Below are 115,343 nucleotides of genomic sequence, written 5' to 3'. Positions count from 1 at the left end.
ATTCATTTGAAATAGTTGCCGGATTACAGTCAGAGTTACAACCTGTTGAACACCTATAACCCGCCAATTGAAGCGAAATTATAGACATAAAAAAACCAGCCCTTGGGCTGGTTTTTATTTTTAATCATCAGAAATGATTAAGACTTATGCATCACCAAAACGACGGCGAGTAGGTGCCGCTGCTGCTGGTGCAGGCGCTGCTGCATCTTCACGACGAGGCGCTGCTGAGCGCTGACCATCGCGGTTACCACGACGTTCGCCACCACCGGCCGGAGCACGGTCACTGCCGAATGAACGGCGAGGAGGAGCACCTGCTGCGCCATCACGACGTTCGCCACAGAATGAACGGCCAGCACCACCACCACGACGCTCACCACCGGCACCGGCACCGCCAGCAGGACGCTCACGGCGTTCATGTGGCTGTGCATCACCCAACAGCTGCATGTTCAGCGGCTTGTTCAGGATACGGGTACGGGTGAAGTGAGATAACATTTCGCCCGGCATACCTTTTGGCAACTCGATAGTTGAGTGAGAAGCAAACAGCTTGATATTACCAATGTAACGGCTGCTGATGTCGCCTTCGTTAGCAATCGCGCCAACAATGTGACGAACTTCAACACCATCATCACGGCCCACTTCAATGCGGTACAGTTCCATCTCACCAACATCACGACGTTCGCGACGCGCTGGACGCTCGCCACCATCACGACTGTCAGCACGGCTATCAGGGCGACTATCACGACGGCTGTCACTACGATCACGGCCACGATCGCTACCACGGTCATCACGGGAATTGAATTCACGCTGCGGACGACGCGGAGCTTCTGGTGGCAGAATCAGAGGACGTTCGCCCTGTGCCATTTTCAGCAGTGCAGCAGCCAGTGTTTCGAGATCAAACTCTTCTTCCGGTTGCAGCTTAGCCAGCAATGCACGGTACAGGTCCAAATCACTGCTTTCCAGCTGTTGGCCAACTTTAGCAGCAAATTGAGCTAAACGACGTTCGCCCAGCAATTCAGGGTTTGGCAACTGAACTTCTGGAATAGTCAGCTTCATGGTGCGTTCAATGTTTTGCAACAGACGGCGTTCACGGTTTTCAACAAACAGCAACGCACGACCAGCGCGACCAGCACGACCAGTACGGCCGATACGGTGAACGTAAGACTCTGAATCCATAGGGATATCATAGTTTACAACCAGGCTGATACGGTCAACATCCAAACCACGTGCCGCAACGTCAGTTGCAATCAGAATATCCAAACGGCCATCTTTCAGGCGGTTCAGTGTCTGCTCACGTAAAGACTGGTTCATGTCACCGTTCAAGGCAGCACAGTTATAACCACTACTTTCCAAAGCTTCAGCCACTTCCAGGGTGCCATTTTTGGTACGCACGAAAATGATGGCCGCATCGAAATCTTCAGATTCCAGGAAACGTACCAGCGCTTCGTTTTTGCGATAACCACCACCTACACGCCAGAAACTCTGGCTGATGTCAGGGCGGGTAGTGACGCTAGACTGGATGCGAACTTCCTGTGGATCTTTCATAAAGCGACGGGTAATACGGCGAATCGCGTCAGGCATGGTTGCAGAGAACAACGCCGTCTGATGTTCAGCCGGGATCTGCGCCAGAATATTTTCGACGTCTTCGATAAAGCCCATGCGCAGCATTTCATCTGCTTCATCCAACACTAAACCGCTCAGGTTGGACAGGTTAAGAGTACCGCGTTTCAGGTGGTCTAACAGACGACCTGGGGTACCAACAACGATTTGTGGCCCCTGGCGCAAAGCGCGTAATTGAACGTCATAACGCTGGCCGCCGTACAGGGCCACAACGTTGACGCCATTAATGTGTTTAGAGAAGTCAGACAGTGCTTGCGCGACCTGAATAGCCAACTCACGGGTTGGTGCCAGCACCAGAACCTGCGGTGATTTCAGCTCAGCTTTAATATTGTGTAACAGCGGCAAACCAAACGCGGCTGTTTTACCACTGCCTGTTTGCGCCATGCCAAGAACATCACGGCCGTTTAACAGGTGTGGGATACATTCCAACTGGATAGGAGATGGTTTTTCATAACCAAGATCAGTCAGAGCGGAAAGAATAGGAGCGGACAGCCCCAGATCAGCAAAAGAGGTTTCAAGCTCAGTAGTCATGTACACGTGCCTCATTAATAATGGCAGCCAGTCTACATAACTCGTCGAGAAAATTTTCAGTCATTTTCATTGAAAAGTGTGAACCGGCTCAAATTAGATTATAAAACGAACAAAAAGGCCATCACCTGTTAGGGTGATTAACGTTGGTAAAAACCAAGGTAGTCAGGCTAATAGTTGTTCGTCAGCTATTGCTGGTCCGATTCCGATAGGTCGTCTTGTTCTTGGCCCAAAAGCGCCAATTCCAACAATGCATAGCGGTGCTCAACAAAATTATGAACGTTGTTAGCTACCGTCAGTTTGAACAGCGCCGAAGCGGTGTTCTTGTCCCCCAGACTTAGGTAATGTTTACCTAAATAGAAGTCAGTTTCACTGAGATGCTCAGCGAGCGAAGTGTTATCCATTGCATCTGACTTGAGCCTTTCCATCAGCGTTTTTTCGCTGATCGTGCCCAAGTAGAATTCGACAATATTCCATCCCCATTGCCCTCTGTCCGATTTTTCATAGCGCTGTTGTAACGCTACTGCAGCCGCCTTGGGATCGATTTCTCTTTCCACCAGATACAGCCATAACGAACGGAAGGGATCATTTGGATCGTCTTGATAAAACGCCTGCAGATCATCCTGCGCCAACGGGAGTCGACCGCCATAATAGAGGGCGATACCCCGGTTTAAACGCGCGTAATTGTAAGTTGGATCAAGCTCTAGTACAGAATCAAACGCTTCATAGGCAGCATCAAAATTGCCTGCCTGCGTTAAATAAATGCCCAGATAGTTAAAAACTTCTGGCATATCAGGACGAATAGCTAACGCTTGCGAAAAATCATTTCGCGCTAGTGCCCGTAGCCCGAGGCTATCATACAGCACTCCGCGCTCATATAAAAGCTGTGCGCGCTCATCATCCGTAAGTGCCCGACTTGCAAGGATTTGTTCCATGCGCGCCAGAATCACTTCCTGCTGCAACGTAGGTTGCAACGGGATAGCCAACACCTCGTCTTTACGCCAATCATGGTTGCTGCATCCTGCCAGCATGAGTGCTGTCGCAACGTAACACCAGCGCAAGAAAGGCTTCATTTCCTACTCCCGAAGACAAACATTGGATAAATATCCTTTCATCCATTTGTTTAACACAAGAGCATCCTGCCCTCGAGACAACACAGCCCCTCACCAAGAGGTAAGAGGCTATGGAATACTTTATTACTCTGCTGCTTCTGGTGCCGGAGCTTCTGCGTCAGGAGTAGTGGCTTCTTTGATGCTCAGGCGGATACGGCCCTGGCGATCAACTTCCATTACTTTAACTGGCACTTCTTGGCCCATTTGCAGATAGTCAGTCACTTTCTCTACACGCTTGTCAGCGATTTGAGAAATATGAACCAGACCTTCTTTACCGCCGCCGATTGCCACAAATGCACCGAAATCAACGATACGAGTAACTTTACCCGCATAGATACGGCCCACTTCGATTTCAGCAGTGATTTCTTCGATACGACGGATAGCGTGTTTCGCTTTATCGCCGTCGGTTGCTGCAATCTTAATGGTGCCATCATCTTCGATTTCAATGGTGGTGCCAGTTTCATCAGTCAGCGCACGAATCACAGAACCACCTTTACCGATCACATCCTTGATTTTCTCAGGATTGATTTTCATGGTGTAGATACGTGGAGCAAACTCAGAGATATCACCACGAGGTGTGCTGATAGCCTGTTCCATAACACCCAGAATGTGCAGACGCGCACCCTTGGCTTGGTTCAGTGCCACCTGCATGATTTCGCGGGTGATACCTTCAATTTTAATATCCATTTGCAGTGCAGTAATACCGTCACGGCTACCGGCCACTTTAAAGTCCATGTCGCCCAAGTGATCTTCGTCACCCAGAATGTCAGACAGAACAACAAAGTTTTCGCCTTCTTTAACCAGACCCATCGCGATACCCGCAACAGCGGCTTTAATTGGCACACCTGCATCCATCAGGGCCAAAGATGCACCACAAACAGAAGCCATTGAGGAAGAACCGTTAGACTCGGTGATTTCAGAAACCACACGAACAGTGTAAGGGAACTCGCTCGGGCTTGGCATTACTGCCAGTACACCACGTTTCGCCAGACGGCCATGGCCAATCTCACGACGTTTAGGTGAACCCACCATACCTGTTTCACCAACACAATATGGAGGGAAATTATAGTGTAGCAGGAATGAGTCAGTACGCTCACCCATCAGCTCATCAATATTTTGCGCATCACGGGCAGTACCCAGTGTTGCGGTAACCAGCGCCTGAGTTTCACCACGGGTGAACAACGCAGAACCATGGGTACGTGGCAATACGCCAGTACGCACATCCAGACCACGGATCATGTCTTTTTCGCGGCCATCGATACGTGGCTCGCCACGCAATACACGGCTACGAACGACGTTTTTCTCAACATCGCCCAGAATGTCCTGAATCTCGCTAGCATCTAAAGATTCATCTTGTGCCAACAGCGCTTCAGTGACGTCAGCTTTAATAGCATCAACCTGAGTATAGCGCTCTTGTTTCTCAGTGATGCGATAAGCATCACCCAGACGAGCTTCTGCCAGCTCAGCAACACGCGCGTGCAGCGCTTCGTTAACTGGCTCTGCATGCCAATCCCACTTAGGTTTACCAACTTCAGCAACCAGAGCGTTGATATTCTCAATCACAACTTGTTGTTGTTCGTGGCCGAAGATAACCGCGCCTAACATTTGATCTTCAGACAGAATCTGTGCTTCTGATTCCACCATCAATACTGCGTCAGCAGTACCGGCAACAACCAGATCCAAACGGCTTTCTTTCAGCTCGTCGGTCGTTGGGTTCAGCACATACTGATCGTTGATGTAACCAACGCGAGCAGCACCGATTGGGCCGTTAAATGGAATACCTGACAGGCTCAGCGCCGCTGAGGCACCAATCAGTGCCACGATGTCTGGGTTAACTTGTGGGTTAACAGAAACAACGGTCGCAATCACCTGCACTTCGTTCAAGAAGCTGTCTGGGAACAGTGGACGGATCGGACGGTCAATCAGACGTGAAGTCAGTGTTTCGCCTTCACTTGGGCGGCCTTCACGGCGGAAGAAGCTACCTGGGATACGGCCAGCAGCGTAAGTACGCTCCTGATAGTTAACGGTCAGAGGGAAGAAGCTTTGACCTGGCTTGGCTTTCTTTTGGCCAACAACAGTCACGAATACTGCGGTGTCGTCCATGCTTACCATTACAGCAGCCGTTGCCTGGCGAGCCATCATACCGGTTTCAATGGTAACGGTATGTTGGCCGTACTGGAATTTACGAATAATCGGAGTCAGCAAAATAGTATCCTTATACTATGCGGTGCCGGATCGTATTGACTCTCCATCCACCTGTTACTAATACCTTCACACTGCATCCTCGCGACTAATGACAATCCTTAACTCTCATTGAGTTAAAGTCTCTCATTAGCCGCGCGAACCTCTGCACCGGAAGATCCTATGTTTAAAATTTACGCTTCTTACTTAACGCTACAGCAGTGTTAGCCTTTCTCACTCACCCGAATCACTGACCTGAGCCAACCTCGGCGGGACGGACCCGTTTGCTGCTTACTTACAACTTCAATACTTTGGGTAATGAGCAACAACAATATACTAACGTATTTTATCATTGCTTCTTAGAAAAAAGGGGCCAATTTGGCCCCTTTCTCCCGAAACTCGCAGACTTAGCGACGCAGACCCAGACGCTCGATCAGGGAAGCATAACGTGCTACATCTTCACGCTTCAGGTAGTCCAGCAGCTTACGACGCGTGGATACCATACGCAGCAGACCACGACGGCTATGGTGATCTTTTTTGTGCTCGGAGAAGTGACCTTGCAAATGGTTAATTTGAGCAGTCAACAGAGCAACCTGAACTTCGCTTGAACCGGTGTCATTGGCACCGCGACCGAAGTCAGCAACAATTTTAGCTTTCGCTTCAACACTTAGAGACATGATACAACTCCAAATATATATAGATAAATTAAAACAGGCGCCGATCTCTAATTCAGCAACCCAATATGTAAGCCGCACTATTCTACTCTTTGAACCGCAGGATCGCAAGGTAGCCGCATATACCCGTCATACTTCAAGCAGCGTTCCTGCAACTCGAATTATATAGGGTATGGCCTACAGTGCATTTTCCTGCGCCTCTACTACCAGGCGTTTGGGTGCAACACGGCCATCCTCTGCAATAGTGCCGATACCAATGAAATTATGCTCTTCGCCTTCAGTGATACGGACCATACCTTCGCTTGGTGCGCCAGCAACATGTACCGGTTGCCCTTGCTTTACATAGGCTGCGACAGCAGGTAATAGATTGACTTCAGGGAAGTTTAATACTGCACTGTCCATCGGTAGCAACAGTAAATCCAGCTCTGGATTTGGCGAACGTTCTTCTGCCTGTGCCGCTTCAACCATGGCAGTCAACTGCTCTAAAGTCACCATGCGATCACTTGGGTAAGTAGCCACTTGCAAACGACGCAGATAACTAACATGTGCACCGCAACCTAATAATTCACCCAAATCATCGATGATAGTGCGAATGTAGGTACCTTTTGAGCAATGGATTTCCAGCTCAAGGTCATTGCCTTCCCAGCGGATAAACAGCAATTCATACACGGTAATGCTACGGGCTTCGCGCTCTACTTCAATCCCCTGCCGGGCATATTCATACAACGGCTTACCTTGATGTTTCAGTGCTGAATACATGGACGGTATCTGCTGGCTATCGCCGCGAAAACGGTCCAAAGCGGCATCCATCTGTGCCTGAGTGACGTTAACTTCACGCTCACTGATTAACGCGCCTTCGGCATCCGAAGTATCGGTGCGCTGCCCCAAACGGGCAACCACACGATAGCGCTTATCAGAATCCAGCAAGAATTGAGAAAATTTGGTCGCTTCCCCAAGACAGATAGGCAGCATGCCGGTCGCCAGTGGATCGAGTGCACCGGTATGACCTGCACGATTAGCACTAAAGAGACGTTTTACTTTCTGCAAAACGTCATTAGAGGAGAGGCCCAGCGGCTTATCCAATAACAGAACGCCGTTAATGTCACGGCCGCGACGACGTGGACGCCCCATTACTTCTCCTCGTCGTTACCTGGATTAACCTGACGTTCTACATCATTTTTGATGACGTTAGTCACCAGGTTAGACATCCGCATACCTTCAATCAATGAGTTATCATAAGCGAAGGTCAGTTCCGGTACGATACGCAAGCGCATCGCTTTACCCAGCAGAGTACGGATATAACCAGAGGCATCTTGCAGTGCTTTAATGCCATTTTTAACTGTATCCGGGTCTGCGTTATCGGTTAACACATTCAGGAAGGTCACAAAGACTTTAGCGTAAGCCAAATCACGGGACAGCTCGATACCGGATACGGTAGCCATGCCAACACGTGGGTCTTTGATTTCGCGCTGTAAGATGAGTGCGATCTCTTTCTGCATTTCCTGCGAAACACGTTGAGAACGGCTGAATTCTTTTGCCATTTGGATTCTCCAGACAAATTGGGGGGCCAAGGCCCCCCAAATGGATATAAGCAGATCTGAGGCGATTAATCGATAGTACGTTTGATTTCGATAATTTCGAAGACTTCGATCACATCACCAGTACGGACGTCATTGTAGTTCTTAACGCCGATACCACATTCCATACCATTACGAACTTCGTTAACGTCATCTTTGAAGCGGCGCAGAGATTCCAGCTCGCCTTCATAGATAACCACGTTGTCACGCAGAACACGGATTGGATTGTTACGCTTAATCACACCCTCAGTAACCATACAACCTGCAATGGCGCCAAATTTCGGTGATTTAAACACATCACGAACTTCAGCCAGACCAATGATTTGTTGTTTGTACTCAGGTGCCAACATACCACTCATCGCCTGTTTGACTTCGTCGATCAGGCTATAAATTACTGAGTAGTAACGCAGATCCAGACCTTCAGTTTCAACCACACGACGGGCTGAAGCATCAGCACGAACGTTAAAGCCAAGGATGATTGCGCCAGAAGCTGCTGCCAATGTTGCGTCAGTTTCGGTGATACCACCAACGCCTGAGCCAACAATGCGGACTTTCACTTCATCAGTAGACAGATTTTCCAGTGAATCACAGATAGCTTCACAAGAACCCTGTACGTCAGACTTGATTACGATGTTCAGTTCAGAAACTTCACCTTCGGTCATGTTAGCAAACATGTTTTCCAGCTTAGACTTCTGCTGACGAGCCAGTTTGACTTCGCGGAATTTGCCCTGACGGTACAGTGCAACTTCACGCGCTTTCTTCTCGTCACGAACAACAGTCACTTCATCACCGGCAGCAGGAACACTGGACAGACCCAGGATTTCAACCGGAATAGACGGACCAGCAGACGTGATATCACGGCCCAATTCGTCACGCATCGCACGTACACGGCCATACTCAAAGCCACACAGTACGATATCACCTTTGTTCAAGGTACCTTTCTGAACCAGCACGGTAGCAACAGGGCCACGGCCTTTATCCAAGAAGGATTCGATAACAACACCGTTTGCCATGCCAGTACGAACTGCTTTCAGTTCCAGAACTTCAGCTTGCAGCAGGATCGCGTTCAACAATTCATCAATACCGATACCGGCTTTTGCAGATACGTTGATGAACTGAGAGTCACCGCCCCACTCTTCTGGCTGGACACCGTACTGAGACAGCTCGGTTTTAACGCGGTCTGGATCAGCTTCTGGCTTATCGATTTTGTTTACTGCAACCACAACCGGCACGTTCGCCGCTTTAGCATGCTGAATAGCTTCGATAGTCTGTGGCATCACGCCATCGTCGGCTGCAACAACCAACACCACGATATCAGTCGCCTGAGCACCACGGGCACGCATTGAAGTAAACGCGGCGTGTCCTGGGGTATCCAGGAAGGTGATCATCCCGTTTTCAGTTTCAACGTGATAGGCACCGATGTGCTGTGTAATACCGCCGGCCTCACCTGACGCCACTTTCGTGGAGCGGATGTAATCCAGCAGAGAGGTTTTACCGTGGTCAACGTGGCCCATGATGGTCACAACCGGAGCGCGGTGCTCGGCTGCGGCTTCAGCGCCAGTATCACGGTCGCTCATCAGTGCTTCTTCCAGTTCGTTTTCACGACGCAAGATCACTTTATGGCCCATCTCTTCAGCAACCATCTGTGCTGTTTCTTGATCGATAACCTGGTTAATGGTTGCCATTGCGCCCAGTTTCATCATTGCTTTGATGACCTGAGAGCCTTTAACCGCCATTTTGTTTGCCAGTTCAGCAACCGTTACAGTCTCACCAATCACAACATCGCGGTTAACCGCAACAACAGGCTTGTTGAAGCTCTGTTGCAATGTGCTTGGTTTACGTTTGCCTTTACGACCAACAGCACGTGCTTCTTCACGATCAGCTTTAGACTCGGAGAGTTTATTGCCTTTCTTCTGCTTAGTTGCTTTACCACCACGAGTGCGGCTACGGCGATCACCTTCAACTTTGGCGTCGTTTTCATCTTCCGCGGCGCGCGCATGTTGTGAGGTGGTTACATGGTAGTCAGCAGACTCAGTCTGCTCAGCCACAGGTTCTGGCCATTTACCTTCGTTTTCGGCTGCCATTTTACGGGCTTCCTCAGCAACGCGTTTAGCATCTTCCTCGACCTTACGGCGTGTTTCTTCTTCTACTGAGCGTTTCAGCTCGGCAGCTTCAGCTTCACGGCGTGCTTTATCGGTCTGAGCTGGCTTGATTTTTTCGTCGGTTTGTTGATTCGTCACTTTTTCTTTTTCCGCTGCTTGGCGTTTAGCTTTTTCAGCGGCCTCACGTTTGGCTTGTTCTTCGGCCGCACGTTTAGCTTTTTCTTCAGCGATTTTCTGCGCTGCTGCTTCCGCTTCACGTTGTGCCTGCTCTTCCGCTTCACGCTGTGCCTGCTCTTCCGCTTTCGCTTGTTCAGCTTCCGGCGTATTTACATAAGTGCGTTTCTTGCGGACCTCGATTTGCACCGATTTACTTTTTCCGCCGGTGCTCGGAATATTCAAGGTGCTACGCGTTTTGCGTTGCAACGTGAGTTTATTAGGCGCACTACCGTGTTCACGGTTTAAGTGCGCCAGCAATGTTTCTTTTTCTTGCTGGGTAACTGAGTCTACTTCAGACTTCTTGATCCCTGCATCAGCAAATTGCTGTACCAGGCGATCAACTGGGGTCTGAATCTCAGCTGCCAGCGATTTTACGGTTACATCTGTCATGCTGTTCCTTCCTGCTACAGTTTATTACGCGTTATCGCCAAACCAACAGATATTACGTGCAGCCATAATCAGCTCACCGGCTTGCTCATCGCTAAGCCCTTCAATATCTGCCAGATCGTCGATACCCTGCTCGGCAAGATCTTCCAGCGTACACACACCGCGCGCAGCCAATTTGAATGCCATGCTACGTTCCAGACCGGCCAGGTTCAGCAGATCATCAGCGGGTTTTTGGTCGCCAAGACTTTCTTCTTGTGCCAGGGCCAGCGTGGTCAATGCAGCTTTGGCGCGATCACGCAGCGCTTCAACCGTATCTTCGTCAAGACCGTCGATTTCCAGAAGTTCTTTCATTGGCACGTAAGCCAATTCTTCCAGAGAAGAGAAACCTTCCTCTACCAATATGGTGGCGAAGTCCTCATCGATATCAAGATATTTGGTGAAGGTATCAATAGCGGCATGAGCTTCGGCCTGATGCTTCGCCTGAAGATCGTCCGCCGTCATTACGTTCAGTTCCCAGCCACTCAGTTGTGCTGCTAAACGTACGTTCTGACCGTTACGGCCAATTGCCTGTGCCAAATTGCTGGCTTCAACGGCAACATCCATCGTGTGTCTGTCTTCATCAACCACAATAGACGCAACATCAGCTGGCGCCATAGCGTTAATAACAAACTGGGCTGGATTATCATCCCACAATACAATATCAATGCGCTCGCCGCCAAGCTCGCTGGAAACAGCCTGAACACGTGCACCACGCATACCGACACAAGCACCGACTGGATCGATACGTTTGTCGTTGGTTTTGACCGCAATTTTAGCACGCGAACCCGGATCACGAGCAGCTGCTTTAATTTCGATCAATTCTTCGCCAATTTCTGGCACTTCAATACGGAACAGCTCGATCAGCATTTCAGGACGTGAACGGCTAACAAACAACTGAGCACCGCGAGCTTCTGGACGCACGTCATACAGAACACCACGGATACGGTCGCCTGGACGGAAGTTTTCACGCGGTAGCATGTCCTCACGACCAATAACGGCTTCAGCATTGTTACCCAGATCCAGTGCAATACTGTCACGGTTAACTTTTTTCACTACACCGGTAACAATCTCGCCCAGATATTGACGGAACTGATCCACCACCATAGCACGTTCGGCTTCACGGACTTTCTGTACAATAACCTGTTTAGCCGTTTGGGTTGTGATACGGTCAAAAGTAACAGATTCAATCTGATCTTCGACATAATCACCCAACTGGAGAGTTGGATCTTCATATTGAGCCGCATCCAACGTGATTTCACGCGTTGGCATGGTAACTTCGTTAACAGCGACCCAACGGCGGAAAGTGTCGAAATCACCGGTTTTGCGGTCGATACTGACGCGAACTTCAATTTCTTGTTCGTATTTTTTCTTGGTCGCTGTCGCTAGAGCGGTTTCCAACGCCTCAAAAATCTTCTCGCGCGGAAGGGATTTCTCATTGGAAACTGCTTCTACAACAGCCAGAATCTCTTTGTTCATCCTAGTTGCCTCATCCAAACTTTAAAAGTGGGGTACCAGGTTCGCTTTCTGGATGTTGCTCAGCGCGAACACTTCATCTTTTCCATCCACAGTAACCGTGATCATTTCACCATCAACGGCTTTAATAATGCCCTGCCATTTACGGCGGTTCTGCATTGCCATACGCAAAACCAAAGTGACTTCTTCACCGAGGTAACGAGTATAGTGTTCAGCGGTGAACATAGGGCGATCAAGGCCAGGAGAGGAAACTTCTAAGTTGTAAGCGACCGTAATTGGATCTTCTACGTCCAATACAGCGCTGACCTGGTGGCTGACATCAGCACAAGCATCAACAGTGATTCCGTCGTCACTATCAATATAGATTCGTAGCGTCGATTGGCGCCCCCGGATGAACTCAATGCCGACTAATTCATAGCCTAAGGCCTCAACCGGTGCTGAAATTATCTCTGTTAACTTTTGTTCTAATGTGGACAAGCCCACCCCCAAGACATAAAAAAAGGGCCTAATAGCCCAGTGATTCTGCTGTCAAATAACAAAAAACCCCGAAATTCGGGGCTTTATGCAACTGGACCCTGTTTGCCGCAAAGCGGCTTCGGTGCAACTTTCTGACAAGTATTTTTTTCAAATTGAAATCGAAAGTATCTGAGGTCTACCGAATACAACATTTGAAAAAAAACACTTCAGGAAAGTGGTTGCGGGGGCCGGATTTGAACCGACGACCTTCGGGTTATGAGCCCGACGAGCTACCAGGCTGCTCCACCCCGCGTCCGAAAACGTGGCAAATATTACGTTGATAACGACAAAAAAGCAAGTTATCTGACTGATTTGGTACCGAGGACGGGACTTGAACCCGTAAGCCCAATCGGGCACTACCACCTCAAGGTAGCGTGTCTACCAATTCCACCACCCCGGCACTGATTCAACTGGTTGTTTTTACTATTTAAGTCGTCACAACCATTTTAAAACTTTTTTTCTATCTTTACTGCTTACTGCTGGCAAAACATTACTGCGGGATATCGCTACTTGGCTTAGCGGGTGCTACTGGAGCTGTAGCCTGCTCAGTTTTTGCAGGCGTACCCAAGTTTTCCCACTCGCTGCCTGTATGGCCCTGGTTGGTGCTCATATTGCCCAGAATCAAGCTAATGACGAAAAACAGCGTCGCCAATAAAGCCGTCATGCGAGTCATAAAGTTACCGGAACCATTCGAACCGAACAGAGTTGCAGATGCACCTGCTCCGAATGAGGCTCCCATATCCGCGCCTTTACCTTGCTGCAACATGATCAGAGCGACTAGCCCAATCGAAATCAGCAAGAAAAATACCAGAAGAGCTTCGTACATAGTTGTACCTGTATCCTTGCGGGTTCACCGCATGCCAAATGCTTTTCACCCATCAGCGGGGACTTATTCACCCACTTAAGCGGGTGTGAATACTAACCAAAGCGCATAGTACACGCAAGGGCAATTTCACTACACGAGTTCATTTGCAGAAAAAATCGTCAAGTTCTTCAACTTCAGCGTAATTTATGGGGAAAGAGTTACGCCCTCCCCCCATAAAAATACCATTAACCTGCTGCTTTCACCGCATCAGCAATTCGGTTTGCCATTTCAGCAATCAATGATTCTTCAGCGTCGCCTTCAACCATCACGCGGATTAAGGGTTCGGTACCTGATTTACGCAACAGAACGCGACCACGATCGCCTAGCTCTTTTTCAACTTGGCGAGTCACTTCTTCAACTTCCTCTGATTTCAACGGGTTGTGTTCACCAGAGAAACGCACGTTCACCAGAATTTGTGGCAAGAGCTTCATGCCACTGCATAAATCATGCAGGCTCATGTGGTTACGCACCATAGCAGTAAGCACTTGCAAACCAGCAACAATGCCGTCACCGGTGGTAGTTTTATCCAACAAAATCACATGACCGGAGTTTTCAGCTCCAATACGCCAGCCTTTTTCTTGCATGGCTTCCAGCACATAGCGGTCACCCACTTTGGCACGAACAAACGGAATACCCAGATCTTTCAGCGCCAGTTGCAGGCCCATATTACTCATCAGCGTGCCAACTGCCCCACCCTTAAGTTGACCTTGACGCAAGCCTTCACGCGCGATGATATACAGAATCTGGTCACCATCAACCTTGTTGCCCAGATGATCAACCATCATCAACCGATCACCGTCACCGTCAAATGCCAGACCAACATGTGCCCCTTCAGCAAGCACACGCGCTTGCAGCAAGCGAACATCCGTGGCGCCACATTCTTCGTTGATATTCATACCATCAGGCTCACAGCCGATGGTGATAACATTTGCGCCGAGTTCACGCAGTACACTTGGGGCGATGTGATAGGTTGCACCATTGGCGCAATCGACCACGATTTTTAATTCCTTCAGGCTGAGTTCGCTTGGGAATGTGCCTTTACAGAACTCAATGTAGCGCCCGGCCGCATCCACGATACGGTTGGCTTTACCCAGTTCGGCCGATTCAACGCAGGTTAATGGTTTTTCCATTTCTGCTTCAATGGCCTCCTCTACATCATCGGGCAGCTTGGTGCCATCGATCGAGAAGAATTTAATGCCATTATCTTCGAAAGGGTTATGGGAAGCTGAAATAACAATACCCGCTTCAGCGCGGAAAGTTCGGGTCAGATAAGCAACGGCCGGGGTCGGCATCGGGCCAGTAAATGATGCGGACAGCCCTGCAGCAGCCAAGCCAGCTTCCAGCGCCGACTCCAGCATGTAGCCGGAAATACGCGTATCTTTACCGATGATAATTTTACGAGAACCATGTCGAGCCAGAACCTTACCGGCAGCCCAGCCGAGCTTTAATACAAAATCAGGCGTAATCGGGCTCTCACCCACTTTGCCGCGAATGCCATCTGTACCAAAGTATTTACGGTTACTCATAATTTTTGTTTATCCCTTCGCTGAAAGTGTTGCCTCGACGATACGCATCGCCTCGACAGTTTCTTTGACATCATGCACTCGGACAATCTGTGCGCCTTGCATAGCGGCAATGACAGCACAAGCGACACTCCCGATGACCCGCTGTTGTGGCGGAACATGTAATAGCTGACCCACCATCGATTTTCGCGACATTCCCACTAACAATGGCAACTCAAAATGATGTAGTTCGGCCAATCGCGCCAATAACTGGTAATTATGCGCCAGATTTTTACCGAAACCGAAGCCTGGGTCGAGTAACAATTTACTTTTTGCGATACCGGCCGCAACACAGCGAGCAATATGGTGTTCAAAAAACTGGTTTACATCAGCCAGTAAATCGTCGTAATGCGGTGACTGTTGCATACTTTGCGGTTGCCCCTGCATATGCATCAGGCACACCGGCAACCCGGTTTTTGCCGCAGCGTCAAGCGCACCAGGCTCTTGTAATGAGCGAATATCATTAATCAGATGGGCGCCTGCTTGAGCAGATTCGGTGATAACCGCCGCTTTAGAGGTATCCACCGATAACCAGACATCAAAGCGCTTGGCTAGCGCTTCTACAACGGGCACGACCCGATCAAGCTCTTCCTGCTCACTCACTTGCGCAGCACCGGGGCGAGTGGACTCGCCGCCAATATCAATCAGCGTAGCACCTGCTGATAGCATTGATTGGGCATGCTGTAATGCTTTATCAAGATTATTGTGATTCCCACCATCCGAAAATGAATCCGGGGTGACATTCAGAATACCCATAACTTGCGGGAGAGAAAGATCCAGAACCCGATCTCTGGCAGTTAACTGCATGTAATCACGCCTTAAAAGTGGCAATTCACTTTAATTTTATACCCAAAGTCATTGCGTTGCAGCAAGGCAAACCGAACAAGGCCCGATGAACACACCAAAGTTCAGTTATTCAAGTGGGAACCGCTGCAACGCCAAGTAAGCAGGATATGACAGAAAAAGAAAAACCCCGAGCAAGCCCGAGGTTTATATTAATCACAACGCTTTTAGATGCCAACAATTGACTTACTTATCGCCCAACTGTTCTGACATGGTATTTGAATTGCCAGGCGTTGGTACGTTTGGCTCATCTACCGGCGTTGGTGCCTTTGGTGTGCTGTCATTGTCAGATGATTTATTCTTGGTCGCATCATCCCAACCTGCTGGCGGGCGAACTTCTTTGCGATTCATCAAATCATCAATCTGCGGTGCATCAATCGTTTCATACTTCATCAACGCATCTTTCATGGTATGCAGAACATCCATGTTTTCCATCAGCAAAGTACGTGCACGCTGATAGTTGCGCTCGACAAGTAACTTAACTTCCTGATCGATAATACGCGCAGTTTCATCAGACATATGCTTGGCTTTTGCCACAGAACGGCCAAGGAATACTTCGCCTTCTTCTTCAGCATACAGCAACGGCCCCAGTTTTTCGGAGAAGCCCCACTGTGTCACCATGTTACGCGCGATAGACGTAGCAACTTTGATATCATTCGATGCACCGGTAGAGACTTTTTCCGGCCCGTAAATGATCTCTTCAGCAAGACGACCACCGTATAAGGTAGAGATCTGGCTTTCCAGTTTCTGACGGCTGGCACTGATAGAATCACCTTCCGGCAGGAAGAATGTCACACCCAACGCACGACCACGTGGAATAATGGTCACTTTATGTACTGGGTCATGCTCAGGAACCAGACGACCGATGATCGCATGGCCTGCTTCATGATAAGCCGTAGACTCTTTCTGCGCTTCAGTCATTACCATGGAGCGACGTTCCGCACCCATCATAATTTTATCTTTCGCTTTCTCAAACTCAGCCATCGAAACGACACGCTTGTTACCACGAGCAGCAAACAGTGCGGCTTCGTTGACCAGGTTAGCCAGGTCAGCACCAGAGAAACCTGGTGTACCGCGTGCGATAACTGAAGCATCGATATCGGTATCTAATGGTACGCGGCGCATATGAACTTTCAGAATCTGTTCACGACCACGGACATCAGGTAAACCAACCACAACCTGACGGTCAAAACGACCTGGACGCAGTAACGCTGGGTCAAGAACGTCTGGACGGTTAGTTGCCGCGATGACGATGATGCCTTCATTGCCTTCAAAGCCATCCATTTCAACCAGCATCTGGTTCAGTGTCTGTTCACGTTCATCATGACCACCACCCAAACCAGCGCCACGCTGACGGCCTACCGCATCGATTTCATCGATAAAGATGATACAAGGTGCGGCTTTCTTAGCCTGCTCAAACATGTCACGGACACGGGATGCACCCACACCAACGAACATTTCCACGAAGTCAGAACCAGAAATAGTGAAAAATGGCACTTTAGCTTCACCTGCAATGGCTTTCGCCAGCAAGGTTTTACCTGTCCCTGGAGGACCGACCATCAACACGCCTTTCGGAATCTTACCGCCCAGTTTCTGGAAGCGGCTTGGCTCACGCAGGTAGTCAACTAACTCACTGACTTCTTCTTTTGCTTCGTCGCAACCGGCCACATCAGCAAAAGAGGTTTTTATTTGATCTTCTGTCAGCATGCGGGCTTTGCTCTTGCCAAAGGACATTGCCCCTTTGCCGCCGCCACCTTGCATTTGACGCATAAAGAAGATCCAGACCCCAATCAACAACAGCATTGGGAACCAGGAAATAAAGATAGAGGCCAGCAAGCTCGGCTCTTCCGGTGGCTCACCAACAACTTTCACATTTTTAGTCAATAAGGTATCTAACAGCTTTGGATCATTGACCGGAATGTAAGTCGTATATTTGCTGTTATCTTTCTTACTGACGTTAATTTCACGCCCATTAATACGTGCTTCACGAACCTGTTCTTGGGTTACGTCGGACATGAAAGTAGAGTAATCCACTTTACGGCCATTCGATTCGCTGGGTCCAAAGCTCTGGAATACAGACATCAGTACGACTGCAATAACTAACCAGAGAATTAGGTTTTTCGCCATGTCACTCAAGGGATTAACCTCATATTACAACTGTGTTAACAAACAGCGTTAGGGTACTACAGTTTCCGCCCTGTCGCTACAATGTACACTTCACGCGATCGCGCACGAGAAGCGTCTGGCTTACGAATCTTAACTTTCGTAAACAGGGAGCGAATTTCCCGTAGGTATTCATCAAAGCCATCTCCCTGAAACACCTTCACCAGGAAACTTCCGCCTGGTGCAAGTACATCACGACACATATCCAAAGCTAATTCAACCAGATACATTGATTTAGGTATATCGACTGCCGGAGTACCACACATATTCGGGGCCATATCGGACATGACCACCTGAACTTTTTTATCCCCAACACGCTCAAGTAAGGCTTTCAAGACCAGTTCATCACGAAAATCGCCCTGAAGGAAATCGACACCAACGATAGGATCCATTGGTAGAAGATCACATGCGATGATTCGCCCTTTACCGCCTATTTGGCTTACAACATATTGGGACCAACCGCCGGGTGCAGCGCCTAAATCGACCACTGTCATACCGGGTTTAAAAAGTTTATCGTTCTGTTGTATTTCATCAAGTTTAAACCAGGCGCGGGAGCGTAGCCCCTTTTTCTGCGCCTGAATTACATATTTATCGCTAAAGTGTTCTTGTAACCAGCGACTGGAGCTAGCCGAACGCTTTTTATTAGACATCTCTTTTTCCAACTATCTTAATTAAGAGCCCGCGCATCTGTTGCTTAGCTCGCGTAAACTCCCCATCGACGTAGACCGATTTGGTGATACACATGAGATGGCGGTAGAATGAACCGTTTTCAATCCCAACTTAAGCAAAAAAGACGATGAATCTGAATAACAAACAAAAACAGCACCTGAAAAGCTTGGCCCATCCATTAAAGCCAGTAGTCATGCTGGGCAATAACGGGTTAACCGAAGGGGTGCTGGCTGAAATCGAACAAACGCTGGAACATCATGAACTTATTAAGGTGAAGATCACTGCTGAAGAGCGTGAAACCAAAGCCCTAATTGCTGATGCCATCGTGCGTGAGACCGGTGCCGTTAACGTCCAAATCATCGGTAATATTTTAGTGCTCTATCGCCCGGCGAAAGAGCGCAAGATCATTTTACCGCGGTAATGACGCTTGTTTTAGAGAAAAGGTGCCATGCACTTTGTTCTGATAAAAGGCCGCAAGCGGCCTTTTACTTTTCTTTACAACTTCATTTTTGAGAAATAATGCGTAATAGCTGCTCAGATGGGCAAGTATTACACATAATCCACGCTAAGAATTTCATATTCTACTTCGCCGCCTGGAGTTCGAATAACAACGACGTCATCGACTTCCTTACCAATCAGGCCACGAGCGATAGGTGAGTTAACCGAAATAAGATTTTGTTTAAAATCCGCTTCATCATCACCCACAATCCGGTATTGCTGCTCTTCTTCGCTATCCACATTTAAGACACGAACCGTGGCACCAAAAATAACGCGGCCATTATTTGGCATTCTGGTGATATCAATCACCTGCGCATTAGAGAGTTTTGCTTCTATTTCTTGAATCCGGCCTTCACAGAACCCTTGTTGCTCGCGGGCTGCGTGATATTCAGCATTTTCTTTCAAGTCACCGTGTTCGCGGGCAGTGGCGATATCAGCAATAATTTTAGGGCGACGAACGCCTTTTAAAAAATCCAGCTCTTCACGCAGTTTCTCTGCGCCATTTACCGTCATCGGAATCTGTTTCATCTTTTAAATACCTCTAAATCTATCCTGTTCAAAAAACCGTCATCCTAACGTTTTCGAATGAAAATACGGCTAGTTTGATACCCTACCCGCCTCCAGGCGATAAACAAAAAAAATCACCCCGGAGCCAAAACCCCAAGTCAGGATCAATTTTGCATTTTGATATGCATTTTAACGTAGAGTTCCTTTAGGGTCATCGTTTACTTTCGCCCTCGTTGCACCGTAGTATGGCAACACGTTATTCAGCAGTTATACCGAAATTATGCATTTTTCACGAATTGTCAGTGGATTGGCCTGCGCTATTGCGATCAATATCAGCATATCTAACGCCAATGCGGCTCAGGTCGAAAATTACACACAGTATCTGCCTGATGGGGCAAATCTTGCGTTAGTGGTACAAAAAATCGGGGCCACTACCCCGGCAATAGACTATCACGCCCAGCAGATGGCATTACCCGCCAGTACGCAAAAAGTCCTGACGGCATTGGCCGCATTATTACAACTTGGACCCGATTTTCGCTTCAATACCACACTGGAAAGCCACGGCCCGATCACCGATGGTGTGTTGCGCGGCAATTTAATTGCTCGTTTTGACGGTGACCCCACCTTAACACGCCAGCAACTGCGTAATATGGTGGCTACACTACGAAAAGCGGGTGTGAAACAAGTTGCAGGTGATCTGATCATTGATACGTCGGTTTTCGCCAGCCATGATAAAGCACCCGGTTGGCCGTGGAACGACATGACACAATGTTTTAGTGCCCCCCCTGCGGCGGCCATTGTCGATCGCAACTGTTTTTCTGTCTCACTATACAGCGCACCTAATCCGGGTGACATGGCATTTATCCGAGTTGCATCCTATTATCCGGTGCAGATGTTCAGTGAAGTACGTACTTTAGCTAAAGGTTCACCGGATGCGCAATATTGCGAGTTAGATGTCGTTCCGGGTGAATTAAACAGATTCACGCTTACCGGATGCCTGACACAACGTAGCGAACCTCTGCCGCTGGCCTTTGCCGTACAAAATGGGGCCAGCTATGCCGGTGCCATCTTGAAAGATGAACTGAAAAAAGCGGATATTCAGATTGACGGTAGTTTGCGGCGCCAAACTACACCAGGCCCTGCGGGAAGCGTGTTAGCACAAGCACAGTCAGCACCGTTACATGACTTACTGAAAATCATGTTGAAAAAGTCTGACAACATGATTGCCGATACCGTATTCAGGACCATTGGTCATCAGCGATTTGGTGTACCGGGTACATGGCGCGCCGGTGCCGATGCAGTGCGTCAGGTTCTGCGCCAGAAAGCCGGTGTGGATCTGGGGAACAGTATTGTCGTGGATGGCTCAGGGTTGTCACGTCATAACCTTATTTCACCAGCAACCATGATGCAGGCTTTGCAGTATATAGCTCAGCATGATCAAGAGCTTAACTTTATCTCAATGCTGCCGTTATCGGGTTATGATGGCACATTACGCTATCGCGGTGGCCTGCATGAGGCTGGTGTTGATGGCAAGGTTTCGGCTAAAACCGGGGCACTACAAGGCGTATACAATCTGGCCGGATTTATCACCACTGCGAGCGGGCAGCGCATGGCATTTGTCCAATTCTTGTCGGGTTACGCCGTGCCACCAGAAGATCAAAAAAATCGTCGGGCACCTTTGGTTCGCTTCGAAAGTCGCCTGTATAAAGATATCTATCAGAACAATTAAAAACTATGAAACTACTGATTGTTGAAGATGATGAACTACTGCAACGCGGAATAGCGATGGCCCTGACCAACCAAGGCTATGCCTGCGACTGTGCCGGTACCGCAGCCGAAGCGCACAGTTTATTACACACCAGTCAGTACAGTATGGTAATCCTCGATCTCGGCTTGCCGGATCAAGATGGAGCCGTATTGCTGCGTCAATGGCGTCGCCAGCATGTCACCCTACCGGTGCTCATCCTCACCGCCCGTGATGCACTGGAAGACCGGGTTGACGGGCTGGATGCCGGTGCTGACGATTACCTTATCAAACCTTTCGCGTTAGCCGAATTACTGGCACGCGTCCGCGCATTGATCCGACGTTATCAGGGGCAAAGTGACAATCTGGTACAACAAGATGATCTGAGCCTTAACTTATCAACCCAGCAAGTCTGTTTGCAGGATCAGCCGCTGGAAGTCACACCTAAAGAGTTTGCGATCCTCTCACGCTTAATTATGCGAGCCGGTCAAACGGTTAATCGTGAGTTATTACAGCAGGATCTGTATACCTGGAATGATGATCTCGGCTCCAATACGTTAGAAGTGCATATCCATAACCTGCGTCGTAAATTAGGCAAGGATCGAATCCGCACTGTCAGGGGTATTGGCTATCGACTGGAAGCGCAATCATGATCAGTATGCGTCGCCGTCTGATCTTAATGCTGGCGTTAATTTTATTGGTTACCCAGTTAATTAGCGCATTTTGGTTATGGCATGAAAGTCAGGAGCAAATAAGCTTCCTGGTTGATGAAACCCTTAGCGCGAAAGCACGTAATGAACGGGTTGATACTGAAATAGCGGAAGCTATTGCGTCACTGCTTGCCCCGTCGCTCATCATGATGGCCATTACTCTTTTGCTTTCTTTCTGGGCGATCAGTTGGATTATTCGCCCGTTGGATCAATTGCAAAAGAAGCTGGCTGAACGCTCAGCCGATAATCTCACCCCAGTGATTGTTAAGAGCGATATGCAAGAAATCGTCTCTGTAACGTCGACACTTAATCAGTTGTTATCCCGGCTATCCAATACTCTTGCGCAAGAACGTTTGTTCACCGCCGATGCCGCGCATGAGTTGCGCACCCCTCTTGCTGGAATTCGCCTGCACCTTGAGTTGATGGAACAACAAGGAATCACTGAGAGTAAATTATTGATTAACCGCATCGACTTATTGATGCATACCATTGAACAGCTACTGGCGCTATCCAGGGCTGGCCAAAATTTTGCCAGTGGCCTTTATCAAACTCTTGATTGGGTTGAGAACGTAGTACAGCCACTACAAGATGAGTTGCAGGAAATGTGTACTCTTCGCCAGCAAACTATTCAGTGGGAATTCCCTCCTTATGCCAAGACAGAAGGTGACGCCACTTTGCTGCGCTTAATGTTGCGAAATCTGGTTGAAAATGCCCATCGTTATAGCCCGATTGGTAGCCAAATTTCAGTCAAACTCGTTACTGAAGACTCGGGTACTATTCTGCAAGTGATAGATGAAGGGCCGGGTATAAAACCAGAACAGGCAGGCGAACTGACTCAGGCGTTTCGTCGTATGGATCAACGCTATGGAGGCAGTGGTTTAGGGCTAAATATCGTGATCCGTATTGTTCAACTGCACCAAGGCAGGCTAACACTGGAGAACCGCACAGAGCGTTCAGGATTAAAGGCACAATGCTGGATACCTGCGGTCACTCATAGCACGGTGTTACCTCAATTCAGCTAGTGTGGTCATAAGGCGTGGCTGTTCAAATAAAAGGGCCACCACTGGTGAAGTGGCAGCCCTAATTTATACTCATAACAACTTTACACTCATCACCACCGGGTGACTTAACGTTCGTAGATAAACTCTACGCCGTCATCATCCTCTTCATCCCAATCGTCGTCATCTTCTTCTGCCGCTGCTTCAGCTTCCACTTCAGCCAGTTGTTCACGGTGATAATCATCCCACATGAATTCAACTTTTTCTGGCGCACTTTCTGCAATAGCCATGGCTTTAGGTTGGCTGTTAAGGAATTTCATGACATCCCAGCACAGCGCATTCACATTCTCGCGATTCGCGGCAGAAATCATGTAGTACTTATCGTCCCATCCCAGCGCTTCTACAATGGCTTTAGCGCGAACTTCAGCTTCTTCAGTACCTATCAGGTCAATCTTATTGAAAACAAGCCAGCGTGGCTTCTGGGAAAGATTTTCGCTGTATTGCTGCAACTCATTAACGATGACTTTGGCATTCTCAATCGGATCAGATTCATCGGTCGGAGCCAGATCAACCAAGTGCAGCAGTACACGGCAACGTTCCAGATGCTTTAGGAAACGAATACCCAGACCGGCACCGTCTGATGCACCTTCGATCAAACCAGGAATATCGGCAACCACAAAGCTCTGCTCGTGATCCATTCGTACAACACCCAGACTTGGGATCAATGTCGTAAATGGATAATCAGCCACTTTGGGTTTAGCCGCAGAAACTGCACGGATAAAGGTTGATTTACCGGCGTTTGGCAAACCTAACATCCCTACATCAGCCAGCAGCAACAGCTCAAGCATCAATTCACGGGTTTCGCCTTCAGTACCCATGGTTTTCTGGCGTGGCGCACGGTTAACCGATGATTTGAATCGGGTGTTACCTAACCCGTGGAACCCCCCTTTCGCGACCATCAGAATCTGGCCATGGCGGGTCATATCACCCACAATTTCACCGGTTCCCTGATCCAGTACACGGGTACCCACCGGGACTTTAATGGTGATATCTTTACCACGTTTGCCGGTACAATCACGGCTCTGGCCGTTCTGCCCACGTTCAGCACGGAAAGACTTCACAAAACGGTAATCAATCAGCGTGTTAAGGTTTTCATCGGCCAGCAGGAAAATATCGCCACCATCACCACCATCACCACCGTCAGGACCACCATTAGGGATATATTTTTCGCGGCGGAAGCTGACGCAGCCGTTACCACCGTCACCCGCTACAACCAGAATCGTAGCTTCATCAACAAACTTCATTTACTTTCTCCGTAAATCATTCACCGGGCTGCTGCTTTTGCGGAGCAACCAGGTTTATTTCTGTCCGACGTGGCCACCAACGATGCCCAATTGCGGAAAACATTGCGCCTGCCACTACCACGAATGCGCCTGCGTATCCCACAAGGTTGAGGGACGGTGCGGCAAACATTTCTGGCCAAGCCAGCGCCAATAGAATTGAAAAAAACAAGGTAAACAGCGGCGTCAATGTGACGAGTGCGCTTACCTGCGCTGCCTGCCAGCGCGCCATAGCTTCAGCTAAAGCACCGTAACCTACCAGGGTATTAACCCCACAAAACAGTAAACAGGCAAACTGCCACCCATTTAGCTGAAAAATAACGGCGGGCTTCGCCATTGGGAATAATGCAATTGCACATAAAGTGTACAACAATAATAGGATTTGTTGCGATGCCATACGCCTTAATAGCACCTTCTGGGCAACACCATAGCTGACCCAAACAACCGCTGCACAGACACCCAATGCCACGCCAAGCGTATAATCAGTCAAACGGGTAAAGATTTCATACAGGCTGGTATTAAAAAATAACAGTAACCCGCATATCAGCATCCCCGCACCAATAACTTGGGTGATGCGCATCCGCTCTTTTAAAATCAGCACACTGGCAACCATCATACCTACCGGTGACAGTTGCCCAATAACCTGAGATGCCGTCGGACTTAGATATTGTAATGATGAACTGAAGAAGATGAAATTCCCCAGCAAGCCACACGTCGCAACTATCAGTAATACCAACCAGCGACGTTGGCGAAAAAGTTTAAGAGAGGGCAACTGACGGCGTGAAGCCAGAATAATCCCCAAGCCGATAGCCGCCATCATGAAGCGATACCAAACAATGGTAAAAGGCTCCATGACCACAAGCACTTGCTTCATTGCAATCGGCAAGGCACCCCAGAATACGGCAGTGGTTAGTGCCAAAAAAATACCTAAACCAGCCTGCTGCTTCGTATCCATTTTTTACCGGAGGGGTTAACCCAGAAATGTAAAAAGCCCCGCAACGAAATTGCAGGGCTTACATCTATTTACAGGACGCGAAAAACTTATTCAGCTTCGATGCTGATAAATTTACGGTTTTTCGGGCCTTTAACTTCGAACTTGACTTTACCGTCAGTCAAAGCAAACAGAGTATGGTCTTTGCCGCAACCTACGTTGATGCCAGGATGGAACTTAGTCCCACGTTGACGAACGATGATGCTGCCTGCCAGAACTGCTTCGCCGCCAAAACGTTTTACGCCAAGACGTTTACTTTCGGAGTCACGACCGTTACGGGTCGAGCCACCAGCCTTTTTATGTGCCATTTATCCGCTCTCCTAAATCTTAAGCGCTGATGCCGGTGATTTTAACATCAGTGAACCACTGACGATGACCTTGTTGCTTACGGTAATGCTTACGACGACGGAATTTAACAATCTTAATCTTCTCGCCGCGACCGTGAGCAATTACTTCAGCCTTGATCTTGCCACCATCGACTAAAGGAGCGCCGATATTGATTTCTTCACCGTTAGCAATCATCAGAACTTGGTCAAACTCAACAGTTTCACCAGTTGCGATGTCCAGCTTTTCCAGGCGAATGGTTTGACCTTCGCTTACTCGGTGTTGTTTACCACCACTTTGGAAAACCGCGTACATATAAAACTCCGCTTTCCGTGCACTCCACTTTTGTAGTCCAGAGCGCACTATAAATATTCACAATAGGGCGCGAATTCTACGCAAAAATGCAGTGAATGACAAGTATATAATCAGCTCAAGAGAAGAAAAAAAGCACAGTTTCTTACATCATGTTTATTTGATGGTTTTTTCAAGTACAATCATAGTCTCAGGGAGCGTCATGTAATAATGTGGGCGGTAATCTCATCGTAGTTAAAGAGAAAAACAGCTGAATATAACAATGAACCTAGAAAAGATTATCGAGTTAACCGCGCCGGATATGGCGAATGTAAACACAACAATTCTCAACCAGTTGAACTCTGATGTCGTTCTCATCAATCAATTGGGCCATTACATTATCAGTGGTGGCGGGAAACGAATTCGCCCAATGATTGCCGTTTTGGTGGCCCGTGCATTGCACTATGAAGGTGATAAGCATATCACCGTCGCGGCATTGATTGAATTTATCCATACAGCAACCTTGCTGCATGATGATGTGGTCGATGAATCTGATATGCGCCGTGGTAAGGCGACAGCTAACGCTGCATTTGGTAACGCCGCCAGTGTATTGGTGGGCGACTATATCTATACACGCTCATTCCAGATGATGACCGGCCTGGAGTCTCTGCGCGTTCTTACTTTAATGTCTGAAGCCACAAACGTTATTGCTGAAGGTGAAGTCTTACAGTTAATGAACTGTAATAATCCTGACATCACTGAAGAAAACTATATGCAAGTTATCTATAGCAAAACGGCCCGTTTGTTCGAAGCGGCGTCACAGTCTGCTGCCGTGTTGGCTGATGCCACAGAAACGCAGGAGTTGGCATTACAGAACTATGGTCGTTATCTGGGTACTGCATTCCAGCTAATTGATGACCTGCTTGATTACAGCTCTGATGGCACCACTTTGGGCAAAAATACCGGTGATGACCTCAATGAAGGCAAGCCTACATTGCCCCTTCTGCATGCCATGCATAATGGCACAGTAGAGCAAGCCGCCATGATTCGGCAAGCAATTGAACAAGGCAATGGCCGCCATTTGCTCGAGCCAGTATTGGCAGCAATGCAGCAGTGTGGCTCACTTGACTATACCCGCCGGCGTGCAGAGGAAGAAGCAGATAAAGCCATTGCTGCGTTACAGATCCTGCCTGAAAGTGAATACCGTCTGGCGCTCGAAGGTTTAGCGCATATTGCCGTACAACGCAACTTTTAAACCCTTATAAAGAAACTATTGAGAAACTCGCGTCTTACCGCTCGGGTTTCTCTTTTCTGCTTTTAAGATAAACGCTTCATCAGTGTTCCTACCCCTTCCCGCAGCAAAAATGCAATAGCTTGCGAGCGTTCAACATCAGTGAGCTGATGGTAGGCTTCAATCCATATGGCCAATGGGTCATTGCGCGGCACAACATACTCAGCAGGATTTTCTTTCAAGCGTAAAACATTCAGCACATCAGGTGGCAGCCCCTCGATGGCATATTCCACCGCCTTTCCCTGCACCCCCAGTTTACGCCGGCGTTCCCAACCTTCCTTTCTGGCTCGGCCATTAACCCCTGCTGGACTTTTAGGCAACCCACCGATGCCAATCAGCTCAACTGCGGTAATCCATTGTTTTTTCATATCTATACTCTATCAATGAGCCGCTGTAGCAAGTCCCTAACGCGAAGTGAGCACCTGGTGGGCTAATCTGTTGTTAGCCGTTCGATCAGGCTTTTAGCTCCTTCCCGAAAAATAAACGTAATAACTTGCTCCCTTTCAGCCTCAGTAAAACGATAGTAAGCCTCTACCCATAGGGCCAATGGGTCTTGTCGCACTGGCGTATACTGTGCTGGCTCCTCCCGTAGATGTAATGAATTCATTATAGTGGAGGGCAAACTCTCAACATGGTATTCCACTGCTTTCCCTTGAACGCCACGACGGCGGCGCTGTTCCCATCCCTCACGTTTCGCCATAAGGTTAATACCTTGTGGTGACGATGGTAATCCTTCAAGACCTGCCAATTCCTTAGCGGCAAACCACTCTTTTTTCATGGTGTTGCTTCCTAATATGCGTTGTGGCTCAAAAAAGGAATATTTAGAAAACATTTAAAATCTTTTAGAAAATAAATGGTATGATCTTTCTAAATGGTCACTTTCTGTTCACAGTACGATTAACAATGTACCGTTATTTATATCACTAACGCGCCATCTGCTTAGAAAAAAAAAGGATTAAAGATGATTTTAAGGAAATCTGATTGGCACCCAGCAGACATCATTGCCGCCCTACGTAAAAAAGGCACAACGTTAGCCGCTCTCTCCCGTAAAGCAGGGTTAAGTTCATCTACACTTGCCAATGCGTTAACTCGTCCCTGGCCAAAGGGGGAATGGTTGATTGCCGAATGTTTGGACATTCATCCTTCCGAAATCTGGCCGACACGTTATTTTGATCCAAAGACAGGGGTACTTATTGACCGAAAAGTGAGGATACGCCCAGCTATTGTTCGGGCATAAAAAAACCCTGCCAGCTTATCGCTCACAGGGTGGAGGTGACCATTTCATCAAATCGCCGAACATTGCTTCGGCGGTTGATAATATTATCTCAGGGGCAGCTTTAAGCCCCTGCTACTACTTATTATTGACGAACTGCTCGCCCAGCTCGATATCTTTGTGCAACACATCAAGCATGCTTTCTAGCGCTTGTTGTTCAAAAGCACTCAGTTTGCCAATGTCTTTACGTTCAGCAACACCGTTTTTACCTAACAGGATTGGCTGAGCAAAGAAACGGGCATATTTACCGTCACCTTCAACGTAAGAACATTCAACAACATTGCTTTCGCCTTGCAGAGCACGGACCAGAGAAAGACCAAAACGTGCCGCAGCTTGCCCCATAGACAGGGTCGCTGACCCGCCACCGGCTTTTGCTTCAACAACTTCAGTACCCGCATTCTGGATACGTTTAGTCAGATCAGCCACTTCTTGCTCGGTAAAGTTAATGCCTGGAATTTGTGACAACAATGGCAAAATAGTAACACCAGAGTGCCCACCGATAACCGGCACTTCGATATCCTGAGGTTGCTTACCTTTAAGTTCAGCAACAAAGGTATTAGAGCGGATGGTATCCAGTGTTGTAATGCCAAATAATTTGTTCTTGTCGTAAACACCGGCTTTTTTCAGCACTTCTGCGGCGATTGCAACAGTCGTGTTAACTGGGTTGGTAATGATACCGATTAATGCTTTCGGGCAAGTACGCGCGATTTGCTCAACCAGATTACGGACGATACCGGCATTAACATTGAACAGATCTGAACGATCCATGCCTGGTTTCCGTGCAACACCAGCAGAAATCAGAACAATATCGGCCCCTTGAAGGGCTGGGGTAGCATCTTCGCCGCTAAAGCCTTTAATATTAACAGCAGTCGGGATATGGCTCAGATCAACCGCAACACCAGGAGTCACTGGCGCGATATCATATAATGAGAGGTCTGAACCGGAAGGAAGCTGGGTCTTGAGTAGAAGAGCGAGGGCCTGGCCGATACCACCAGCGGCACCGAGAACTGCAACTTTCATCCTATACTCCTTTTTATATTTAATTTAAATTTGCCGTGAATTCATCTATTTAGGCACCTTAATTTATTGTGATTTTAAACACAATCTATTAACAGTCAGATTGAGATATCACGCATCAAAAAGGCGCATAAGACTTATGTATTTTAGAGTAAATCGCTTATTCATTAATGATATAGCGCACATTATTCTAAAATTTACCGAAGTATTCATGACAGGTTAATCGGCGGTTACATTACACCCTTCTGTTACATCAGAACAACATCATTTTAATAACATTTTGGTTACTCAAGCCGAATGTTAATAAAAACTGATTTAGCATAATCGTAACAGTAAGATGATGTTAAAATTTCACCACACCTTGATATCAGCGCTTTTATCGCCAATACTCCATAGTCATGTTGAATAAAAATTCATTTATATGCATAATAATCCTATTCATTATTGACTGCTCAAGGCATAGAAAATGCGTAATCCAGCAAAACAAGAAGATCTTATCAAGGCGTTTAAGGCGTTATTGAAAGAAGAGAAATTCAGTTCTCAAGGTGAGATCGTTTTGGCCTTGCAGGAAGAAGGCTTTGAAAATATTAACCAATCCAAAGTTTCGCGTATGCTGACTAAATTCGGCGCGGTTAGAACGCGTAACGCCAAAATGGAGATGGTTTACTGCTTACCAGCAGAATTAGGGGTACCAACAACCAGTAGCCCACTAAAAAATCTGGTTTTGGATGTCGATTATAATGATTCGGTCGTTGTGATTAATACCAGCCCAGGAGCAGCCCAGTTGATCGCCCGCCTGCTGGATTCATTAGGTAAAGCTGAAGGTATCTTAGGTAGTATTGCCGGTGACGATACCATTTTCACAACGCCTGCCAGAGGTTTTACTGTTAAACAACTGCATGAAGCTATCCTCGGGTTATTCGATCAAGAACTTTAATTCCACACCTTTATGTTTGGTATATATAGATGCGGCCTTTTGCGCCGCACTGTATCTTTGTTATTGTTATTCCATTCATCACACCCCCTTAGCCTTTAGCCAGGGTATACAGCTACTAATTCCCGCCTAAACCGCAAAATCATCCTACCGTTCTCTCTATTGCAGTCAAAACCGCCACGCAGTAACGCACTTTTAGTCAAAAACGCTTATTTAATTGAAAACATTATATTTTTAATCAAACATGTTGTTTTTTAGTCACTTTTTATTCCTTTTAGTTCTTAAAAAGTAGTCACTAACGATAAAGTGACCTTAAATATTATTAGCTTGCTATTAATATTCTCAGTTACTAGATGTATACTCATTTTCGTGACGTAAATCACACTTCATAAGAAGTGATAAAGAACAAATAGAGGCAACAACATGAATATTAAAGCTACCATCGCAACCGTTAGCATCCTGTCTGCACTGTCATTTGGTGTTTTTGCAGCGGATTCCATTAATGAAAATCAGGCGGCAAAATTACAACCTATGGGCACCATCACCGTCAGTGGCCTTAACGGTGCACCCTCTGATATTCGTCAGGCGCTATCGGATAAAGCTGATGCTATGGGCGCTAAAGCTTACAAAGTGATCGAAGTTCGAGAAGAGAATAACTGGCATGCCACTGCCAAGATTTACCAGTAATTCGCGATAGATACATCAAACATGGCGTGAAGCCAAAATTGAAATAAAAGTTAAATAACCAGTAAAAACAATAAACTAAAAGTACAAAAAATCATTCAAAGCACTTTTAGGTTATTGAATCTGATTGAGGAAAAATCATGAAAATCAAAACTACCCTTACAGCTCTGAGTTTACTTTCTGTGGTTGCTTTCGGTGCATCTGCTGCTGAATCAGTCAATGCCGCACAAGCAAGCAAAATGACTGATTTAGGCGCAATCAGTGTGAGCGGTATTACCGGTGCTCCTTCTGATATTGAACAGGCCATTGCGAATAAAGCTGACAGTGAAGGCGCTACTGCATACAAAATCATTGGTGTGCGTGAAGACAATGGCTGGCATGCCACTGCCAAAATTTACAAATAAGATTAAACGCCAGGAATGAAAGTAAATGCCCCGCATAGAGGGGCATACTTTCGTATCTTGATAATTTACTTAATAGACTGAAAATAAAGACAAATACTAATTTTTAGCTTATTGAATAGAGTATTGATTACAACAAAATGTTGGCTGAAGTCAGCCCCCGAATAATCCCTCGTCTATCCGACGAACCCTTTACCCCCGCTATCGCGGGGGCTTTTTTTATCCGGTTTAATCCTGCGATAACGTTTCTTGTTCCGCTTTTTTATCCAAAGCGCTCAGCAGTTTGTTATGAATCCCACCAAAACCACCGTTACTCATCACCAAAATGTGATCACCTGGTTGTGCTGTTTTCACGATCATATCGACTAACGTATCAATATCAGCACTCCAATACGCAGGCTGAATACATGCTTCAGCCACTTCCACTACCTGCCAAGGGATATGCTGCGGCTGGAACAGAAACACTTCATCCGCACGCCCTAATGAAGGTGCCAACTCATTTTTACATAACCCTAATTTCATCGTGTTAGAGCGTGGCTCCAAAACGGCCAGAATACGTGCAGTCCCACCCACTTTACTGCGCAGTGCCGCCAGGGTGGCAAGAATAGCGGTAGGATGATGAGCAAAATCATCATAAACAGTGACACCATTTGCTTCACCACGTAGCTCCAAACGGCGGCGGGCATTAATGAAATTACCCAGTGCCTTGCAAGCATCGGCGGGGGAAACCCCGACATGACGGGCAGCGGCAATCGCCATCAAACCGTTATGCATATTGTGTTCACCCACCAGCGACCAACTGACCTCACCCACTAATTTATTATCAAGAAATACTTCATAAACGCTGGCATCGGTTGATACTTTGCGTGCGAACCAACTGCCAGTTTCGCCAACCAACTCTTGCTCACTCCAGCACCCCATCGCCATCACTTGCTTCAGGTGATTATCATTATCTGGCACGATGATTTTGCCTGTCCCTGGTACTAAACGTACCAGATGATGGAATTGCTTCTGGATAGCTTTCAGATCGTCAAAAATATCGGCATGATCGAACTCAAGGTTATTCATAACCAGCGTTCTTGGGCTGTAGTGAACGAACTTGGAGCGCTTATCAAAGAAGGCGCAATCATATTCATCAGCCTCAATAACAAAGAATGGGCTATTACCTAAACGTGCTGAGACATCAAAATTACCCGGTACTCCGCCAATGACAAAGCCGGGTTCATAACCGCAGGCTTCCAGTATCCAGGTCACCATGCCCGCAGTCGTGGTTTTACCGTGGGTACCCGCCACCGCTAATACCCAGCGCCCTGGCAATACATGGTCATGTAGCCATTGTGGGCCAGAAACATAAGGGATACCTTGCTCTAATACAGCTTCAACACAAGGGTTACCGCGGCTCATGGCATTACCAATGATCACTAAATCCGGGGGAGGGCTCAATTGAGCGGGAGAGTATCCCTGAATTAAATCGATCCCTTGATTCTCCAGCAACGTGCTCATTGGTGGATACACGTTAGCATCCGCTCCCGTCACTTCATGACCTAATGAACGGGCCAGCATTGCCAGGCCGCCCATAAAAGTGCCGCAGATACCTAATATGTGAATGCGCATAAATTTTCCGTATTAATAAGCTTCGAATTTGTCACCATTCTACCGCTCAGAACAGAGAGAAGAAATGGAATTGCCTATGAATCATTCTTACCTTTGGGCTACACTGCTGCAATCAGGTGAGTTGTTTGTTAATAAATCGATATTTAACCGTAGATCCAGGGATTGAGTCATGAAAACGTTAGGCGAATTCATAGTTGAGAAACAGCTAGACTTCTCTCACGCCACCGGCGAATTAACTGCATTACTTTCAGCAATCAAACTCGGCGCGAAGATTATCCATCGCGATATCAACAAAGCAGGTCTGGTTGATATTTTAGGTGCCAGCGGCGTTTCCAATATTCAGGGCGAAGACCAGATGAAACTGGACTTGTTTGCCAATGAAAAATTGAAAGCGGCCCTAAAAGCGCGGGGCGAAGTTGCCGGTATCGCGTCCGAAGAAGAAGATGATATTGTTATCTTTGATGGTGGTCGGGCAGAAAATGCCAAATATGTCGTTCTGATGGATCCGCTGGATGGCTCTTCAAATATAGATGTGAATGTGTCCGTCGGTACTATTTTCTCCATCTACCGCCGCATTACCCCCTTTGGTACTCCGATTACCGAAGCTGACTTCCTGCAACCGGGCACAAAGCAAGTTGCGGCGGGTTATGTGGTATACGGCTCATCAACTATGTTGGTGTATACCACCGGTTATGGTGTTCATACTTTCACTTATGATCCATCGCTGGGTGTTTTCTGTTTATCCGGCGAAAAAGTGCGTTATCCCGCAACCGGTTGCATGTATTCCATCAACGAAGGGAACTACATTAAATTCCCATTGGGTGTGAAGAAATACATCAAGTACTGCCAGGAGCAAGATGAAGCCACCAAGCGCCCGTATACCTCGCGCTACATTGGTTCACTGGTTGCCGATTTCCACCGTAACCTGTTGAAAGGCGGGATTTATATTTACCCAAGCACGGCTAGCCACCCTCAAGGGAAACTGCGTTTACTGTACGAATGCAACCCTATGGCCTTCCTGGCAGAGCAAGCCGGTGGTAAGGCGACGGATGGGGTGAACCGCATTCTGGATATCGTGCCAGAGAAACTGCATCAGCGCGCACCTTTCTTTGTCGGTACCAAATCCATGGTGGAAGACGCAGAAGGTTTTATTGCTAGATTCCCGGATGAAGAAGCCAAGTAACTTGCACTAAATCCAACAGTGACAGAGAAATACATAAAACAGTGGCCACAAGCCGCTGTTTTTTTATGTGGCTCATAGAGAGCGCTCTGCCACAGGCAAATCACCGTCAGGCGGAAATAGCGCTTCATGCGCGGAACCGTCCGAAAAATGGGGGTACTTTCAAATCGACTTGGCTATAATAGCCAACACTCCATTTCTGGTTTGATAAAAGGAAACCGACATGAGCTTGAACCAAGTACCCGCAGGTAAAGACCTGCCAGAAGATATCTATGTAGTGATCGAAATCCCTGCGAATGCGGATCCGATCAAATATGAAATCGATAAAGAAACTGGCTCGCTGTTTGTAGACCGCTTCATGTCTACTGCCATGTTCTATCCATGTAACTACGGTTATATCAACAACACTCTGTCATTAGATGGCGACCCGGTTGATGTGCTGGTGCCAACACCGTATCCGTTGCAACCAGGTTCAGTGATCCGTTGCCGTCCGGTTGGTGTGTTGAAAATGACTGACGAAGCGGGTGAAGATGCCAAGCTGGTTGCGGTTCCACACAGCAAAATGACTAAAGAATACGATCACATAAAAGACGTGCAAGATCTGCCAGAACTGCTGAAAGCACAGATCAAACATTTCTTTGAACATTACAAAGACTTGGAAACAGGCAAGTGGGTGAAAGTGGACGGTTGGGAAGATGCCGCCGCTGCTAAAGCCGAGATCCTGTCCTCTTTCGAACGCGCGAAGAAGTAATTTCCCGTTTCGCATGTCAAAAAGCGCCTTTTGAAAATGCTTTAAGCATGAAAAGTAAAAACACCGCCCTGTGAGCGGTGTTTTTTTTTGTTAATTACAGCTTAATTTTACGGTTTGCCGCTTTCTTCATGGCGTTTTAGCCAGTCGCCACTGTAGATACGTGGTACACCTTCGAGCGGTAAGCGATAAAGGTATATCCACGCGCTACCATAAGGCGTCTGAATAAGTTCGCGCCGGTAATCCTTAGTATTACTTTTAAGTTCATCTAACTCATTCATAATAGATGAGTTAATCCGATAAACTTCACAATGCACAGTGCCGTCTCCGGGGATAACCGCCGGATAATGACCTAAGTTGTACATATCAAAGCCTTCAAGGTCATGTTCACCCAACCACTGGGCGTCCGTCATCCAATGACTATTACCTTGCTTGCGCCGTAAACTACCGTAGACAATAATTCGCATTGTTAGAACTCAAACTGATAAAGCACATCTAATGCCTGATCAATACCAGACACTGCTTCCAGATACAACCTTGGCATCAACCGATAACGTAATGTTAACGTCGCCAGCGAGTCAAATATACCCACACCGTATTTTACTTGCAGATCTTTGGTGACATAACCACTGACTACCACTTGTGAGCTATCACCGACTCCCTGCGTATCCAGTGCCAGATTACTGACACCAAATGCCTCGCCGATTTTACCCACAAGTTTACCGCTTTGCGCAACCCCCATACCAATAAGCATTGAGGTCATCATGCCACTGTCGGCCCCTGAATTACTCAACCCCTGACCACGCAGCAGGTAAGATAACGCTTCCTGCTGTGACATAGCCGGATCCGAGAACACTTCTAGCCGTGGAGCATCTGCCATCCCAGTAACCCGCACACCGGCAGTAACGCCGTCTGCTGTAGCCTCTGGATTTCGTATCGCTTCGATATTGAGTAACGGTTGATCCGGCGGGCCGGAGAACAGCAATATCCCTTTATTGACGATTAAATCCTGACCATAAGCGCGGAAGCTACCCGATGGAATATTAATTTGCCCGTTCAAGCCCAACCCGCGCTGATCCTGAATCATTTTCAAGTTACCCTGCAAACGGGCTTTCAAGCCAAATGCATTCAGGCGCACATCATTACCTACCCGAATCACCAGGTTACTGTTGATTGGAATACTGGCCGTCCGTGGGGAGATAGGTTTCAGATCGTTATTGAGCATCACTTCATCTGACGAGACACCTACCGCATTTTCAGGCACTTCTTGTACCGTTATCCGCGCCCATGGAATATCAACCGAACCATTGAGGGTGAACAACTGCGGTGTCGCTTCAAAAACAATGTCCGGTGAAACATCAATCCGTACCATTGGTGGGATCGTAACCCGCAACTTATTGCCTTTTGCGGCGATCCGAGCGCGCCAGGCATTAATATCACGCCAGTCGGCATCACCGGATAGATTGAGCTGCCCTTGAGACGTCCGAATTAACCCCTCTAGCGTTGAGGTCATACCGTCGAAATTCATCGCCAGACGCCCTTCGGTAATATCAAATGGCATCCAACTACCGTCAACATCGACATTATCCAGCGCCAAACGGCCAAAGACTAACGGGCTCTTCGCATTCCCCCCTAAACGCAGATTGGCATTTAATGTACCCGCGGCTTTTTCACCATCACTCAGTATCGGGTTAATCATTGCCAACGAAATATTACTGATAGCAATATTACCGGATAAATTGCGCCGCCCTTGTGGATCAGCAACCTGTACCTGCCCAGAGAACTGGCCGTTATTTACCAGTTTAATCAACCAGTCAGCCCGCACTTGCCCATTGGTCAGGCCACCATTGAGATTCAGCGTTTCAAAAGCAATCGGTAGCGGGTTACCTTGCACCACTTGCTGCACTTTGACCCCATTGCCACTGAGCGACACCCGTACATCTGGCAGGCTGCCACCGGCCTTCCAACTAACATCGGCCCGGCCAGTGAACACGCCACTCATGGTGGTATCCGGCCCAAGGAATGGTTTGAGCATCGCTAAATCAAAGCGATTAAGGACCACACTCGCCTGCCCGCTTGGGCCAGCTTCAATCGCCCGAGGAGCACAAAGTTCCGCATTCGGGTTAAGCCAACAATGAGGCCCGATGGTGACTCGCTGTAAGCTATTTTGGTAATCCAATGACATCGCGCGGCTTAGACGCCATTCACCTACCGGCGTATCGAAGCGAGTATTATTGAGCGAACCGCGCCAACGCTCTTGCTGACGATCGAAGCTGCCATCCAGTGCCAACTGACCAGAGACTGGCTCCCCTTGTATATTCAGGCGCAACTGATGCTGTTTCTCGCTACCACGGGCATCCAGTGTCAATAAACTGACGACCAGATCCGCTTGCTTCAGTTGTTCAACCCTGATTGCCAACTGCCCCTGGATTTGATCCGTTGAGCGAACATCGCCGTCAATCTTAATGCGGTTAATGGTCAGCTCCTGCCATTGCAGGCGGCTGGCGGTAAGATCAGCCAGCAGTTGCGGTGCTTTAAGGTTGCCGCGCAATTTCAGCGCGCCTTTCACTACCCCACCCAATCCCGGTAACGCGCCATCAAGTTGTGGCGCATCCACATTGGCATCGAGCTGCCAGGTGTCACTAAGGTCACCTTTCACATCTAATTTATTACGGCCTAATGCCAGATTAATGCCCGGAATATGCCACTGGCCTGCCGCATTCCCAGTCAGGGAGCCACGAGCCGTCACTCGGTTTTGTTTCACATTGCCGTCCAGCGCCAGCTCTGGCACCTGTAATTGCCAACTACCACCATGAATACTGCCACGGGTGACAATTTTACCGTCCAATTTTGCTGGCCACTCCGGCCACTGCTTCGCGGTGTTAATGCCCGATAAGGTTAATACCGAGTTCCAACTGATTGCTTTACTCCAATCCACTACACCAGTCAGATCAGTGTTACCTTGCAATGCCGCCAGGCGTAAACGGGTCAGATTGAATTGCTCGACATTCCCTTTACCGTCAAGGGTGAACACTGCCGGTGGCAAGTCAGTACCTTTAAAATCAGAACGGATCGAGAGTGCATAATCTGTCGCCTGCCCATTGAGGCGCATTTTGAGATTATCAATTTGATATTGAGGCTCACCACTCAATGGCCAACGCAGTTGCTTGCTTTGTAGAGTCAGCACCAGTGGCAAACCGGCCTGTGCCAGTGCAGTTTCTGCATCCAGTTGCGCGCTCACCGGGCCTGACAGATTGAGTGCCACATTGAGTTTTTCGCGCAGCGCACCACCGACGGTTAACTTCACTTTTTCGCCTTTCAGTGGCTCAATGTTCAGCGCGCTATTGATGACCATACTCACCGGCCAGTTATCGGTCAGCGTGGCGTTACCTTGCGCTGACAGCCCACCCTGGGGCGATTTAATCTCCAGCTTATCCAGTGTTATTTGGTTTTCTTGTGTGCTGGCTTGCAGCAAAAGGCTACTGATAACGACGTCGGTATCACCTGTCAGCCGGAGTTGTTGCCCTGAGATCTCTTTAATTTGTAAATCCAGCGGCAAACGGAAGTCCGGCAATTCGGGCAGTAGCGGTTTAGCAAACAGCGCTTTTAACGTTTCACCTAGCGGAGTTTCCTGCTCTGCTGGCGCTACCGCCTGTTGCTCAACCGCTTCTTTTACCGCAATAGCCGTTTCAACCGCAGGCTTAGCGGCATCCGGCACCATCGCAGGCACTGTTTTTGGTAGAGCTATCAATAACCCACTGATTTTGGTTGGCATTAATGCCAGTGCGCGCTGTTGCCAATGTGCACCGGTGCGCAATTCATCTAATGAAATCGCAGTGTCATCAATAGTGACTTTGACATTATTCAGCGACAGCATGCGTAATGTCATGGGGTACGGAGTACTAAGTTCCCCCATCGGTTCGGTGCTGGCAGGCGCTGGTGCCGCAGGCGGCATGGCGTTGGTATCCACCACCACATCAATATCTTGTGCCGTCAGTGCATTAATGCACAACTCACTGCGTTTTAGACAAGAGAGCTGTAATGAAAGATGGAACTGCCCTGCTTTAACAGTGACACCCGGCATTTGATATTGAATGCCTTTTAAGGTGAGGTCACGCCACCCCCCACTGACACTGGCGATATCCAGGCCGGGAACCCAACGTGCGGCACTGTTTATCACAAAATGTAGACCACTGGTGGTGCCTAACAAACCCGCCAAAGCCCCGACCAGCAGCAGGATAATGAGCAGAAATGCGATACTGAGTCTCTTTATCCAGCGCCCTCCCTTTACCAACATCATAGTTCAGGCCCCAAACCGATGTAAAATTGCACGCCACGTGCTTCGTTGTCACCAATAGGTTTGGCGATGTCTAGCTTGATCGGGCCGACCGGAGAAGCCCAGCGGACCCCAACCCCGGCACCGGTTTTGAAGTCACTCTTGCGAATATCATTAACCGCTTCACCCGAATCGACAAATACTGCGCCCCACCATCTGCCGGTAACGTTATATTGATATTCGAGCGTACCGGTCGCCAGTTTAGAGGCACCGGTTAATTTGCCTTCGCTATCGCGTGGGGAAATATCACGGAACTTATAGCCACGAATACTGCGATCTCCACCGGCGAAGAAGCGCAGTGACGGCGGTACCCGATCGAAATCATTGGTTTCAATCCAGCCCAAATTACCCCGCACCACAAAACGGTTCTTCTCACCCAAGGTACGAATCCACACGTTTTGCGCCTGGAGTATGGCAAAATCTACGTCAGACCCCCAGGTGGTATCAGAGACATCAATAGAATAATTCTGGCTATCACCCCACACCGGCATAGCGCCGCCGCGCTGACGGGTACGGCTGATATTCACCCCCGGATACAGCAGCATGGTGGTGTCGGTGACACTACCTTGAGTAAAGTGATCCAAACTCCAACGCAGGTTAACTGAGCGTTTCCAACCACTGGACAGATCCCAAAAACGGGCAACGTTCAACGTGGTGGTATCCGATTTTGTATCATTCAGATCGGTGCGTTTAAAGCCCCCTTGCAACAGGTAATACTGTTCCAGTGGATTTTTTAACAACGGAATGCGATAGCTGAAATCCAGCGTCTGTTCGGGCGCGGAAAGTGTGGTACTGGTGGTCAGACTATGCCCGTAGGAGTTCATCCACGGTTTACGCCAACTGGCCGTCAGACGTGGGCCAACATCGGTCGCATAACCGCCCCCCAATTCAACCGTATTTTCGGTACGTGGAGTGACGACCGCATCCAGTGGCAGGACTTTGGTTTTTCTCGCATCGCGAAAATCCGGTGAGACCACCACCGAGTTAAACCAGTTAGTCGCCGCCAAACGGCGGTTCAGCTCGGCCAGTTCATCAGAGGTATAAAAATCGCCCTCATGAAAAGGCACTAAATTTTGCAGGAAATCTTCACGGATTTGCGAGCCTTGGAAGACCACGTTACCAAACCGATAGCGTTCGCCACTGTCAAAATCGATATCCCAAAATGCTTTACGCAACTCAGCGGCAACACCCAACTGACTTTTGATCATATTGGCGTCAAAATAACCACGGCGCAGCGCTAACCCCGTCAGTGAACTTTTGAAATTATCAAAATCGCCATGATTGAGGACTGAGCCAATTTTAGGGGTATCGCGGCGTACCAATGACAGATAGTCAGGATCGGTTTTCGCCCCGCCTTGTAGCACAATATCAACACCAGCAATCAAAACCGGTTCACCAGGAACCACTTTGGCGATTAAAACGGAACGTGCCGGCGCCGGGCGCGGCTGCAAATCAAAGGTGATGGTGGGGTCGTAATAACCTAACGCGCGCAACCCCTGACGTATGGCTTCATCCACCCTTGAGCGGAAGCGGCCATCGGACGTCACTTCATCCGTACCAATTGTTGATAAACGCGCCCTGACGTTTCTCTCTAAATCCCCGCTAAGACCTTCGACCTGCAACCGCACATTGGCAGCGTAAGCGACAGGCGTGGCGAGCAATACGCACAAAAAACACAAAATAGGGTATCGTGGCACGCGTACTCCTAATTAATTTTATACCTGCCATCTTCCAAGTTGCAGGTGTATTGGCAGCTCTCATTACTCGGCCCATCATGGGGCCTCACATGCAGCGTTCAAATCGGATCTGGGCCGATTTACCGCCCGCATCACTTAACCGATAAAAGTGCATCGGGGTTATCTCCCTTGCCGCCTTCCCACACGTTGAAATCTATTGGGTATATTTCTCTGTAAAACCGATCTGACGGACTTTTTATCACTTACACAATCATTCCGCACTTAAAGACCGATTTAAGCCTGTTATCCCTAAAATTCTACCTTAAGCCGATACATTAACGCAGAATGGCTCTTATTGTGTGCAAACTCGCAATCAGATACAACTGTCTATACCTATTCACTGTAAACATCTTGTTATTAATTTACTGTAAACTTCAGATTCACTGTAAACATTGGAGCCTATTTTGGTGCAAAATTTTGACAAAACTACCGTTATTGATGCGGCGAATGCCTTGCCAGGGCGACTCACACCAATGCCGGTCGCAACTCTCCATGTGATGAATGGGCACTCTATGACACATGTCCCTGAGGGGATGGAGGTCGCCATCTTCGCCATGGGCTGTTTCTGGGGCGTCGAGCGCCTATTCTGGCAACAACCTGGCGTCTACAGTACTGCCGCAGGCTATTGCGGTGGCTTTACGCCGAATCCAACCTATCATGAAGTTTGTAGTGGCCGCACGGCCCATACCGAAGCCGTTCGTGTTGTCTTTGATCCAGCCATCATCAGTTATAAGCAACTATTGCAGATTTTCTGGGAAAATCACGATCCGGCTCAGGGAATGCGTCAGGGCGGGGATGTTGGAACACAATATCGTTCAGCTATTTACGTTTTAACCCCTGAACAGCAAACGCAGGCTCAAGAGAGCCAAGCCTTGTTCCAGCAAGCCATGGAGCAAGCCGGTGATCGCCGGGTAATTACCAGTGAAGTGGCGGTTGCACTGCCGTTTTATTATGCCGAGGATGACCACCAGCAATATTTGCACAAAAATCCACATGGATATTGTGGTCTTGGTGGTATTGGCGTTTGTATGCCGCCTAATTTGTAAGGCTGGCGGGTGCTCATCGCGGCGGGCATCCCCAATGGCGTGGAGTTGCAGATAGGCAGCAAGTAACCTTACCTTGCAAAATCTGGGGATGAGCTGAGTAACGAACAGCGCTGCAACTTAAAGTAAGACGGGTTATACTATTCGGGCTGTTCACACGGCCCGATGGCGGCTTTCTGCCGTTATCTTTAAACAGTATTTTTTAACTCAAACAAATGTATGGCCTTCCTTACGATCGCCGGCGCGATTGTCGGTACGACACGGACAGATTATGTTAAACAGTATTTTACTGATTCTTTTTTTAATCGCGGTGAGTGCCTTTTTCTCATTATCAGAGATTTCATTGGCAGCTTCGCGCAAGATTAAACTAAAACTTCTGGCGGATGACGGTGACATCAACGCCTTGCGGGTACTTAAATTACAAGAGACTCCGGGGATTTTCTTCACCGTGGTCCAGATTGGCCTGAATGCTGTCGCCATTCTGGGGGGTATCGTCGGTGATGCCGCGTTTTCTCCTTCCTTTAAATTGGTGTTTGAGCGTTTCATGTCACCAGAGCTTGCCGATCAGGTGAGTTTTATTTGCTCGTTTGTTCTGGTCACCAGCTTATTTATTCTATTTGCAGACTTAACCCCGAAACGCATCGGTATGATTTCACCTGAAGCGGTTGCCGTTCGGATCGTCAACCCGATGCGCTTCTGTCTGATGATTTGTCGCCCATTAGTTTGGTTCTTCAATGGGATGGCGAATTTAATCTTCCGCCTGTTCAAACTACCAATGGTGCGCAATGATGACATCACGTCAGATGATATCTATGCCGTCGTGGAAGCGGGGGCATTGGCTGGCGTGCTACGTAAGCAAGAACATGAATTGATCGAAAACGTGTTTGAACTGGAGTCACGTACCGTCCCTTCTTCAATGACCTCACGTGAAAGTGTGATTTATTTTGATCTGCGGGAAAGCGAAGACAGCATCAAAGAGAAGATTTCGACCCACCCACACTCTAAATTCCTGGTATGTGATGGCCATATCGATCAAGTTGTAGGTTATGTAGATTCTAAAGACTTGCTGAACCGAGTATTAGGCAACCAGAGTTTGGTACTGAGCAGTGGCGTACAAATTCGCTCGGCCCTGATTGTGCCAGACACATTGACACTCTCCGAGGCGCTGGAGAGCTTTAAAACCGCCGGTGAAGACTTTGCCGTTATCCTCAACGAATATGCTTTGGTGGTTGGTATCATTACCCTGAATGACGTGATGACCACGCTGATGGGGGATTTGGTCGGTCAGGGGCAAGAAGAGCAAATTGTTGCTCGTGATGAAAGTTCATGGCTGATTGAGGGCGGTACCCCGATTGAAGATGTCATGCGAGTGCTGCATATCGATGAGTTCCCGCAGTCTGGCAATTATGAAACCATCGGCGGCTTTATGATGTATATGCTGCGCAAAATTCCTAAGCGCACTGATTTCGTCAAATATGCCGGCTACAAGTTTGAAGTGGTCGATATCGATAGCTACAAAATCGATCAGCTGCTGGTAACTAAACTCAGTGACCTGCCAGCCCCCATCCTGCCAAAAGCCCCACACGAAAGCAGTGATGCCTGATGAAAGTTTAAATCAGTCATTATTTAAAACATTAGCGGCCCCAAAATAGGGGCCGCAATTAATTCTGTTCAGACTAATGTCATACCCAAAGCAATTATGTAAGAAGGGTATCAGCCTGCAAACGCATCACCTGACGATTAACCTCTGACATCACCTCAAAGTGGCGTTTATCCCTAACTTTCGGGATTAAAATCTTACCCTTGTCAAACTCAAAAGCCCCCATATCCTTGATATACAACCTCCCCCGGAAAAGCGTTTTGACATACATCGCCACTTTAGCCGGATTGTAACGTTGGAAGATCCTCATTGTTTTACTTCCCTCCCATGACATCAATACGCCCCCTCTTGCGCCTTAACGACCAAGATCACAGGTAACGTAATATAATTGCAGAGTAATAGACCTAGAGTATGGCGTTAAGTTCCGCCAAAACCAGTCATTACTGCTGGATTTACATAAAATTACAGAGTCATACAGAGATAATGAGACTTAATAGCAGAATAACCATCTAGTAAGTATAGGAAATAAATACTTTAGCGAAACAGGACAGACCTCTGATCTGCACCTATTATTGGAAAACTGATGCCCAAAAGGTTTCAAGATGCAGGAAAGAGCTAACAAACCTGCAATTTGAAAAATTACGGGCAACCCTGCATGCGGGGCTTAGTGCCCGATATTACCCATAAGATCCTACAAGGACATACCATGATAAAAAATAGCCTGCTTATACTGTCACTACTGCTCACACCGCTAATGGCCTGCGCTCACTCCCTGCAAATCAACCAGCGTGTACCGCCGGTGGGTGTCAGCGATAAAGGCGAATTAAATTATGATAAAACTACTGATCAGTTTAGCTACAAAAACTGGAATAGCTCGCAACTGCCCGGCAAAGTGCGTGTGATCCAACATATTGCTGGCCGCACCTCGGCAAAAGAGCTGAACGCCCCCTTAGTGGAAGCCATTAAGCACGCTAATCTGCCACACGAACATTACCAAACGACGACAATCGTCAATACTGATGACGCCATCATCGGTACAGCAGTGTTTGTACGTAACAGTATTGAAAGTAATAAGCGCGACTTTCCCTGGTCACAGTTTGTGGTCGATAGCGACGGGAATGTCAAAAAAGCCTGGGGTTTGGCGGAGAAAGGCTCTGCAATTGTGGTGTTAGACTCACAAGGGAATGTGAAATTTGCCAAAGATGGCGCATTGACACCGCAGGAAGTGCAGCAGGTGATTGATCAATTGCACCAATTGGTGAAACAGTAATCGCGCCTCAGACTTGAAGCGACTGGAATTTGTTGCGTGGCACACACCTGATTCAGGTGCGTGCCACCTACCGGTAACGACAAGCTCTTTGGCTATGCCGTTAGAATAACGACACTCTAAAACCGGGGTTCAGGAAAGATTCACGAGGGGTATAAGAGAGTGGTTTACCCTGCCAGTCGTTAACCAATGCTCCGGCTGCTATGGCTACCGCATGCCCAGCGGCGGTATCCCATACATTGGTCGGCCCAAAGCGCGGATACAGTTGTGCCTTCCCTTCCGCCACCAGACAAAACTTGAGTGACGAACCAACTGATACGGTCTGATGCTCACCTAACTGTGATAAATAGTCTTCCAGTTCAGCATCGCTGTGGGAACGGCTGACGACCACTAACGGCGGCAGTGCAGCACGTACTTGAATCTGCATCCGCCTGCCACACTCCTCTTTCCACGCCTGGCCGTTCTCAGCGCTGTACATCACTTCCGTCACCGGCGTGTATACCACGCCAAGCACAGGAACGCCTTGGTCAATCAACGCAATATTAACGGTAAACTCACCATTGCGGTTCAAAAACTCTTTAGTGCCATCCAGCGGATCAACCAGCCAGTAACGCTGCCAATGTTGGCGCACCGCCCAAACCGGAGGATCTTCTTCAGACAACAGTGGGATATCGGGAGTCAGTGCCGCCAATCCGGCTTTGATAATCTGGTGAGCGGCAAGGTCAGCCGCTGTCACTGGCGAATCATCTTTCTTATGGGTCACATCAAGGGGCTTCTCACCCTGATAGACCGCCATAATCGCCACGCCTGCGTCGCGGGCCAACTGGCAAATTTGCTCTAACATCATCCACCCCTTGGTATTATGAGTCGTGCCGGATACTGATAGTGGTTGTTTAAATTAATAGTGATTGTTTAGACCGATAGAGGCTCTTGTTACTCGTTCGCCATATATACAGTTTAGAACGCAAACGTAAAAATTAATTATCTATGTCTAATAGATTTCAAGATGAAGACAGCAAGCGCAACCCGCAGGCCTGCAAGTTGCAAGATAGCGGGTAGATGCTTTCAATCATCAGGGTTGCAGACTAATAAGATTCCTGGCAAATAGCCATCACTGTAGGTAACTGCCAATAAAATCAGTGGGATTAACCTGTCGCAACTGTGAACTTATGCGCGTTATCCCGTGGTCTTTTCTGCCAAACTTCACACTTTGTTGTAGCAATTAATTAAAGTTACATATTCTTTTGCGATACATGTCGAATAGATTTTAATGGAGAAAGCCATGATCACGCGTCCGCTGACGTTATCTCTTCTTGCCAGCCTGATTGCTGTCGCGACCTCAATGTCTGTAGCAACTGCTGCCACCATTGATTTGCGGGTATTGGAAACCACCGACCTGCACAGCAATATGATGGATTTTGATTACTACAAAGATAAACCTACTGAAAAGTTTGGTCTGGTGCGCACCGCAAGCCTGATTAGCGCAGCCCGCCAACAAGCGACTAACAGTGTACTGGTGGATAACGGTGACCTGATTCAAGGCAGTCCGCTTGGTGACTATATGGCAGCCAAAGGATTGAAAGCCGGAGAAATTCACCCGGTCTACAAAGCAATGAATACGCTGGATTATGCCGTGGGGAATATCGGTAACCATGAGTTTAACTATGGTCTGGACTATCTGAAGAAATCGCTGGCTGGCGCAAAATTCCCCTATGTGAATGCCAACGTGATTGATGTGAAAACCGGTAAGCCGCTGTTCCAGCCTTACCTGATTGTTGACACACCAGTGCAAGATCGTGAAGGTAAAACCCATAACTTGCGCATTGGTTATATTGGTTTTGTCCCGCCACAAGTGATGATATGGGATAAAGCGAACCTGAGCGGGAAAGTGACCGTTAACGACATCACCGAAACAGCCAAAAAATGGGTACCTGAAATGCGCAAGCAAGGTGCTGATTTGGTGGTGGCTATCCCGCACTCCGGGCTTTCCAGTGACCCTTATAAAACCATGGCGGAAAACTCAGTTTATTATCTCAGCCAGGTTCCGGGGATCGATGCCATCATGTTCGGTCACGCCCATGCCGTTTTCCCAAGTAAAGATTTTGCCGCCATCAAAGGTGCTGATATCGCTCAAGGCACCTTAAATGGTATTGCAGCAGTGATGCCGGGCCAGTGGGGTGATCACCTGGGGGTGGTTGATTTCGTCCTGAATAATGATAAAGGCCCATGGCAAGTTACTGAAGCCAAAGCTGAAGCGCGCCCGATCTACGATAAAACAGCACAAAAATCGCTGGCAATCGAAGATGCCAGTCTGGTGAAAGTGCTCGCAGCAGACCATCAGGGTACTCGTGATTTCGTCAGTCAGCCGATCGGCAAAGCATCGGACAATATGTACAGCTATCTGGCACTCATCCAAGATGACCCGACAGTGCAGATTGTGAACAATGCTCAACGCGCCTATACCGAACACTTTATTCAAGGCGACCCCGATTTAGCCAATCTGCCGGTGCTCTCTGCCGCCGCCCCCTTCAAAGCCGGTGGGCGTAAAAATGATCCCGCCAGTTTTGTTGAAGTGGAAAAAGGTGAACTGACCTTCCGTAATGCCGCCGATCTCTATCTGTATCCGAACACTCTGGTGGTGGTGAAAGCCAGTGGGGCGGAAGTTAAGCAATGGTTAGAGTGCTCTGCCGCACAATTTAATCAAATTGATGTGACCAACAGTAAGCCACAGTCGTTGATTAACTGGGATGGCTTCCGCACTTATAATTTTGATGTTATCGATGGCGTGAAATATGAAATCGATGTCAGTCAACCTGCGCGCTATGACGGCGAATGCGCACTGATCAACGATAAAACCGAACGGATTAAAAACCTGACATTTAATGGTAAACCTATCGATCCGAAAGCCACATTCCTGATTGCGACCAACAATTATCGGGCTTATAGCGGTAAATTTGCCGGTACGGGTGATAAGCATATTGCATTTGCGTCTCCTGATGAAAACCGGGCGGTACTGTCGGCTTACATCAGTGCTGAAACCAAGAAACACGGGCAAGTTACCCCACAGGCTGATAATAATTGGCGTCTGGCAACGATCGACAGTAAACAACCACTGAATATCCGCTTTGAAACGTCACCCAGTGCCAAAGCCGCTGAATTTATCAAGCAAAAAGCACAGTACCCGATGAAAGCACAAGGTACTGATGAAATTGGCTTTGCCGTTTATCAAATCGACTTACAGAACAAATAATCTCGGATAACAGCGCTTCAACGCGCTGTTACTTTTCACAAGTACCTCTTTGTGGTTATATCGCAATCTATAACATGTATTTATTATGCATGTTATAGATATTTAACTACTCAATGAGGTGTCATTATGGATTACCGCAATCAGTCTCTCGGTGCTCTGGCTATCGCTATCCCACGAGCCACAAAATTATTCCGTCATCACCAGCTCGATTTCTGCTGTGGTGGTAAACAGACTCTGCTACGGGCAGCCAATAAGCTGAACCTGGATATCGATGAGCTGGAAGCACAACTGAATGCCTTGCAATCCGAACCTCAGTCATCTGAAGATTGGCAACAGCAGCCGCTGGCTAATATCATCGATTTTATTATCAGCCGCTACCACAACCGCCATCGTGAGCAGTTACCGGAATTAATTCTGATGGCTGAAAAAGTTGAACGGGTACACGGCGAGAAACCGGCCTGTCCGCGTGGACTGGCGGTTGAACTTACTGCAATTTTAGAAGAACTAACCCAGCATATGTACAAAGAGGAGCAAATTCTGTTCCCAATGATAACCCGTGGTATGGGGTCTCAGGCTAGTGGGCCAATATTTGTGATGGAAGCAGAACACGATGCGGTCGGGCAGCAGCTAGAAGTGGTAAAACAGTTAACACAAAATGTCACCCCACCAGAAGGGGCCTGCAATACCTGGCGGGCACTCTACACCGGTATCAATGAATTCATAACTGATCTAATGGAACATATTCATCTGGAAAACAATTTGCTGTTTCCGCGTGCCCTAAAAGGCGAATAATCTCGCCATTGGTCATGACCGGCATCAATAAATGCAAAAGGGCGACATTACGCCGCCCTTTCTGGTTTCACCGCATACAGGAATTACAGAATTTCCAGCAGTTCCACTTCAAACATCAATGCGCTGAATGGTGGAATAGTTGCACCCGCGCCACGCTCACCATAAGCCAGGCCGTGCGGGATGTATAACTTCCACTTAGAACCTACTGGCATCATGGATAAGGCTTCAATCCAGCCAGGAATAACACCACTAACCGGGAATTCTGCTGGCTGGCCACGTTCAACTGAGCTATCAAATACCGTACCGTCAACCAGACGGCCTGTATAGTGCACACGAACACGGTCCTGGCGGGATGGGATCGGGCCATCACCTGCCTGCAACACGGAGAACTGTAAGCCAGACTCAGTGGTGGTCACATCATCACGCTTGGCATTTTCTTCTAAGAAGGTTTTGCCTTCTTCTACCAGAGCTTGCTGGCGCTCAACACGCACTTTATCAGCCTTTTCGTGCACTTCTTGTAGTGCGCGATGTATCACATCAACCGGGACGGTCGGTGCATTCCCTTCCATCGCGTCACGCAAACCTGCCAACAGTGCTTCTGGCAATAAACCTTCCAGCCCGGACTCTTGCAATTGCTGCCCGATTTGTAAACCAATTCCGTAGCTCGCTTGCGCTTCAACGCTATCAAAAGAAGGGGTTGTCATGGATTTTCCTTTAGTCACTCATCATATTGAAGCTGCCAGCATAACAGCAGCAGGGGAGCGCGGTAAAATCTTGCATCGTGAATGATGACTTTTGTCGAAGAAAAAGAAACAATGACGCCCTGTGCGTGGATCGCGTTAAATGGCTCAAGTCAGTGATTCGGGTAATTAAAAGCGGCCAACAAACCCGTAGTTTGAAAGGTAACGGGGATAAGGGTATATACTTAGAAGCCTATGGGGTTACCGCCCATATTTAATTTTATGTTGTTTTACGTTGTTGAAGAGAGGTCACCATGGGCAGAATCGCGCCCAGGAGAAGAAAGAATAATCGGGTTTATCAGCCACTGCTGCATACCTGGCTGACGATTAGGCAGAAGATCATGCCGGATCCTAAAGCTACCGATGAACAAAACCTGATGCCTGAAATCAGTGCGCCCGAGCATACAGCCTCTGCGGAGGACATTATTACTACTGAAGATAGCGTTTCTGCAAACGGTAATGTGCCACCTGAATCCGTGGCAAGCGCCACAGCAGAAAAAGGGATCAAAGGTCTGCTGCTGAAAATCTGGCATTTGCCGGACAGTTTCGAATGGATGGAACCTTTGCCTCTGTTCCATCGCCGCTGGGTTATTGTCGCCACCGCTGTATTGCTGCTGGCACTGCTGTGGCCCGCATCGCGGGATAACACCAACCTTTCCTTCCCAGTGAGCGCGCCGTCCACCAGCGTGCCGCTACAAGCCCAATTACAGGGTAATCTTGATGCTCCGCCACCTCCAACGGTGGCGGCTCCCGAACCACCTGCTTTGGCGCAGGGAAATTGGCAAAGTTATCAAATTCAATCAGGGAAAACGCTGGCACAGTTATTCCGTGATAATAATCTGCCGGTCAATGAAGTTTTTGCGATGGCACAGGTTGAAGGTAACGATAAACCATTGAGTAACCTGAAAGCTGGGCAAGAAGTCAAAATCATGTTGGATGCACAAGGCGTAGTCGCCGCGCTGGCCATTGAAACCACCAATAATACAGAAGTGCTGTTTACCCGACAGAGCGATGGCAGTTACCGCCGTGACCGTTAATCGCTGCCATCGATAACCACTTTTGACCTACCCCTTACCTTCTTTGATATTGTCACGTTGTCTCTCCCGAATTAGGTTGTTTTCTGGATGGTTGACGCCATCCACCATTGCTAACCACATTCGTATACCCAACAGATTTCAAGATGCAGCCAAGCGACAAGCGCATAGAACCCGATGAGCTTCCCCAAGAGTCATGACTGTCGCCAACACACCGGTAGCCTGAAAGATAGCGGGTAGAAATAGAGGGAGTGACTATGATATGAAATACAAATTACCTTTCTTAATGCTATTCACATCGTTTAATACCTTAGCTCAGTTGCATTGCCCACCAGTGGATACGATTAAACAGACTGGTGCAGTTTATAGTGCACCTGCGGCTGGTAATGAAGAATGGATTGGCATGTTACAAGGTACCCTTCCACCCAACAGTTCAGTTAAAAATTTTAGTGAAGCGCTGATCATCATTGATAGTGATAAAAACAACATCGTGGGACAAGGTGAGTTTCAGAAGTGTACCTATAACTTGCAGGCGCAAGGTAGGCAGATAGATATGTTCTACGGTAATAAGACTTGGTCAGTATCGATCAGTGGGCAACCACTCTGGGTATACCAACAAAATCCTTTTCTGGAAATTTACCAATGTTCAGGTGTTGCCGCCGAAGAGTGCAAGTTTGATATTTTAGCGCCGGGTTAAGTTTTTCGTATTGAGCCAACATGCAGATGACTATTTTCATCAATCACCAAATAGCAAAACGCCAGCACGAGGCTGGCGTTTTAGCAGGTTAACAGCAGCGTAACTTACGCTTCTGCAACCACGATCACGTTCAGTTTAGCGAACACGTCGCTGTGTACCTGGAAGTGAACTTCATGATCACCTGTGGTACGCAGAACGCCATTCGGCAAACGAACTTCGCTCTTGGTAACTTCAACGCCAGCCGCAGTTACTGCGTCAGCGATATCACGAGTACCGATAGAGCCGAACAGTTTGCCTTCATCGCCAGATTTAGAAGCGATGGTGACGCTGCCCAGTTCGTTAATTTTGGTTGCGCGAGCTTCAGCAGCAGCCAGAACGCCAGCCAATTTGGCTTCCAATTCTGCACGGCGTGCTTCAAAGAACTCTACGTTTTTCTTAGTTGCCGGAACAGCTTTACCTTGTGGAACCAGGAAGTTACGAGCATAGCCCGCTTTAACGTTCACTTGGTCACCCAGGCTGCCCAGGTTTGCTACTTTATCAAGCAGAATAACTTGCATTACCTTATCCTCTCAAAGTCGTTAATGGACAGTGGCCGATTACTGATGACGATCAGTGTACGGCAACAAAGACAGGTAGCGTGCGCGCTTGATACAACGGGCGAGCTGACGCTGGTATTTTGCGCGAGTACCGGTAATACGGCTCGGGACAATTTTACCACTTTCAGTGATATAGTTTTTCAGCGTAGCGATATCTTTATAATCAATCTCTACAACGCCTTCCGCGGTAAAACGGCAGAACTTGCGACGACGGAAATAACGTGCCATTTGGCTAGTCTCCAGAATCTATAAATTCAATCTGCTCGGCATGCAGAACCAATTTGTTCAGCCCATTGCGACCTTGATGGCAGCTAATGAAGCCTTCAACGGTTAACTGACTGCCGACCGTTATACTGTGAGTTAATGCTTGTGACTTTTGTCCGCTGACAATAACCGGCATTCTGCACCATGTTTGTCGGCTAAATCCGGCTTCCTGCTGTGTTGATCGGTGCTCAAGCACAAATTGACAATGCGGAATCCCAGAAGGACTTACTTTTCGCACTGGCGTCTTGCACACTGTGCCAGAAAGTACCAGACGATTAGTGGTCACCACAGCAATTACTCTTCAGAATCCCCAGCTTCAGAATCATCATTGGCTTCTGACGCGAAGTCGTGACGCTCACGGCGTTCGTCTTTCGCTTTAACCATTGGTGATGCTTCAGTTACCGCGTGTTTAACGCGCATAACCATGCTACGGATAACGGCGTCGTTGAAGCGGAAGTTTGTTTCCAGCTCATCGATCGCTTCCTGCGGGGCTTCAACGTTCAGCAGAACGTAGTGAGCTTTGTGCAGTTTATTGATCGGGTAAGCCAGTTGACGGCGGCCCCAGTCTTCCAGACGGTGGATCGTACCAGCAGCATTAGTGATAGTTGCACTATAGCGCTCGATCATGCCCGGAACCTGTTCGCTTTGGTCAGGATGGACCATAAAAACGATTTCGTAATGACGCATCGATTATTGCTCCTTACGGATTATTCAGCCTCCTGATAGGGTCAACCGCGGCCCATGGAGGCAAGGAACGTGTTTGTGTGCGGCTGAAAAATGACGCGTAACTATACTTGCGGGCGGTTTGAAACTCAAGGACTGACGGGGATTTATTCTTGTTCTGGCTCTTACTTCGCTAAAAAGGCATTTTTTGTTCATTAAATAACCAATGGATGTAGATCCATTAGTCTATTAAATCTTTCAATAAAATCATTGGCTCAGTGAAAATATCATTCACTTTTTTTGACCAAGTGAATCAATTACTACGTATTTTTAAATTAACAAAAGCGACTAGAATTATTTACATCCACCGCAAAACAAGCGGTAGCGCTAATCGAAAGTTATTCAAAGTATATAAACATACCCTAAATAATTCGAGTTGCAGGAAGGCGGCAACTGAGCAAATCCTCAGAAGCTTACACCAGTAAGTGACTGGGGTGAACGAAGGCAGCCAACGCGCCTGCCACTTGAAGTATGACGGGTATAAGATATTGGAGTCACCTATGAAACACACTCTCATCATCGCAGCCACAGTCAGTTTGCTCCTATCCGCCAACACGTTTGCCGCCACAGAAATCAGCCGCCAGGAAGCGATGCAGCAGCAGCGTGTCAGTATCGGCGAGATTTCTCTTAACCATAATGTGGTTTCACCGGATGACGCCGTGGCACAAATTAGCAAAATGGCTGATGAACGCGGCGCAACGGCATACCACATTACTCAGATGCATGAGCCGGGTAGCAACACCTCAATTCGGGTAAATGCTGAGATTTACCGTTAGACCCAGCAGTAAAGATACAACACCAGTGAATACGACGACCAACAACCAAAAAAAGCCCTTTGATATGCCCTTGCCCCCAGACCTCTGGGGGCTTTTTTATAAGTGCCTGCTGAAGAATGTGACTCCGGCCTTTAATGCACTTGGGGTAATTTTGTGGCCAATACCGGCCTCGGTAATATAGGTTAGCTGATTATCGCGCCCGCTTGCCCTTAACGCCTGCACCAATCGCGTACTTTCTGCCGCTGGCACCACTTCATCAGCCTCACCATGCCAGACCAATAATGGCCGCTCTGCAATTTTTTCTAACTGATGGCTCAGTTCATAAGCAGCCAGTGGCGCTAAACGACGTTCAAATTCAGCCGCGTTGACCGGCTGCCCCGCCGCCAATGGTGGAAACAACGTGCGAGCCAGTGAGGTAAAATCACCTGAACCCATAAAATCGGCGGCCACTTTCACCCACGGATAGCGAGCAAACGCCCCCAATGTGGTCATACCGCCCATTGATGCACCCGCTACGCCAATGCGATCACCGTCAATCAATCCAGCTTGTTGATAATGTTGTTTAATCGCAGGCAACTCATCAATGTTCGATTTCAGAATCTCCCAGAAATAGGATAAGCGCTGTGATTCATCACCGTTAAACCGCGCACCGTGCATATCCGCATCTGGCAATAGGGTGCGGAAACCAGCTTGTGCGAAGGCATAGGCGAAGTAGGAATAGACCTCTTTTGATGAGGTGTAGCCATGATAGAAAAAAATGGTCGGTAGCGGCTGCTGGCGTTTGCCCGTAGGGGCAGCATGAATCACCTCAATACCATTAATATTTTCCAGCGATATCTCAATCATGGCAAAAAATCCTTTATTGATCAGGCGGAGCATAAACAGGAAAAACCAGCGTAATATACCCAAAGAACAAGGCAGTGTGCCAAAATGAGGATATAAAGTCTTAAATCAATTTCTTCCAAGATATTACGCTTCATCTTGGGATTTTACGGTAACTGCGCCGTTGATAACGAGGCAATAAATGAAGATAAAACGTGTGATGGGGGTTTTACTGCTGGCGCTCGGGCTTTCGGGTTGTAGTGTTTTTCATACGACACCAGCCCCCCCTCCTGCAATCCAGCCTTATGCACAGGAAATTACCCGCGCCCAGAGCCTTAATTTGCAAAAAGTAGGCACCGTCTCAGCGCAGGTATTTGGTAGCCCGATGGATATAGAAGCCGAAATTCAACGTAGGGCTAATGCCAGTGGCGCGCCCTACTATTTGATTATTATGTTGTCCGACAGCATTTATCCCGGCACCTGGTATGCCAATGCGCTGCTATATAAATAATTTATTGGCGCTGCGGGGTGTGCTGATTTCCCTATTGAAAACCGCTGCTGCGACTGAGCAGTAGCGCGCAAACCGCTTCCGGCAGCATATATTGATCACGGTGATCCAACGTCATGCGGCACCAGGCATCGGCCAGAGGGGGTGAGGCAAAACGCAGTAACTGAGAAGCACAACACAGATCGAACAGTTGCTGGGTTAATGCCCGCCCTTGTTCCTCTTTGGGGTTTTTCAGCCGCTGCTGTAATTGCCGCCAAGCACGATCAAACAATCGATTCTGCCCGCGAACCGGATAGAACTCTTGCTGTAGCATCTCGATGGCTGCCGGTAGTTTGCGAAATGTGCGCAGCACATCAAGGCACATGATATTACCGGAACCTTCCCAAATACTGTTTACCGGCATTTCACGATAGAGCCGTGGCAGTTCACTCTGCTCACAATAGCCAATCCCACCCAGCACCTCCATCGCTTCGGCAACAAACCCACTGCCTTGCCCACATACACGATATTTAGCCGCAGGGGTGAGTAGACGGCTAAATATTTGCTCATGAGCCTCATCTGACTTTTCCCAAGCACTAGCTAAGCGCATCAGCAGTGCCGTATGCCCCTCCAGACGCAATGCCATGCGGCTCAGCACTTGCCGCATCAAAGGTTGGTCTACCAGTGGCTTACCAAAGGCCTGCCGCTGCCACGCATGATACAGCGCGACGGAGAAGGCACGCCGCATCAGACCATGGCTACCGAGTGCACAATCAAAACGGGTATAGCCCCCCATTTTCAAAATTTGGCGCACACCGTCGCCCTCATCCCCCAATAACCAAGCAGTTGCATTATCAAACTCAACTTCACTGCTGGCATTGGAGCGGTTGCCAAGTTTATCTTTCAGCCGTTCTAATCGAATGGCGTTATAGCTGCCATCCGGTAATATTTTAGGCAGAAAGAAGCAGGATAACCCCCCATCGGTCTGCGCCAACACCAGGTGTGCATCACTTTGTGGTACCGAGAAAAACCACTTGTGCCCCACCAGACGATAAGCCTCACCATTGCCCCGCCCCCCCAGCGGCTCAGCCCGGGTAGTATTACTGAGTACATCGGAGCCACCCTGTTTTTCTGTCATGCCCATTCCTATCAACAAGCCCCGTTTCTGGCTACCAATGGACTGATGGGGATCAAAGCGATCAGAAAGTAGTGGCGATAGCCAGTTTTGAAATAGTGGTGGGAGTGTTTGCTGTAGTAGTGGGATAGCACCAAAGGTCATGGTTATTGGGCATAGCGACCCGGACTCTACCTGTGCATGTAAGATAAAACGCGCCGCACGGGCAGCAAAAGAACCGATTCGTGCATCTTCCTGCCATGGCAGATTATGCAGGCGATGATTGACCAGCTCCTGCATTAACACATACCAAGCAGGATGAAATCGCACTTGGTCCAAGCGCTGCCCGGCAGCATCGTAGCGCAATAACTCAGGAGGATTGGTGTTTGCCAGCCGCCCAAGTTCAAGAGACTCCGATGATCCCAATTGTAGCCCGATCAAAGAGAGAGTCTCTCCATCCCAACCAGCGTGTTCACGCATCACGGCTTCCCGCAACGCCATGTCAGACAAAAATAAATTACTGTTCGACAATGGCTCCGGCTGATTGAAAACCAAGTGAGTCTGCCACTCCATACCTTCCTCCATTTCGGTATTCTATCCTTCGTACCTGAAGCCGCAGGGGTGTTAGCTACGCTTGCTCACCCGAATCACTTACAACACCGTAAGCTCATCGGGATTCTCTCACTTGCCGCCTACCTGCAACTTCAGTTACTTTGGATATAACTGTACCATCGGCATTCATCAATCAGGGTTAAGTATGGTGCAGGCGCAAATTTTTGCTGGCAGGCTCATCACAAACGGGGATGAAAGCCCTATATATCACTGATGATTTAATTAAAATCCCTATAAAAAAGCCAGCATCCGTGAATGCTGGCTTTCTGAATTCAATAGCAAAAGAAATATTACGCTTTCAATGCCCGCTGACGCACAACTTCAAATAAGCAAACCCCAGTGGCAACCGAGACGTTTAGCGAAGAAACCGTACCCGCCATCGGAATGCTGATCAGTTCATCGCAATGCTCACGGGTCAAACGGCGCATGCCTTCACCTTCAGCCCCCATCACCAGCGCCATCGGGCCGGTCATTTTGCTTTGATACAAGGTGTGGTCTGCTTCACCGGCAGTGCCGACAATCCAGACATTGTGCTCTTGCAGTAACCGCAGGGTGCGCGCCAGATTAGTCACTTTAATCAATGGCACATTTTCCGCCGCACCACTGGCCACTTTTTTGGCAATAGCATTAAGCTGCGCTGAGCGATCCCGTGGCACAATAACCGCATGGACACCGGCGGCATCGGCGCTACGCAAGCATGCCCCGAGATTGTGCGGGTCAGTGACACCATCCAGTACCAGCAAGAACGGCATATCCACGCTTTCCAGCAGGGCAGGTAAGTCATTTTCCTGATACTGACGCCCTTCACGCACTCGCGCTACGATCCCCTGATGGACACCGCCTTCAACCTGGGAGTCCAGCCATTGGCGGCTAGCCACCTGAATCACTAAACCGGCAGCTTCCAGTTCCGCGACCAAAGGTTGCAGACGACGATCGTCACGACCCTTCAGAATAAAAACTTCCAGGAAGCGTTGTGGATCATTGTCTAGCAGGGCTTTGACGGCGTGAATACCGTAAATAATTTCGCTCATGATGCTCTTTTATAAATGATTAAGTATTAATAAGTAAACGAATGCGGGTGGCCAAAGCCACCCGACAATCAGCAGACCATTACTGGTCGCTGCTGGTTTTCTTCTTCGCGCGCTTGGCCTTGGTGGCGGCGGCAATTTTTTTGGTTTTAGCGGACGCTCGTTTTGCTTTCGCTTTGGCTTTTTTCTCAGCCAGCGCTTTATCGTCCAGTTTAGCGGCTGCATCCGCTGGGCGGAATGCACTATCCGGCTCGAAGTTCACTGGTTTTTTTGCACGACGAGGCCGTTGCTGCCCACCACCGGCTGGCGCGCCATCACGGCGCGGAGCACCAGATGAACTGCCACGCCCACCACGACCGGTTGAGGTATCACGCATCGTGCGCTGCCCATCAGCCTTCTTCGCCTTATCTCGGGCTGTTTTACCCTCACCACGCGGCTTACGGGTACTGGAAACCAGAGCAAAGTCAATTTTGCGCTCATCCATATGTACCGCCTCGACCCGAATTTCTACGGTATCACCCAAGCGGTAAACCTGACCTGAGGATTCACCGATCAGACGCTGGCCGATGTTGTCGTAACGGTAATAGTCATTATCCAGGCTGGAAACATGCACCAAACCATCAATAAACAGATCATCCAGACGCACGAAGAAACCAAAACCGGTAACACTGGCAATGATCCCCGTGAAGACTTTACCAACCTGATCCTGCATAAAATCACACTTCAGCCAGTCCGCTACGTTACGGGTAGCTTCATCAGCGCGGCGTTCAGTCATTGAGCAGTGTTCGCCCAATTGCAGCATATCTTCGTACTCACTGTGCCAGCCACCGGTAGGTGTCCAACGCTCTTTCTGATTGCCTTGCTCTTTGGCGAGCTGGTACTTGATAGCGCGGTGCATTGCTAAGTCAGGATAACGGCGGATTGGTGAGGTGAAATGACCATAAGAGGCCAGCGCCAGACCAAAGTGACCCCGGTTTTCTGGATCGTAAATCGCCTGCTTCATTGAGCGCAGCAACATGGTTTGCAGCATCTCATGATCCGGGCGATCAGCAACTTCATCCATCAGTACGGCGTAATCTTTCGGCTCTGGCTTCAAGCCACCACCTAAGGTCAGGCCCAGCTCATTCAGCACGCTACGCAGTGCGGAGATATGGTCATCACTTGGGCGGTCATGCACACGGAACAATGCGGGTTCGTTGTGTTTTTCGACAAAACGAGCAGCAGAGATATTCGCCAAAATCATGCACTCTTCAATCAACTTATGCGCGTCATTACGCACCGTCGATTCAATACGTTCAATGCGCCGTTCCGCATTGAAGATAAACTTGGCTTCTTCGGTTTCGAACGCGATACCACCACGCTCAGCACGGGCCTGATCCAGCGCCTTGTACATGGTATGCAGTTCTAACAGATGCGGCACCAGCGGCTTATATTGCTCACGCAGCGTCTCTTCACCATCAATAATCCGCCACACTTTGGTGTAGGTCAGACGAGCGTGGGAACTCATCACCGCTTCGTAGAACTTATACGACGACAGCTTACCCTGGGAAGAGATGGTCATCTCACACACCATACACAGGCGGTCTACCTGCGGATTCAGGGAGCAAAGACCATTTGATAGCACTTCCGGTAACATCGGAACCACTTGCGATGGGAAGTAAACCGAGTTACCACGGTTGCGAGCTTCATCATCAAGCGCGGTGCGTGGGCGCACATAATAGCTAACATCAGCAATGGCCACCCACAAGCGCCAGCCACCACCGCGTTTCTTCTCGCAGTAAACTGCATCATCGAAGTCGCGGGCATCTTCACCATCAATAGTGACCAATGGCAGATTGCGTAAATCCACCCGCCCTTTCTTCGCCTCTTCCGGTACTTGTTCTTTTAGGTCTGCCACTTGTTTTTCAACTTGTGGCGGCCAGGTATGGGGGATTTCATGGGTACGCAGTGCGATATCTACCGCCATGCTGGTGCCCATATTTTCACCGAGAACTTCAACAATCTTACCCACGGCTTTAGTCCGGCGGGTCGGGCGCTGGGTCAACTCGACCACCACCATATAACCCATCCGCGCACCGTTGATAGCTTCTGGCGGGATCAGAATATCAAAACTTAATCGACCATCATCCGGTACCACAAAACCAGTACCTGCATCGGTAAAGTAGCGGCCAACGATCTGGCTGGTTTTTGGTACTAATACGCGCACGATACGCGCTTCACGGCGACCTTTGCGGTCAGCACCAACTGCCTGGGCCAATACCACATCACCATGAATGGCGGTTTTCATCTGTTCTGCGGAGAGATACAGGTCGTCTTTACTGCCTTCAACACGTAAAAAGCCAAAACCATCACGGTGACCAATAACAGTCCCGCGCAGTAAGTCAAGGCGCTCCGGCAAGGCGTAGCACTGACGACGGGTGAAGATCAATTGCCCATCACGCTCCATGGCGCGCAGGCGGCGGCGCAGGGCCTCTAAAGGCTCTTCACCGGTTAAATTAAGTTCATTGGCCAGCTCTTCACGGCTGGCAGGTGTTTCGCGCTTCGCGAGATGAGCCAAAATGAATTCCCGGCTAGGGATCGGTGACTCATACTTCTCTGCTTCTCGTTCCAAGAATGGATCTTGTGACATTGCGGTTCCTCCGTTGCCATCAGCAGGTCTTATACCCTGCGTACTTGAAGCCGCAGGGGTGTTAGCTGCGCGCTCTCACCCGAATCACTTACCAGTGTAAGCTCATCAGGATTCGTTTACTGGCTGCCTACCTGCGACTCCAAGTTCTTTGGGTATATATGTCTTTGATTAAGCAAAAACCTACTCAACAAGTAATAATTTGTAGAGCGGGGAATTATCTTTGACCATGTCAGCCAAAGTATAGTTATCCAGCTCGTTAAGGAAACTCTGTACCGCCTGATTAAGTACTTGTTTCAGGCGACAAGCAGGTGTTATGTGGCAAAAATCACTACTGCAATTCACCAGAGACAACGGCTCCAGTTGGCGCACAACATCACCAATTCGAATCTGGTTAGCCGGTTTACCCAGCCGTATGCCACCATTTTTGCCTCGCACGGCGGTCACCAGCCCTACACGGCTCAACTGATTGATTATTTTAACCATATGATTGCGAGACACACCATAGACCTCAGTTACCTGAGAAATGCTGGTCATTTGGCCTTCCGGTAGCGAAGCCATATAAGTAAGCGCCCGCAAACCGTAATCAGTAAAACTTGTTAACTGCACGTATACCCCTGAGTATCAGTTTACCCGGCTTAAGCCCATCTGAAATAACACTTTTTTGATCGGTTATAAGTGCGATTCTAAGCGCTATTTACATAACGTACACCCTAAATAATTCGCGTTACAGGAAGGCGGCAACTACACGGATCCCAGAGAGCTTACATCAGTAAGTGATTAGGGTGAACAAAGGCAGCCAAACGCACATGCAACTTGAAGTATGACGGATATATTCTTTGAATGATAAACCAGCCACAAAGCCTGCGGCTAATCATTTAGGTGAAGGGTGGAACTTTTGGTATAAAACGGCATATCCGAGGTCACTTCTGCATCTCATTATACCCAAAGTAACTGGCGTGGCAGTTAACAATGTATGACCGGTATATACAATAAACCGGACCTAAGCCCGGCTTATTGAAGTCTGAATTCTGATTATTTGGCGGTTAGCCGCTTAATCATAAATCAAACGGATCATGCGTCAAATGGGTCGCGCAGGATCATGGTTTCGTCACGGTCTGGGCCGGTAGAGATGATATCAACCGGAACACCGGTCAGCTCTTCTACACGTTTGATGTAGTTCAGGGCTGCCTGTGGCAACTTGCTGTGTTCTTTCACGCCAAAGGTGATTTCTGACCAGCCTGGCATGGTTTCGTAAATTGGCTCGATACCTTCCCAGCCTTCAGCAGCCAGTGGCGTCGTATCAACTTCGCGGCCATCAGGCATACGGTAGCCAACACACAGCTTCACTTCTTTCAGACCATCTAACACATCCAGTTTGGTCATACAGAAACCAGACAGGGAGTTGATCTGCACTGCACGACGCACTGCAACGATATCCAACCAACCGGTACGACGGCTACGGCCTGTTGTTGCGCCATATTCGTTACCTTGCTTACGCAGGAATTCGCCAGTTTCATCATTCAACTCGGTAGGGAATGGGCCTGCACCTACACGGGTGGAATAAGCTTTAACGATACCCAAGACGTAATCAACATAACGTGGACCCAAGCCAGAGCCTGTGGCTACGCCACCCGCAGTGGTGTTAGATGAAGTTACATACGGATAAGTACCGTGGTCGATGTCCAACAAGGTGCCTTGTGCGCCTTCGAACATGATCAGATCACCACGCTTGCGAGCGCTGTCCAACAAGTCAGAAACATCAACCACCATGGCGGTCAAAATATCAGCAATAGCTAATACTTCATCCAGCACTGTTTGGTAGTCAACTGCATCAGCTTTGTAGTAATGCACTAACTGGAAGTTGTGGTAATCCACAATTTCTTTCAGTTTGATAGCGAAGGTTTCTTTGTTGAACAAATCGCCTACGCGCAGACCACGGCGGGCAACTTTGTCTTCATAAGCAGGACCGATACCACGACCAGTAGTACCAATCGCTTTTTCACCACGGGCTTTTTCACGCGCATTATCCAAAGCCACATGATAAGGCAGGATTAATGGGCATGCTTCGGAGAGTAACAGTCGCTCACGTACAGGCACACCGCGTGCTTCAAGTTCTGTCATCTCTTTCATTAAAGCGTCAGGCGCCAATACAACACCGTTGCCGATGATGCTGGTTACGTTTTCACGCAGAATACCTGAGGGAATTAAATGAAGAACGGTTTTCTCACCGTTGATAACCAAAGTATGGCCAGCGTTGTGACCACCTTGATAGCGCACAACATAATTAGCCCGTTCAGTCAGCAGGTCAACGACCTTGCCCTTACCTTCGTCACCCCATTGGGTGCCCAGTACGACGACGTTCTTACCCATCTCAAAAATCACCAGGTTGCTTAAAAAAGGATTCTAACATCTCATTCGGCTGCTTTCAGTACTTTTTAGCACATAACTGGACATTTTTTGTGCTTACATTCAGCCACCCATGCGGCTACGCAACATGTAGTAGATAACAACGCCTGCAACCACTAATCCACCACCAAAACGGCGCAAAGTGGCATCGGGTAATTGGGTCATGGCCTGAATCATTTTGCGCCAGGCTTTGGGATATAGCATCGGGCCAAGCCCTTCCAGCACCAAAACCAAGCCCAATGCTAATAAGATGGTTGAATTCATTGTTTGTCTCAAATGGAAAAGGCCCGCGTGAACGGGCCTTACTGTTACGATCAAAACATGCTGTAACGACAGCCGTTATGGACGTTTACTGGAGTTATCCGGCGACTTCATATAACGGAAGAAATCGCTATCAGGGCTAAGAACCATCACATCATTGCCGCTGTTAAAGCTGTTTTCATACGCACGTAAGCTACGAATGAAGGCATAGAAGTCTGGGTCTTTACTGAATGCGTCAGCAAACAGACGGGCTGCTTCTGCATCACCGCCACCACGAGTAATACGCGCCTGACGTTCTGCTTCTGCCAGTGTACGTGTTACTTCATAGTCAGCCGTTGCACGCAATTTCTCTGCTTCTTCCTGACCTTGTGAACGATGACGACGGGCTACCGCTTCACGTTCAGCACGCATACGTTGGAAGATAGCATCAGAAACCTCAGCCGGTAAGTTGATCTGCTTGATTCGCACGTCAACGACCTCAATCCCCAGCGCCGCCATACTGTTCGGGTTAACCGCAGGCTGTTTGCCACGGGTTTCCTGCTCAACACGGGCTGCCGCAGAGGCAATTGCATCATCAGCTTCAGTGGTAACAGCTTCATCACCCACACTACCGGTGTTCAGCGCATCACGAACATCTGAAGTTAAACGCCCACGTGAGTCAGTCACGATGTCACGCACGTTCAAGCGACCAATTTCAGAACGCAAACGGTCACTAAACTTACGTTTCAACAGCACTTCAGCCTGAGAAACATCACCACCACCGGTGGCCAGATAGTAACGGCTGAAATCGCTGATACGCCATTTCAAATAGGAGTCAACAATCAGGTCTTTCTTCTCGTTGGTGACGAAACGGTCGGCCTGGTTGTCCATGGTTTGAATACGGGCATCCAACGTCTTCACTGTTTCGATAAACGGTATCTTGAAGTGCAAGCCTGGCGCATACACCAACGGCTTGTTATCACTATCACGTAATACCTTACCAAAGCGCAGCACGATACCGCGCTGGCCTTCCTGTACCACAAACAGCGAAGCGTAGAGTGCGATTAACACCACAACGACGATAAGTAAAAAAGACTTACGCATTGGTTATTCTCTCCCTACGCGAGTGGAAGTATCACGCTGAGCATTCGCCCGGCGCTGATCCATGATAGAGCCACTGGTTGAGCTGGTATTAGTGTTGCTGGCACCAGACTCTTGACTGCTATTAGCAGAGGAAGGCGGATTCAAACGAATCAGACTTGTATCTTTGTTGCCATCCGCTTTATTTGCATCAGTGCCTTGGCCGCGCAGCATTTGGTCCAGCGGCAACACCATCAGACTGTTACCTTTGTCACTCGCCAGTACTTTGCGGGTATGACCGAGAACCTTCTCCATCGTTTCGATGTACAGGCGCTCACGGGTAATTTCCGGTGCCGCTTTATACTCAGGCAACAACTTGGCAAACCCTGCAACCTCACCCTGCGCTTCCAACACTTTCCGAGCGGAGTAAGCACGCGCATCTTCTAACAGACGCTGCGCTTGACCATTTGCTCGTGGCTGGACTTCGTTGGTGTAGGCTTCCGCTTCACGAATATACTGTTGTTCGTTTTCACGGGCAGCAATCGCATCATCAAATGCCGCTTTAACTTCTTCTGGCGGACGCGCCGCCTGGAAGTTAACGTCCAGCAGCGTTATACCCATCTTGTATGGACGAATAGTTTCTTCCAGTACTCGTTGAGTATCGCTACGAACGATAGTACGACCTTCGGTGAGGATCTTGTCCATGGTGTATTTACCAATAACACCACGCACTGCACTGTCAGTTGCCTGACGCAAGCTGTCATCCGGGTTAGTCACGCTAAACAGATAAGCGGCCGGATCAGTCACGCGGTACTGCACGTTCATTTCGATGCGAACCACGTTCTCATCAGAGGTCAGCATCACGCCGGATGCGGCTAATTCACGGACCGATTCAACGTTAACCGGAGTGACTTCGTCGATAAAGGTTGGTTTCCAGTTCAAACCAGGCTGCACAATGTGGCTTAATTTACCCAAGCGAGTAACAACACCGCGCTCAGCTTCTTTAATTGTATAGAAGCCACTTGCCGCCCAGATAACCACAACCGCAACCACAGCAATACCCACAATCCGGCCACTGAAACCAGGGCCTTTTGTTGTACCACTGTTATCATTGCCGCCGCTGCCGCCACCTTTACCACCGAGGCTACTCAGTTTTTTGCTCAGTTTTCGGAAGATATCATCCAGATCAGGCGGCCCTTGGTCACGACCACCTTTATTATTGTTATTTCCGCCAGAGTTGCCGCCATTATTATTGCTGCTCCCCCACGGATCGCGGTCCTGTCCGTTATTACCGGGCTGATTCCACGCCATGTTTTAGCTCCATTCTTCTATGATTGGTTTTCTTCAGGCCAAGAGCACATGCCAAAGAAGCTGGCTCTTAATCTCACAAAAAAGGTCAAGTAATCAAATAATTAGCCACGCCGACTAATTAATAATATAACTGACCAAATCTTGCTCTTGTTTACAGAGACGACGCCAATCAACGATAGGCATTCTTACCACCATACCGACGTTCCCGTCCTCGTCTATCCACTCTTTTTCAATTGCCTGAAGCTGGTAAAAACGGCTACGTAGACGACCTGCCTGAGGCGGCAAACGTAATTCAAAGTGTGCGATCTCACCTGAAAGACGTTCCGTCAACGCTTGAAAGAGCAACGGGATCCCTGCGCCGGTTTGGGCTGAAAGCCAAACTCTGACTGGCAGATTGTCTTCGTTGCGATCAATTCGCGGAACAAAATCATCCAACAAATCAATTTTATTCATTACTAATAATGTAGGTATTTCATCCGCCTCTATTTCTGCCAAAACAGAATTAACTGCGGCTATATTCTCAGTTACCCGAGGGTCTGCTGCATCAATAATGTGTAACAGTAATGAGGCTTGCCGTGTTTCTTGTAATGTCGCTTTAAAAGCAGCGACCAAATCATGCGGCAAATGCCGGATAAAACCTACCGTATCCGCCAACACTGTATCGCCCACATCAGCCACACTAATACGGCGTAAAGTAGGGTCCAGCGTGGCAAATAATTTGTCAGCCGCATACACATCGGCTGCCGTAATTTTGTTAAACAGGCTGGACTTACCGGCATTGGTATATCCCACCAAAGATACTGTCGGAATTTCAGCACGGGTACGCGCACGCCGCCCTTGCTCACGCTGCTTTGCTACCCGCTCCAAACGGCTCAAAATCAAGCTGATACGGTCGCGTAACAAACGGCGGTCGGTCTCCAACTGGGTTTCACCTGGCCCTCTTAGGCCAATCCCCCCCTTTTGACGCTCAAGATGCGTCCAGCCACGTACCAAACGGGTCGCAATATGGCGTAATTGCGCTAATTCGACCTGTAATTTACCTTCATGGGTACGGGCCCGTTGGGCAAAAATATCTAAGATTAGCCCAGTACGATCAATGACCCGACACTCACACAAACGCTCAAGATTTCGCTCTTGCGCTGCGGAAAGGGCATGATCAAACAAGACGACAGACGCGCCACTGGCTTTCACCGCGTCAGCAATTTCTTCGGCCTTTCCTTCACCGACAAAATACTTAGGGTGTGGTGCTTTGCGACTACCCGTCACAATTTGCAAAGCCTCTACGCCCGCAGAAGATACTAGCGCTTCGAACTCACGCAGGTCCTCTGAGTTTTTGTCTTGCGAGAAATAGATATGAACCAGTACGGCCTGCTCACCGGCTTCATAGCGGTCAAACAAACGTGCAACCTCTCAAACGGATTAAAACCGCTAGTGCGGAGAACATAAACCCGAATCCGTTGTTTATGTTCCCCGTCATGGTCGACCAGCAATGCGCTTTATTCAGCGTCATCGCTATCCTGCTGCGGTTGTTGCGGCGCAGACGGATTACTACCATGATAATTATTGGTGCTTCCACTCGGCGTATTGCTGTGATGCGAAACCGGGCGAGAAGGCACTACAGTAGAGATGGCGTGTTTATAGACCATCTGGCTGACTGTGTTTTTTAACAGAATGACAAACTGATCAAAAGACTCAACTTGGCCCTGCAGTTTAATGCCATTCACTAAATAAATAGAAACCGGAACCCGTTCACGACGCAATGCGTTCAGGAACGGATCTTGCAAAGATTGCCCCTTAGCCATTCTATATTTTCCTTATTTGCTTGTTGTTTTTAACTAAGAACCTATCGGCTCGAAAATAAACTGCGTAAAAAAAATCCGCGCGTTGAGTACTAATCAATTGTACACAATCATTCAACCTATGCACTAACAACCTGTATTACAGAGTCTAAAGCCTCTCCCGGCTTATCACTGTCGAGCCACTGAACTGAACTCCAGCCCCGTAACCAAGTCATTTGGCGCTTTGCCAGTTGACGTGTCGCACAAACTCCACGGTAAACCATTTCGTCATAATCAATCTCACCAGACAGATAAGACCACATCTGCCGGTATCCCACACAACGAATGGCAGGCAAATCCGTATGCAAATCACCGCGGTCAAAAAGCGCCCTAGCCTCTGTTTCAAACCCTGCGTCCAGCATCTGATGAAAACGTAATTCAATCCGCTGGTGCAACAGTTCCCGGCTAACAGGCGCAATCGCAAATTGGTGAACCCTATAGGGTAAGGTTTCACCCGAAATTTTAGTCAGTTCCGTTAACGTTTTACCTGAAATAAAAAAAACTTCCAGTGCTCTGGAAAGCCGTTGGGGATCATTAGGATGAATTCGCGCCGCAGCAACCGGGTCTACCTCGGTTAACTGTTGATGCAATGCCTCCCAACCCAACTCAGCGGCCTGTTGTTCAATACGCTGGCGCACTTGCGGGTCTGCGGGTGGCAACGGAGATAAACCTTCCAACAGCGCTTTAAAATACAACATGGTCCCCCCCACCAGCAGCGGAATTCGCCCGGCAGCGGTAATATCGGCCATCTCTTTCAATGCATCTTTACGGAAATCAGCGGCTGAGTAGGATTCAGCCGGGTCACGGATATCAATCAGCCGATGTGGTGCTAACGCCAGCTCTTCAGCATTAGGCTTAGCAGTGCCGATATCCATGCCACGATAGATCAAGGCAGAGTCGACGCTAATTAACTCCACAGGTAACCGCTGTCGAAGCGCGATAGAGAGCGCTGTTTTACCACAAGCGGTTGGCCCCATAATAAAAATTGCCGGTGGCCGGTCTAGGTTTTCAATATCATTCATGTGTCAGGGTTGCCAATGCAGCCTTTATATCAATAGGTTGTAATAATCCAGCAGGCGGTGATTGCACCAACTGCGGACAAAGACGTTCCACATCCGTCAATAACTGTATCGCTTGAGACACATTCCAAACCTCATGTTCGCTGCCAAGGTGGCGGGCAATCCATGTGGCCAGAACATCTGGCGATATCTCTTCATGCTGCGACAGATAGCCTAACAGTTCCGGTATCAGTTTTTGTAAATTTTGTTGGCGTAATGGTAAAGATACAGCACGTAAAGTGGCTCTTGTTTGCTCAACAGCCAATTCTATCCCCATAGTAACCAATAAGTTCTGATGGCGCAGACAGGCTGCGGCCTCATTCTTATCTAATGTCAGTTTTAATGGAATAAGTAATGGCTGAGGGCGTAAACCCTCGACTGGCGGGTTCAGTTGAGCTTGTTTCAACCAGCGCTCAGCAACGGTCAGTGCCAGTAATGCCACGCCTTGTTTATATTCAATTAAAGCATAGCTTGGCGGGAATACCGTTAATACTCGACCAAAACTGTAATTATCGCCATGAAGTGGCTCATCGGTTGATGCAGAGCGCGGAGCTGGCGCCGGGGCTGACTGTTCTACAGCTTGGCTCACCGCGGCGGGTTGCACCAATTGACGATACAATTCGCCTTGCTGCTTTTGGTAGGGTTGCCCAGCGCTATAGCCAGGTGCTGCTTGTTCACGGGCAGGTGACCGCGCTGTCGCTACCGTGGGTTCAGAAGTTGATACTTTCTCTGAAACCCGTGTCCGCTCTGCCGGAGAAGCTTTCGCAGGCTCAGGTTGAGCATACTTATTCCCCCCTGCCGCCACACGGTTTTCCGGCTGCCAACGTGGTGCCTCTATCTCTTCACCATCTTCATTGATATTCAGCACCGGCGAAGCTGCCTGTTGTAAAACAGTAGTGACAGCCTGATAAATAAAGTCATGTACCAACCGCGCCTGATGGAAACGCACCTCATGTTTCGCCGGATGCACATTTACATCCACCTGATGCGGATCAATATCCAGATACAAAACATAAGCCGGTTGTTGATCGTCTTTGAGTAAATCTTGATAGGCCTGTCGGATGGCGTGATTAATCAACCGGTCACGCATCATGCGATTATTGACGTAACAATACTGCATTTCACTGAGCGTGCGGCTGGCGGCAGGATCGGCCACCCACCCACGGATGGTTAAATCACCATGTTGCCAAGAAATGGCCAGTGCATGCTGCAAAAAGGCCGGGCCACAGATGCTCGCCAGGCGGCGTTCGTGCTGTGAAGGGTCAGGGGCTGCGCGGTACTGGCGCATTAACTTACCGTTATGACTCAGGTTTATCGCCACATCAAAACGCGCCAGCGCAATGCGCCGCACCACTTCATCAATATGACCAAATTCGGTTTTTTCAGTGCGCATAAATTTGCGGCGCGCTGGCGTGTTATAAAACAGATCCAGCACTTCAAGGGTGCTACCCACCGGATGCGCCGCTGGCTTGATGGTGACAGCCATATCACGCCCTTCCGCATAAGCCTGCCAGGCTTCATTTTGTTCGGCAGTGCGTGAAGTCAAAATCAGGCGTGAGACTGAACTGATACTGGCCAGTGCTTCGCCACGAAACCCCATGCTGAGGATAGCTTCCAGATCTTCTAGCGAACTGATCTTACTGGTGGCATGGCGCGCCAGCGCCAGTGATAAATCTTCTTTGCCGATGCCACAGCCATTATCGCGGATACGAATAAGTTTGGCGCCACCCCGTTCAATATCGATATCAATCCGGGTGGCTCCTGCATCCAGACTGTTTTCTACCAACTCTTTAACTACCGACGCAGGCCGCTCGACCACTTCACCGGCGGCAATTTGGTTAGCAAGCTGTGGTGGCAGAATATGAATCGGCATAGCAGTTCCTTTCGCTTACGATTGTGGGATCGTGAGGGTTTGCCCTAGCTGGACGTTACCTGATTTTATCTTGTTCGCCCGCTCAATCTCACTCATCGATACGCCATATCTGGCCGCAATGGCTGATAGCGTATCACCGCGTTTTACCTGATGTTTTATGGTTTTGTTTTTAGCAATTGCGCTGGTTTTGGGTGCCGCTGCCGTTACCGTGCGGCCCGATGCCGGCACTTTCAAACGCTGCCCTACCCACACCACATCATTTTTCAGCGTATTGTTTTGCCGCAATACCGCCATGCTGACGCCGTATTGGCTCGCAATGCCGGATAAGGTTTCGCCACGTTGCACTTTATGAATTTGGCTTTTACCTGTCGCCACCGGCTTGACGGCAGAGACTCTGCCACTTTGCGCATTGCTGACAATCGGATCTGGCTGATTAACACTTGAACGCTGTACTGAAGAATCAACCGCCGCTGTTTCTATTAGCGGGCGGTTTTCGACCTTTGGGTCGGCTTGTAGCGGATGCGCGAGGAAATAACTGCGCAAGCCTTTATAAATGGCCTGAGCAATCTTCTCCTGATACGCGCTACTGCCAAGCAGCCGCTCCTCCGTACTATTACTGATAAAGCCGGTTTCCACTAATAACGATGGAATATCCGGTGAACGTAACACCCCAAGACTGGCGTGTTCAGGCCGACGTTTATGAATGTCGCCCACGGTTTGTAGCTCACGCAGCACTTTGGTTGCTACGTCATAGCCCACTCGCTGGGAATGGCCGAATTGGAGATCCAATACCGCCTGACTCAAATAAGGGTCCGACGCGGTGTTAGCTAACACGTCACCGGCACCACCAAGCAATTCAGATTGCTTCTCATGCTGTTCCAGCCAGCTACCCATCTCACTGTTAGCACGGCGATTTGACAGAACCCAGACCGAAGCCCCCGTGGCACTGCGGTTAGGGGCAGCATCCGCATGAACAGAAACCAGCACATTAGCGCCCTGCTTACGGGCTACATCCGAACGGCCCATGACCGAAATGAAGTAATCACCATTACGGGTTAAAACCGGTTTAAACATGGGGTCACTGTTAAGCAATGCTTCAAGTCGGCGGGCGATGGCAATCGTGACATTCTTCTCTTTCAGGCCATTTTGCCCAATAGCACCTGGGTCCTGCCCACCGTGACCCGCATCAATAGCCACCACTACGCGATCGCTATTAGCTACACGGCTGGCTTTAATCGGGCGGGCGGTATTGGTGGTGATGGTATCAGTGCTGACCACCACAGTCGGCTTATTATTAAACGGGTTTTTAGCCTCAGATGTGGTGTTTGAACTGGTCACGCGCGGTGTCGTATTCACGCTATTTATCGGCGGCGTCAAACGCCCAGCATTCGGGCTAGGGGTATTGGTTTGGCTCAGTGGCCTATTGTTTGGGCTTAACGTATTGTTTGGGCTTAACGTGGTTTGCACCTGACGAGCAGGGGCGGTCGCGGTCATGGTAATGACGACCGTGTAGTTGCTGCCCGACTGCTGTGTCACCGCGCGGGTTTTAACTTTCTGCGTCAGTTCCAGCACCAGACGGGTACTTTGCTCATCTTTCGGGGTACTGGAGCGAATTCTTTTCAGCAGATTTTGCCCACTGAACTCCAGGGGCAAACCGGAGAGATTACCGCTTTGGCGGACATCCAAGACCACTCGTTCAGGCGAACTCAACGAGAAAAAGGCATAAATCGGTTTGCCATCAAAACTGAGCGTCACCCTGCTTTCCGTCGGGCCATTGTTCACTTTAATATCGGTGAGCTTCATAGCCAAGGCAGAAGGCAGGCTTAATAAACTCACCATAACCAGCATTACTGCGGTAAATGATCGTTTGCAGCGATTTATTAGCGACAAGCTATGCATCATTATCAGATTATCCTTGCACAGCAGCTAAACGGCGCAATACATCCGCACCCGCATCGGAAAGAGCAACCAGCCGGGCTTCACGCCCTTCGGCCTGATAAGCCAAATGTAACTCGATATCGGCTCGAGGTAAGAACCCTTCACCTTGCTGTGGCCATTCCACCAGGCAAATTGCCCGCTCATCGAAATAATCACGAATACCCATAAACTCCAGCTCCTCAGGATCCGCCAGACGATACAGGTCAAAATGGTAAACCGGTCTTGGGGCTAACGCATAAGGTTCAACCAAGGTATAAGTAGGACTTTTAACGTGGCCAACATGCCCAAGGGCTTGAAGGAAGCCACGGCTGAAAGTCGTTTTTCCGGCACCTAAATCGCCGAACAGATAAATAACGCTGGCACCATTGAAGGCATGGGCCAAAGTAGCCCCTAATGCAACGGTCGCTGCCTCATCAGGCAGAGGTAAAACGAGTTCTTTCATTCTGTGATATCTATCTTGCTAACTCAGGATTAACGTACTTCGGAATAACCGGCAGCAAATCTGTCGCCAGTAAACCCCGGGTGCCTTGAACTTCGGCCAGTTTGTCTGCGGCAACGCCATGCACGACACAACCTGCACAGGCGGCATCATACAGCACCAGCTTTTGTGCTATCAAACTACCAATAATACCGGACAGAATATCCCCCATGCCACCGGAGGCCATCCCTGCATTACCAACATCAGCAATCGCCATCTCGCCCTGTTCACTGGCAATCAGAGTACCAGCACCTTTCAATACCACCACACCACCATATTGTTTAACGATGTTTCGGGCCGAAAGTAAGCGGTCACTCTCAATATCAGCGACGCGGCAACCAAGCAGACGAGCAGCTTCCCCCGGATGTGGGGTCAATACCCGATTCTGACGCCTATGCGGATTTAATGCCAGTAAGTTGAGTGCATCTGCGTCCCATAATGCTGGTTTATCACTTTGTTGCAATAAATTCAGCGCATTCCGGCCCCAATCGGATTGCCCCAGCCCCGGACCGACAACCAAGACATCAGCCCAGCCAATACCTTGCTCAAGAGTTTCCTGCGTTAGCTCTTGTACCATCAGCTCTGGCCTCGCTGCCAAAATCGGTGCGACATGTTCAATGTGAGTGAGCACTCGCACCAAGCCAGCCCCACTGCGCAGAGCGGCTTCACCCGCCATCCTAATCGCACCTCCCAGCCCTTTGTCTCCGCCCACCAGCAACAATCGACCATGTTCCCCCTTATGAGCACAAGGGCGGCGTGGCTTCAGCCATTGGGGTAGATGATCAGCGGTCATTCGCTCAATTTGTACCGGTTGGGTGAGCAGCCATGCGGTTAGCCCCAAGTCATTGCAGTGTACATGCCCCACCCAATCACGGGCCTGACCAGTGAGCAAACCCGGTTTCAGCGTGACAAAAGTCAGGGTGTGGTCTGCGCGAATAACGGAGCCAGGAGCAGCACCACTGTCGGCACTGAGCCCAGAAGGAATATCCAAAGCAACTTTAGCTGCACGATGGCGATTCGCGGTGTCAATCAGCGTAGCATAAACGCCTTGCGGTGCTGCCCGCAGGCCAATACCCAATAATGCATCGATAATCAAATCAATATGTTGAGGCCACGGGGTATCAGGTTGATGAATCACACCGCCGGCAGCCAGCCATTGGGATTGCGCCTGATGCGCTTCTGCGGGTAATGGCCGATTGCCGGGGCAGGCAATAAGCGTAACATTCAGCCCCGCCGCTAAGGCCCGACTCGCAACGATATAGCCATCGCCACCATTATTGCCGTGGCCACACAAGATCAACCAGTGACGCGCCGCTGGATACTGTTTACGCGCCAGTTCAAAAGCCGCATCGCCCGCTCTGACCATCAGATCAAATAACGTTAGAGAGAAGTATGCTGCGGCCACGGCCTCGTTCTGGCGTACCCAGTCCGCAGAAAAAACAGAGTGTGGTAAACTAATACCGATTTGTTTCTTACTATGGTCCGTCATGGCACACCCCCTCGATCTGAATCAATTAGCCCAACATATCAAGCAATGGGGGCAATCGCTAGGTTTCCAGCAAGTCGGTATCTGCGATACGGATTTGTCTGCGGAAGAACCGCGTTTACAGACTTGGCTTGATAAACAATATCATGGCGAAATGGCCTGGATGGCTCGCCACGGTATGCTGCGCGCGCGACCCCATGAATTATTACCCGGAACCTTGCGGGTGATCAGCGTGCGAATGAATTATCTCCCTGCCAAGGCTGCATTTGCCAGCACATTAAACAATGCTGAGTTAGGTTATGTCAGTCGCTATGCGCTGGGCCGTGATTATCATAAGTTGTTGCGCCAGCGGCTGAAGAGATTGGGCGATATGATTCAGAGTTATTGTCTGGAGCAGGCTCACGGTGACATCAATTTCCGCCCATTTGTGGATTCCGCCCCCATTATGGAGCGGTCATTGGCTGCAAAAGCAGGGATTGGCTGGGTTGGTAAGCACTCACTAATTTTAAATCGTGATGCGGGTTCCTGGTTCTTTCTCGGCGAATTACTGATTGACCTGCCGCTGCCGATTGATAAGCCGCAAGAAGAGCAATGTGGCCGTTGCGTCGCCTGTATCACCACCTGCCCGACCGGCGCTATCGTTGCGCCCTATACCGTTGATGCTCGCCGCTGTATCTCCTACCTGACCATCGAATTAGAAGGGGCGATACCAGAAGAATTTCGTCCACTAATGGGGAATCGTATTTATGGTTGTGATGACTGCCAGCTTATCTGCCCCTGGAACCGCTTCTCACAATTAACCGATGAAGAAGACTTCAGCCCACGCGCCGTGCTACACACGCCACAGTTACTGGATTTATTTGCCTGGAACGAAGAGAAATTTTTGCGGGTTACGGAAGGTTCCGCCATCCGCCGCATTGGTCACCTGCGCTGGCTACGTAATATCTCAGTCGCTTTGGGCAATGCTCCCTATCTCGACAGTATCGTATTGGCACTGGAAGCGCGTCGCGGGATTCATCCGATGTTAGATGAACATATTGAGTGGTCAATCTCACAACAATTGAAAAGACGGTCTACACTGATTGTGGATGTTCAATCGCCACAGAAAAAAAGGCTGGTGCGGGCTATTGAAAAAGGCCTGCCACGGGATGCCTGATATCCCCCGTTACCTGAAACTATATGCTGTTTGGTATAGCTTTTTTTTATGTATTTTTATAATGAATGAACTCAGAGTTTTCCTGTGCATAAAAATAAAAACACCTTGGCAATCAAGCGCGAAAAAAAGCGCAAGTGATCGGCATAACGTTTTCACAGAAAAATATATATCGCTAAATCAAAGAGATATAAAAGAGGGCTTTGCAGTGGATAAAATATGAGCTGGATATAAAAAGAACAGAATCTGTGGATAAGTCTGTTGACGAAGTTAATACATTGTATGTACAACGCGGCATGACGCGTAGCGCGGCTGTGGATAAAAAATAATAGAATTGAATGAAAATTTTGGAGCGGGAAACGAGACTCGAACTCGCGACCCCGACCTTGGCAAGGTCGTGCTCTACCAACTGAGCTATTCCCGCATTGAGATGCTTTTGCACCCTGCTGTATGTAACAGCATTTGATATTTACTGCTTATTCAGAAATAAATTTTGGAGCGGGAAACGAGACTCGAACTCGCGACCCCGACCTTGGCAAGGTCGTGCTCTACCAACTGAGCTATTCCCGCGTCGCTGCCATACATCATAAAAAAATAACGTATCACTTATATTTCTGACTTCTGAACTAAAGCTGCTGTACTGCTGGCCACTGTCTTTATGGTTAAAGATTGGAGCGGGAAACGAGACTCGAACTCGCGACCCCGACCTTGGCAAGGTCGTGCTCTACCAACTGAGCTATTCCCGCTTTGTGCCGCCTTACTTTTTACAACTTCTTCTACACATAACTCGTACTAAATCGGTCTGCGCATGTTTGCGAATTCTTCATCGGTACGGGGTGCGCATTATACGAGAAATCCGTTTTGCCGCAAGCCCCTAAAAGCAAAAAAATCATTTTTTGGTTCAAGTGCCGATTAAAACAGCAATGTGGCGCTTTTACCAGCATCAGGCAAAGTATATACCCAAAGTTATTGGAGTTGCAGGTAGGCAGCCAGCAAACGCATCCCGATGAGTCTATTTATTTTAAGGTCAACGGGCAGTCAGTGATTTGGGTAAGTGAGTGCAGCTAACCCCCTGCTGTTTCAAGGCCGCAGCAAATCCCCAAAGTCATTGGAGTAGCAGGTAGGCAGCCAGCAAACGCATCCCGATGAGCTTACATAAGTAAGTGATTCGGGTAAGTGAGTGCAGCTAACACCCCTGCTACTTCAAGGCCGCAGGGGATTAAGATTGAATAAAATGCTCGCGGTAATAGGCAAGCTCAGCCACAGATTCGCGGATATCGTCTAGCGCCTGATGGGTATTCTGTTTTTTGAAACCCGGCAGGATCTCTGGCTTCCAGCGGCGTGCCAGCTCTTTTAGCGTGCTGACATCCAGATAACGGTAGTGGAAATAGGCTTCAAGCTCTGGCATATAGCGGAACAGGAAGCGGCGATCTTGGCCCACACTGTTACCACAGATAGGTGAAGCACCTGCTGGAACCCACTGCTTCAAGAATTCAATGGTTTGTAGTTCAGCATCACTATCGCTAAATGGGCTAGCTTTAACTCGTTCAACCAAACCGCTGCCGGTATGGGTACGCACATTCCATTCATCCATAAGCCCAAGCTGTTCATCTGACTGATGGACTGCCAATACTGGGCCTTCTGCCAGAATATTAAGATTAGCATCGGTGACCAGAGTGGCTATCTCAATGATCCGATCGCGCTCAGGATCAAGGCCGGTCATTTCCAGATCGATCCAGATCAGATTATTTTGATTCTCTGCCATAATATTTCCTGCCTGTTAGCGGGTGAGACTACCGAACAAACGGTTAATTGATAAAATAATGTGTATCATAGCCCTTTTGGTCGCAACCAGCGATATACCCAAAGAAATTGGCGTTGCAGGTAGGCAGCAAGTGAACGAGCCCCGATAGGCTTACGCCGCGGGAGAGTAAACCTGGTGGCCCCAGCGGCTTCAAGTATGAAGGGTATTAATGCAGATTCAAGTGAGGCGCAGTGAGTAAGAATAAACTGTCGAAAGGTCAACAACGCCGTGTGCAGGCAAACCATCAGCGTCGGCTACGCACTGATAGAAAACCTGAGTTAGATGACTCTCAGCTTGGCGATGCGCAAGAAGGTATCGTAATCAGTCGTTTCGGTCAGCACGCCGATGTCGAAGCCACCGATGGTGTTCAACACCGTTGTAACATCCGCCGTACCATTAAATCACTGGTTACCGGTGACCGTGTGGTCTGGCGTCCGGGCTTGCAAGCTCAGGAAGGTGTGCGGGTTAAAGGTATTGTCGAAGCTGTGCATGAGCGCACATCCGTGCTAACACGCCCTGATCTGTATGATGGCGTGAAACCGATCGCCGCGAATATCGATCAGATCGTGATCGTTTCGGCGATCTTGCCTGAACTTTCTCTTAATATTATCGATCGCTATCTGGTGGCCTGTGAAACACTGGAAGTCGAACCGTTAATTGTGTTGAATAAAATCGATTTACTGGATGCCGATGGCCGTAAATTCGTTGATGGCATGATGGAAATTTACCGCCGCATTGGCTACAACGTGCTGGAAGTCTCAAGCCAAACCCGCGAAGGGATGGAAGCCTTTGAAAAGGCGCTGGCCGGGCGCATCAGTATCTTTGCCGGTCAGTCTGGTGTGGGTAAATCCAGCCTGCTGAATGCCCTGCTACCGCCAACGGATAACGAAATTCTGGTGAATACCGTGTCGGGTAACTCAGGTCTGGGTCAGCACACCACCACCGCAGCCCGCTTATATCACTTCCAGCAAGGCGGCGATGTGATTGACTCCCCAGGGGTGCGTGAATTTGGCCTCTGGCATCTGGCACCGGAACAAATCACTCAAGGATTTGTCGAATTCCGTGATTATCTCGGTCATTGCAAATTCCGTGATTGCAGCCATACCACCGATCCCGGTTGTGCACTGCGCGAAGCGGTAGAACAAGGCAAGATCGCTGAAGAGCGTTTCGATAATTACCATCGGATTCTGGAAAGTATGGAACAGGCGAAGCCGCGTAAGACATCAGATAGCGACGAGAAATGATGTCGCGATCGTCCTGTTGAAATAGTCCTGTCGAACATGCTTTAGCTAAAAACTGTGGGCGCAGAAAGATATATACCCAAGTGACGTCGAGATGCAGGCAAGCGGCAGTTGAGCGAAGCCCCAGTCACTAACTCAAGTAAGTGACTGGGGTGAGTAAAGGCAGCCAACCCCCTGTATCTTGAAGGGCGACGGGTATAATGCGCCCCTTATTAATTTTACCGTTTACCCAGAGGTCTACGTGCTGGACAGTATCAAAATCAGATTACAATATTTACTCCCAAAACTTGGCCTGACCCGTTTGGCTGGCTGGGGGGCAGATAAGCAAGGTGGCTGGCTGACCCAATTGGTGATCAAGGCATTTGCCCGCTATTACCATGTTGATATGAAGGAAGCCCAGGACCCTGAGTTCTCAGCTTATCGTTCGTTCAATGAGTTCTTTGTGCGCCCACTGCGCGCAGGTGTGCGCCCTGTTGTCGCGGAAGAAAACCTCTTGGCACAACCTGCCGACGGCGCTATTAGCCAGTTAGGCGCAATTCATGACGGGCAAATTTTGCAGGCAAAGGGCCATAACTACACGCTGGAAGCCCTGCTGGCTGGTAACTATATGCTGGCTGCTGAATTCCAAAATGGTCATTTTGTCACCACCTATCTGGCCCCGCGTGACTACCATCGCGTTCATATGCCGTGTGACGGTGTCTTGCGCGAAATGATTTATGTGCCTGGTGATTTGTTCTCGGTCAATCCATTGACTGCGGCTAATGTGCCTAATCTCTTTGCACGTAATGAACGTGTTATTTGCATCTTTGATACCGCCTTTGGCCCGATGGCACAAATTCTGGTAGGTGCCACTATTGTTGGCAGCATAGAAACCGTCTGGGCTGGCACCATTACCCCGCCACGAGAAGGTGTGATTCGTCGTTGGACCTATCCACAAGCAGGGGCTGAAGGCGCGGTAGTGCTGGAAAAAGGGCAAGAAATGGGCCGCTTTAAGTTAGGCTCGACAGTGATTAACTTGTTTGCTGAAGGTAAAGTCTATTTAGCACCACAGTTAAACAGCGGTTCTGTTACCCGCATGGGTGAAGTATTAGCCGAAGCCGTCCCTGAACGGCCTTGCACTGCTATACCCTAAATAATTCGAGTTGCAGGAAAGCGGCAAGCGAGTGACAAATTGGTTGTAAACCATTTTGAACTGCATTTATGCTAGCCCGCAGGGTGAGCCTCTTTGAGGCTCATAATCCCGATGAGTTGGCACCAGTCAACTCACTGGGTGACACCCCTGCCAACAGCAGATTTGAACGCTGCTTGCAGCTTGAAGGATGACGGGTATAAACGTAATCGATGTTAAGGAACCCTTACGTGCGCCTAATAATTTCGCAGCCTTTTGGCAAGTTACTCTCTTTTGGCTTATTACTGTCATTTGTCATGTTGCTGTCTCTGCCGTTACATGCGGCAACTCAGCCTAATGAAGATCAGCTCAGACAAGAGCTGAAACAGGCTGAAACCAATAAAGGGATGCCAAATCAGACCGAAATTGTTCAGGCGCTGCAATCGGCTCTTAGCTGGCTGGCGGATGCAAAAGAGTCTGATATCCGCGCACAGCAGTATCAAAAAGCCATTGATGATTTCCCCAAGCTGACCCGCGAGTTACGCCAGGAATTGGCTCAGGAAGGGGATAAACCCCTGCCCGTCCCCAGTAACATGTCCACATCCGAGCTGGAACAACAAGTGCTGCAAATCAGCAGCCAGTTGTTGGAATTAAGCCGTTTGTCGCAACAGGAACAGGACCGGGCGCGGGAAATCAGTGAGTCCCTCAGCCAGCTGCCTCAGCAGCAATCAGAAGCTCGCCGAATTCTGGCTGAAATCAGCGCCCGGCTTCAGGCGCAAAGCAACCCTGCAAATCCAGTCGCTCAAGCACAGTTTGCATTACTGCAAGCAGAAGCGGTGGCCCGTAAGGCCAAAGCCAATGAACTGGAACTTTCTCAGCTCTCCGCCAACAACCGGCAAGAGCTGTCACGGCTACGTGCCGAGTTATACAAAAAGCGTCAAGAGCGGGTAGATGCTCAACTCCAAAGTTTACGTAATAATCTGAATAACCAACGCCAGCAGGCGGCAGAACAGGCTCTTGAACGCACCGAGTTACTGGCGGAACAAGGGGGCGACTTACCTGAGTCAATTATTAAGGAACTGCAAACCAACCGCGAGCTGTCGCAAGCGCTGAATCAACAGGCGCAACGCATTGATCTGATCTCTTCGCAACAACGGCAAGCGGTAGCCCAGACCCAACAAGTCCGGCAAGCTCTCAGCACTATTCGTGAACAGGCCCAGTGGCTGGGCGTTTCAACCGCATTAGGGGAAACACTGCGGGCACAGGTTGCAAGATTGCCTGAAGTGCCGAAATCCCAGCAGCTGGATCGTGATATGGCACAGTTGCGGGTTCAACGCCTGCTATATGAAGATATGCTGGAGAAGTTGCAGCAGCAAAACGTCAAATTAAAACAAAATGATGGCACACCGCTCACCACCGAGCAGCAGCGGATCCTTGATGCTCAGTGGCGCACACAGCGTGAATTGCTGAACTCGCTACTGTCCGGTTATGACACCCAGATCCTAGAATTAACCAAGTTGAAAGTGGCCAACAGTCAGTTGGTGGATGCGCTAAGTGAGGTGCGCGAGGCCACTCACCGTTATCTATTTTGGGTCGCAGATGTCAGCCCAATATCGCTGTCTTACCCGATTAACGTCGCTCATGACCTGACCCGCTTGCTGTCGCTGGATACATTTGCGCAGTTAAGTCGCGCGTTCGTCATGATGATGACCAGCCAGGAGACGCTGCTACCGGTCATCGCCGCCCTGCTGTTTGTCGGTTTCAGTATCAGCTCGCGTCGCCACTATCATGCCTTCCTGGAGCGTGCTAGCAGCCGGGTAGGTAAGGTTACGCAAGACCATTTCTCTCTGACGTTACGCACCGTTTTCTGGTCAATTCTGGTGGCACTGCCGCTGCCGGTGTTGTGGGCCGCTCTCGGTTATGGCCTGCAAAACGCCTGGTCATATCCAATGGCGATCGCCATTGGTAATGCCGTCACAGCCACCGTGCCAGTACTGTGGCTGTTTATGATAAGTGCCTCGTTTGCACATCCTCATGGCCTGTTTATCACCCACTTCCGCTGGTCACCAGCGCAGGTTGGGCGGGCAATGCGTTTCTATCGCATGTCTGTGTGGTTGATTATCCCATTGATGATGGCGCTAATTACTTTTGAGAATTATAACGACCGTGAATTTGCGGGCACCCTAGGCCGCTTGTGCTTTATTTTGCTGTGTGTTGCCTTAAGTCTGGTGACCAATAGCCTGAAACGGGCGGGTATTCCGCTCTATCTGGATAAAAAAGGCTCAGGTGAAAACATCATTAATGTGGCGTTATGGGGGCTACTGCTGTCTGCGCCACTGATTGCTGCACTGGCCTCGGCACTCGGTTATCTCACCACCTCACAGGCGCTGCTGGCGCGTTTGGAAACCTCAGTTGCCATCTGGTTCTTCCTGTTGGTGGTTTACCATATTATCCGCCGCTGGATGTTAATTCAGCGCCGCCGTATTGCCTTTGACCGCGCCAAACAGCGGCGCGCCGATATTCTGGCGCAGCGCGCACGTGGTGAAGAAGATACACCGCACAATAACAGTACCGAAGGGTCCATTGATGTTGAGGAACCGGTCATTGATCTGGATGTGATCAGCGCCCAGTCCCTGCGGCTAGTGCGATCGATCCTGACGATGATCGCCTTGGTTTCAGTGATCGCTCTGTGGTCTGAGATTCATTCAGCTTTTGGTTTCTTGGAAAATATTCGCCTGTGGGATGTGTCATCCACCATTAACGGTATTGAGTCAGTACAGGCGATCACCATGGGATCCCTGTTGATCGCTATCTTAGTGATGGTTGTGACGGCTCAGTTAGTGCGCAATCTGCCTGCCCTATTGGAACTGGCGCTGTTGCAGCATCTGGATCTGACACCGGGTACCGGTTATGCCATCTCCACCATCACCAAATATCTGTTGATCCTGTTCGGCGGCTTGCTCGGTTTCTCTATGCTGGGGATCGAATGGGCGAAATTCCAATGGTTGGTTGCCGCACTTGGTTTAGGTTTGGGGTTCGGTTTGCAGGAGATTTTTGCCAACTTCGTTTCTGGCCTGATCATTTTGTTCGAGAAACCAATCCGTATCGGCGATACCGTGACCATACGTGATCTCACCGGTAGCGTGACCAAAATCAATACCCGTGCCACGACTATCTCTGACTGGGATCGCAAAGAAATTATCGTGCCGAATAAAGCATTTATTACTGAGCAATTTATTAACTGGTCATTGTCGGATTCAATTACCCGTGTGGTACTAACAGTACCGGCACCGGCTGAAACCAGCAGTGAGGAAGTGACTGAGGTGCTACTTACTGCTGCACGCCGCTGTACTTTGGTATTGGATAACCCGCCGCCAGAGGTCTATCTGGTTGATCTTCAGCAAGGGATTCAGATTTTCGAACTGCGTATTTACGCCGCCGAAATGGGCCACCGTATGCCACTGCGCCATGAGATCCACCAGTTGATTCTGGCCGGTTACCGTGAGCACGGTATTACTCTGCCATTCCCACCCTTCCAGGCTCGGTTGGAAACGCTGGGGCGTGGCGCTGGCCGCACTATTACTTCAGGGCGCGGCCGCACACCGGGTAGCTTGTAAGTTAAGTTGACCTATCGATAGAAAAATGGCCTGACTCTGTGAAGAGTCAGGCCCAATAATCAGGAATATTACCCAAAGTCATGGGTGTTGCAGCAAGGCAGCAAGTTCATTAATCCCGATGAGCTTGCATCAGTAAGTGATTCGGGTTCGTGAACGTAGCGAACACCGCTGCGGCGCCAAGGGCGAGGGGTTATTAAGCACGCCCTACCGGGAATGCAATAACATCATCTAACCTTTCTGCCCCCAGTGCCAACATCACCAAACGATCAACACCTAACGCCACCCCCGAGCAATCCGGTAAGCCTTGTTTCAAGGCGGCAATCAGATTCATATCAATCGGGTTCTGCGGTAAACCACGTTTGGCACGAATACGATTATCTTGCTCAAAACGTTGCAGTTGTTCATCACCATCAGTGAGCTCATGGAAACCATTCGCCAACTCAATGCCTTTGAAGTAAACCTCAAAACGTTCCGCCACACGGTGATCTTCGGTACTGATCTCTGCCAGTGAAGCCTGAGACGCCGGGAAATGATAAACGAAGGCCGGTTTATCGCGGCCAATGTGCGGTTCTACCCCGACGGTAAACAGCAGTTGCAATAATGTATCGCGATCTTCTTCTGTATCGGCAATATTGCTTAAATCCAGTTTTGCCGCTGCTTCGCGCAGTTGCGCTTTATCTGCCGACAATGGATCGATGTCTAAATGGCGCAGAAATGCTTGCTGATAAGACAGGGTTTCAGCGCTATTGCAATCCAGTATTTGCTGCAACAGGTCATCAACCTCATTCATTAAGCGATACATATCATAATGTGGGCGATACCATTCCAGCATGGTGAATTCAGGATTGTGATGACGGCCAGCTTCTTCATTGCGGAAACTGCGCCCCAATTGATAGATAGATCCACTGCCCGCCGCCAATAAACGTTTCATGTGGTATTCAGGGCTGGTCATCATGTACAGCGTCAGGCCATCGGCAGCGCCCGGGCCAACAAACCGGGTTTGGAATGGGACTAAATGAACGTCCGTCACTGTCGCTTGGCTCATGGTTGGCGTCTCAACTTCTAATACGCCACGATCGGCAAAAAAGCGCCGGATCTCTGCCATTATTGCTGCGCGCTTCAACAAATTGGCGATAGGTGCACTCGGCTGCCAGCTTGCCGTTTCGCTCATGGTGGTTAACTCCGAAATCAAACAGGGGATGCAGTCTACTCGCATCTACTCACCCAGACAAATCTGTCACTCCCCAGCCAGATTTCTCGCCTAAATTCAGCATTTCGCACTGAAAAAAAGACTTTAGCCCAGTAGATCCTGTTTGGGATCACGTTTTTGCTAGTAATGCGCCTGAGTAGGTTCAAATAAAACAAAACAATCGATCACATCAAATTTCTAGCACTTAGCATTAGGTATAATTATTCCCATACGAAAAGTAAGAAATAGCTATTCTTAATACCATCATTCTAGTCGCCCGCCAATTAGTTAGCGGGGTAATAATATTAAAAAAATATTACGAATAGAGATTCACTTTATATAGCCAAAGTCATTGCCGTTGCAGCGCACACCGTTGTGGCGTTAAGGACCAAGGGTATAAGATTTTCACTTGAACAATGGAGAAGCGCAGTGCAAACCTTTAACGCCGATCTTGCTATTATCGGGGCCGGAGGTGCTGGTTTACGTGCAGCAATAGCCGCAGCGGAAGCCAACCCCCAACTGAAGATTGCTCTGATCTCGAAAGTATACCCGATGCGTAGCCATACTGTGGCTGCCGAAGGGGGATCAGCCGCCGTCACACAAGACCACGATAGCTTTGACTATCATTTCCACGATACCGTAGCCGGTGGTGACTGGTTATGCGAACAAGATGTTGTTGACCATTTTGTCCACAGTTGCCCGCAAGAAATGGCACAGCTAGAAATTTGGGGCTGCCCATGGAGCCGTAAACCTGATGGCTCGGTTAACGTTCGCCGTTTTGGTGGGATGAAAATTGAGCGCACCTGGTTTGCTGCCGATAAAACCGGCTTCCATATGCTGCACACTCTATTCCAGACATCTTTAAAATACCCTCAAATTCAACGATTTGATGAGCATTTTGTGTTGGATATTCTGGTCGATGATGGCCAGGCTCGCGGTGTAGTTGCCATGAATATGATGGAAGGCACCCGTGTACAAATTCGTGCAAACGCGGTGGTCATGGCTACCGGTGGCGCAGGCCGAGTTTATCGTTATAACACCAACGGCGGTATTGTTACCGGTGATGGTATGGGGATGGCATTCCACCACGGCGTTCCGCTGCGAGATATGGAATTTGTGCAATACCACCCAACCGGCCTGCCAGGCTCTGGCATCCTGATGACTGAAGGTTGTCGTGGCGAAGGCGGTATTCTGGTCAATAAAGATGGTTACCGTTATTTGCAGGATTACGGAATGGGGCCAGAAACCCCACTCGGCGAACCTAAAAACAAATACATGGAACTCGGCCCTCGCGATAAAGTTTCGCAAGCCTTCTGGCATGAATGGCGTGCTGGCCGCACTATCGCCACACCACGTGGTGATGTGGTCTATTTGGATCTGCGTCATTTGGGCGAGAAAAAACTGCTCGAGCGCCTGCCGTTCATCTGTGAGCTGGCAAAAGCCTATGTTGGTGTCGATCCAGTCAAAGAACCTATCCCAGTGCGCCCAACTGCGCATTACACCATGGGCGGTATCGAAACCAACCAGCAGTGCGAAACCCGGATCAAAGGGCTGTTCGCGGTAGGTGAATGTTCTTCTGTTGGTTTGCATGGCGCGAACCGTTTAGGTTCCAACTCACTGGCTGAGTTAGTGGTATTTGGTCGTGTCGCCGGTGAACAAGCAGCAGCGCGGGCCATGGAAGCCGGGCCGGCAAATGGCAGTGCGCTGGATGCTCAAACCCGTGATGTGGAAACCCGCCTGAGTAATCTGATGAAACAGGAAGGGACCGAGAACTGGTCTAAAATCCGCGATGAGATGGGCCTGTCAATGGAAGAAGGTTGTGGTATTTACCGCACACCAGAACTGATGCAGAAAACTGTGGATAAACTGGCCGAGTTGAAAGAGCGCTTTAAACGCGTGAAAATCACCGATACCTCCAGTGTTTTCAATACTGATTTGCTGTACACCATCGAGCTGGGTTATGGCTTGGATGTGGCTGAATGTATGGCCCACTCCGCACTTAACCGCAAAGAGTCCCGTGGCGCGCATCAGCGTCTGGATGAAGGCTGTACCGAGCGTGATGATGTTAACTTCCTCAAACACACGCTAGCATTCCATAATCCGGGTGGCGCACCACGCCTTGAATACAGCGACGTTAAAATTACCAAGCTGGCACCTGCAAAACGTGTTTATGGTGGTGAAGCCACCGCACAAGATGCGAAAGATGCAAAAGATTTGAAGGATAAGGAGCAGGCGAATGACTGATATGAAACTCCTGAAAATGGAGGTCATGCGCTATAACCCGGAAAGTGATAGCGAACCTCACTTCGAAACCTTTGAAGTACCTTATGATGAGCAGACCTCTCTGCTTGATGCATTGGGCTACATCAAAGATAACCTGGCACCGGACCTCTCTTATCGCTGGTCTTGCCGAATGGCGATTTGCGGCTCATGCGGCATGATGGTCAACAAAGTTCCGAAACTTGCCTGTAAGACTTTCCTACGCGAATACACGGGCGGAATGAAAGTCGAGGCTTTGGGTAACTTCCCAATTGAACGCGACTTAGTGGTTGATATGACTCACTTTATTGAGAGTCTGGAAGCGATCAAGCCTTACATTATTGGTAATGAGCGGAAACCACAAGACGGCCCAAATAAACAGACTCCAGCTCAGATGGCGAAATACCATCAGTTCTCCGGCTGTATTAACTGTGGCCTGTGCTATGCCGCTTGCCCGCAGTTTGGCTTGAACCCTGAGTTCATCGGCCCGGCAGCGATCACTCTGGCGCACCGTTACAATCTGGATAACCGTGACCACGGTAAAAAAGAACGTATGCCGCAGCTTAACGGTAAAAATGGTGTATGGAGCTGTACCTTCGTTGGCTACTGTTCTGAAGTTTGTCCGAAACACGTTGATCCGGCTGCTGCTATCCAGCAAGGCAAGGTTGAGAGTGCTAAAGACTTCATGATCGCCATGCTGAAACCACAATAAGGGAGGGGAGACAGTAATGACTACTAAACGTAAAGCTTATGTCCGTACCATGGCCCCAAACTGGTGGCAGAAGCTCGGTTTCTACCGCTTTTATATGGTGCGTGAAGGCACGTCGGTGCCAACAGTCTGGTTCAGTGTTCTGTTGATTTACGGCGTATTCGCGTTGAAAAGTGGCCCGGCTGGGTGGGAAGGCTTTGTTGGTTTCCTGCAAAACCCACTGGTGTTACTGATCAATATCATTACGTTATTGGCCGCTGTGCTGCATACCAAAACCTGGTTTGAACTGGCACCGAAGGCCGCTAACATTATCGTTAATAGCGAAAAGATGGGTCCAGAGCCAATTATCAAGGCGCTGTGGGTTGTGACTGTCGTGGCTACCGCGATTATTCTGGCCGTTGCCTTACTCTAACTCGGAGGAGAACAAGATGAATCAAGTCCCTAAACGCTCCGATGAACCTATCTTCTGGGGTCTGTTTGGCGCGGGTGGTATGTGGAGTGCGATTATTGCACCTGCCGTTATTCTGCTGGTTGCTATTTTGCTGCCGCTGGGCGCCTTCCCTGGTGATGCGTTGAGTTATGAGCGCATTCTGGCATTCTGTCAGAGTTTCATTGGCCGCATCTTCCTGCTACTGATGATAATTCTGCCACTGTGGTGCGGTTTACACCGTATCCATCACGCTATGCATGATTTGAAAATCCATGTCCCTGCCGGGAAATGGGTATTCTATGGTCTGGCAGCCATTCTGAGTGTGGTCACTATCATTGGTGTCCTAACGCTGTAATTATTCATACCTGATCTGCGGCCTGCTCTTTAGCGGGCCGTTTCTTTTTCAGCACTCAGCTAATAACTCAGATTCATCTATTTGCGCCTCTGATAACTGATAGCTATTCTCAACCATAGAGTAATTATCAGAAAACTAAGGAACGTCAATGCGCCTGTGGTCAAAACTATCCGTATTAACTGCAACCCTGCTCTCGGTCGCCTGTAGCGTGACGCCCCCTAAAGACATGAAAGTGGTTGATAACTTTCAACTCCCCCGCTATCTCGGCACCTGGTATGAAATTGCTCGGTTGGACCACTCTTTTGAACGTGGATTAGAGAGAGTCAGCGCTAATTACACGCCCCGAGATGATGGTGGTGTAAAAGTCATTAATCGGGGTTATAACCCGCAGAAGCAGCAATGGCAGGAGAGTATCGGCAAAGCCTATTTTATTGGCTCGCCACAACAAGCCTCACTGAAAGTGTCATTCTTTGGGCCTTTCTATGGCGGCTATAATGTCATTGATTTAGATGATAAATATCAACATGCCTTAATTGCTGGCCCTAACCGGGATTATTTGTGGATTTTATCCCGTACGCCAACAATTGATACTCAAACTCGCGATCGTTTGGTTGCCGTAGCGAAGAATTATGGTTTCCCGGTTGATCAGTTGATATGGGTTAAGCAGGAAGGGCGGAGCGCAGAGATTAAAAAGTAATAATGTGGTGTTTTAGCCGTTAATCTGTAACAGCAGATCGAAATATGACCCGATCTGCTCTTCATTCCGAGAACGCGCTACAGGAAACCTTCGGTTATGACGCCAACTTCAACCCGATAATTCCGGCCAAAATCAACCCCAAGCTAAGCACCCGCGCCAAACTGGCAGACTCCCCAAGCAGTGCAATACCTAAAATAGCTGTACCTATCGCACCAATACCGGTCCAGACCGCATAGGCCGTGCCTGCCGGTAACGTTTTCATGGCATAAGCGAGTAAAAAGACACTGGCGGCCATCGCCACAAGAGTGATAACACTGGGCGTCAACCGCGTAAAACCATGAGAATACTTTAGGCCGATAGCCCAAATAACTTCTAACAAACCCGCAATAACCAGAATAATCCAAGCCATGGTAACCACCTCGCTCAGGCGGGGTCGTCCCCGAAAAACAGATGCGTGCTCAGGTCGTCCTGAACAGCAGAAAGGTAAGGGGGATACGTTATCACGCTAAATAATAATCAGCAATATCATGATCAACCAAAACAAATCCGGCGGCAATCACCGCCGATAACAACATAAACAGACGTTTATTCGGCGCTACGTTCAATCGCACTACCTGCGCTTTGAACATCTTTGCCAACACCTTTCGTGGTGTTGCAGGCACTCAATGAAGAGATAACCAACAATGAAAAAATAATGGCGATACTTTTCTTCAACATTTTAAAGGTTCCTTATGGGACATTGGGCTTACTCAGCTTATAAGGATAGTCAAAAAAACAGCATTGCACTTTTTCCGACTCAATTTGCAGCACCACCGCGCGCTATCGATAAAATCCACATCCGACAGGCCCAGATAGCAGAAAACCGCTTAAAAGCGGTTTTCTTTCATTCTCAGCGCATCTTACTTATTAAGGCTTACTTAACGCGAGAAACATATTCGCCAGAGCGGGTATCAACTTTGATGACTTCGCCAACCTGTACGAATAATGGCACTTTGACCACTGCACCGGTGCTCAGAGTTGCAGGTTTACCACCGGTACCGGCAGTATCACCCTTCAGACCTGGATCAGTGTCAACAATTTCGAGTTCAACAAAGTTTGGTGGGCTGACAGCGATAGGCTGACCATTCCACAGAGTTACGATACATTCAGCCTGATCAATCAGCCATTTGTCGTTATCACCAATGGCTTTAGCATCAGCTTGCAACTGTTCGTAAGTCTCGTTATTCATGAAGTGCCAGAACTCACCGTCGTTGTACAGGTAAGTCAGGTTCAAATCGTTAACGTCTGCGCCTTCGGCAGAGTCGGTAGATTTAAAGGTTTTTTCAACGCGTGAGCCGGTCAGCAGGCGGCGCATCTTAACACGAGCAAAAGCCTGACCTTTGCCTGGTTTTACGAACTCGCTGGATTCAACTGCATAAGGCTCGCCCTCGAACATGATTTTAAGACCGGGACGAAAATCGTTGCTATAATAAGTGGCCATAATGGTCCTCAAGAAACTGGTAGTTAAGCCTAAAAAATGGCAAGTATTGTAACCCGAAACATGCCAATTAGAGAAGATTGGTTACAGCAACTCGCCGATGTAATTACTGATCCGGCCGAATTGCTAAGAATTCTGTCCTTAAATGAACACCCTAACCTGCAACAAGGTATTGAGGCTCGTCGTTTATTCCCTCTCAGAGTCCCCCGCGCTTTTGTTGCGCGTATGCGGCTGGGGGATCCATCTGACCCATTATTGCTTCAAGTGCTGACCGCGCGCGAAGAGTTTATCGCCGCCCCCGGTTTCACCACCGATCCGCTTGATGAACAACGCAGCGTCGTACCCGGCTTATTACACAAGTATCACAACCGCGCACTGCTGCTGGTTAAAGGCGGCTGTGCCGTCAATTGTCGCTATTGTTTCCGCCGCCATTTCCCTTATCAGGATAACCAAGGCAACAAAGCCAACTGGCATCAAGCGCTAGACTATATCCGCCAACACCCTGAGCTAGACGAGATCATCTTTTCCGGCGGTGACCCGCTAATGGCAAAAGACCATGAACTCAGTTGGTTGCTGGATGAGCTGGAAAACATCGCTCACATCAAGCGCCTGCGTATCCATACCCGGTTACCGGTGGTTATCCCTGACCGTATTACTGCGGCACTGTGTCAGCGGTTGGGTGATACACGATTACAAGTGCTGATGGTTACACATATAAACCACACCAATGAAATCGATCAGCCTTTACGGGACAGTATGGCACAGCTCAAACGGGCGGGTGTGACCCTATTAAACCAGAGTGTGCTGTTGCGAGGGATCAATGATGATGCCGAGGTATTGGCAACATTAAGTAATGCCTTGTTTGATGCCGGTATTCTGCCTTATTACATCCATGTGTTGGATAAAGTACAGGGCGCTGCTCACTTTATGGTCGATGATGACGAAGCAAGGCTATTGATGAAAGGGCTTCTATGCCGCGTATCCGGTTATTTGGTTCCCCGTTTAGCACGGGAAATTGGCGGTGAGTTAAGCAAGACCCCGCTGGATCTCCGATTGATGCAGGATAAATAATTCGGGTGACAAATCTGTAACTCGAAAGATGATGGATATAACAATCAGGGGATGCCATGGCATCCCCTGATTTATTTAAATTTTCGCCTGAACTATCAAGGGCATTTATAAACTTCGCCAACCATTTTGCTATCCAGTGGCGCAAAGCTTGATAAGAAGGTTTCGCTTGGGCTGGTAGCACCGTAAATTACGTTGCCACCCATTGCTGCTGCTTTATTACGTAGATCATTTGCTGCACCACGCATAGAACTGCTTTCACCACCGCCACCAGAGAACCAGTTACTCTGAGTACCAGCCACTTGGCCGACCAACTGACATTCAGCACCAGGCTTAGTATCAGAGAACTTCACTTGCTCACCCGCCGAACTTAATTGGTTAGTGGAGCTACAACCCGCCAGCAACAGCGCTGCTGAAAGGCCAAGTAACACTTTAATTCGCATTTTTTTCCCCATTCTAAGTTGAGAATCACGCTAAAGATTACCAGAAAGCACCGCTGCCGCTTAGGCATCCGTTGCCGAAATTATCCAAATACTCGATGTCGAGCCTGATGGTTAATGGTTATCAGTTTACACATTAAATTACTGCCACAACTAAAAAAAGTCATGCAATCATCACACTGAATGAATTAAAACCACTTTTAGCGCGTTAAGTTACGAAATTTGAATCAGAAAAGACTCAGTATAAGAGTAAGTAGAGGTGGGGGGTTATGACAAGGTGCAGTGATACTAGATAAAATAAAAGCGAGCAGGTCACCCCACTCGCTTTTATCAACAGCTTGTTCCTTTTGCTACCAATCTAATGGCAACTCAAAGGTTGGCAGCATTACATCATGCCGCCCATGCCGCCCATACCACCCATGCCGCCAGCGCCCATATCACCGCCTTTGTCATCACGTGGCAGGTCAGTGATCATGCACTCGGTGGTGATCATCAGACCAGCAATAGAGGCTGCGTACTGCAGAGCAGAACGAGTCACTTTAGTTGGATCCAAGATACCCATCGCGATCATGTCGCCGTATTCTTCGGTATAAGCGTTGTAGCCGTAGCTACCTGAACCCGCTTTAACGTTGTTCGCGATAACAGAGGCTTCTTCACCGGCGTTAACCACGATCTGACGCAGTGGAGATTCCATCGCACGCAGAGCAACTTTGATACCGACGTTCTGATCTTCGTTATCGCCTTTCAGACCAGATTTAGTGATAGCAGATGCAGCACGAATCAGTGCAACACCACCACCAGCCACTACGCCTTCTTCTACTGCCGCACGGGTTGCGTGCAGAGCATCTTCAACGCGCGCTTTCTTCTCTTTCATTTCAACTTCAGTTGCGGCACCCACTTTGATAACGGCAACGCCGCCAGCCAGTTTAGCGACACGCTCTTGCAGTTTTTCTTTGTCGTAGTCAGAAGTCGCATCTTCAATTTGCTGACGGATCTGAGTAACACGACCCTGGATTGCCGCTTCATCGCCTACGCCATCGATGATGATAGTGGTGTCTTTATTGATAACAACGCGTTTTGCCTGACCCAGATCTTCCAGAGTGGTTTTTTCCAGTTCCAGACCGATCTCTTCAGAGATAACAGTACCGCTAGTCAGTGTCGCGATGTCTTGCAGCATAGCTTTACGACGGTCGCCGAAGCCAGGTGCTTTAACCGCTGCAACTTTAACAATACCGCGCATGGTGTTAACCACCAGAGTCGCCAGGGCTTCGCCTTCAACGTCTTCTGCGATGATCAGCAGTGGTTTACCGGCTTTCGCTACGGCTTCCAGCACTGGCAGCATTTCACGGATGTTAGAGATTTTCTTGTCAGCCAGCAGGATGAATGGGCTTTCAAGTTCAATAGAACCAGTTTCTGGTTTATTGATGAAGTAAGGAGACAGGTAGCCACGGTCGAACTGCATACCTTCTACTACGTCCAGCTCGTCTTGCAGGCCTGAACCTTCTTCAACGGTGATAACGCCTTCTTTACCGACTTTTTCCATCGCTTGAGCGATAAGCTCACCTACGGTGGAGTCAGAGTTGGCAGAGATAGTCCCTACCTGAGCGATAGCTTTAGAGTCAGAGCAAGGTACAGACAGTTTTTTCAGCTCTTCAACCGCAGCGATAACTGCTTTGTCGATACCGCGCTTCAGATCCATTGGGTTCATGCCGGCCGCAACTGCTTTCAGGCCTTCAGTGATAATGGATTGAGCCAATACTGTTGCAGTAGTGGTACCGTCACCCGCCGCGTCATTCGCTTTAGAGGCAACTTCTTTAACCATCTGTGCACCCATGTTCTCAAACTTGTCTTCCAGTTCGATCTCACGCGCAACTGAAACACCATCTTTGGTGATAGTTGGAGAGCCGAAAGACTTGTCCAGAACTACGTTACGGCCTTTCGGGCCCAGGGTCACTTTCACTGCATCAGCAAGGATGTTTACGCCGCGTAGCATTTTGATGCGTGCGTCGTTACCGAATTTTACGTCTTTAGCTGCCATTGGTATTTCCCTTAACTCGTTCAGTTCAGAAGATTAGAGAGCGTGAATTACGCTTCAACAATTGCCAGAATGTCACTTTCGGACATGATCAACACTTCTTCATGGTCGATCTTCTCTGACTTCACGCCGTAACCATCGTTGAAAATAACGATGTCGCCTACTTTCACATCCAGCGGTTTGATTTCACCGTTATCCAGGATGCGACCATTGCCGACTGCCAGAACTTCACCACGAGTAGATTTACCCGCTGCAGTGCCAGTCAGAACGATGCCGCCAGCAGATTTAGATTCAACTTCTTTGCGCTTGACGATAACGCGGTCATGCAATGGACGAATTTTCATTGATAGCTCTCCTATGAGAAGGTCCGTATCAGATTTAGGATTAATATCGGCACGCCTTCATAACCGATACCGTGACATTCTAAGTGGGGGCACCCTCTCATCCCTTCAAGGGAGACGACAAAAAAAATTTCACTTTTTTTCACCCTGATCAGGAAGATTCTCATCCTCCTCGTTGCCTACCCGACAAAGAAAGTCTGTAATTTACTTTATAAATTTATGATTAATAAACAAGCTATTAGATAAAACCCACAGCTTACTTATCATCTTTGAAACGATTATCTGTAGGTTTATCATCCTCATCAGAGCGATGTTCTACTGTGAAACTGTCGTCAGCTTTGCGCTGAAACTCGCCATCAAAGGTATTGCCACCACCCATAGGGCCAGAACCATTGTGAGTAAAACCACCACGATAAATATTCAGATGCGGCATCAGTTTTAGCGTTAAAGATTTCTGAATCGGCGGCAATAACAGCAGTAAGCCGAGGAAATCAGTGAAGAAACCAGGGATCAACAGCAAGAAGCCAGCCAAAACCAGCGACACACTTTTAATCATCTCTGCCGCCGGGCTTTCACCGGCAGCCAGTTTTTGCTGCATCTGCATAAAGGTTTTTATCCCCTGGTTACGCACCAGAGAGATCCCCACACAGGAGCTAAGGATCACCAGCAGCAGGGTAACCAACACACCCAATACGGCTGCGACTTTAATAAATATCGATATTTCTATGTATGCCAATAAAAATATCAGCGCTAACGGTAACCAACGCACCGCATTCTCCTTATTCCGATCATTCAGTATCCCTCATCAGGTAAACCTGCCTGACAGATACCATGAAAACCTTGACCCGGCTGTTGCTGACACGCCCCTTTCCCTCTGTTAGCAGATTTCAGCATCAGCTCCCCCTTCAACGTGGGTCGACTACAGTAAAATGGTGATGGTTGGCTCGATTTTCAAGTTGCTGCCATACTTTTATTACTAATTAATCTAACTGTGAGAAGAATCACAGATATCAGATCATCTCGATTAAATCCGACCATATAGTGATCTCAGTTCAAGGCTTTTTGTCGCTAAGCAGCATATGATCCTGTTAGCAAGAAGATGAGTGGTTAATCTTTCCGCACTAAAGGTTCATTGCGGCATCATATTGCTCACGGCGGCATTATTAAATTAACAAATACAAAACAAGACAGCACAATAGAGAAGGTTCTCATGTCAAATAACATTCGTATTGAAGAAGACCTGTTAGGTACACGAGAAGTCCCCGCAGAGGCTTACTACGGTGTTCACACCCTGCGTGCGATTGAAAACTTCTATATCAGTAACAGCAAAATTAGTGATGTTCCCGAATTTGTACGCGGCATGGTTATGGTAAAAAAAGCCGCAGCAATGGCGAACAAAGAGCTACACACTATCCCACGCAAAATCGCGGATATCATTATTCAGGCATGTGATGAAGTTCTGGATAAAGGCAAGTGCATGGATCAGTTCCCGGTTGACGTGTTCCAAGGCGGCGCCGGTACCTCTTTAAACATGAACACCAACGAAGTTCTGGCCAATATCGGTCTGGAGCTGATGGGTCACCAGAAGGGAGAGTATCAATACCTTAACCCTAACGACCATCTGAATAAATGCCAGTCCACCAACGATGCCTACCCTACCGGTTTCCGCATTGCGGTGTATGCCTCCATTATGAAGTTGATCGACGCGATCAATCAGTTAAAAGAAGGTTTTGAAAGAAAATCCAAAGAATTCGAAAAAATCCTGAAAATGGGCCGTACCCAGTTGCAGGACGCAGTACCAATGACGCTGGGCCAGGAGTTCAAAGCCTTTGCGATATTATTAAAAGAAGAAACCAAGAACCTGCAACGTACCGCTGAATTGCTGCTAGAAGTTAACCTGGGTGCAACTGCGATTGGTACTGCGCTGAACACACCAGAAGGCTACTCACAGTTAGCAATAAAGAAATTATCTGAAATCAGTGGCTTGGCTTGTGTTCCGGCTGAAGACTTGATCGAAGCAACTTCTGACTGTGGTGCTTACGTCATGGTGCACAGTGCGCTGAAACGCCTGGCTGTTAAGATGTCAAAAATCTGTAACGACTTGCGTTTACTGTCATCTGGCCCACGTACTGGCCTGAATGAAATCAACCTGCCAGAATTACAGGCTGGTTCTTCAATTATGCCTGCCAAAGTTAACCCGGTTATCCCTGAAGTCGTTAACCAGGTTTGTTTTAAGGTGATCGGTAACGACACTTGCATTACTATGGCCGCCGAAGCGGGTCAACTCCAGTTGAACGTTATGGAGCCAGTGATTGGTCAGGCCATGTTTGAGTCTATCCATATCCTGACAAACGCCTGTTATAACCTGTTGGAAAAATGTATTAACGGTATTACTGCCAACAAAGAGGTCTGCGAACGCTACGTCTTTAACTCCATCGGTATCGTCACTTATCTCAACCCATTCATTGGCCACCATAATGGTGACATCGTGGGTAAAATCTGTGCGGAAACCGGTAAAAATGTGCGGGAAGTTGTTCTGGAACGCGGCTTGTTGACTGAAGCCGAGCTGGACGACATTTTCTCTGTTGAGAACCTGATGCATCCGGCTTATAAAGCGAAACGTTATACCGATGAAAATGAACAATAATATAATCATCCGGTAGCCCTGAAAGGCACGCATGCTCCTCTGGACAGCGTGCCTTTCTACTTTCTGGCGAACACAATTCTTTAACTTTTCATTACTAATTAAAACAAGTTGTTCCCAATTTTAAATAAGGAGTAAACACTATGATAGCCGTAGAATTAGTCATCGTTCTGCTGGCCATTTTTTTAGGGGCCAGGTTAGGTGGTATCGGTATTGGTTTTGCAGGCGGCATCGGTGTTCTGGTTTTAGCCATTATTGGCGTTAAACCCGGTAGCATTCCGTTCGATGTTATCTCAATTATTATGGCCGTTATTGCTGCAATCTCTGCGATGCAGGTAGCGGGCGGTATGGATTATCTGGTGCAGCAAACTGAAAAGTTACTGCGTAAGAATCCAAAACACATCACCATTCTGGCACCGCTGGTCACTTATTTTCTGACCATCTTTGCTGGGACAGGTAACATTTCTCTTTCAGCTCTGCCCGTGATTGCAGAAGTGGCGAAAGAGCAAGGCATCAAACCTTGCCGCCCTCTGTCCACAGCAGTGGTTTCCGCACAGATAGCCATTACTGCCTCACCGATTTCAGCGGCGGTGGTTTACATGTCTTCCGTTATGGAAGGTCATGGCGTTAGCTATCTGCATCTGCTGATGATCGTCATCCCCTCTACCCTGTGTGCGGTGCTGGTGATGTCGCTGATCGTATCCTTGTGCTTTAACTCTAAATTGTCTGATGACCCTATCTATATCAAACGTTTAGAAGAAGGTTTGGTAACACTGCGTGGCGATACTGTAAAAGTAATCAAACCACGGGCTAAAACGTCAGTGCTACTGTTCCTGGCGGGCGTTCTTTGTGTGGTTGCCTACGCGATTATCAACAGCCCGAGTGTCGGTCTGGTTGCAACTCCGCTGATGAATACCACTAACGCTATCCTGATCATCATGCTGAGTGTGGCAACCGTCACTACGCTGGTTTGCTCGGTTGATACCGATGCAGTCCTGAACTCCAGCACTTTCAAAGCCGGTATGAGCGCTTGTATCTGTATTCTGGGTGTAGCCTGGTTAGGTGATACCTTTGTACAGCACAACCTGGAGTGGATTAAAGAAACTGCGGGTAGCCTGATTCAAGCTCACTCATGGTTGCTGGCCGTTATCTTCTTCTTCTGTTCTGCATTGTTGTACTCTCAGGCTGCAACTGCCAAGGCATTGATGCCAATGGCAATGGCCCTGAACGTGTCACCACTGGCCGCCATCGCCTCTTTCGCGGCGGTGTCTGGTCTGTTTATTCTGCCTACCTACCCAACATTGGTAGCAGCAGTACAAATGGATGATACAGGTACTACGCGTATTGGTCGTTTCGTGTTTAACCATCCATTCTTCATCCCTGGTACCATCGGGGTGGCGCTGGCCGTGTGCTTCGGCTTTGTGATGGGTAGTCTGGTTCTGTAAGCGTTTTGGTGGGGCGCAATTTATTTGCGCCCCCACTCACATCAGCAATCCTCTTCTACAACACTCATTTGCCACTTTCATCGAATCTATCTCACCGTTACATAAATCATCTTCTGACCTGCCCGCGCTTCGCGCTATAGTGTCCAGGCAAGTATTCAGGTAACGCGTATATACAGCACGTTACGCTCCGCTTCGTCATATAAGCCGCGCAACCGATGAGGTTAAGATGTCTGATTGTGATGCAATTGTGGTATTGTGCACCGCCCCTGATGAAGCCAGCGCGCAAGATTTAGCCGCGCAGGTTCTGGGTGAGAAATTGGCCGCCTGTGCCACGCTGTTGCCCGGTGCAACCTCGATTTACTACTGGGAAGGTAAGCTCCAGCAAGAGTATGAAGTGCAACTCTTGTTTAAGAGCGATACAGATCATCAGCAAGCCCTTCTCAGTTACATCAAACAACATCACCCCTACCAGACGCCAGAATTACTGGTGTTACCGGTACAGGGCGGAGATAAAGATTACCTGTCATGGCTCAACGCTTCATTACTCTGATTCTGCTGCTGTGCAGCGCTTTACTCGTACCGCACAGCGCACAGGCCTCACTATTTGGTGAGAGTTCCTCCTTTGGCCAAAAAAGCAGCCAGAGCCGGTTCATACCGGTCGATAAGGCGTTTGCCTTTGATTTTCGCCAACAAGGCGACCAGCTCACACTGAGTTGGCAGATTCATCCCGACTATTATCTGTATCGCCAGCAAATAAAAATTGAGCCACAGCACGCCACTCTAGGGGAATTTACTCTGCCAGAGGGTATTGCACATCATGATGAGTTCTACGGTGAAGTGGCGATTTTCAAACAGCAGCTCGTGCTGAAAATCCCGATTTCGCAGGCTGCGGGAGGTGCGAGTGTCAGCGTCACTTATCAGGGCTGTGCCGCCGCCGGTTTCTGTTACCCGCCAGAAGTACGGGTGGTGCCGCTTAATGCCATCATCGCTAGCTCAGCCGCTACCGTTAACCCGCAGGGCGCGGCACAACCCACCCACGATAGCGCGCCTGTACCGGCTGAATTACCCTTCTCACCACTGTGGGCGCTATTAATTGGTATCGGTATCGCCTTTACCCCCTGTGTGTTGCCCATGTACCCGCTAATTTCCGCCATTATTCTTGGCCGCGAAAAGCCCCACAGCCAGCGGCGAATATTGATACTGGCAGTGGTATATGTGCAAGGCATGGCGTTGACGTATACCTTGCTCGGTTTAGTGGTAGCGGCGGCTGGCTTACAATTTCAGGCCGCGCTACAACATCCGTATGTGTTGATTGGGTTATCGGTGCTGTTCGTATTATTGGCGCTATCGATGTTTGGCCTCTATTCGCTGCAACTGCCCTCGTCACTGCAAACCCGGCTGGTACAGTGGAGTAGCAGCCAACGTGGCGGTTCGCTGGCCGGTGTCTTTGCCATGGGTGCACTGGCGGGCCTGATTTGCTCTCCGTGCACCACCGCGCCCCTCAGCGCCATTCTGCTGTATATCGCGCAAAGCGGAAATATGCTGGCCGGTGGCGGTACGTTGTATTTATATGCGTTAGGTATGGGGATTCCACTGGTAGTTGTGACGCTGTTTGGCAACAAGCTGATCCCGCGTAGCGGCCCGTGGATGCAATATGTCAAAGAAGCTTTCGGCTTTGTGATTCTGGCGCTGCCGGTATTTCTGCTGGAAAGGGTCTTGGGTGATGTCTGGGGCTTGCGTTTATGGAGCCTGCTGGCCATCGCCTTCTTCGGTTGGGCATTTGTACTCAGCCTTAAAACCCATTCTGGCTGGGCACGGGCCTTACAATTGCTGCTGTTGGCGGCGCTATTAATCGCTGCCCGCCCGTTACAGGATTGGGCTTTTAATGGCAACACGCAGCAGGTTGAAATCAAACACTTAAGCTTCCAACCGGTGGCTAATTTGCCACAATTACAGGCTGCATTAGCGCAAGCACAGGGCAAGCCGGTGATGCTGGATCTGTATGCAGACTGGTGCGTGGCCTGTAAAGAGTTTGAGAAATATACCTTCAGTGATAGCCATGTTCAGCGCCAGCTCGCGGATACCGTGCTCATTCAGGCTGATGTCACCAGCAACAGCGCCGAACATGCGGCGATGTTGAAAGAACTCAAGGTGTTGGGTTTGCCAACTATTCTGTTTTTTGATGCGCAGGGTAAAGAGGTTCCCGCCGCCAGAGTGACCGGTTTTATGAACGCCACTGAGTTCTTAGCACATTTGCAGCAAACCATGCCGCGCTAAACCCTGCGAATGGTCTGGCGCGGTAGGTTATCAATTACTGCACGGTAGCCGCATCAGATAAGCGTTTTTTCATCTGGCTATATTGTTGCTCAACATAGTGCTCCGCCGCGTTTTGATCACTAATCGCCTCAACCTTGACGGCACAATGCTTGAACTCCGGTGTTTTTGACACCGGATCAACATGATCCACCGTCAACTCATTGCAAGCACCAATCCACCACTGATAGGTCATATACACCGCCCCCAGGTTGGCTCGATCGGTGACACTGGCGCGGGCGATCACTTTGCCACGCCGCGAAGAGATCCAGATCAGTGCTTGATCAACCACACCGAGCTGGCTGGCATCCTCTGGGTGTATTTGTACATAGCCAGGCTCATCTGCCAGAATCTTCAATGTGGCGCAGTTACCGGTCATCGAGCGGCAACTGTAGTGCCCCACTTCCCGCACGGTGCAAAGTGCCAGTGGGTAATCAGGGTTAGTCTGCTCATGTGGCGGTTGCCATGGCGCACAACTGAGTAAGCCTTTACCGTCCTCAGTAGCAAACTGACTATCGGTATAGAGATACGGCGTTCCGGGGTGATCTTCTGTCGGACAAGGCCATTGTACATAACCCAAACCGGCCATTTTCTCGTAAGTTGCGCCAGCGAATGGTGGGCACAGGCTACGCATTTCATCCCAAATTTGGCGGGTGTTTTGATATGCCATTGGGTAACCCATTGCCGTCGATATCAGGCTAATTATTTCCCAGTCAGGCTTCACATCGCCTTTCGGCTCAATGGCTTTGTTAAAATGCTGGAAGCCACGATCGGCGCTGGTATAAACCCCTTCATGTTCACCCCACGAGGTCGCCGGGAGTACCACATCCGCCAATTCAGCGGTTTTAGTCATAAAGATATCCTGCACCACCACCAACTCTAATGCCTCGAACGCGGCGCGCATTGCGGCTAAATCAGGTTCGGTCTGGATCGGATCTTCACCAAACACGTAATAGGCTTTCAACTTGCCCTCTGCAACTTTATGCGGCACATCGGTAATCGAGTAACCAATATGCGCGGGTAATTCAGGCACTTCCCAGGCAGCAGCGAAGCGGTTTCTGGCCTCATCATCAGTCACTTTCTCATAACCGGGGAAGGTATTGGGCAGCACCCCCATATCACACGCGCCCTGCACATTATTTTGGCCGCGTACCGGCCCGACGCCAACATTTGGCCGCCCCAGATTACCGGTTAATAACGCCAGCGAAGACAAACCCTTAACCACATCGACCGCCTGCCCCCATTGGGTAACCCCCATGCCCCACAAGATAGTGGCAGTAGGGGCGGCAGCATAAGTACGCATTGCCTGTCGTACCGCAGATGCAGGTAAGCCGGTAATATGTTCAACGTCCTCCGGGCGGTAATCTGCCACTCCCGCTTGCAGTTCTTCAAAGCCGCGCGTATGCGCACGGACATAATTAGCGTCGTACAGTTTTTCTTCAATCAGCACATAGATAAAAGCATTCACCAGCGCCATATTCGCGCCATTTTTCAGCGCCAACCATTGATCGGCAATGCGAGCAGTTTCAATATGTCGCGGATCGCAAACGATCAGTTTAGCGCCTTTGCTTTTGGCCTTGAGGATCCGTCTGGCAACTATCGGATGAGAGTCAGCCGCGTTATAACCAAACACCAACACACAGTCGGTATTTTCAATCTCACCAATCGAGTTACTCATCGCCCCATTGCCTAGCGTTTGCTGCAATCCGGCCACCGAGGGGCCATGACACAAGCGAGCGCAGCAATCGATATTGTTGGTGCCGATGGCTGCACGCGCAAACTTCTGCATCACATAGTTAGCCTCATTGCCCGGCCCTCTTGAGGAGCCAGTCATCATGATGGCATCCGGGCCATGGCGTTTTTTTATTGCTTTGAGTTTGGTGGTAATAAAGGCAATGGCGTCCTGCCAGCTCACCCGCTGAAACGCCTCACCCCGCTTACGCCGCAATAATGGTGCAGTCAGTCGTGGAGTTAGCAACCGGGTATCGTTGAGGAAGTCCCAGCCATAGTAGCCTTTCAGGCATAGCTCCCCCTGGTTTGTGACGCCATTGGCCGGTTGTGCGCCAACAATTTCGCCATCCTCAACCAATAGGTTTAACTTGCATCCAGAACCGCAATAAGGGCAGACCGTGAGGATCTTTTCCATTTTCTTATCCTTATAACCACAAACGTTACCGGACGATGCCCGGTGCAGCGCCACGAGCAGCGCGCAATTGTCTGTCCCGTTGTAGCGTTTCCAACGCCATCGGCGTCACCAATTTCAATGCTTTGGTTGGGCAGACTTCAATACAGGCCGGGCCTGCCTCACGGGAATGGCATAAATCACACTTATGCGCTTGCGCTCGCACCATTGAGCCATGGCTTGTCTGCTCAACCATATTCATCGCCCCAAACGGGCAGACCAGCATGCAAGTTTTGCAGCCAATACAGTGAGAGGCCATTACCTGAACGCCATGACTGCCAGTGACGATAGCACCGTTCGGACAGGAGTTTTCACAGGGCGCATCTTCACATTGATGGCACAAGATTGGGGTGCTGACGGCAAAGCTTTTCATTACGCTCAAGCGCGGATGGAACTGCTCTGGCGTAATGGTGCTGGCGTTATTATCGGGGCTGTGCGCCACCACACAGGCAATTTCACAGGTGCGGCAACCAATGCACTGCGTCATATCGGCGATTACAAATCGGTTCATCTTCTCTCCTGGCCGCCGCGGTTATAAAACATTGAGATAATAAGCAATGCTTTCGGCTGCTTTGCGCCCCTCGGCAATGGCCGTGACAATCAGATCTGCACCACGCACAATGTCACCGCCCGCGAAGATTTTTGGATTACTGGTTTGATACGGGTAACCGGAAATCGTCGGTGCGACCACTCGCCCCTGCTTATCCAGCACCACATTGTGTTCCGCCAACCACGACATACGGTGCGGGCTAAAACCAAAGGCCATAATTACGGCATCGGCTGGAATAATGTGCTCGGAGCCGGCGATTGGGCGGGCCTGTCGCCGCCCTTTAGCATCGGCCTGACCCATTTCAGTGCGCACCATTTTGATGCCGGTGACCTGCCCTTGTTCATCCACCTCAATCCTTTGTGGTTGAAGATTGAACATAAATTCGGCCCCTTCTTCGCGCGCGTTTTTCACCTCTCGCTTGGAGCCAGGCATGTTCTTTTCATCACGGCGGTAAGCACAAATCACGCTGCTAGCACCATGGCGCAATGAAGTACGCACGCAGTCCATCGCGGTATCGCCGCCGCCTAAAACCACCACCCGTTGGTTTTCCATGCTGACATAAGGGTGAGCACTACTGCCTGTGTACCCCATCAGATGTTGGGTATTGCCAATCAGGAATGGCAAAGCATCGTAAACCCCTTGAGCATCCTCATTTTCCAGCCCGGAGCGCATCGAGCGATATGTTCCCACACCGAGGAATAGAGCATCGAAATCACTGAGCAGGCTCTCCATGGTGATATCCCGCCCAATCTCGGTATTTAGGCAGAACTCGACCCCCATCTCGCTAAAAATCTCACGTCGACGGGTCATCACACCTTTATCTAATTTGAATGCCGGAATACCAAAGGTTAACAACCCACCGATTTCGGAATAACGATCAAACACCACCGGCGTAATACCATTACGGACCAGAATATCCGCACACCCTAACCCCGCAGGCCCCGCGCCGATAATAGCAACACGTTTACCTGTGGGTTTGACTTGCGACATATCAGGCCGCCAGCCAGTGGCTAATGCCGTTTCCGTAATATGCCGTTCAATCTGGCCAATCGTTACTGCACCATCGTGGTCGTTTAAAGTACAAGCTTGTTCACACAAGCGGTCCTGCGGACAAACTCGGCCACAGATCTCTGGCAAGCTACTGGTTTGGTGGGATAACTCTGCCGCTTCATGAATACGCCCCTGATGAGCCAATGAAATCCATTTCGGGATAGCGTTATGTAGCGGGCAGGTCCACTGGCAAATAGTCTTATCGCCGCAATTCAAACAACGTTCGGCCTGCTCATGGATTTGGCCTTCGGTGAACGGCAGATAGATCTCGGCAAAACTTGCTTTACGCTCCGCCAGTGGGATTTTTTTCGGCTCGAGACGTGGAGTTCGTGGCCGCTGCAATAAATTAACCGGTGCCGCATCACGAATATTTTTGCTCAATGGACTGAATGAGTGCGCCGCGCCAGCAGAGGTCGCACTGCTGAACAAACGACCATTGTGCTCATTCAATGCGGTGCGCTGGCGTTTTTGCTGTTGTTGCCGGAGCAGATAATGTTGATCGACCAGTGTCAGTGCCTGCGTCGGACACGTTTTGATACAAGCAGGGCCATCAGGCTGGTCAATACAAAGGTCGCATTTCTGTGCTTCAGTACGTTGATAGGCATCAGCCAGGCGATGACTTGCGGGTTGCACGGTCTCGGTAACGACCGTCATCATGCCAAACGGGCAAGCGATCATGCAGGTTTTGCAGCCGATACATTTCTCCTGAATAACCTGAACGCTGTTATTCAACTCAACAATGGCACCATTCGGGCAGGTGCTGGCACAGGGGGCATCTTCGCAATGGTGACAAAAGACCGCAGTGGCACTTTGGTTACCTTTAAAGACTTTCACTCGAGGCGTGAAATAGTCAGGCTTATCAGGGAACTTCCCTTCATGGTGAGCGACTACACAAGCAACTTCGCAGCTCCGACAACCAATACAACTTTCGGCGTCAGCAACAATAAATGGATTCATCTTATTTTTCCCAGAAGTCACGCCATTGCCAGATAAATAATTATTATTTGCAACAACTATTCACAACTCTATCAACTCATTAACCTTACAAACATAGTGTCTATAATATTGTATTATTACAATTAATTTTTAATGCAAAAGAATCGTGCCATTGCTGATATTTCGGGATAATTAAATAGGCAAATGCACGAAGATAAAGAGTAATAAATCGCGGTAAGAATCGATTAAGCGCAGTTATTTACCCCAATTATTTACAATAATAAAGAGATTTAACTCGCACAATGTTAATTTGATGTTTATTTAATCCATCTGGATACTAAAGACAACTTTGATCCAGATCAGTTTATTATCATAATGCAAAATAACTTTATTGAAATATAGCCAATAAAATTGCGGCTCTGCAAGACAACTCGCACCGTTGAGGCCTCAGGCAGAAGGCGTATTTGTGATGATAACCCCACTTAGCTGTACAGCCACACAACAATTAAATAATTTAACCGCATTTTTTTGGGCCGATGCACAATGCGAATTATTTCTCTGCTCCATATAATGTATCTGGCGCTAACGAAGACATTTATGAAAATTGATTATTTTATTTATATGACACCAAATAAAAAATAGGTTATTGCATCTCATTCATGATGAATTTAAATGCGGCAACCTAAATAATGATTATAGAGGGTATAAAAATGAGTCTGGAAGCCGCTGTGACTGAAAAACGGACCCACGTCCGTTATATAATACTATTAATTATCTTTATTGTGACTGCAATTAACTATGCTGACCGGGCAACATTGTCAATTGCAGGCACTGAAGTAGCAAAAGAATTACAATTAGATGCCGTGGCAATGGGTTATATCTTCTCAGCCTTTGGCTGGGCTTACCTGTTAATGCAAATACCGGGGGGTTGGCTGCTGGACCGCTATGGCTCCAAGCGGGTCTACACCTATAGCCTGTTCTTCTGGTCGCTATTTACCTTTACGCAAGGGTTTGTCGACATGTTCCCGATAGCGTATGCCGCTATCTCCATGTTTATCATGCGCTTTATGTTGGGTTTCTCTGAAGCACCTTCTTTCCCGGCTAACGCCAGAATTGTTGCGGCCTGGTTCCCCACCAAAGAAAGGGGGACTGCTTCAGCTATTTTTAACTCTGCACAATACTTCTCCTTAGCACTCTTCTCTCCATTATTAGGTTATTTAACCTTTGCCTGGGGCTGGCAGCATGTGTTTACCGTCATGGGCGGGCTAGGTTTCGTGTTAACCATTGCCTGGGTTAAATTTATTCATAACCCGACCGATCACCCTGGTATGTCTGCATCTGAACTTGAATACATAAAACAAGGTGGTGCGGTTGTTGATATGGACCACAAAAAACCCGATGGTCATAAAAGCGGCCCTAAATTAGATTATCTGAAGCAATTATTGGCTAGCCGAATGATGCTGGGTGTCTTTTTTGGTCAATACTTTATTAATACGATCACCTGGTTCTTCCTGACGTGGTTCCCCATTTATTTAGTACAAGATAAAGGGATGTCTATTTTAAAAGTGGGGATGGTCGCCTCTATCCCGGCATTATGCGGATTTGCTGGCGGTGTATTAGGTGGCGTATTCTCTGATTCACTCATTAAACGTGGTCATTCCCTGACTTTTGCCCGTAAAGTTCCTATCGTGTTAGGCATGTTATTGGCATCAAGCATCATTCTGTGTAACTACGTCGATAGCGACGTGGTAGTGGTCGCACTAATGGCATTGGCCTTCTTTGGCAAAGGTTTTGGCGCATTGGGTTGGCCGGTTATTGCGGATACGGCACCAAAAGAGATTGTTGGCTTGTGTGGCGGGTTATTTAACGTATTTGGCAACGTCGCCTCTATTGTTACGCCGCTGGTTATCGGTTATCTGGTGAAAGAATTACACTCCTTTAATGCTGCCTTAATCTTTGTTGGATGTTCTGCCATTATGGCCATGTTCTGTTACTTATTTGTTGTCGGCGATATCAAACGCCTGGAATTGAAAACATCTTAATAGGCTTAAAATATGATGAGCATATGTAACAACCCACTTTATATTAAAGTACAGGACGCGGATAACGTTGCCATTGTGGTTAATAACAATGGGCTTTGTGCTGGCACCCGGTTTAAATGTGGCCTTGAACTTATTGAGCATGTGCCACAAGGCCATAAAGTGGCTTTGGTTGATATTCCTAAAGGCGGCCCAATTATTCGTTATGCTGAAGTGATTGGTCTGGCAGTGCGGGATATTGCTCGTGGCGGCTGGATAGATGAATCGTTAGTTGAATTACCTGCTGCACCGGCACTGGAAACCTTACCCCTTGCCACCGCAGTCCCCGAGGCCTTACCACCACTGGAAGGTTATACCTTCGAGGGCTATCGCAACGCTGACGGCAGTGTGGGAACCAAAAACCTACTCGCGATTACCACCAGCGTACATTGCGTGGCTGGCGTGGTGGATTATGTCGTCAATATCATTGAACGCACCCTACTGCCCAAGTATCCCAATGTCGATGGCGTAGTTGCACTGAATCACTTATATGGCTGTGGAGTGGCAATTAATGCTCCGGCAGCGGTAGTGCCCATCCGCACGATTCATAATTTGGCCCTTAACCCTAATTTTGGTGGCGAAGTGATGGTCGTCGGCCTCGGTTGTGAAAAACTCCAACCTGAGCGGCTGCTGGAAGGGACACCTGACGTGCAGGTTATCTCACTGGATGAAAGCAATATCGTGCGCTTGCAGGATGAGAAACACGTCGGCTTCCGTTCCATGGTCGATGACATTCTGCAAGTGGCGGAAAAGCACCTGCAACGCCTGAATATGCGCCAACGTGAAACCTGCCCGGCCTCTGAATTGGTGGTCGGTATGCAATGCGGCGGCAGTGACGCTTTTTCTGGCGTAACCGCCAACCCTGCGGTGGGTTATGCCTCGGACTTACTGGTGCGTTGCGGCGCAACAGTCATGTTTTCTGAAGTCACGGAAGTACGTGATGCTATCCATCTGTTAACTCCCAGGGCGATTAATGAGGAGGTTGGCAGAAGGTTACTGGAAGAGATGAAATGGTACGACGACTATCTCGAAACCGGCAAAACCGATCGTAGCGCCAACCCCTCACCAGGGAATAAAAAGGGCGGCTTAGCAAACGTAGTGGAAAAAGCGCTCGGTTCCATCGCCAAATCTGGCCGCAGCGCCATTGTGGAAGTGCTCTCTCCGGGGCAGCGCCCCACCAAGCGTGGGCTGATTTTTGCAGCCACCCCAGCCAGTGATTTTGTCTGCGGCACGCAACAACTGGCATCGGGTATTACCGTTCAGGTATTTACCACCGGGCGCGGCACCCCTTATGGTCTGGCGGCAGTACCGGTAATCAAAATGGCAACCCGCACCGATCTGGCTAACCGCTGGCATGACCTGATGGATATCGACGCCGGAACCATTGCGACAGGCGATGCCACTATTGAAGAGGTTGGTCAGCAATTATTTGAATTTATTCTGGATATTGCCAGTGACCGCAAACGGACGTGGTCCGATCAATGGGGGTTGCGCAATGCCTTGGCGGTGTTTAATCCGGCACCAGTGACCTAAGTATCAGCGATATCATCAGGCCGGGTGACACTCACTCGGCCTGCCCTTCTTACTATCACCGCTACCTTACTATCACCTCTACTCCTGCTCGCCCAATTGAAGCGCCACATACAGCAGCAAGCGATCATCAAAGTTCGCTAAATCCAAACCGGTCAGCTCGGAAATACGATTCAGCCGATACTCCAAAGTATTGCGATGGATAAATAACGCTTTAGCCGTAGCCGTTGGCTGCACGTTATTACGGAACCAGCAGGCCAGCGTGCGCCGCAACAGACCGTTACTGTCCATCGCCCGTAATTTAGCCAGTGGCAAGGCTAATTCATTGGCCTGCCAGCCGCCACGCAAACTATCAAGCAATACCGGTAACACCAAATCCTGATAGTAGTAGCAACGCTGCTCCGGCATCCGTTGTTTACCTACTGCCATAGTAGTACGAGCGGTACGGTATGAACGCGCAATGCTGCCCGGCCCGGTAAAGAAGTTGCCAAGCGACAGGCGCACCCGCAAACGGCCCCGCTCAGTCATACGCGACAACAAAGACTCCATACGCCGCCGGTGATCGATAGCATCCCAGCGGCCGTGGCTATTCAGCGCCGGTTTAAGCACCACCATTTCAGTCAGGGATACAATCGCAATCAGATTATTACGCTCCGGCGTCGTCAACAGGGTTTGCAACTCTTGTAATTCCGACATAGCACTGTCAACACTCAACTGGCCGCTGTCCACATCTACCACGGCCACGACGCGCGGTTCATTGATATCTACCCCAAGGCGCTGTGCCCATTCCATCAGTGCCGGTGATATCTCTTCAGTGCGGATCAAGTTCAATACCAACTCTTCGCGCAGACGGCTATCCTGTGCTAACAGGTGCACCAGTCGCGCCTGCTCCATCATCATCTCTGCCGCCATGCACACCAGTTCGCCGTATTGGCGTAACTGCCCCGGATTGCCGGTTAGGCCAATCACACCCACGATTTCACCCTCAAGGCGCAATGGCAGGTTGATCCCTGGTTTCACGCCGTGCAACTGGCGAGCAACAGCTTCATCGATATCGACGATCCGGCCATGAGACAGCGACAAGAGCGCCCCTTCATGCAATTCGCCAAGGCGCTCTTCATCGCCACTACCAATGATCCGACCTTTACCATCCATCACATTAATATTGGTATCAATGATCTTCATGGTACGGGTAACAATATCCTGGGCTAGCCGGGGGTCAAGATTATATACACTCATGAATGGGCCTCAGTCTGGGCTGATGCACCAGCATATGTACTCTGTAAAGGGAATACATTGGACAAACGCCCAATTCATACCACAAAGGAAGAGAGTTGAGGGACAGGTCACATAAATGCTAGAGCCGGTGACGTTTTGCTGGAAAGGTTGAGCGCTAGCGAGGAAATCAGGGCCAATCGATCGTTAGCCCTGATAGAGATTTAGCGATGTGCGGTTCTAATTCAAAACGTGTTATTTACTTTCTTGCGATGACTGACCAACAGCCATCCCTATCGCCAGCGTGGCGGCTATATTACGGGCGGTCATAAACACATTGGCTGCCGCATTGTCCAGCGCCTGCTCCAGAGTACAGATACTGTAGATCACACTGAATACCGCATCTAAACCATGCTCATACACCACATCAACATCGTCTGTCAGGCTACCGGCAATACCAATCACTGGCTTGTTATAACGTTTGGCAACTCGTGCGACACCGATCGGCACTTTGCCATGAATAGTTTGGCTATCAATGCGCCCTTCGCCGGTAATGACAAACGTCGCGTCCCTAACCAAGGCGTCCAGACCAAGAGCATCGGTGACAATATCAATACCTGGGCTTAAGGTTGCACCGCAAAACGCCAGTAATGCCGCACCTAACCCCCCCGCCGCGCCAGCGCCTTCAACCTGGTCAACATCAATATCAAGATAACGTTTAATGATCCCCGCATAGTGCTGTAAACCATCATCCAGTTGGCTAACCATCTCAGGGGTAGCACCTTTCTGCCGCCCGAAAATAGCCGATGCCCCTTCACTACCGGTCAGCGGATTAGTAACATCACAAGCAACATCGATTTGGCACTGCTTAATACGCGGATCCAGCCCTGAGATATCAATAACATCCAGCTCAGCCAGCTTCCCGCCGCCAAAGCCAATCTGTTTACCCTGCTTGTCCAGCAGTTTGACCCCCAGCGCTTGTACCATACCCGCACCGCCATCATTGGTAGCACTGCCGCCGATACCGATAATAATATGTTTAACGCCCTGATCCAGCGCATGACAAATCAATTCGCCGGTGCCGTAGGAGGTGGTTTTCAGTGGGTTGCGCAGTTCTGGCGGAACCAGCTCTAGCCCGCTGGCGGCCGCCATTTCAATAAAGGCCGATTTATCATCACCGGATATCCCGTAAAAAGCCGCCACTTCGTCACCTAACGGGCCAGTCACATTAACTTGAATAATCCGGCCCGCAGTGGCTGCGACCATGGCCTCGACGGTGCCTTCGCCACCATCAGCAACGGGCAATTTGATATATTGCGCATCAGGGAATTGGGTGCGAAAACCCGCTTCAATCTGCACCGCAACGTCTAGGGCAGATAAACTTTCTTTATAAGAGTCTGGGGCGATAACTATTTTCATAAATGATTCAATCTCATGAGCTATCCAATGCCACACAGGCTCCGACTTTATAAACCAGCCGCTCAGGATAACGGGATGCTTACCAGTATAGCCCTGTGACCCAGTAGCCCGGTATCCACAGACACCGGTGCCACCGATTAACGAGTGACTTCAACTTTAGCCAATTTCTCGTAATAACATGCCAATGCACTGTGGTCAGCGGTACCCAGACCATCGGCTTTCAGCGCCTGCATCATCTCCATCACGGCAGCGGTAAGTGGCAACTGTGCGCCGACGCCGTGCGAGGTGTCGAGGGCATTTGCCAAGTCTTTGATATGCAAATCGATACGAAAACCGGGTTTGAAGTTACGATCCATCACCATTGGCGCTTTGGCTTCCAACACGGTACTGCCTGCCAGACCACCACGGATCGCCTGGAATACCAGGTCAGGGTTCACTCCCGCCTTGGTTGCCAGTACCAAGGCTTCAGACATTGCGGCAATATTCAGCGCGACAATCACCTGATTGGCCAGTTTAGTCACATTACCGGCACCAATATCACCCGTATGTACCACCGATCCCCCCATGGCTTTCATCACCTCGAAGCAGCTATCGAACACAGCTTTATCGCCACCCACCATTACTGACAAGGTGCCATCAATAGCTTTTGGCTCACCGCCACTGACGGGTGCATCCAACATTGCAACCTGCTTTAATGCCAGTGCTTCACTGATTTCACGGCTAACCAGTGGCGCAATCGAACTCATATCAATCAGCACAGAACCCGGTTTAGCACCTTCAATAACACCGTTTTCACCCAGTACGACTTCTTTTACGTGAGGCGAATTAGGTAGCATGGTAATGATGATATCGCATTCTGCTGCCAGTGCTTTTGGCGTCGTTGCGGTGCGTGCGCCAGCAGTGATCAATTCATCCAGTACCGCAGCATTACGATCGAGGACAGTTAATGAGTAGCCCGCTTTCAGCAGATTTTTACTCATTGGTTTTCCCATAATCCCTAAACCAATAAAGCCGATTTTCATTTATTACTCCTCAATTAAGTCGGAAGGCCGTCAACACGGCAGCACTAAACTGTCAAAACTGACTGATGGTTATTTTTTAAATTTGTCGCATAACGCCTGAGTCGCGCTACGGAATACGCCCAAATCACTGCCAACAGCGACAAAGGTTGCACCCCATTCCAGATAACGGTGGGCATCAACTTCAACTGGCGCCAAAATACCGCTCGGTTTACCCTGTGCTTTAGCGCGATCAAAAATATGACGAATCACTTTTTGTACTTCGGGATGATTGGGCTGCCCCAGATAACCCAGTGCCGCCGACAGATCGCCCGGCCCAACAAAAATACCGTCCACACCATCAACGGCGGCGATAGCATCAAGATTGTCCACCCCTTGCTGGCTTTCGATTTGTACCAGTACAGTGATGTTGTCGTTGATAGTGGCGAAATAGTCGGGCACGGTGCCGTAATTGTTACCACGATGAGAGACAGAAACTCCCCGGATACCTGCCGGTGGATAACGGGTCGAGGCAACAGCACGAATGGCTTCTTCTTCGCTTTCGACAAACGGGATCAGGAAGTTATAAAAACCGATATCCAATAAGCGTTTTATAATGATGGGTTCATTACAGGGCGCACGTACAACCGGTGCACTATTACTGCCTTTCAGCGCCATGAGTTGTGGAATAAACGTCGTGACATCGTTCGGCGCATGTTCACCGTCCAGAACCAACCAGTCAAAACCCGCCAGGCCCAGCACTTCGGCTGAAATATGATTTGCCAGTGCACTCCAGCAACCGATAAGGGTTTGCCCTTGTTGTAGGTTGCGGCGGAACTGATTAGGATAATTTTGCAGACTCATTTTCGATCCTTATAATTGAACGCCCGGACAGAACGACGGCTCGATGCAGGACGTTATGCAATTCAGGTTGCCAGCGCACACGGCAGCGTGTGTTAGTCGTTAATTTTTGCGCCTGTTTTGTCAGATTTTTCTATTTGTGGTTCACGATGATCATTATAGAAACCCCGTTCCAATAAACCATCAGGCAAAAGAACAGGAATTATCAGTTATTCACAGGTCGTTATAGGCAGATGCACAATAAAATGCGCCCTGCTTCACAGACTGCTAAATAGCAAAAGTCGTGCTGTAATCCTATCGTTATAAATTAACAAACAGCTAAAGGGTAAAGAGTTAGAAAAATCTCGCCGTAGTAATGATAAGGTACAGGGTCTGCTGGCAGAAAATGCCGATACCTGCCGATGTCTATTAATCAGTACGCAGGGTATAGACTATTTGCACTATAGGCGGTGGTAAACCACACTTGCCAGATAAGAAGTTGGAGGAGAGCAACGTGCAACGTGAACAAGTTTTAAGCAGCGCGCTCAATCTGTTAGAGCAGCAAGGGCTGGCAAATACCACGCTGGAGATGCTGGCAAAAGAGGTGTCAGTAGAAGTCAGTGATCTGGCCCGTTTCTGGCCGGATCGTGAAGCTTTGTTGTATGACTGTCTGCGCTATCATGGTCAGCAGATCGACACCTGGCGGCGACAATTGCAACTGGACGAGACCTTATCCCCCAAACAAAAGTTACTGGCGCGTTACCTGACGCTAAGTGAACAGGTGCAGAATCAGCGTTACCCCGGTTGCTTATTTATTGCTGCATGCAGTTTCTATCCCGATGATGAACACCCGATCCACCAGTTGGCTGAACAGCAAAAACAGGCCTCACTGCTCTATACCCAAGAGCTGTTGCAAGAGATGGACGCTGATGATGCAGGTATGGTTGCACAACAGATGGAACTGATTCTGGAAGGTTGTTTGAGCAAACTGCTGGTTAAACGCCAACTCGTCGATGTTGAAGTTGCCAAGCGCCTGGCTGAAGATGTATTGGAAGTCGCGCAATGCCGTAAAAATGGCGCACTGGGTTAAGTGATTTACCACTGAGTTTTATCACTGTTCTGAGATGATTTTTGGTTCTTTTGCCTGAAAAGAGAGCAGTCAGTACAGTTTTAGTGGTTTTAAACCATAAATTCGTTGACGATCAGCGGCCAATACGGTTTAATGCGCCCCGTTGCCCGGATAGCTCAGTCGGTAGAGCAGGGGATTGAAAATCCCCGTGTCCTTGGTTCGATTCCGAGTCCGGGCACCACTATTTATAAGGCCTCGCTGCAAAGCGGGGCTTTTTCACATCTGGATTCTGGCCTATTTCCGCGCCAACACCGCACCCATGACTGGCGCTATTTCAATAGATTCCCTCAGTAAGTATCCCGCGCAAACGAACCATTCAACTTTACAGATCTTTCGACATATTGATGATTTGTGCGTCGGAGAAACGTTTCTTCATGGGCAATGCCCTCATATCGTCGTTTATTCGTTTTGGGAGCAGCCTGCGGGGTTACCATCTCACCCAAGATAGTAAAAACAAAAAAAGAGGTACCGCTTTCGCTGGCACCCCAAACGTCAAAGAAGAATAATCGGATTTAAGGATAAATTTTATATTTTTCGCGTAGCTTCAAATAATTATCAATACCGGGTTGCCAGCTAGATTCCAGATAATTAACGGTCTCATCCAGAGACAACTTCCTTTCAGCAGCCTCTTCCATTAACTTAGTCAAATTACGAGTGCCTGTTAATTTAGCTAGCCAAAGCGGTCGTATTAAAAAATACTCCTCCTGATAATCCAGATATTTTGCCTCCATCTGGGGAGGGATAACCATTGAATAACCCGCTGCTTTA

The 115,343-nt window shown here is 48.9% G+C and carries 105 protein-coding genes and 6 tRNA genes (2 of these 111 only partly in view); 39 read left to right on the top strand and 72 right to left on the bottom strand.

What is annotated here, in order from left to right:
* Window positions 1-59 carry the 3' end of a luciferase-like monooxygenase gene (locus A6J67_RS05820; RefSeq protein ID WP_005186495.1) on the top strand. The gene continues 964 nt to the left of window position 1, outside the view, so 59 of the gene's 1,023 nt are visible here — the last part of the coding sequence; its start codon lies beyond the left edge, outside the window; its stop codon occupies window positions 57-59.
* An 85-nt stretch (window positions 60-144) separates the two neighbouring features.
* On the opposite strand, the gene A6J67_RS05815 is transcribed toward A6J67_RS05820, so the two are convergent.
* From A6J67_RS05815 to rlmE, 17 genes are all read right to left on the bottom strand, one after another.
* A complete protein-coding gene (locus tag A6J67_RS05815) occupies window positions 145-2,148 on the bottom strand; it encodes a DEAD/DEAH family ATP-dependent RNA helicase (RefSeq protein WP_080608068.1) in 2,004 nt (667 codons plus the stop codon).
* Entirely contained in the window at window positions 2,138-2,212 is a 75-nt protein-coding gene (gene yrbN / locus A6J67_RS23925) for a protein YrbN (protein WP_223499600.1), read from the bottom strand. The genes A6J67_RS05815 and yrbN overlap by 11 nt, the downstream gene beginning before the upstream one ends.
* Window positions 2,213-2,333: 121 nt before the next feature.
* Entirely contained in the window at window positions 2,334-3,218 is an 885-nt protein-coding gene (gene nlpI / locus A6J67_RS05805) for a lipoprotein NlpI (protein WP_032906642.1), read from the bottom strand.
* Window positions 3,219-3,341: 123 nt separating this feature from the next.
* Window positions 3,342-5,462: a polyribonucleotide nucleotidyltransferase gene (pnp, locus tag A6J67_RS05800; RefSeq protein WP_005186484.1), complete on the bottom strand. Its 2,121-nt coding sequence runs from the start codon at window positions 5,460-5,462 to the stop codon at window positions 3,342-3,344.
* A gap of 383 nt (window positions 5,463-5,845) precedes the next feature.
* Window positions 5,846-6,115: a 30S ribosomal protein S15 gene (gene rpsO / locus A6J67_RS05795; RefSeq protein WP_004707062.1), complete on the bottom strand. Its 270-nt coding sequence runs from the start codon at window positions 6,113-6,115 to the stop codon at window positions 5,846-5,848.
* Window positions 6,116-6,289: 174 nt separating this feature from the next.
* Complete coding sequence (gene truB / locus A6J67_RS05790) at window positions 6,290-7,243, bottom strand: tRNA pseudouridine(55) synthase TruB (RefSeq protein WP_005186480.1); 954 nt, start codon at window positions 7,241-7,243, stop codon at window positions 6,290-6,292.
* Window positions 7,243-7,653 carry a 30S ribosome-binding factor RbfA gene (gene rbfA, locus A6J67_RS05785; RefSeq protein WP_032816249.1) on the bottom strand — a complete coding sequence of 137 codons (411 nt, stop codon included), beginning with the start codon at window positions 7,651-7,653 and terminating at the stop codon, window positions 7,243-7,245. Before rbfA ends, truB begins: the two co-directional genes overlap by 1 nt.
* Before the next feature lie 65 nt (window positions 7,654-7,718).
* Window positions 7,719-10,397 carry a translation initiation factor IF-2 gene (infB, locus tag A6J67_RS05780; RefSeq protein WP_005186476.1) on the bottom strand — a complete coding sequence of 893 codons (2,679 nt, stop codon included), beginning with the start codon at window positions 10,395-10,397 and terminating at the stop codon, window positions 7,719-7,721.
* 24 nt (window positions 10,398-10,421) lie between these two features.
* A complete protein-coding gene (gene nusA, locus A6J67_RS05775) occupies window positions 10,422-11,909 on the bottom strand; it encodes a transcription termination factor NusA (protein WP_005186472.1) in 1,488 nt (495 codons plus the stop codon).
* Between the two features lie 21 nt (window positions 11,910-11,930).
* Window positions 11,931-12,383: a ribosome maturation factor RimP gene (gene rimP, locus A6J67_RS05770; RefSeq protein WP_002222054.1), complete on the bottom strand. Its 453-nt coding sequence runs from the start codon at window positions 12,381-12,383 to the stop codon at window positions 11,931-11,933.
* Between the two features lie 215 nt (window positions 12,384-12,598).
* Window positions 12,599-12,675, bottom strand: a tRNA-Met gene (locus A6J67_RS05765).
* Window positions 12,676-12,735: 60 nt separating this feature from the next.
* Window positions 12,736-12,822 (bottom strand) — tRNA-Leu (locus tag A6J67_RS05760).
* Between the two features lie 90 nt (window positions 12,823-12,912).
* Window positions 12,913-13,248, bottom strand: a complete 336-nt coding sequence (gene secG, locus A6J67_RS05755; protein WP_050297161.1) for a preprotein translocase subunit SecG — start codon at window positions 13,246-13,248, stop codon at window positions 12,913-12,915.
* A 224-nt stretch (window positions 13,249-13,472) separates the two neighbouring features.
* A complete protein-coding gene (glmM, locus tag A6J67_RS05750) occupies window positions 13,473-14,813 on the bottom strand; it encodes a phosphoglucosamine mutase (protein ID WP_005186464.1) in 1,341 nt (446 codons plus the stop codon).
* 9 nt (window positions 14,814-14,822) lie between these two features.
* Window positions 14,823-15,656: a dihydropteroate synthase gene (gene folP, locus A6J67_RS05745; protein ID WP_005186458.1), complete on the bottom strand. Its 834-nt coding sequence runs from the start codon at window positions 15,654-15,656 to the stop codon at window positions 14,823-14,825.
* Between the two features lie 222 nt (window positions 15,657-15,878).
* Window positions 15,879-17,819, bottom strand: a complete 1,941-nt coding sequence (ftsH, locus tag A6J67_RS05740) for an ATP-dependent zinc metalloprotease FtsH (RefSeq protein ID WP_005186455.1) — start codon at window positions 17,817-17,819, stop codon at window positions 15,879-15,881.
* A gap of 56 nt (window positions 17,820-17,875) precedes the next feature.
* Window positions 17,876-18,505 carry a 23S rRNA (uridine(2552)-2'-O)-methyltransferase RlmE gene (rlmE, locus tag A6J67_RS05735; RefSeq protein ID WP_032906639.1) on the bottom strand — a complete coding sequence of 210 codons (630 nt, stop codon included), beginning with the start codon at window positions 18,503-18,505 and terminating at the stop codon, window positions 17,876-17,878.
* Between the two features lie 146 nt (window positions 18,506-18,651).
* Here rlmE and yhbY point away from each other — a divergent pair, with 146 nt between their 5' ends.
* Complete coding sequence (gene yhbY / locus A6J67_RS05730; protein ID WP_004389225.1) at window positions 18,652-18,945, top strand: ribosome assembly RNA-binding protein YhbY; 294 nt, start codon at window positions 18,652-18,654, stop codon at window positions 18,943-18,945.
* 128 nt (window positions 18,946-19,073) lie between these two features.
* On the opposite strand, the gene greA is transcribed toward yhbY, so the two are convergent.
* Window positions 19,074-19,550, bottom strand: coding sequence for a transcription elongation factor GreA (gene greA / locus A6J67_RS05725; RefSeq protein ID WP_005186441.1), 477 nt, complete (start codon window positions 19,548-19,550; stop codon window positions 19,074-19,076).
* A 259-nt stretch (window positions 19,551-19,809) separates the two neighbouring features.
* Between greA and dacB the strand changes: the two genes are divergently transcribed.
* From dacB to pmrB, 3 genes are read left to right on the top strand one after another with little or no spacing between them, the layout of a single operon-like run.
* Complete coding sequence (dacB, locus tag A6J67_RS05720) at window positions 19,810-21,258, top strand: serine-type D-Ala-D-Ala carboxypeptidase (RefSeq protein ID WP_042568679.1); 1,449 nt, start codon at window positions 19,810-19,812, stop codon at window positions 21,256-21,258.
* Between the two features lie 5 nt (window positions 21,259-21,263).
* A complete protein-coding gene (gene pmrA, locus A6J67_RS05715; protein ID WP_005186436.1) occupies window positions 21,264-21,926 on the top strand; it encodes a two-component system response regulator PmrA in 663 nt (220 codons plus the stop codon).
* Window positions 21,923-23,005 (top strand): two-component system sensor histidine kinase PmrB, encoded by a 1,083-nt coding sequence (gene pmrB / locus A6J67_RS05710; RefSeq protein WP_042568681.1) that lies wholly within the window; start codon window positions 21,923-21,925, stop codon window positions 23,003-23,005. The genes pmrA and pmrB overlap by 4 nt, the downstream gene beginning before the upstream one ends.
* A gap of 104 nt (window positions 23,006-23,109) precedes the next feature.
* On the opposite strand, the gene cgtA is transcribed toward pmrB, so the two are convergent.
* From cgtA to rplU, 4 genes are all read right to left on the bottom strand, one after another.
* On the bottom strand, window positions 23,110-24,285 hold the full coding sequence (gene cgtA, locus A6J67_RS05705) for an Obg family GTPase CgtA (RefSeq protein ID WP_005186430.1): 1,176 nt from the start codon (window positions 24,283-24,285) through the stop codon (window positions 23,110-23,112).
* Between the two features lie 16 nt (window positions 24,286-24,301).
* Entirely contained in the window at window positions 24,302-25,276 is a 975-nt protein-coding gene (locus A6J67_RS05700) for a DMT family transporter (RefSeq protein WP_005186426.1), read from the bottom strand.
* 86 nt (window positions 25,277-25,362) lie between these two features.
* Entirely contained in the window at window positions 25,363-25,620 is a 258-nt protein-coding gene (gene rpmA / locus A6J67_RS05695; protein ID WP_005186423.1) for a 50S ribosomal protein L27, read from the bottom strand.
* 19 nt (window positions 25,621-25,639) lie between these two features.
* Window positions 25,640-25,951, bottom strand: a complete 312-nt coding sequence (rplU, locus tag A6J67_RS05690) for a 50S ribosomal protein L21 (protein ID WP_005186422.1) — start codon at window positions 25,949-25,951, stop codon at window positions 25,640-25,642.
* A 259-nt stretch (window positions 25,952-26,210) separates the two neighbouring features.
* On the opposite strand from rplU, the gene ispB reads away from it, so the two are divergent.
* Window positions 26,211-27,182: an octaprenyl diphosphate synthase gene (ispB, locus tag A6J67_RS05685; protein ID WP_005186418.1), complete on the top strand. Its 972-nt coding sequence runs from the start codon at window positions 26,211-26,213 to the stop codon at window positions 27,180-27,182.
* Window positions 27,183-27,244: 62 nt separating this feature from the next.
* Here ispB and A6J67_RS05680 read toward each other — a convergent pair whose 3' ends face one another.
* Together A6J67_RS05680 and A6J67_RS05675 are read right to left on the bottom strand one after the other, a co-directional pair.
* On the bottom strand, window positions 27,245-27,586 hold the full coding sequence (locus tag A6J67_RS05680) for a DNA-binding protein (RefSeq protein ID WP_005186415.1): 342 nt from the start codon (window positions 27,584-27,586) through the stop codon (window positions 27,245-27,247).
* Between the two features lie 62 nt (window positions 27,587-27,648).
* A complete protein-coding gene (locus A6J67_RS05675; RefSeq protein WP_005186412.1) occupies window positions 27,649-27,996 on the bottom strand; it encodes a DNA-binding protein in 348 nt (115 codons plus the stop codon).
* Between the two features lie 183 nt (window positions 27,997-28,179).
* Between A6J67_RS05675 and A6J67_RS05670 the strand changes: the two genes are divergently transcribed.
* Complete coding sequence (locus tag A6J67_RS05670) at window positions 28,180-28,455, top strand: helix-turn-helix domain-containing protein (protein ID WP_005186410.1); 276 nt, start codon at window positions 28,180-28,182, stop codon at window positions 28,453-28,455.
* Window positions 28,456-28,569: 114 nt separating this feature from the next.
* Here the strand turns inward: A6J67_RS05670 and mdh are convergent, their stop codons facing one another.
* Entirely contained in the window at window positions 28,570-29,511 is a 942-nt protein-coding gene (gene mdh / locus A6J67_RS05665) for a malate dehydrogenase (RefSeq protein WP_042568682.1), read from the bottom strand.
* A gap of 463 nt (window positions 29,512-29,974) precedes the next feature.
* Between mdh and argR the strand changes: the two genes are divergently transcribed.
* The 3 genes from argR (at window position 29,975) to A6J67_RS05650 (ending at window position 31,530) form a co-directional block, all read left to right on the top strand.
* Entirely contained in the window at window positions 29,975-30,445 is a 471-nt protein-coding gene (gene argR / locus A6J67_RS05660) for a transcriptional regulator ArgR (RefSeq protein WP_004875431.1), read from the top strand.
* 420 nt (window positions 30,446-30,865) lie between these two features.
* Window positions 30,866-31,129 carry a peroxide/acid stress response protein YhcN gene (gene yhcN / locus A6J67_RS05655; RefSeq protein WP_042568683.1) on the top strand — a complete coding sequence of 88 codons (264 nt, stop codon included), beginning with the start codon at window positions 30,866-30,868 and terminating at the stop codon, window positions 31,127-31,129.
* Window positions 31,130-31,266: 137 nt separating this feature from the next.
* Entirely contained in the window at window positions 31,267-31,530 is a 264-nt protein-coding gene (locus tag A6J67_RS05650; protein ID WP_005186401.1) for a YdgH/BhsA/McbA-like domain containing protein, read from the top strand.
* Between the two features lie 225 nt (window positions 31,531-31,755).
* On the opposite strand, the gene mpl is transcribed toward A6J67_RS05650, so the two are convergent.
* Window positions 31,756-33,141 (bottom strand): UDP-N-acetylmuramate:L-alanyl-gamma-D-glutamyl-meso-diaminopimelate ligase, encoded by a 1,386-nt coding sequence (mpl, locus tag A6J67_RS05645; protein ID WP_005186398.1) that lies wholly within the window; start codon window positions 33,139-33,141, stop codon window positions 31,756-31,758.
* Between the two features lie 169 nt (window positions 33,142-33,310).
* Here mpl and fbp point away from each other — a divergent pair, with 169 nt between their 5' ends.
* Both fbp and ppa read left to right on the top strand, forming a co-directional pair.
* Window positions 33,311-34,324 (top strand): class 1 fructose-bisphosphatase, encoded by a 1,014-nt coding sequence (gene fbp / locus A6J67_RS05640; RefSeq protein ID WP_005186396.1) that lies wholly within the window; start codon window positions 33,311-33,313, stop codon window positions 34,322-34,324.
* A 220-nt stretch (window positions 34,325-34,544) separates the two neighbouring features.
* Entirely contained in the window at window positions 34,545-35,072 is a 528-nt protein-coding gene (gene ppa / locus A6J67_RS05635; protein WP_005186394.1) for an inorganic diphosphatase, read from the top strand.
* A 107-nt stretch (window positions 35,073-35,179) separates the two neighbouring features.
* Here ppa and A6J67_RS05630 read toward each other — a convergent pair whose 3' ends face one another.
* From A6J67_RS05630 to tamA, 3 genes are read right to left on the bottom strand one after another with little or no spacing between them, the layout of a single operon-like run.
* A complete protein-coding gene (locus A6J67_RS05630; protein WP_005186390.1) occupies window positions 35,180-35,536 on the bottom strand; it encodes a gamma-glutamylcyclotransferase in 357 nt (118 codons plus the stop codon).
* Between the two features lie 2 nt (window positions 35,537-35,538).
* Window positions 35,539-39,366 carry an autotransporter assembly complex protein TamB gene (tamB, locus tag A6J67_RS05625; RefSeq protein ID WP_146109651.1) on the bottom strand — a complete coding sequence of 1,276 codons (3,828 nt, stop codon included), beginning with the start codon at window positions 39,364-39,366 and terminating at the stop codon, window positions 35,539-35,541.
* Window positions 39,366-41,102: an autotransporter assembly complex protein TamA gene (gene tamA, locus A6J67_RS05620; protein ID WP_042568686.1), complete on the bottom strand. Its 1,737-nt coding sequence runs from the start codon at window positions 41,100-41,102 to the stop codon at window positions 39,366-39,368. The genes tamB and tamA overlap by 1 nt, the downstream gene beginning before the upstream one ends.
* Window positions 41,103-41,548: 446 nt before the next feature.
* Between tamA and msrA the strand changes: the two genes are divergently transcribed.
* Both msrA and A6J67_RS05610 read left to right on the top strand, forming a co-directional pair.
* On the top strand, window positions 41,549-42,187 hold the full coding sequence (msrA, locus tag A6J67_RS05615) for a peptide-methionine (S)-S-oxide reductase MsrA (protein ID WP_074010383.1): 639 nt from the start codon (window positions 41,549-41,551) through the stop codon (window positions 42,185-42,187).
* A gap of 268 nt (window positions 42,188-42,455) precedes the next feature.
* Window positions 42,456-43,787, top strand: coding sequence for a hemolysin family protein (locus tag A6J67_RS05610; RefSeq protein WP_005186376.1), 1,332 nt, complete (start codon window positions 42,456-42,458; stop codon window positions 43,785-43,787).
* A 94-nt stretch (window positions 43,788-43,881) separates the two neighbouring features.
* Here the strand turns inward: A6J67_RS05610 and A6J67_RS05605 are convergent, their stop codons facing one another.
* On the bottom strand, window positions 43,882-44,094 hold the full coding sequence (locus tag A6J67_RS05605) for a DUF1107 domain-containing protein (RefSeq protein WP_032906682.1): 213 nt from the start codon (window positions 44,092-44,094) through the stop codon (window positions 43,882-43,884).
* A gap of 396 nt (window positions 44,095-44,490) precedes the next feature.
* Between A6J67_RS05605 and A6J67_RS05600 the strand changes: the two genes are divergently transcribed.
* The gene (locus A6J67_RS05600; protein ID WP_050297153.1) at window positions 44,491-45,054 is read left to right on the top strand and encodes a YtfJ family protein; all 564 of its coding nucleotides are present in this window, start codon (window positions 44,491-44,493) and stop codon (window positions 45,052-45,054) included.
* 100 nt (window positions 45,055-45,154) lie between these two features.
* On the opposite strand, the gene cysQ is transcribed toward A6J67_RS05600, so the two are convergent.
* The gene (gene cysQ / locus A6J67_RS05595) at window positions 45,155-45,895 is read right to left on the bottom strand and encodes a 3'(2'),5'-bisphosphate nucleotidase CysQ (RefSeq protein WP_032906630.1); all 741 of its coding nucleotides are present in this window, start codon (window positions 45,893-45,895) and stop codon (window positions 45,155-45,157) included.
* A 426-nt stretch (window positions 45,896-46,321) separates the two neighbouring features.
* Between cysQ and A6J67_RS05590 the strand changes: the two genes are divergently transcribed.
* Complete coding sequence (locus tag A6J67_RS05590) at window positions 46,322-48,301, top strand: bifunctional 2',3'-cyclic-nucleotide 2'-phosphodiesterase/3'-nucleotidase (RefSeq protein ID WP_050297151.1); 1,980 nt, start codon at window positions 46,322-46,324, stop codon at window positions 48,299-48,301.
* 126 nt (window positions 48,302-48,427) lie between these two features.
* A complete protein-coding gene (ytfE, locus tag A6J67_RS05585; protein ID WP_005186359.1) occupies window positions 48,428-49,093 on the top strand; it encodes an iron-sulfur cluster repair protein YtfE in 666 nt (221 codons plus the stop codon).
* An 83-nt stretch (window positions 49,094-49,176) separates the two neighbouring features.
* On the opposite strand, the gene A6J67_RS05580 is transcribed toward ytfE, so the two are convergent.
* Window positions 49,177-49,797 (bottom strand): peptidylprolyl isomerase, encoded by a 621-nt coding sequence (locus A6J67_RS05580; RefSeq protein WP_032906628.1) that lies wholly within the window; start codon window positions 49,795-49,797, stop codon window positions 49,177-49,179.
* A 290-nt stretch (window positions 49,798-50,087) separates the two neighbouring features.
* Here A6J67_RS05580 and A6J67_RS05575 point away from each other — a divergent pair, with 290 nt between their 5' ends.
* Together A6J67_RS05575 and A6J67_RS05570 are read left to right on the top strand one after the other, a co-directional pair.
* Entirely contained in the window at window positions 50,088-50,870 is a 783-nt protein-coding gene (locus tag A6J67_RS05575; RefSeq protein WP_080608067.1) for a LysM-like peptidoglycan-binding domain-containing protein, read from the top strand.
* A gap of 259 nt (window positions 50,871-51,129) precedes the next feature.
* Window positions 51,130-51,564 (top strand): DUF3757 domain-containing protein, encoded by a 435-nt coding sequence (locus A6J67_RS05570; protein WP_042568689.1) that lies wholly within the window; start codon window positions 51,130-51,132, stop codon window positions 51,562-51,564.
* A 104-nt stretch (window positions 51,565-51,668) separates the two neighbouring features.
* Here the strand turns inward: A6J67_RS05570 and rplI are convergent, their stop codons facing one another.
* Genes rplI through rpsF form a run of 4 tightly spaced genes read right to left on the bottom strand, consistent with a single transcriptional unit; the run spans window position 51,669 to window position 53,111 of the window.
* Complete coding sequence (rplI, locus tag A6J67_RS05565) at window positions 51,669-52,121, bottom strand: 50S ribosomal protein L9 (RefSeq protein WP_005186343.1); 453 nt, start codon at window positions 52,119-52,121, stop codon at window positions 51,669-51,671.
* Between the two features lie 39 nt (window positions 52,122-52,160).
* Window positions 52,161-52,388, bottom strand: coding sequence for a 30S ribosomal protein S18 (rpsR, locus tag A6J67_RS05560; protein ID WP_002210155.1), 228 nt, complete (start codon window positions 52,386-52,388; stop codon window positions 52,161-52,163).
* Window positions 52,389-52,392: 4 nt separating this feature from the next.
* Window positions 52,393-52,713 carry a primosomal replication protein N gene (priB, locus tag A6J67_RS05555; protein WP_049613473.1) on the bottom strand — a complete coding sequence of 107 codons (321 nt, stop codon included), beginning with the start codon at window positions 52,711-52,713 and terminating at the stop codon, window positions 52,393-52,395.
* A 5-nt stretch (window positions 52,714-52,718) separates the two neighbouring features.
* Window positions 52,719-53,111, bottom strand: coding sequence for a 30S ribosomal protein S6 (rpsF, locus tag A6J67_RS05550; protein WP_002210153.1), 393 nt, complete (start codon window positions 53,109-53,111; stop codon window positions 52,719-52,721).
* Window positions 53,112-53,647: 536 nt separating this feature from the next.
* On the opposite strand from rpsF, the gene A6J67_RS05535 reads away from it, so the two are divergent.
* Window positions 53,648-53,923 (top strand): DUF1471 domain-containing protein, encoded by a 276-nt coding sequence (locus tag A6J67_RS05535; protein WP_005193284.1) that lies wholly within the window; start codon window positions 53,648-53,650, stop codon window positions 53,921-53,923.
* Window positions 53,924-54,019: 96 nt separating this feature from the next.
* Here the strand turns inward: A6J67_RS05535 and yjfP are convergent, their stop codons facing one another.
* Window positions 54,020-54,769, bottom strand: a complete 750-nt coding sequence (yjfP, locus tag A6J67_RS05530; RefSeq protein ID WP_032908030.1) for an esterase — start codon at window positions 54,767-54,769, stop codon at window positions 54,020-54,022.
* Window positions 54,770-54,947: 178 nt separating this feature from the next.
* On the opposite strand from yjfP, the gene bsmA reads away from it, so the two are divergent.
* Window positions 54,948-55,256 carry a biofilm peroxide resistance protein BsmA gene (gene bsmA, locus A6J67_RS05525; protein WP_005193286.1) on the top strand — a complete coding sequence of 103 codons (309 nt, stop codon included), beginning with the start codon at window positions 54,948-54,950 and terminating at the stop codon, window positions 55,254-55,256.
* A 31-nt stretch (window positions 55,257-55,287) separates the two neighbouring features.
* Here the strand turns inward: bsmA and A6J67_RS05520 are convergent, their stop codons facing one another.
* The 15 genes from A6J67_RS05520 to nnr all read right to left on the bottom strand — a co-directional run bounded on the left by A6J67_RS05520 (window position 55,288) and on the right by nnr (window position 74,326).
* Window positions 55,288-56,931 (bottom strand): isovaleryl-CoA dehydrogenase, encoded by a 1,644-nt coding sequence (locus A6J67_RS05520; RefSeq protein WP_050088976.1) that lies wholly within the window; start codon window positions 56,929-56,931, stop codon window positions 55,288-55,290.
* A gap of 317 nt (window positions 56,932-57,248) precedes the next feature.
* Complete coding sequence (rlmB, locus tag A6J67_RS05510) at window positions 57,249-57,989, bottom strand: 23S rRNA (guanosine(2251)-2'-O)-methyltransferase RlmB (RefSeq protein WP_005193288.1); 741 nt, start codon at window positions 57,987-57,989, stop codon at window positions 57,249-57,251.
* A 79-nt stretch (window positions 57,990-58,068) separates the two neighbouring features.
* The gene (rnr, locus tag A6J67_RS05505) at window positions 58,069-60,615 is read right to left on the bottom strand and encodes a ribonuclease R (protein ID WP_032908031.1); all 2,547 of its coding nucleotides are present in this window, start codon (window positions 60,613-60,615) and stop codon (window positions 58,069-58,071) included.
* Between the two features lie 180 nt (window positions 60,616-60,795).
* A complete protein-coding gene (gene nsrR, locus A6J67_RS05500) occupies window positions 60,796-61,221 on the bottom strand; it encodes a nitric oxide-sensing transcriptional repressor NsrR (RefSeq protein ID WP_005193293.1) in 426 nt (141 codons plus the stop codon).
* A 465-nt stretch (window positions 61,222-61,686) separates the two neighbouring features.
* Window positions 61,687-62,985, bottom strand: a complete 1,299-nt coding sequence (locus A6J67_RS05495) for an adenylosuccinate synthase (protein ID WP_032908015.1) — start codon at window positions 62,983-62,985, stop codon at window positions 61,687-61,689.
* 99 nt (window positions 62,986-63,084) lie between these two features.
* A complete protein-coding gene (locus tag A6J67_RS05490) occupies window positions 63,085-63,285 on the bottom strand; it encodes a DUF2065 family protein (protein WP_005193214.1) in 201 nt (66 codons plus the stop codon).
* A gap of 75 nt (window positions 63,286-63,360) precedes the next feature.
* A complete protein-coding gene (gene hflC / locus A6J67_RS05485) occupies window positions 63,361-64,365 on the bottom strand; it encodes a protease modulator HflC (RefSeq protein WP_005193212.1) in 1,005 nt (334 codons plus the stop codon).
* 3 nt (window positions 64,366-64,368) lie between these two features.
* Window positions 64,369-65,652, bottom strand: a complete 1,284-nt coding sequence (gene hflK / locus A6J67_RS05480) for an FtsH protease activity modulator HflK (protein ID WP_005193209.1) — start codon at window positions 65,650-65,652, stop codon at window positions 64,369-64,371.
* A gap of 114 nt (window positions 65,653-65,766) precedes the next feature.
* Window positions 65,767-67,050 carry a ribosome rescue GTPase HflX gene (gene hflX, locus A6J67_RS05475; RefSeq protein WP_005193207.1) on the bottom strand — a complete coding sequence of 428 codons (1,284 nt, stop codon included), beginning with the start codon at window positions 67,048-67,050 and terminating at the stop codon, window positions 65,767-65,769.
* 98 nt (window positions 67,051-67,148) lie between these two features.
* Complete coding sequence (hfq, locus tag A6J67_RS05470) at window positions 67,149-67,454, bottom strand: RNA chaperone Hfq (protein ID WP_002209151.1); 306 nt, start codon at window positions 67,452-67,454, stop codon at window positions 67,149-67,151.
* Window positions 67,455-67,570: 116 nt separating this feature from the next.
* Window positions 67,571-68,512, bottom strand: a complete 942-nt coding sequence (miaA, locus tag A6J67_RS05465) for a tRNA (adenosine(37)-N6)-dimethylallyltransferase MiaA (RefSeq protein ID WP_050073045.1) — start codon at window positions 68,510-68,512, stop codon at window positions 67,571-67,573.
* Complete coding sequence (gene mutL / locus A6J67_RS05460; RefSeq protein WP_050297148.1) at window positions 68,505-70,421, bottom strand: DNA mismatch repair endonuclease MutL; 1,917 nt, start codon at window positions 70,419-70,421, stop codon at window positions 68,505-68,507. The genes miaA and mutL overlap by 8 nt, the downstream gene beginning before the upstream one ends.
* A 15-nt stretch (window positions 70,422-70,436) precedes the next feature.
* Window positions 70,437-72,269 (bottom strand): N-acetylmuramoyl-L-alanine amidase AmiB, encoded by a 1,833-nt coding sequence (gene amiB, locus A6J67_RS05455; RefSeq protein ID WP_050288363.1) that lies wholly within the window; start codon window positions 72,267-72,269, stop codon window positions 70,437-70,439.
* A 61-nt stretch (window positions 72,270-72,330) separates the two neighbouring features.
* The gene (gene tsaE, locus A6J67_RS05450) at window positions 72,331-72,801 is read right to left on the bottom strand and encodes a tRNA (adenosine(37)-N6)-threonylcarbamoyltransferase complex ATPase subunit type 1 TsaE (RefSeq protein WP_005193189.1); all 471 of its coding nucleotides are present in this window, start codon (window positions 72,799-72,801) and stop codon (window positions 72,331-72,333) included.
* A gap of 10 nt (window positions 72,802-72,811) precedes the next feature.
* Complete coding sequence (gene nnr, locus A6J67_RS05445; protein ID WP_032908013.1) at window positions 72,812-74,326, bottom strand: bifunctional ADP-dependent NAD(P)H-hydrate dehydratase/NAD(P)H-hydrate epimerase; 1,515 nt, start codon at window positions 74,324-74,326, stop codon at window positions 72,812-72,814.
* On the opposite strand from nnr, the gene queG reads away from it, so the two are divergent.
* Window positions 74,325-75,479, top strand: coding sequence for a tRNA epoxyqueuosine(34) reductase QueG (gene queG, locus A6J67_RS05440; protein WP_005193182.1), 1,155 nt, complete (start codon window positions 74,325-74,327; stop codon window positions 75,477-75,479). The genes nnr and queG overlap by 2 nt on opposite strands.
* Before the next feature lie 345 nt (window positions 75,480-75,824).
* Here the strand turns inward: queG and A6J67_RS05435 are convergent.
* The 4 genes from A6J67_RS05435 to orn all read right to left on the bottom strand — a co-directional run bounded on the left by A6J67_RS05435 (window position 75,825) and on the right by orn (window position 77,241).
* Window positions 75,825-75,900 (bottom strand) — tRNA-Gly (locus tag A6J67_RS05435).
* A 70-nt stretch (window positions 75,901-75,970) separates the two neighbouring features.
* A tRNA-Gly gene (locus A6J67_RS05430) sits at window positions 75,971-76,046 on the bottom strand.
* Window positions 76,047-76,146: 100 nt separating this feature from the next.
* A tRNA-Gly gene (locus tag A6J67_RS05425) sits at window positions 76,147-76,222 on the bottom strand.
* Window positions 76,223-76,695: 473 nt separating this feature from the next.
* Window positions 76,696-77,241 carry an oligoribonuclease gene (gene orn / locus A6J67_RS05415; protein ID WP_005187496.1) on the bottom strand — a complete coding sequence of 182 codons (546 nt, stop codon included), beginning with the start codon at window positions 77,239-77,241 and terminating at the stop codon, window positions 76,696-76,698.
* Between the two features lie 230 nt (window positions 77,242-77,471).
* Here orn and rsgA point away from each other — a divergent pair, with 230 nt between their 5' ends.
* The 3 genes from rsgA to mscM all read left to right on the top strand — a co-directional run bounded on the left by rsgA (window position 77,472) and on the right by mscM (window position 83,246).
* Entirely contained in the window at window positions 77,472-78,524 is a 1,053-nt protein-coding gene (gene rsgA, locus A6J67_RS05410; protein WP_005187493.1) for a small ribosomal subunit biogenesis GTPase RsgA, read from the top strand.
* A 238-nt stretch (window positions 78,525-78,762) separates the two neighbouring features.
* Window positions 78,763-79,653 carry an archaetidylserine decarboxylase gene (gene asd, locus A6J67_RS05405; protein ID WP_005187492.1) on the top strand — a complete coding sequence of 297 codons (891 nt, stop codon included), beginning with the start codon at window positions 78,763-78,765 and terminating at the stop codon, window positions 79,651-79,653.
* A gap of 209 nt (window positions 79,654-79,862) precedes the next feature.
* Window positions 79,863-83,246, top strand: a complete 3,384-nt coding sequence (gene mscM / locus A6J67_RS05400) for a miniconductance mechanosensitive channel MscM (protein WP_042568694.1) — start codon at window positions 79,863-79,865, stop codon at window positions 83,244-83,246.
* Between the two features lie 193 nt (window positions 83,247-83,439).
* Here the strand turns inward: mscM and epmA are convergent, their stop codons facing one another.
* Window positions 83,440-84,417, bottom strand: a complete 978-nt coding sequence (gene epmA, locus A6J67_RS05395) for an elongation factor P--(R)-beta-lysine ligase (RefSeq protein ID WP_042568695.1) — start codon at window positions 84,415-84,417, stop codon at window positions 83,440-83,442.
* A 447-nt stretch (window positions 84,418-84,864) separates the two neighbouring features.
* On the opposite strand from epmA, the gene frdA reads away from it, so the two are divergent.
* From frdA to blc, 5 genes are all read left to right on the top strand, one after another.
* On the top strand, window positions 84,865-86,679 hold the full coding sequence (gene frdA / locus A6J67_RS05390) for a fumarate reductase (quinol) flavoprotein subunit (protein ID WP_042568696.1): 1,815 nt from the start codon (window positions 84,865-84,867) through the stop codon (window positions 86,677-86,679).
* Window positions 86,672-87,406 carry a succinate dehydrogenase/fumarate reductase iron-sulfur subunit gene (locus A6J67_RS05385; protein WP_032906821.1) on the top strand — a complete coding sequence of 245 codons (735 nt, stop codon included), beginning with the start codon at window positions 86,672-86,674 and terminating at the stop codon, window positions 87,404-87,406. Before frdA ends, A6J67_RS05385 begins: the two co-directional genes overlap by 8 nt.
* 16 nt (window positions 87,407-87,422) lie before the next feature.
* Window positions 87,423-87,815, top strand: a complete 393-nt coding sequence (gene frdC / locus A6J67_RS05380) for a fumarate reductase subunit FrdC (RefSeq protein ID WP_005187478.1) — start codon at window positions 87,423-87,425, stop codon at window positions 87,813-87,815.
* 16 nt (window positions 87,816-87,831) lie between these two features.
* Window positions 87,832-88,188: a fumarate reductase subunit FrdD gene (frdD, locus tag A6J67_RS05375; protein ID WP_042568697.1), complete on the top strand. Its 357-nt coding sequence runs from the start codon at window positions 87,832-87,834 to the stop codon at window positions 88,186-88,188.
* 148 nt (window positions 88,189-88,336) lie between these two features.
* Window positions 88,337-88,885: an outer membrane lipoprotein Blc gene (gene blc / locus A6J67_RS05370; protein ID WP_005187473.1), complete on the top strand. Its 549-nt coding sequence runs from the start codon at window positions 88,337-88,339 to the stop codon at window positions 88,883-88,885.
* Between the two features lie 94 nt (window positions 88,886-88,979).
* Here blc and sugE read toward each other — a convergent pair whose 3' ends face one another.
* The 3 genes from sugE to efp form a co-directional block, all read right to left on the bottom strand.
* Complete coding sequence (gene sugE / locus A6J67_RS05365; RefSeq protein WP_005187470.1) at window positions 88,980-89,294, bottom strand: quaternary ammonium compound efflux SMR transporter SugE; 315 nt, start codon at window positions 89,292-89,294, stop codon at window positions 88,980-88,982.
* 176 nt (window positions 89,295-89,470) lie between these two features.
* Window positions 89,471-89,602, bottom strand: coding sequence for an entericidin A/B family lipoprotein (locus tag A6J67_RS05360; RefSeq protein ID WP_004392446.1), 132 nt, complete (start codon window positions 89,600-89,602; stop codon window positions 89,471-89,473).
* A gap of 196 nt (window positions 89,603-89,798) precedes the next feature.
* Window positions 89,799-90,365, bottom strand: coding sequence for an elongation factor P (gene efp, locus A6J67_RS05355; protein WP_032906820.1), 567 nt, complete (start codon window positions 90,363-90,365; stop codon window positions 89,799-89,801).
* 36 nt (window positions 90,366-90,401) lie between these two features.
* On the opposite strand from efp, the gene epmB reads away from it, so the two are divergent.
* Window positions 90,402-91,433 carry an EF-P beta-lysylation protein EpmB gene (epmB, locus tag A6J67_RS05350; protein WP_050297146.1) on the top strand — a complete coding sequence of 344 codons (1,032 nt, stop codon included), beginning with the start codon at window positions 90,402-90,404 and terminating at the stop codon, window positions 91,431-91,433.
* 95 nt (window positions 91,434-91,528) lie between these two features.
* Here epmB and A6J67_RS05345 read toward each other — a convergent pair whose 3' ends face one another.
* From A6J67_RS05345 to A6J67_RS05330, 4 genes are all read right to left on the bottom strand, one after another.
* Entirely contained in the window at window positions 91,529-91,873 is a 345-nt protein-coding gene (locus A6J67_RS05345; RefSeq protein ID WP_032906818.1) for a DUF4156 domain-containing protein, read from the bottom strand.
* A 382-nt stretch (window positions 91,874-92,255) separates the two neighbouring features.
* On the bottom strand, window positions 92,256-93,908 hold the full coding sequence (gene groL, locus A6J67_RS05340) for a chaperonin GroEL (RefSeq protein ID WP_005187431.1): 1,653 nt from the start codon (window positions 93,906-93,908) through the stop codon (window positions 92,256-92,258).
* A gap of 47 nt (window positions 93,909-93,955) precedes the next feature.
* Entirely contained in the window at window positions 93,956-94,249 is a 294-nt protein-coding gene (locus tag A6J67_RS05335; RefSeq protein ID WP_004391824.1) for a co-chaperone GroES, read from the bottom strand.
* A 253-nt stretch (window positions 94,250-94,502) separates the two neighbouring features.
* Window positions 94,503-95,015: an FxsA family protein gene (locus A6J67_RS05330; protein WP_005187427.1), complete on the bottom strand. Its 513-nt coding sequence runs from the start codon at window positions 95,013-95,015 to the stop codon at window positions 94,503-94,505.
* 441 nt (window positions 95,016-95,456) lie between these two features.
* Here A6J67_RS05330 and aspA point away from each other — a divergent pair, with 441 nt between their 5' ends.
* From aspA to A6J67_RS05310, 4 genes are all read left to right on the top strand, one after another.
* Complete coding sequence (aspA, locus tag A6J67_RS05325; protein ID WP_005187411.1) at window positions 95,457-96,893, top strand: aspartate ammonia-lyase; 1,437 nt, start codon at window positions 95,457-95,459, stop codon at window positions 96,891-96,893.
* Between the two features lie 140 nt (window positions 96,894-97,033).
* On the top strand, window positions 97,034-98,335 hold the full coding sequence (locus tag A6J67_RS05320) for an anaerobic C4-dicarboxylate transporter (protein WP_005187407.1): 1,302 nt from the start codon (window positions 97,034-97,036) through the stop codon (window positions 98,333-98,335).
* A 226-nt stretch (window positions 98,336-98,561) separates the two neighbouring features.
* Window positions 98,562-98,885 carry a divalent cation tolerance protein CutA gene (gene cutA / locus A6J67_RS05315; RefSeq protein ID WP_005187404.1) on the top strand — a complete coding sequence of 108 codons (324 nt, stop codon included), beginning with the start codon at window positions 98,562-98,564 and terminating at the stop codon, window positions 98,883-98,885.
* Window positions 98,861-100,612 carry a protein-disulfide reductase DsbD gene (locus A6J67_RS05310; RefSeq protein WP_050297142.1) on the top strand — a complete coding sequence of 584 codons (1,752 nt, stop codon included), beginning with the start codon at window positions 98,861-98,863 and terminating at the stop codon, window positions 100,610-100,612. The genes cutA and A6J67_RS05310 overlap by 25 nt, the downstream gene beginning before the upstream one ends.
* Window positions 100,613-100,646: 34 nt before the next feature.
* Here the strand turns inward: A6J67_RS05310 and fdhF are convergent, their stop codons facing one another.
* The 3 genes from fdhF to aegA are packed head-to-tail and all read right to left on the bottom strand — an operon-like array spanning window position 100,647 to window position 105,387.
* Window positions 100,647-102,794, bottom strand: coding sequence for a formate dehydrogenase subunit alpha (gene fdhF, locus A6J67_RS05305; RefSeq protein ID WP_080608066.1), 2,148 nt, complete (start codon window positions 102,792-102,794; stop codon window positions 100,647-100,649).
* A gap of 25 nt (window positions 102,795-102,819) precedes the next feature.
* Complete coding sequence (locus A6J67_RS05300; protein ID WP_042568700.1) at window positions 102,820-103,341, bottom strand: 4Fe-4S dicluster domain-containing protein; 522 nt, start codon at window positions 103,339-103,341, stop codon at window positions 102,820-102,822.
* Between the two features lie 21 nt (window positions 103,342-103,362).
* Window positions 103,363-105,387 (bottom strand): formate-dependent uric acid utilization protein AegA, encoded by a 2,025-nt coding sequence (gene aegA, locus A6J67_RS05295; protein ID WP_050088970.1) that lies wholly within the window; start codon window positions 105,385-105,387, stop codon window positions 103,363-103,365.
* 689 nt (window positions 105,388-106,076) lie between these two features.
* Here aegA and A6J67_RS05290 point away from each other — a divergent pair.
* Window positions 106,077-107,408 carry an MFS transporter gene (locus A6J67_RS05290; protein WP_005187385.1) on the top strand — a complete coding sequence of 444 codons (1,332 nt, stop codon included), beginning with the start codon at window positions 106,077-106,079 and terminating at the stop codon, window positions 107,406-107,408.
* Between the two features lie 12 nt (window positions 107,409-107,420).
* Entirely contained in the window at window positions 107,421-108,977 is a 1,557-nt protein-coding gene (gene garD / locus A6J67_RS05285; RefSeq protein WP_005187382.1) for a galactarate dehydratase, read from the top strand.
* Window positions 108,978-109,055: 78 nt separating this feature from the next.
* On the opposite strand, the gene A6J67_RS05280 is transcribed toward garD, so the two are convergent.
* From A6J67_RS05280 to garL, 4 genes are all read right to left on the bottom strand, one after another.
* Window positions 109,056-110,213, bottom strand: coding sequence for a CdaR family transcriptional regulator (locus tag A6J67_RS05280; RefSeq protein WP_005187379.1), 1,158 nt, complete (start codon window positions 110,211-110,213; stop codon window positions 109,056-109,058).
* Between the two features lie 231 nt (window positions 110,214-110,444).
* Window positions 110,445-111,608 (bottom strand): glycerate kinase, encoded by a 1,164-nt coding sequence (locus A6J67_RS05275; RefSeq protein ID WP_032906816.1) that lies wholly within the window; start codon window positions 111,606-111,608, stop codon window positions 110,445-110,447.
* A 137-nt stretch (window positions 111,609-111,745) separates the two neighbouring features.
* Window positions 111,746-112,630, bottom strand: a complete 885-nt coding sequence (garR, locus tag A6J67_RS05270) for a 2-hydroxy-3-oxopropionate reductase (protein ID WP_005187373.1) — start codon at window positions 112,628-112,630, stop codon at window positions 111,746-111,748.
* 69 nt (window positions 112,631-112,699) lie between these two features.
* The gene (garL, locus tag A6J67_RS05265) at window positions 112,700-113,470 is read right to left on the bottom strand and encodes a 2-dehydro-3-deoxyglucarate aldolase (RefSeq protein WP_005187363.1); all 771 of its coding nucleotides are present in this window, start codon (window positions 113,468-113,470) and stop codon (window positions 112,700-112,702) included.
* 490 nt (window positions 113,471-113,960) lie between these two features.
* Between garL and A6J67_RS05260 the strand changes: the two genes are divergently transcribed.
* Window positions 113,961-114,536 (top strand): transcriptional regulator, encoded by a 576-nt coding sequence (locus tag A6J67_RS05260; protein ID WP_005187361.1) that lies wholly within the window; start codon window positions 113,961-113,963, stop codon window positions 114,534-114,536.
* Between the two features lie 144 nt (window positions 114,537-114,680).
* Window positions 114,681-114,756, top strand: a tRNA-Phe gene (locus A6J67_RS05255).
* Window positions 114,757-115,087: 331 nt separating this feature from the next.
* On the opposite strand, the gene A6J67_RS05250 is transcribed toward A6J67_RS05255, so the two are convergent.
* On the bottom strand, window positions 115,088-115,343 hold the 3' end of the coding sequence (locus tag A6J67_RS05250) for an exo-beta-N-acetylmuramidase NamZ domain-containing protein (RefSeq protein WP_080608065.1). Its footprint extends 1,076 nt past the window's final position; only the last 256 of its 1,332 coding nucleotides appear in the window; its start codon lies off the right edge, out of view; it ends in the stop codon at window positions 115,088-115,090.

The sequence above is a fragment of the Yersinia sp. FDAARGOS_228 genome, assembly GCF_002073315.2.
GTDB lineage: Bacteria > Pseudomonadota > Gammaproteobacteria > Enterobacterales > Enterobacteriaceae > Yersinia > Yersinia intermedia.
Note: the sequence above shows the minus strand (reverse complement) of the source record. Positions and strands in the feature narration are given on the sequence as shown.

What these genes read in the sequence shown, in the direction of transcription:
- rpsF (WP_002210153.1), bottom strand. Translation starts at nt 53,111, where the DNA reads ATGCGTCATTACGAAATCGTTTTTATGGTCCATCCTGACCAAAGCGAA.
- rlmE (WP_032906639.1), bottom strand. Translation starts at nt 18,505, where the DNA reads ATGTCTAATAAAAAGCGTTCGGCTAGCTCCAGTCGCTGGTTACAAGAA.
- A6J67_RS05495 (WP_032908015.1), bottom strand. Translation starts at nt 62,985, where the DNA reads ATGGGTAAGAACGTCGTCGTACTGGGCACCCAATGGGGTGACGAAGGT.
- rplU (WP_005186422.1), bottom strand. Translation starts at nt 25,951, where the DNA reads ATGTACGCGGTTTTCCAAAGTGGTGGTAAACAACACCGAGTAAGCGAA.
- greA (WP_005186441.1), bottom strand. Translation starts at nt 19,550, where the DNA reads ATGAAACAGATTCCGATGACGGTAAATGGCGCAGAGAAACTGCGTGAA.
- ppa (WP_005186394.1), top strand. Translation starts at nt 34,545, where the DNA reads ATGAGCTTGAACCAAGTACCCGCAGGTAAAGACCTGCCAGAAGATATC.
- hflK (WP_005193209.1), bottom strand. Translation starts at nt 65,652, where the DNA reads ATGGCGTGGAATCAGCCCGGTAATAACGGACAGGACCGCGATCCGTGG.
- A6J67_RS05815 (WP_080608068.1), bottom strand. Translation starts at nt 2,148, where the DNA reads ATGACTACTGAGCTTGAAACCTCTTTTGCTGATCTGGGGCTGTCCGCT.
- ispB (WP_005186418.1), top strand. Translation starts at nt 26,211, where the DNA reads ATGAACCTAGAAAAGATTATCGAGTTAACCGCGCCGGATATGGCGAAT.
- A6J67_RS05570 (WP_042568689.1), top strand. Translation starts at nt 51,130, where the DNA reads ATGAAATACAAATTACCTTTCTTAATGCTATTCACATCGTTTAATACC.
- ftsH (WP_005186455.1), bottom strand. Translation starts at nt 17,819, where the DNA reads ATGGCGAAAAACCTAATTCTCTGGTTAGTTATTGCAGTCGTACTGATG.
- aspA (WP_005187411.1), top strand. Translation starts at nt 95,457, where the DNA reads ATGTCAAATAACATTCGTATTGAAGAAGACCTGTTAGGTACACGAGAA.
- queG (WP_005193182.1), top strand. Translation starts at nt 74,325, where the DNA reads ATGGCACACCCCCTCGATCTGAATCAATTAGCCCAACATATCAAGCAA.
- A6J67_RS05520 (WP_050088976.1), bottom strand. Translation starts at nt 56,931, where the DNA reads ATGGAGGAAGGTATGGAGTGGCAGACTCACTTGGTTTTCAATCAGCCG.
- frdD (WP_042568697.1), top strand. Translation starts at nt 87,832, where the DNA reads ATGAATCAAGTCCCTAAACGCTCCGATGAACCTATCTTCTGGGGTCTG.
- A6J67_RS05345 (WP_032906818.1), bottom strand. Translation starts at nt 91,873, where the DNA reads ATGCGAATTAAAGTGTTACTTGGCCTTTCAGCAGCGCTGTTGCTGGCG.
- groL (WP_005187431.1), bottom strand. Translation starts at nt 93,908, where the DNA reads ATGGCAGCTAAAGACGTAAAATTCGGTAACGACGCACGCATCAAAATG.
- sugE (WP_005187470.1), bottom strand. Translation starts at nt 89,294, where the DNA reads ATGGCTTGGATTATTCTGGTTATTGCGGGTTTGTTAGAAGTTATTTGG.
- ytfE (WP_005186359.1), top strand. Translation starts at nt 48,428, where the DNA reads ATGGATTACCGCAATCAGTCTCTCGGTGCTCTGGCTATCGCTATCCCA.
- yhcN (WP_042568683.1), top strand. Translation starts at nt 30,866, where the DNA reads ATGAATATTAAAGCTACCATCGCAACCGTTAGCATCCTGTCTGCACTG.
- A6J67_RS05700 (WP_005186426.1), bottom strand. Translation starts at nt 25,276, where the DNA reads ATGGATACGAAGCAGCAGGCTGGTTTAGGTATTTTTTTGGCACTAACC.
- A6J67_RS05650 (WP_005186401.1), top strand. Translation starts at nt 31,267, where the DNA reads ATGAAAATCAAAACTACCCTTACAGCTCTGAGTTTACTTTCTGTGGTT.
- dacB (WP_042568679.1), top strand. Translation starts at nt 19,810, where the DNA reads ATGCATTTTTCACGAATTGTCAGTGGATTGGCCTGCGCTATTGCGATC.
- A6J67_RS05335 (WP_004391824.1), bottom strand. Translation starts at nt 94,249, where the DNA reads ATGAAAATTCGTCCATTGCATGACCGCGTTATCGTCAAGCGCAAAGAA.
- fdhF (WP_080608066.1), bottom strand. Translation starts at nt 102,794, where the DNA reads ATGGAAAAGATCCTCACGGTCTGCCCTTATTGCGGTTCTGGATGCAAG.
- argR (WP_004875431.1), top strand. Translation starts at nt 29,975, where the DNA reads ATGCGTAATCCAGCAAAACAAGAAGATCTTATCAAGGCGTTTAAGGCG.
- A6J67_RS05290 (WP_005187385.1), top strand. Translation starts at nt 106,077, where the DNA reads ATGAGTCTGGAAGCCGCTGTGACTGAAAAACGGACCCACGTCCGTTAT.
- aegA (WP_050088970.1), bottom strand. Translation starts at nt 105,387, where the DNA reads ATGAATCCATTTATTGTTGCTGACGCCGAAAGTTGTATTGGTTGTCGG.
- secG (WP_050297161.1), bottom strand. Translation starts at nt 13,248, where the DNA reads ATGTACGAAGCTCTTCTGGTATTTTTCTTGCTGATTTCGATTGGGCTA.
- nusA (WP_005186472.1), bottom strand. Translation starts at nt 11,909, where the DNA reads ATGAACAAAGAGATTCTGGCTGTTGTAGAAGCAGTTTCCAATGAGAAA.
- A6J67_RS05300 (WP_042568700.1), bottom strand. Translation starts at nt 103,341, where the DNA reads ATGAACCGATTTGTAATCGCCGATATGACGCAGTGCATTGGTTGCCGC.
- A6J67_RS05675 (WP_005186412.1), bottom strand. Translation starts at nt 27,996, where the DNA reads ATGAAAAAAGAGTGGTTTGCCGCTAAGGAATTGGCAGGTCTTGAAGGA.
- A6J67_RS05575 (WP_080608067.1), top strand. Translation starts at nt 50,088, where the DNA reads ATGGGCAGAATCGCGCCCAGGAGAAGAAAGAATAATCGGGTTTATCAG.
- orn (WP_005187496.1), bottom strand. Translation starts at nt 77,241, where the DNA reads ATGGCAGAGAATCAAAATAATCTGATCTGGATCGATCTGGAAATGACC.
- mdh (WP_042568682.1), bottom strand. Translation starts at nt 29,511, where the DNA reads ATGAAAGTTGCAGTTCTCGGTGCCGCTGGTGGTATCGGCCAGGCCCTC.
- tamB (WP_146109651.1), bottom strand. Translation starts at nt 39,366, where the DNA reads ATGTTGGTAAAGGGAGGGCGCTGGATAAAGAGACTCAGTATCGCATTT.
- miaA (WP_050073045.1), bottom strand. Translation starts at nt 68,512, where the DNA reads ATGAATGATATTGAAAACCTAGACCGGCCACCGGCAATTTTTATTATG.
- A6J67_RS05680 (WP_005186415.1), bottom strand. Translation starts at nt 27,586, where the DNA reads ATGAAAAAACAATGGATTACCGCAGTTGAGCTGATTGGCATCGGTGGG.
- epmA (WP_042568695.1), bottom strand. Translation starts at nt 84,417, where the DNA reads ATGAGCGAAACGGCAAGCTGGCAGCCGAGTGCACCTATCGCCAATTTG.
- cysQ (WP_032906630.1), bottom strand. Translation starts at nt 45,895, where the DNA reads ATGTTAGAGCAAATTTGCCAGTTGGCCCGCGACGCAGGCGTGGCGATT.
- garD (WP_005187382.1), top strand. Translation starts at nt 107,421, where the DNA reads ATGATGAGCATATGTAACAACCCACTTTATATTAAAGTACAGGACGCG.
- garR (WP_005187373.1), bottom strand. Translation starts at nt 112,630, where the DNA reads ATGAAAATCGGCTTTATTGGTTTAGGGATTATGGGAAAACCAATGAGT.
- cgtA (WP_005186430.1), bottom strand. Translation starts at nt 24,285, where the DNA reads ATGAAGTTTGTTGATGAAGCTACGATTCTGGTTGTAGCGGGTGACGGT.
- rpsR (WP_002210155.1), bottom strand. Translation starts at nt 52,388, where the DNA reads ATGGCACGTTATTTCCGTCGTCGCAAGTTCTGCCGTTTTACCGCGGAA.
- A6J67_RS05630 (WP_005186390.1), bottom strand. Translation starts at nt 35,536, where the DNA reads ATGCGAATTATTGTCTACGGTAGTTTACGGCGCAAGCAAGGTAATAGT.
- garL (WP_005187363.1), bottom strand. Translation starts at nt 113,470, where the DNA reads ATGAGTCTGCAAAATTATCCTAATCAGTTCCGCCGCAACCTACAACAA.
- folP (WP_005186458.1), bottom strand. Translation starts at nt 15,656, where the DNA reads ATGCAGTTAACTGCCAGAGATCGGGTTCTGGATCTTTCTCTCCCGCAA.
- pmrA (WP_005186436.1), top strand. Translation starts at nt 21,264, where the DNA reads ATGAAACTACTGATTGTTGAAGATGATGAACTACTGCAACGCGGAATA.
- cutA (WP_005187404.1), top strand. Translation starts at nt 98,562, where the DNA reads ATGTCTGATTGTGATGCAATTGTGGTATTGTGCACCGCCCCTGATGAA.
- hflC (WP_005193212.1), bottom strand. Translation starts at nt 64,365, where the DNA reads ATGCGTAAGTCTTTTTTACTTATCGTCGTTGTGGTGTTAATCGCACTC.
- A6J67_RS05490 (WP_005193214.1), bottom strand. Translation starts at nt 63,285, where the DNA reads ATGAATTCAACCATCTTATTAGCATTGGGCTTGGTTTTGGTGCTGGAA.
- mscM (WP_042568694.1), top strand. Translation starts at nt 79,863, where the DNA reads ATGTTAAGGAACCCTTACGTGCGCCTAATAATTTCGCAGCCTTTTGGC.
- rpmA (WP_005186423.1), bottom strand. Translation starts at nt 25,620, where the DNA reads ATGGCACATAAAAAGGCTGGTGGCTCGACCCGTAACGGTCGTGACTCC.
- rbfA (WP_032816249.1), bottom strand. Translation starts at nt 7,653, where the DNA reads ATGGCAAAAGAATTCAGCCGTTCTCAACGTGTTTCGCAGGAAATGCAG.
- infB (WP_005186476.1), bottom strand. Translation starts at nt 10,397, where the DNA reads ATGACAGATGTAACCGTAAAATCGCTGGCAGCTGAGATTCAGACCCCA.
- truB (WP_005186480.1), bottom strand. Translation starts at nt 7,243, where the DNA reads ATGGGGCGTCCACGTCGTCGCGGCCGTGACATTAACGGCGTTCTGTTA.
- mpl (WP_005186398.1), bottom strand. Translation starts at nt 33,141, where the DNA reads ATGCGCATTCACATATTAGGTATCTGCGGCACTTTTATGGGCGGCCTG.
- rlmB (WP_005193288.1), bottom strand. Translation starts at nt 57,989, where the DNA reads ATGAGCGAAATTATTTACGGTATTCACGCCGTCAAAGCCCTGCTAGAC.
- A6J67_RS05535 (WP_005193284.1), top strand. Translation starts at nt 53,648, where the DNA reads ATGAAACACACTCTCATCATCGCAGCCACAGTCAGTTTGCTCCTATCC.
- tsaE (WP_005193189.1), bottom strand. Translation starts at nt 72,801, where the DNA reads ATGAAAGAACTCGTTTTACCTCTGCCTGATGAGGCAGCGACCGTTGCA.
- pmrB (WP_042568681.1), top strand. Translation starts at nt 21,923, where the DNA reads ATGATCAGTATGCGTCGCCGTCTGATCTTAATGCTGGCGTTAATTTTA.
- A6J67_RS05320 (WP_005187407.1), top strand. Translation starts at nt 97,034, where the DNA reads ATGATAGCCGTAGAATTAGTCATCGTTCTGCTGGCCATTTTTTTAGGG.
- A6J67_RS05600 (WP_050297153.1), top strand. Translation starts at nt 44,491, where the DNA reads ATGATAAAAAATAGCCTGCTTATACTGTCACTACTGCTCACACCGCTA.
- nnr (WP_032908013.1), bottom strand. Translation starts at nt 74,326, where the DNA reads ATGACGGACCATAGTAAGAAACAAATCGGTATTAGTTTACCACACTCT.
- hfq (WP_002209151.1), bottom strand. Translation starts at nt 67,454, where the DNA reads ATGGCTAAGGGGCAATCTTTGCAAGATCCGTTCCTGAACGCATTGCGT.
- rpsO (WP_004707062.1), bottom strand. Translation starts at nt 6,115, where the DNA reads ATGTCTCTAAGTGTTGAAGCGAAAGCTAAAATTGTTGCTGACTTCGGT.
- yhbY (WP_004389225.1), top strand. Translation starts at nt 18,652, where the DNA reads ATGAATCTGAATAACAAACAAAAACAGCACCTGAAAAGCTTGGCCCAT.
- A6J67_RS05385 (WP_032906821.1), top strand. Translation starts at nt 86,672, where the DNA reads ATGACTGATATGAAACTCCTGAAAATGGAGGTCATGCGCTATAACCCG.
- rnr (WP_032908031.1), bottom strand. Translation starts at nt 60,615, where the DNA reads ATGTCACAAGATCCATTCTTGGAACGAGAAGCAGAGAAGTATGAGTCA.
- yjfP (WP_032908030.1), bottom strand. Translation starts at nt 54,769, where the DNA reads ATGATTGAGATATCGCTGGAAAATATTAATGGTATTGAGGTGATTCAT.
- glmM (WP_005186464.1), bottom strand. Translation starts at nt 14,813, where the DNA reads ATGAGTAACCGTAAATACTTTGGTACAGATGGCATTCGCGGCAAAGTG.
- A6J67_RS05580 (WP_032906628.1), bottom strand. Translation starts at nt 49,797, where the DNA reads ATGACAACCCCTTCTTTTGATAGCGTTGAAGCGCAAGCGAGCTACGGA.
- bsmA (WP_005193286.1), top strand. Translation starts at nt 54,948, where the DNA reads ATGAAGATAAAACGTGTGATGGGGGTTTTACTGCTGGCGCTCGGGCTT.
- epmB (WP_050297146.1), top strand. Translation starts at nt 90,402, where the DNA reads ATGGCAAGTATTGTAACCCGAAACATGCCAATTAGAGAAGATTGGTTA.
- A6J67_RS05670 (WP_005186410.1), top strand. Translation starts at nt 28,180, where the DNA reads ATGATTTTAAGGAAATCTGATTGGCACCCAGCAGACATCATTGCCGCC.
- A6J67_RS05605 (WP_032906682.1), bottom strand. Translation starts at nt 44,094, where the DNA reads ATGAGGATCTTCCAACGTTACAATCCGGCTAAAGTGGCGATGTATGTC.
- A6J67_RS05310 (WP_050297142.1), top strand. Translation starts at nt 98,861, where the DNA reads ATGGCTCAACGCTTCATTACTCTGATTCTGCTGCTGTGCAGCGCTTTA.
- efp (WP_032906820.1), bottom strand. Translation starts at nt 90,365, where the DNA reads ATGGCCACTTATTATAGCAACGATTTTCGTCCCGGTCTTAAAATCATG.
- A6J67_RS05610 (WP_005186376.1), top strand. Translation starts at nt 42,456, where the DNA reads ATGTTAAACAGTATTTTACTGATTCTTTTTTTAATCGCGGTGAGTGCC.
- mutL (WP_050297148.1), bottom strand. Translation starts at nt 70,421, where the DNA reads ATGCCGATTCATATTCTGCCACCACAGCTTGCTAACCAAATTGCCGCC.
- A6J67_RS05280 (WP_005187379.1), bottom strand. Translation starts at nt 110,213, where the DNA reads ATGAGTGTATATAATCTTGACCCCCGGCTAGCCCAGGATATTGTTACC.
- rplI (WP_005186343.1), bottom strand. Translation starts at nt 52,121, where the DNA reads ATGCAAGTTATTCTGCTTGATAAAGTAGCAAACCTGGGCAGCCTGGGT.
- A6J67_RS05275 (WP_032906816.1), bottom strand. Translation starts at nt 111,608, where the DNA reads ATGAAAATAGTTATCGCCCCAGACTCTTATAAAGAAAGTTTATCTGCC.
- fbp (WP_005186396.1), top strand. Translation starts at nt 33,311, where the DNA reads ATGAAAACGTTAGGCGAATTCATAGTTGAGAAACAGCTAGACTTCTCT.
- A6J67_RS05360 (WP_004392446.1), bottom strand. Translation starts at nt 89,602, where the DNA reads ATGTTGAAGAAAAGTATCGCCATTATTTTTTCATTGTTGGTTATCTCT.
- nlpI (WP_032906642.1), bottom strand. Translation starts at nt 3,218, where the DNA reads ATGAAGCCTTTCTTGCGCTGGTGTTACGTTGCGACAGCACTCATGCTG.
- A6J67_RS05590 (WP_050297151.1), top strand. Translation starts at nt 46,322, where the DNA reads ATGGAGAAAGCCATGATCACGCGTCCGCTGACGTTATCTCTTCTTGCC.
- amiB (WP_050288363.1), bottom strand. Translation starts at nt 72,269, where the DNA reads ATGCTGGTTATGGTGAGTTTATTAAGCCTGCCTTCTGCCTTGGCTATG.
- blc (WP_005187473.1), top strand. Translation starts at nt 88,337, where the DNA reads ATGCGCCTGTGGTCAAAACTATCCGTATTAACTGCAACCCTGCTCTCG.
- frdC (WP_005187478.1), top strand. Translation starts at nt 87,423, where the DNA reads ATGACTACTAAACGTAAAGCTTATGTCCGTACCATGGCCCCAAACTGG.